The organism is Alkalispirochaeta alkalica DSM 8900 (assembly GCF_000373545.1).
Taxonomy (GTDB): Bacteria; Spirochaetota; Spirochaetia; order DSM-27196; family Alkalispirochaetaceae; genus Alkalispirochaeta; species Alkalispirochaeta alkalica.
The window spans coordinates 1-98,794 of the sequence record NZ_KB891696.1; the positions used below are offsets into that span (position 1 = coordinate 1).

The window sequence follows — 98,794 nt, forward strand, 5'->3', positions numbered from 1 at the left end:
GTGATGCTCACGGTGGGGTCCAAGCTCTTCAAGCTCTCGCCGATCACGGCCTGCGTGGTGATCGTCTCCACGGCGCTGGTGCTCTTCCTCTTTGCCTCCCAGGGGCTCAAGGAGGCTATGGAGTCCGTGGGATTGCCCTCGTTTCCGCTGGTGCCGGTCTCGCAGTCCCAGGCTGCGGTGGGCTCGATCCTCGGGGTGGGGCTGGCCAAGGGCGGGCGCAACATGAACCTGAAGCTCCTGCGTAACATCGTGCTGGGCTGGGTTGCCACCCCCGCCATGGCGGCGATCCTCTGCTACGTGGCGCTCTACGTTATGCAGAACGTCTTCATGCAGCAGGTCTTCGTCTAGAAGGCGAACTCCCTCTGGAGGCGGACTCCCTCTGGAGGCGGATCCGGAGAGACCGGGATTTACCCGAACAAAGGGGATTCTATCCGGGCAAACCGGGATTTACGTACCGAGCTGTGACAAAGTTGCAGAAATCGAGCACGGCCGGAGGCAGCTCCGACTCCTGCTGGTGAACCAGGCAGATCGTTCGGCCCATGTCCAGCGACTCGCAGGGCACCCGCCGGAGCCATCCGGCCGTCAGCTCCCGGGAAACTACCAGGTTCCCCAGGATACTCACGCCGTGGTTATGCATGACCATTCGCTTGATCGCCTCGGTGTTGATCAACTCGTAGGCCACATCGGGGTGGAGGCCCTGGCGGCGGAACCATTTTTCCACAAACCGCCGTGTCAGGGTGCTCGGCGGAGGCAGGACATACCGTTCCTGCCCCAGCTCCCTGGGAGAGGGAGACTCCCCCCTGTTTGCCCAGGGGTGGCCAGGACCCACAACAATCACCAGAGGGTCGTAGAGCAGATCGTGCTGAACAAACCGGACCTTTCCCCGGGTTCCTTCGGTCCTTCCCAGAATTCCCACATCCACATCGCCCGTAAGAATCATGTCCTCGATCTGGGCAGCGCTCCCCGTGACAAGGGAAACCATAACATCGGGATTCTCCTGCTCGAAGGAAGCGATCAGTTCAGGCACCAGATGGGTCACCGGCATGGTACTGGCCCCCAGGGTAAGGGCCTTCCGGGCCTCCTCTACCGTATCGGCCACTACCTGACGGCTCAGTTCGAAGTTTTCCAGAAGACGCAGAGCCTGGGGAAGCAGGGCCTCACCCGCAGGAGTGAGATCCAGCTGCTGCCCCGCCCGCCGGAACAGACGCGCCCCGTAGGTGTTTTCAAGCTCCCGTATCTGGGCGCTCACGGCAGGCTGGGTGTAGTAGAGCACCTCGGCAGCCTTGCTGATACTCCGCAGGGAAGCGACCGTACAAAATGCCTTGAGTTTTATCACGTCCATTGTTGCGTTACCCCTGATCCACGCCCCCGACCCGGGACAGAGAGTTCCTGGTCATTCCAGAATGAACCAGCCCTGACGAGAGTATCAGAAAAGGAGACGAAAGTGTGCGCCCGGCGATGGTTCGATACGAAAATCCCCCCGAATTTGCTCGGCCAGCATCCGGACCAGGGTGAGTCCCAGGGTATCCCCTGAGGCGACCCCCTCGGGGAGCCCCACCCCGTTATCACGAACCACCAGCTCGTATCCCGGGAATCTCTCCCGAAGGGTTACCCAGACCTGACCCGGCTCTCCCCGGGGAAAGGCGTAGGTGATGGCGTTCCCCACCAGCTCGTTCACCACGAGACCGCAGACAATCGCCTGGTCCACGCTGCAACTCAGGTCTCCGGCGTCGATGTTCAGGGTGATGCGCCCCCGAGTCTCCTGAAACTGGGGAACCTGCATCGCCACGTGGTTCAGAAAGGGGTCCATCCCGATTCTGGCCAGATCTTCGGAGGTGCAGAGTTCCTCGTGAACCAGAGCCATGGTCATGATCCGGCTCCGGCTCATCTCAAACCCGGCGACGGCCTGCTGGGGGGTCCTGATCGTCGACGCCTGGAGGTTCAGAAGCCCCGCCACGACACTCAGGTTATTGTTCACCCGGTGATGCACCTCCCGAAGCAGCACTTCCTTCTCGTCCAGACTGTGCTGAAGCGCTACCTGGGCCTGCTCCCGCTCCCGTACCTCCTCTTTCAGACCTGCCACGGTCTCCGCCAGGCGCCGGGACATCTCGTTGAAGGAATGGGTCAACTGGTGAATCTCCAGAAGGGGCGAATCTTCGGGAATCTGCTCCGCCCGTTCCCCCGAGGCGAGTTCCCCCGCAGCATCGGTGAGAGACTTGATCGGGCCGGTGATTCGCCGGGCCGTGAGAACCCCCAGGGCAGCGCAGAAAAACAGAACTGCCAGGATGATCAGCAGAAGAATGCGGTTATTCTGCTCGATCCTCCCCATGAAATCGGCCTCGGGAATCACCACCCCGATGAACCAGTCCGGACCCGACCGGTAGCGCAGGGGCGCGACGTGGATAAAATGGGCCCGCCCTCCCACAAAAAACCGTTCGTCCCGGAGGCCGGGGGAGGGAGAAAAGCGACGTTCCTCGTTCCGGAAGAGTGTTGCGGCAGCGCGGATGATATCGCTGGAGCTCTCGTCCAGGCGCCGCAGGCGATATCCTCCCTCGCCGTTCCGGAGAATCGAGGTCTCTTCGGCCAGGGACGAGGCCACGAGATACCCCCGGTTATCCACCAGAAAGGCCTTTCCCCGGGCACCGATCTCGAGGCTCTGAAGAAAATCGCCGATCTTCCCGAGAAAGAGATCCACCGAAAAGACCCCCACGAAGGTTCCCCCGGGATCGTAGGCGGGGCGGCTCGCGGCCAGGGCCATATCCTGCCCCGTGAAGAGCACGTACACGTCGGACCACACCGCCTCGTCCAGGGCCAGAGCATCGCGGTACCACCCCCTGGTACGGGCATCAAAATCGGGAACCACCGCCACGAGCTCCTGGAGGGTTCCCCGGGGATCGATGCTCCACTTCTCAAAGGGCCCTGCCCGAAAGCCCTCGGTAAAAATCACGTACCGCTCATCCGCCAGGGACTCGCGGCCGCTGTTGGCCAGCCCTCCCCGGGTGTTCCCGAAATACACGCTCGAGACCGAGGGAATCAGATCGATCTGCTGGCGAAACCGCTCCAGCAGCGCCCCCTGATCTTCCGGGTCGATCTGGCCCGCCGAGACGGCCCGGGTATTAGCTTGGTTGATCTGGAGTGCCGGCTCGAGGAAGGACTCCAGGTTTTCCTGGATCCGCAGGACTACCTCGCGCCGCAGGTGAGTTGATACGCTGTTGATCGACCAGCGGGCGTTGTGGAAGGAGATCCCCCCCACCAGGACCACCGCCACGGCGGTGATGGTAATGAACGACACCGCCAGGTCGCTCCTGAGCGTTGAATACTGTCCCGAGTCATGATGGCCCACCGTACCTCCCGTACACAGCAATGACTACGCTTCCAGTCTCGTGTCTCCAGTCTCGTGTAACGGAGAGGTTTTTTCCAGCTGATTCCCCGAGGTTATCGGCGGCGGAAGCGAAAAACGATGGTCTCGCGGTTCATCTCCCCCCAGATGGGAATGGAGTGAACCTCGCGGGTCCGGTTCATGGTGAACCGCAGGTCCTGATCCCCCGAGACGGTAGCGTAGGGCTCGGAGAACATCATGTCGGTGAAGAAGGTCTCGTCGTACATGGAGACGGCAAGTTCCACCCCCGCCGGCGGAACGGAAACGTTCAGGGGAATATCGAAGGCATAGACCAGGGACTCCTCCCCATCGAGAAAGGTGGAGAAGTTCTCTACCCGCTCCACAGCCCGTCGTTCACCGTCGACCCGCAGGACGGTGAAGAACCCGTAGTGACGCAAGTTCTCGAACGCCCCCTGACGGATATCCTCGACCTGGGCCGCCGTGAAGGCGCCCCCCTCGCCACGGGGCCGACCGTAATCAAAGAGGATCATCTCCGAGAAGAAGGGATCGAAGGTCCAGTAGGCGCGCACCGCCTCGAGAGAGGTCCCCGCCGCGCGAACCTCTACCCTGCTATCGACCCAGATATGGGGGTGCGCCACGGCAGAGGCAGCCGGAAGGATGAGGAAGAGCAGAACGAGCAGTCTTCGGGGGGAACGGAGCCACCCCCGGGAATCATCACGGAGAGGTATCACGAAACGACGCTACACCGCGACCGGCTCATTGTGCAACCGCTCTGTACCTGCTCTTTACATCTCTTCATCTCTCTTTACATACCCTAGGGGGGTATACTATATTAGAGCGTGTCAGGAGGCATTATGCACAGGAACGAGACAGAAACCGCCCCTCCCCTGGTGGAGACCATCACACTGCCCGTTAAGGGGATGAGCTGCGCCTCCTGCGCAGCCGGTGTGGAGGGAACGCTCCGGAAGAGGCCCGGCGTTCGCCAGGCAACGGTAAACTTTGCCGCCGAAAAGGCATCGTTCTCCTTCGATCCCCGGGAGGTTTCCCTGGAGGACCTCGCCCGGGAGATCCATCAGGCGGGGTTCGAACTCGTCATCGACGACGGGGANCGTTCCCCGGACCAGCCCGACCAGGCCTTGAACCAGGCCCGCCGGAGGATGCAGATTTCGTCGGTTCTGGCCGGGGCGGTCATGACCCTGATGATTCTCGCCATGGCGGGGGTGAACATACCGGCCTANCAGCTGATCATTACCCTTCTGGGGATTCCCGTNATCTTCGGGGTGGGGNTCCACGTTCACCGGGGAGCGTTCCGGGCTCTCTTCTCGGGCCGGCCCAACATGGATGTCCTGGTATCGCTGGGGTCCCTGCCGGCCTTCCTGGCGGGGGTGGCGGCCTTCTTTTTTCCCCTTCAGGCCTTCACCGAGATGGCCGTCACCATTATGACCTTCCACCTGATCGGCAAGTANCTCGAGGCCAGGGCCAAGGGACGGGCCTCGGAGGCGCTGCGCAAGCTGATTCAGCTGGGAGCAAAGACAGCCCGGGTTCTGGTGGATGGCCAGGAAAAGGANGTGGACGTGAGCTCCCTCGGCGAGGGAGATGTCATGGTTGTCCGGCCCGGGGAGAAGATCCCCACCGACGGAGAAATCCTCACCGGCACCAGCCATATCGACGAGAGCATGGCCACGGGAGAGCCCCTGCCGGTACGCAGGGAACCGGGCCAACCCGTGATAGGGGCAACCCTCAACCAGGAGGGAGCCCTCACGGTGAGGGTGACAAAAACGGGGAAGGACACCTTTCTGGCCCAGGTNATCTCCCTGGTAGAGGAGTGTCAGGGCAGCAAGGTTCCGATTCAGGATTTCGCCGACCGTGTGACGGGCTACTTTGTACCGGTCATTCTCGCTCTGACGGCCGGGACCTTTGCGTCGTACCTGCTTTTCCCCGACCTTCACAGGGCGATCATCACCTGGGGGGCGGGCTTTCTCCCCTGGGTGAACCCCGATCTGCCGCCCCTGACGCTGGCCTTTATAACGGCCACGGCGGTTCTGGTTATCGCCTGCCCCTGCGCNCTGGGGCTGGGAACGCCCACGGCCCTCATGGTGGGTAGCGGGATCGGGGCGGAGCAGGGAATCCTGATCCGGAACGGTGAGGCGGTCCAGACCCTGAAGGATGTGNCCCTGGTGGCCTTCGACAAGACGGGAACGATCACCGCCGGGAAGCCCCANCTCACCGATATCGTGCCCGCCCCGGGCTTCACGGAGCAGGAACTCCTGGAGGGGGCCGCCTCGGCAGAACAGCTCAGCGANCACCCCCTGGCCAGGGCNATCGTGGAAGCCGCCCGGGAGCGGGACCTCCCCCTGCAGGAGTGTCGCGATTTTTCCTCCACCACCGGNGCGGGCATCACCGCCCGGGCGGGAGACCAGGTGATCCGCGTGGGCAGCAGGAATCTCATGATNCAGGCGGGGATCGACCCGTCACCCCTCGAGNAAGCCCTGGAAGNGCTGGAATCCCGGGCGCGCACGGCGATTCTCGTGGCCGTCGACGATCGCCTCGCCGGGGTCCTGGCCGTGGCGGACCCCCTGAAGGAGAGCTCCCTCGAGGCGATCAGGGCGCTGGAAGAACGGGGAATCGCAACGGCCATGATTACCGGCGACAACTACGGCACGGCCCGGGCCATCGCCGAAGCGGCAGGAATCACCCGGGTGGTGGCCCAGGTGCTGCCCGACGGGAAGGTGGACGAGATCCGGCGCCTTCAGGAAAGCTACGGAGTGGTCGCCATGGTGGGTGACGGCATCAACGATGCGCCGGCTCTCAAGCANGCCAACGTGGGGATCGCCATCGGAACCGGCACGGATATCGCTATCGAGGCCGCCGANATCACCCTGGTGCGGGGNGATCTGATGGCCCTGGTAACGGCGGTGAACCTCTCCCGGGCTACCTTCCGGAAGATCAAGGAGAACTTCTTCTGGGCCTGGTTCTACAATATTCTGGCTGTACCCGTGGCGATGCTGGGGCTGCTCCACCCCATGGTAGGGGCCGCCGCCATGAGCATGAGTTCCCTGAATGTGGTGTATAACTCGCTCAGGCTGAAGCGCCTGAAGATTCGGGCCTCCTGAACGACGGCCCCCTGGCCGGNGGACGCGCCCGGCCGGGGATTATCCGTACTTGCGGAACTGTGCCAGGATCTGCATCAGCTCCTCCATCTTNTCCTGNTGCGCCTCGGCGTCGTCGCTTCTGATCGCCCGGGTTACGCAGGTTTTCAGGTGGTTCTCCATGATCAGGTCCTCCACCGCCCGCAGAGCGGCGGTAACGGATCGCGTCTGGGCNAGAATGTCCATGCAGTATCGGCCATCCTCCACCATCCGCTGNATTCCCCCCACTTGCCCGGCGATCCGGTTCAGCCGTTCACGAACCTTTTTTTTGTGATCTTCTGACATCATCNGGACCATCATAGAAGCAGAAGTCGCCCCCCGTCAATTACCCCCCGGGGGTATGCTACGCAGAGGGGGCAAGGGGGCGGTANCAAGGGGTCCGGAAATATCGTTCATTTGACCAATAAAAAAGCTCCTCCTATAATAAAANCACAGACATGCGAGGCCTTCCCCCCGGCGGGGTGGTCCTGAGTCCGGTCCTGTCATAAAGGGGTTCTTTATGCATCAAGAGACCGCCTCCATCTCGTTAGATCCCGTTCAGCAGCAGCAGCTTCANCGCATCGCAGAATCTCACCGAGACAAGAAGGGGGCGCTTATTCCCGTTCTCCAGGACGCCCAGGGGGCGTTCGGTTTTCTCTCCCGGGAGGTTCTGCAGGAGGTNTCGCGCCTGCTGGAGATTCCCTTCAGCGTAGTCTCGGGGGTCGTAACGTTCTATTCCTATTTCAGCACAACCCCCAGNGGGAAGAACACCCTCCGGGTGTGCCTGGGCACGGCCTGCTACGTACGCAACGGCAANCAGGTCCTGGCCGATCTTCAGAAGGAGCTCTCCGTTGCCGTGGGNGAGACCACCGGGGATCGCTGCTTCACCCTGGAAATAGGACGCTGCTTCGGAGCCTGCGGTCTTGCCCCGGTTGTTATGGTGAACGACGATGTCCACCAGCGGGTAAAGGCGGCACGAATCCGGGAGATGCTCGCTCCCTACCGGGCCTGCTGCACCGACGATGCAGGAGAGGAGCCCCGCGAGAAGGAGGAACCCCATGAGTGAGACCCGTCGCTCTGTCTGTGTCTGCGGAGGCGGCGGGTGCGTCGCCTCGGGCTCGAATACCCTGCTTCAGCTTCTGCAGGAGGAGATCAGCCGGGAGGGGCTGGACTGGGAGGTCCGCCTCTCCGGGTGCATGGGGCCCTGCGCCCGGGGACCGCTCCTGAAGGTCCAGCCCGAGGGCGTTATCTACCAGAATGTCTGCCCCGAAGATATCCCCGAGATCGTCTCGTCCCACCTCAAGGGGGGGAAGATCCTGGAACGGCTCTGCCACCGGCGCCCCGACACGGCGACGGCCGTGCCCAGGGAGGAGGAGATCGATTTTTTCCGTCACCAGAAAAAAATTGTNCTNGCNCGNTGCGGCACGATNGANCCCTTGAGCCTTGAGTCCTACCGTGAGGCGGGGGGGTACCAGGCCCTGGAGAAGGCCCTGACCGAACTCGGCCCCGACAGAATCATCGGGATTCTTCAGGAAGCGGGGCTTCGCGGCCGGGGAGGCGCNGGNTTCCCCACGTGGAAAAAGTGGCGTTTTACCCGGGACGTTCCGGGAGNACAGCGGTTTGTGGTCTGTAACGCCGACGAGGGAGACCCCGGGGCCTTCATGGACCGNAGTATCCTCGAGGGTGATCCCCACGGACTGATCGAGGGCATGGCCATCGCCGCCTGCGTGGTGGGGGCAACCAGAGGCTACGTCTACGTGCGCGCCGAGTACCCCGTGGCGGTGGAACGCCTCTCCCGGGCAATCGCGGCGGCCCGGGAGGCCCGTATCCTGGGTGAATCCATGATGGGGAGCGGTGTCTCCTTTGACCTGGAGATCCGCATGGGGTCGGGGGCTTTCGTCTGCGGCGAGGAAACGGCGCTCATGGCCTCCATCGAGGGCCATCGGGGAGAACCCCGACCCCGACCACCCTTCCCGGCGGAATCGGGTCTCTGGCAATCGCCCACCCTTCTGAATAACGTGGAAACCTACGCGAACGTCCCCCCCATTGTGATGAAGGGCTCGGCCTGGTACACCAAAACAGGCACTTCCGGGAGTCCCGGAACAAAGGTCTTTGCCCTGGCCGGAGCGGTGGTCAACACGGGGCTTGTGGAGGTTCCCATGGGAACAACCCTGGGAGAGATCATCTACGATATCGGCGGGGGGATCGCCGGGGGCAAGTCCTTCAAGGCTGCCCAGATCGGCGGGCCTTCGGGGGGGTGCATACCCCGGGAACACCTGAGTGTCCCCCTGGACTACGAGTCGGTGAGCAAACTGGGGGCGATCATGGGCTCCGGCGGGTTGATCGTCATGGACGACGACGCCTGTATGGTGGACGTGGCCCGGTTCTTCCTGGAATTTGTCCAGGAAGAATCCTGCGGGAAATGCGTTCCCTGCCGGGTGGGAACCAAGCGGATGCTGGAGATTCTGGACCGCATCTGCGAGGGCCACGGCATGGAGGGCGATATCGAACGGCTGGAGTTTCTGGGAAAACAGATCCGGGAGACCTCCCTCTGCGGCCTGGGGCAGAGCGCACCAAACCCCGTGCTCTCCACGATCCGCTACTTCCGGGAAGAATACGAGCAGCATATCCACCAGCGCCATTGCGAGGCCGGAGTCTGCCCCTCGCTGGTGCGGGCTCCCTGCCAGAGTGCCTGTCCCGCCGGCGTGNATGTGCCGGGCTTTGTCTCCCTCGTGGGTGAGGAACGCTACGCCGAGGCCCTGCGCCTCCACCGGGAGAGGAACCCCTTCGCGGCGGTCTGCGCCCGGGTGTGCTTTCATACCTGCGAGGAAAAATGCCGCCGTTCTGCCCTGGACTCGCCCGTGGCGATCCGGAGTATCAAGCGCTTTATGGTGGACCAGGAGGTGACCCTCCAGCATCCCCGGGTGATAGAAAACAAGGAGAACGAGGAACGGAAGATCGCCATCGTCGGGGGAGGCCCGGCGGGGCTCTCCTGCGGGTATTTTCTCGCTCGCCTGGGGTACCGGCCGGTGGTTTTTGAGGCCGAGCAGCGTCCGGGAGGGATGCTGGTTCAGACGATACCGGCCTACCGGCTNCCCCGGGAGACCCTGGCNCGGGAGATCCGCATGATCGAGCAGCTGGGAGTGACTATCGAGACCAGGAAGGCCCTGGGCAGGGATTTCTCCCTGGACGATCTGCGCCAGGAGGGGTACGAGACGGTCTTCCTCGCCCTGGGGGCCCCCGAGGGGATGAGCCTGGATATTCCCGGCGAGGATGCGCCCGGTGTGGTGGAGGCGAACGCCTTCCTGCGGGAGTACAACATCCGTGGCTCCGTTCCCGTGGGAAAGAATGTGGTTGTTGTGGGAGGTGGCAACGCCGCCGTGGACGCGGCCCGGACCGCCCTGCGCCTGGGGGCAGAGACGGTGACGATCGTCTACCGACGGAGCCAGGAGCAGATGCCTGCCTACGCCGAGGAGATCAGCGAGGCCCTCCACGAGGGAGTCCGTCTCCGGTGCCTGGCCCAGCCCGTGAGCATCGCCACGGGGAAGGACGGGAAGATCGAGTCCCTCCGCTGCTCGCCTATGGCTCTGGGGGCGTTCGACCGGAGCGGGAGGCGACGCCCCACCTCGTCGGGTAGCGAGCCCTTCACGCTGAAGACCGATCAGGTGATCGTCGCGATCGGCCAGAAGCTGAGTGTGGNNCCNCTTCTGGGAGGGCTCGAGGTGGAGCTCACCGATCAGGGGTTCCTGAAGGCCGATCCCTCCACGGGGCAGACGTCGGTTCCCTGGCTCTTTGCCGGGGGGGACGCCGCCAGCGGGCCGNCATCGGTGGTTTGGGCCATCGCTGCGGGGGAACGGGCGGCCCGGGGGATGGATATCCTTCTTACCGGTGAGGACCACGCCTTCTGGAGGGAAGAGCACGCACCGGACACGACCTTCGACCCCGATGCGGACCCCGTGGAGTATCCCCGGGAACCCGTGGCGACGATCCCCGTGGAACGGCGTCGGGGAAGCTTTGACGAGGTGGAGCTGCCCTGGAACGAGCTGGTCGCGCTTCGTCAGTGCCAGCGCTGCCTGAGGTGCGACTACGGGAAAGTAACGGTTCAGCAGGAGACTCACTATGCCTAAGATCACAATTAACGCCAAGACGCTGGAGGTTCCCCCGGGGACTACGGTGCTCGATGCGGCTATGGAAGCCGGCTACCGGATTCCGACGCTCTGTCACGTGGCGGGCCGGGCCGCTCTGGGGGCGTGTCGGGTCTGCGTGGTGGAGATCGGGGGCTACCCCCGGCTCCAGGCTGCCTGCTCCACCCCCGTGGCCGAAGGGATGGAGATACAGACCAACTCGCCCCAGGTGCGCGNGGCCCGGCGAACGGTGATGGAGCTGCTCCTGAGCGAACACCAGGGGCTCTGCACCATTTGCGACCGCGACGAGGACTGCGAACTGAGGAAGATCGCCGGAACTCTGGGTATTCAGGAAACCCCCTACGAGGGAGCCCGGGCATCGATGGTCCTGGACGAATCCACGGCGGCCCTCTACCGGAACACGGGGAAGTGCATCAAGTGCCGCCGGTGCGTATCGGTCTGCCACGAGATGCAGGGCGTGGGGGCCCTCTTTCCCCAGGGCCGGGGGTTCGATACCCTGATCGGACCGGCCTTCTCGAGCCCCCTGGCCGAGGTGGTCTGCGTCCAGTGCGGTCAGTGCGCGGCGGCCTGCCCCGTGGGGGCCATCGGGGAACGCCAGCAGGTCGATGCCGTGTGGAGGGCGCTCTCGGATCCCTCAACGCACGTGGTGGTCCAGACCGCCCCGGCGATCCGGGCCGCCCTGGGCGAGTGTTTTGGCTATCCCCCGGGGACGGTGGTAACAGGGAAAATGGTTGCAGCCTTGAGGCGGCTCGGCTTCGACGCGATCTTCGACACCAACTTCACCGCCGATCTCACCATCATGGAGGAGGGGTCGGAGTTGCTCTCGCGGCTCAGGACGGTTCTGGCCGACCACCAGGAGGCGGCCCTGCCTCTCTTCACAAGTTGTTCCCCGGGGTGGATCAATTATGCCGAGACCTTCTTTCCCGAAATTCTGCCGAACATCTCTTCCTGCAAATCGCCTCAGCAAATGTTCGGTGCCCTGGCAAAGACCTACTACGCCGACAAGATCGGGGTGGATCCCGCCAAGATGGTGGTGGTCTCGGTGATGCCCTGCACCGCAAAAAAGGCCGAGGCAGAACGTCCCGAGATGCGCTCTTCGGGGTACCAGGACGTGGACCACGTCCTGACGACGAGGGAGCTGGCCCTGATGATCAAGACGATCGGACTCGATTTCAGGGGGCTCCCCGATGAAGCCATGGATGCTCCCTTTGGAATCTCCACCGGTGCTGCCGATATCTTTGCCAACTCCGGGGGGGTCATGGAGGCGGCCCTCCGCACGGCCTGGGAGCTTGTCACGGGGAGAGAGCTCCCGGGAGAGAATCTTCACGTGACCCAGGTGGCGGGACTGACGGGGGTGAAGGAGGCCTCCCTCGTTCTGACCGGTCTTCTGCCCGACTGGAGTTTTCTTGAAGGGGTGGAACTGAGCGTGGCCGTGGCCCATGGGCTGGGGAACGCCAGAAATCTGGTAGAGGCTATTCAGAGGGGCGAGCGCAGATACCACTTTGTGGAGATCATGACCTGTCCCGGAGGCTGCATCGGGGGCGGGGGACAGCCACGAGTCACTACCGACGACGTTCGCCGGGCGCGCATGGAGGCTATCTTTCGGGAGGATGAGGGAAAGGAGCACCGCAAGTCCCACGAGAATCCCTATGTCCAGGCTCTGTACAAGGAGTTTCTGGGGGAACCCCTGGGGCACAAATCCCATCAGTTGCTCCACACCACCTACGGTCTTTCAGCCGCGAGGGTTTGATGGAAGGCCTTCCCCGGGATAGGATGGGGCATGAAGTATCTTGTATTATCTACGCTGGCGGCGGTCCTGNTGGCCGTCGCCCCGGCCTCTCTCCAGGCGGACCGCGCCCGGGAGACGAGCCAGGTTGTCCGGATCGGTTCCCTGAAGGGCCCCACATCGGTGGGCATGGCCCCTCTCTTCCACGAACCTCACCGCCTTGCACCCTACATCGAGGGTGATTTCAGGCTCTTCGGCACCCCCGANNTACTCATCTCCCAGATTCTGGCAGGNGAGATCGATATCGCGGCGATCCCCACAAATCTGGCGGCGAATCTCCACAACCGGGGGGCNGGGGTCAGGCTCCTGGCTGTAAACGGGGGCGGGGTGCTCTACGTGGTGGCAGACCGGGATATTTCCTGGGAGGACCTGCGGGGCGAGACGGTCTTTACCCTGGCCCGGGGGGCCACTCCGGATATTCTCTTCCAGGCGATGCTGCGTCAGCGGGGTNTGGAGCCGGGACGGGACCTGCAGGTGCGCTACGCACCGGACCAGACGGAGCTGGCCCAACGGCTGATCGCGGGGAACATCTCCCGGGCTGTCCTTCCCGAGCCTTTTGTCACGCGGGTTACCACCGCCCGGCCGGATCTTCGCGTGGCCCTGGATCTGGGAGCGCACCACCCCATGACCGCCCTGGTGGTGACGGACCGCTTTGCCACGGAGCACCCCCGCGCCCTGGCACACTTCGGGGAGGTCTACCAGGAGGGACTCCGGTGGCTCGATCAGAACAGGACCGAGGGGGCTGCTGCTGCGGCGGAGCGGCTTCAGATGCCCGCGCCGGTGATCGAGGCGGCCTTCGACCGTCTGAACCTGGTCTATACCCCTGCCGAGGAGGCTCGGGAGGCGGTGCTGGATTTTCTGGGTATCTTTCTTGATCATGCACCGGCTTCGGTGGGAGGGNCCCTGCCGGGAGATTCCTTCTTCCACCGCGCCGGGAATTAGGAGCGCCACACCCCTCCCCCGCCCGGGGNTTGCCCGGTTCCGGGGAGGGGAATCCCCCCGGCTCGAGCGGCTTGTTGAGTTTTATATCTCGCTGTCGGAGATAGCCCGAACGGAGGGGTTTCTCGCTCTTGAGGATCAGAAACGGTTTCTTGAACTGGTTCACCTGGAGGACCCGTCGATACAACAGGTGCTTCGGGAGTTCGATACCCGGGAAAGCCGGTTTCTGCCTGCCCGTTCCTTCCTGACAGTTCTTTCTTGTATTTCCAGACAGAAAAGCCGGCCCTTTCGGGCCGGCTCACCATTCCACGCGCAGGGCTTCTACTTTTTGTAGATCGGTCGCGGCGTATAATGGGTATGGAGCAGCTCGTGGGCTTTCTTGCCGTTGGGCTCTCCCAGAAAGTCGTCGTAGACCTTCTTGATATACGGGTTGTGGTGAGAGCAACGGTGCTCGCTCTTCTCGTCGTCCTTGTAGATCCCGGCAATACGCTGGGCCCGGGTCTCGTCGCTGCTCGTGGCGTAGGGCTGTCCACCGCCGGAGATACATCCTCCGCGACAGGCCATCACCTCGATGAAGTGGAAGGGGGGCTCCTGGCCTGTAGCCTTGGCCTCCCGCAACTGCTCCATCAGGTCCCTCACGTTGGCGATTCCGTGAGCGATCGCTACGCGCAGGGTCGTCTCCCCGACCTTCACCTCGGCNGAGCGGACCCCGTCCATTCCCCGGACGTCCTCGAANGTNATCCCCTTGTGCTCGTTCCCGGTCACCAGGTAGTGAGCGGTCCGCAGGGCCGCCTCCATGACACCCCCGGTAGCACCNAAGATCGTACCTGCCCCGGTGTACGCTCCGATGGGAGCATCGGCTTCCTCGTCGGCGAGACTATGGAAATCGATCCCGCTGGATTTGATCAGTCGCGCCAGCTCCCGCGTGGTGAGGGAAACATCCACGTCCTGCTCGCCCGAGGCGAACATGTTCACGTCGCGGCTGCACTCAAATTTTTTGGCTGTACAGGGCATGATCGCCGCGGAGAAAATCTCCTTCGAGGAAAGCCCCTTGCTCTCGGCGTAGTAGGTNTTGGTCAGAACACCCTGCATCATCATGGGGGACTTGGCCGTGGAGAAGTGGGGGATCATGTCATCGTAGTACTTCTCCATGTAGTCNACCCAGCTGGGACAGCAGGAAGTGATCAGGGGGATCTCGCCGTTACCCTTGGTCAGGCGCTCCACCAGCTCGCTCCCCTCCTCCATGATGGTGAGGTCGGCGGCGAAGTTGGTGTCGAAGACNGCATCCACACCNAGGCGCCGGAGCGCTGCGTAGATCTTGCCCGTGGTGATCTCACCNGCNGGAAGATCGAAGGCCTCGCCCAGGGCCACGCGCACGGCCGGTGCGATCTGGACAGCCACGTGCTTTTTGGGGTCCCTGATCGCGTTGAGAAGCTTCTTTGTCTCGTCCTTCTCGTAGATCGCACCCACGGGACAGTGGGCGGAACACTGACCACACTTGATACAGGGGCTCTCATTGAGCATGGCCCCGCCGGCGGGCATCATGCGAGTCTCATCACCGCGGTTCAGAAACTCCAGGGCCCAGACGTCCTGCATCTGCTGACAGACCAGAACACAACGCCCACAGTTGATACACTTTCGGGGATCCAGGACCAGGGAGGGCGTGGACTCATCCCGGGGAAGCTCGGGGATCCGCGATTCAAAGGGGATCTCCCGGATACCGAAGTTTGCGGCCATGGTCTGGAGCTCGCAGGTACCGCTTCTGCCGCAGGTGAGACACTCGTTGGGATGGTCGGCGAGCATCATCTCCACGGTGGTGCGTCGCACCTCGTTGAGTTCCGGATCGTGGGTAATATACTTTGCCCCGTCCACAACCTCGGTGGCGCAGGCCCGGGGAAGCTTGGGCGANCCCTCGACCTTCACGATGCAGAGACCACAGGCAGCCCAGGGCTCGACATCGGGGTGGACACAGAGGGCGGGAATGTTGATTCCCACCTGNTTTGCCGCGTCGAGGATACGAGTACCCTTCGGGACCTCGACTGCAGTGCCGTTTATTTCTACTTTCACTGTACTCACAACTGTCTCCTCTTCACCCGGTTATGCGATTGTTACAGCGCCGAACTTGCACACTTCGTAGCACTGACCGCACTTGACACAATTCTCCTGATCAATGACGTGAACCGCTTTCCGTTCACCGGCGATACAGTTGACGGGGCACTTCCGTGCACAGACGGTACACCCGATACACTTCTCGGCGTCGATGTCGTACCGGACCAGATCCTTACAGACACCGGAAGGACAACGCTTGTCATTGATGTGAGCGAGATATTCGTCGCGGAAATAGTTCAGCGTTGACATAACAGGGTTGGCCGCTGTCTGACCAAGACCGCAGAGAGAGGCCTTCTGCATGGATATGGCGATCGCCTCGAGCCGGTCGATGTCTTCCATTTCACCCTTGCCGCTGGTGATCTTCTCCAGAATATCGAACATCTTGCGACTTCCGATCCGGCAGGGAGCACACTTCCCGCAGGATTCTTCCACGGAGAACTCCAGGTAGAATTTGGTCACGTCGATGATACAGTCGTCTTCGTCCATGACGATCATACCACCGGACCCCATCATGGATCCCAGAGCGGTGAGGTTATCGAAGTCGATCTCCGTGTCCAGGTGCTCGGCGGTGATCACACCCCCCGAGGGACCTCCGGTCTGGACCGCCTTGAAGGCCTTGCCACCGGGGATTCCTCCACCGATATCGTAGATGATCTCCCGCAGGGTGGTTCCCATGGGAACCTCGATGAGACCGGAGTTGTTGATCTTGCCGGTCAGGGCAAAGACCTTGGTACCGGGCGAGGCCTTGGTACCGATCCGGGCGAACCAGTCGCCGCCACGGAGAATAATCATGGGAATGTTTGCCCAGGTCTCGACGTTGTTGATCACCGTGGGCTTGCCCCAGAGGCCCTTTACCGCCGGAAAGGGCGGACGCGGCCGGGGTGTTCCCCGTTCTCCCTCGATGGATGCGAGGAGAGCTGTCTCTTCACCACAGACGAAGGCCCCGGCGCCGAGCCGGATCTCGATGTCAAAATCGAAACCACTGCCCAGGATGTTTTTTCCCAGGAGCCCGTATTCCCGGGCCTGACCCATGGCGTGCTGAAGCCGCTTGATCGCCAGGGGATACTCGGCACGAATGTAGACGTACCCCGTTTTGGCACCACAGGCGTACCCGGCGATCATCATGGCTTCCATCACCGAATGGGGGTCACCCTCGATGGTGGAGCGGTCCATGTACGCGCCGGGGTCGCCCTCGTCGGCGTTACAGACCACAAAGACCTCGTCGGCCTCGTGCTTGATCGACTTGGTGAAGTTCCACTTCATCCAGGTGGGGAATCCCGCACCGCCCCGGCCCCGCAGNCCGGACTTCTTGAGCTCGGCGATCACGTCGTCGTCGCTCATCTCGAAGAGAGCCTTCTCCAGGGCAACGTAGCCCTCGCGGGCGATGTATTCGGTAATATCCTCGGGGTTGATAACACCACAGTTGCGCAGAACAATNCGCATCTGCTTCTGATAGAAGGTGATATCGTCCTCGGTCTCCAGGTGCTGCTTCCGNTCGGAGTCCTTCAGCATGAGCCGGGGAACGGTCCGCCCCTTGACGATATGCTCATCGATGATCTCGGCGGCGTCATCGGCCGTTACGTCGACGTAGAAGGATTCATCGGGAAGGATCTTTACGATGGGTCCTTTTTCACAAAATCCGAAACAACCGGTCTTGATGATCTGCACGTCATCCTGTACGCCCCGCTCCTCGGCGATGCGCTGCAGGTTATGAAAGATCTGNTCCGACTTGCTCGACTCACAGGCGGTTCCCCCGCAGACAAGACAATAGCTGGAATAGGCCATCGATATTACTCCTTTATCATATCCGGGGCCGGTCTGTCGAAGACGTGCTTGTTGACCAGCTCCTTCTTGAGAATGTGCTTCTCAACGATCTCCTCGGCCACCTCGGGAGTTACCGAACCGTAGATGGTATCGGGCATGCCCTGCATGTGGACCTCAACGGTGGGTTCGGCGTGATCGAGCCCCAGAGAGCCGGTCTGGCGAATAACAACGTTCTTCAGGTCATGGTGCTCCAGGGCCGTGATGAACGCCTGGAGGGTGTGCTTGGCACCGGCAGCGATACCGCTCGTCCCCATGCCGACGATAACCTCAACGGTCTTCTCGTCTACCTTGCGCCGATTGATCTCTTTTCGTTTGGAGTCACGAAGATTCCGCAGCTCCTCGAGTGTCATTTTTGCCATTTTCCTACTCTCCCTTTTCGCCACGATACTCGGCGAGTACCGCCGGAAGCCCGTCGGTCCCCAGCTTTCCGTAAACCTCGTCACCCACCATTACCACCGGCGCCAGACCACAGCAGCCTACACAGCGAACCGACTCCAGTGTGAAGAGCCCGTCCCCGGTGGTCTCGTTTACCTTGATATCCAGGAGGTTGCCGAACTCGGTGATGAGGTCCCCTGCTCCCTTGAGGTAGCAGGCCGTACCCATACACACGGCGAGCTTGTGCTTTCCCGGTTTCTCGAGCTTGAAATAGTGATAAAACGTTGCCACGCCGTAAATCTTGGCGAGGGGAGTATTGATCATCTCGCTCACCTGCCGCATCGCGTCCCACGGCAAAAAGGTGAACTCCTGCTGAATGCGGTGCAGGATCATGATCAGGTTTCCCCGCTTGTCCTTCCACTGCTCGATAAACGCAACGAGCTCGTCCGAAAACGATACCTTCTGAACTTCAACTGTCTCTTGTGTGCCCACGGCTCCCCCCAACTGGTGAGATTGATTTCTGTTATGTGTCAAGGGATAATACCATTCATTTATTGTTACATCAAGCACAATAACTTCTTTTATTTCACGTATCTTGCAGAAGCTTGCTGATCTGTTGCACCACTTTCCCGCGTTGATCGGCTGTTATATCCTTTATATAAAAATCACCGATTATTCTTGTGGGATGCCGGTCGGCCAGGACGATAATCCGGTCAGCCAGGTCCAGAGCCTCCTGGCGGCTGTGCGTAACCATCACCATGGTGGGTCTGGTGATCCTCCAGAGCTCCCTGATCAGGGATCGAAGTTCATCCCTGGTGGCGGCGTCCTGGTTTGCCAAAGGTTCATCGAGACAGATCAGGGGTGCCCCGTGCAGGAAGGCCCGGGTAAGGTTTACCCGCTGTTTCATCCCCCCACTGAGCGATCCCGGATAGGCCCCCGACCGGGGAAGACGGAGCGTTCCCAGAAACGCCGTGACCTGCCTGCGGAGCTCGCCCGGTGAGCCGCGCCCCCGGTATCGGGGAATTACCAGAAGAAGGTTGTCCAGAACGGAACGCCAGGGGAGCAGGCGGGGTTCCTGGAAGACAAAGCCCGCCCGGGGACGCCAGGGAGCCCCGGGGCAGCTCCCCCCGACGGTGATAGCCCCCCCCGANACGGGGAGGTCTCCGGCCACAAGACGGAGCAACGTGGTCTTTCCCGACCCCGACCGCCCCAGAATCGCCGTGATGCTCCCCTGCCCGATCTCCAGATCGAAGTTCTCGAAGATCGGGACCCCGGGAAACGAGAAGGAGACCGACCTGAGGGCGATCCCCGCAGGGGCCTCCCCTTCCCCGGTTATCCCGCCTTGCCCGACTGCCCCGTCGGGATATTCACCGGGGGGCGCTGTGGCCTGACCGGGGGAGGAAAAAAGCAGGGGAAACTGTTCTTCCAGTTTTCCCACCGCGAGCGGTTCCTGCCGGGCTGCGTCCTGTCGCGTGGCGTCCTGCCGGGTTGCCTCCGGCGCAGGGCCCTTCAGGGGGGCACCGGCCCCGCGGCCGTGCGAACCGTCCCGCCACGCCGTGAGATGCCGCTCCAGAAGGGCCAGCGCCCCGTCAACCAGAGCTGCCGTGATCACCGCGATAATCGTCCAGGCGATCACCCTGGGGGTCTCCAGATAGAGCTTGGCCACGTGCATGGATGTTCCCAGGGCCAGCCGGGGCTGACTCAGCACCTCGGCGGCGATAACGGCCTTCCAGCTCATTCCGGCGGCACTGATCGCTGCCGAGAGAATCACCGGTGATGCACCGGGAAGATGGATATGCCGGATTCTTCCCGGCAGGGAAACCCTGAAGAGCCGGCCCATGTCNAGAAGGTCGCGATCCACCGAACGGAGACCGTCGAGAACTCCCTGATAAAGCAGAGGAAGCGACACCAGGAGGGAAACAAAGACCGGCACACCGTCAAGGGGGAGCCAGATCAGAGCCAGCAGAATCACCGAAACCACCGGCACGGATCTGACGGTCACCATGCCNGGACGGAGGAATCGGGCCAGCCCCGGCCTCGGCGAGGCCAGGGAGCCCAGACATACCGCCCCCGCCAGGGAGATGACCCACCCCAGAAGCCAGCGGAAGATCGAGGCCGCCAGGGTCGGGAGAAAGGAGGAATCGGCCAGAATCTCCCGCAGCACCTGAAAGACCAGNGGTGGTGAGGGGAGAAGAATCTCCCTGCCTACCAGCGCCGACCCGACCCACCAGAGGCCGACCAGGACGCCCACGCCGGCCAGGCCCGCCCGGGAGGGGGTCATTTCCCGGGGCTCCCTTCCCGGTACATCTCGTAGTGCATCCCCTTGTAGAGGCTCGCCGCCATAAAGAGCATCACCACCGTAAAGGGTAAGGCTGCCACGATGGCCATTCTCTGAAGCGCGTCGAGCCCCCCCGAGAGCAGGAGCACCGCAGCGGCGGTCGACTGAACCGCCCCCCAGAGAAGTTTTTTTCCTGCCGGAGGTGAGAGACTTCCCCGGGAGGTCATCATGGCCAACACAAAGGTGGCCGAGTCGGCGGAGGTGACAAAAAACACCGTCAGAAGCACCAGCGCCAGCACGGTCAGAACCGGAGAGAGGGGCAGGTACTCAAAGAGGACAAAGAGGGCCGACGAGACCTCCTCCACCGCCCGGGTGGCAAAACCGGGATCGTCGTAGCGCGCCACGGCAAAGGCCGTTCCCCCGAAGGTGGCGAACCAGAGAAAGGTCAGGAGCGTGGGCACCAGGATCGCCCCCAGAACAAACTCCCTGATCGTGCGCCCCCGGGAGATACTCGCCACAAAGAGCCCCACGAAGGGAGACCAGGATATCCACCAGGCCCAGTAGAACAGCGTCCAGGATCTGGTCCAGCCGTACCCCTCGAAGGGGTTGGTGCTGAGGCTCATCTCGAGGAGTCCCGAGAGATACCCCCCCAGGGTGGTGGTAAAAATATTCAGGATGTACGACGAGGGGCCCACCACCAGCACAAAGAGCAGGAGCGCCACCGCCAGAAAGACGTTGGTCCGGCTCAGGAGCTGGATCCCCTTGTCCAGGCCGGTCATGCTGGAAATCATGTAGAGCACCGTCACCACGGCGATAATCACCAGGGTGGTCCCCAGCCCCGGGGGAAGGGGCAGAATGCTCCCCACCCCGTCGGTGATCTGCAATGCCCCCAGACCGAGACTGGTGACGATCCCGAAGACCGTGGCGATGACGGCCAGCGTATCGATCGCCTGCCCCCAGAGGCCCTGGATCCGGTCTCCCAGGAGCGGGTAGAAACAGCTCGATATCAGGGGAGGCATCCCCCGGCGGAAGGAGAAGTAGGCGATCGAGAGGCTCATGACGATATAAATCGCCCAGGGGTGTACTCCCCAGTGAAAGAAGCTGTAGCGCATGGCGAAGGCCGCAGCCTCGGCCGATGATCCCGCGATATGTTCAGGAGGGTTCAGATAGTGGCTCATGGGCTCTGCCACACCCCAGAAGATCAGGCCGATCCCCATTCCCGCCGCAAACAGCATGCTGAACCAGCCAAAATAGCTGTACTGGGGCTTCTCGGTGTCGGCACCCAGACGGATCGAGCCGAACGGGCTGAGGGCCAGGCCCAGGGAAAAGACCAGAAAGAGAAAGGCCGAGAGAAGGTAGGCCCACCCCACATGCTCGATGATCCAGCCGTGAACCGCCGCCGAGAAGAGGTCCATCTCACCGGGCAGGAAGATACCGGCCGCCACAAAGAGCAGTACCAGCACCAGGCTGGTGACAAAAACACCGTTACGCACGATCGGTCTCCTTTCTCGGGGATGCGGAATCTCCCGGGGATGAAGGATCTGCCGGGGATGCGGAATCTGCCGGGAATGCAGAGCCCCCCGAAGACACAGGATCTGCCGGAGCGGCAAAACCACGGGGTGCACCGACGATGAGCACCGACTGGCGGGCGTCGTAGGCGACCGATTCAGCCACAGACCCCACCATACCGGCAAGGCCGCGCCGTTTCTCCGATTTTCCGACCACCAGCATGCGCGCGCCCTCCTGACGGGCGATACGCAGGATCTCCCGCCGGGCCTTGCCGGTGACGCTGCGGGTATCCACAAGACGCCCCGGGACCTCGCAGTTCCGCGCCAGCGAGACGAGTCTNCGGGAGACCTCCTGATCCCGNCGATGCTCTGCGACCGGGTCCGGCGCCCTGGGTCCGGCGTGGACCAGGACCAGGCGGTCCACCTGCAGGCGGGGCCAGGAGAGGAGGGGCAGAACGTGCTCGTCCTGAATCTGCAGNGCCGTGGCGTAGAGCACAACNAAGGCCTCCCGGGGAGACTCNCCCCAGGAGCCGTAGCCACCTCCCTTATACAAAAAGAGGGGAAGATCGCTGAGGCGGATCAGGTCCCTGGAGAAGCTCCCCGCCAGGGTCCGCTGGAGCCAGTTCTTCCGTCTCCAGGGGAGCGCGATATAGTCGGCCTCTGCTTCCCGGGCGACCCGGCAGACCTCGGAGGGGGGCGAGCCCGAGGAGAGANGGATCTCACACTCCAGGTGCGAAGCCTCCAGGGTCTCCCGAAGCTGCTCCCGGAGCTCCTCGAGTCGCCTCTCCAGGCGGTCGCGCTGCTGCCCCGAGGTAACGTGGAGCAGGATGAGCCGACCCGTTCCGAATTTCCCGAGGAAGGAAACAAGGCCCCGCAACCGGGNANGGGATTCACGAAAATTGATTGGAACAAGGGCTGTACCGAACATAACGCCCCGACCCTACCAGAATTATTATCCTCTGCACAGTTCTTCCGGCCCCGCCTGNTATGTCCCGAACGGAACAGCTCGTGGTACAATCGGCCCATGACCTCAGATGATTACCTGGTAGCCTTCGATTCCGATGGCTGCGTTTTTGACAACATGGAGTTCAAGCACAAGGCCTGCTTTGTTCCCTCCTTCATCGATTTTTTTGGACTCCAGGATCTTCCCCTCCAGGCTCGCGAGATCTGGGAGTTTGTGAATCTCTACAGCACAACCCGNGGGATCAACCGTTTCAGGGGGCTCAAGCTCTCCCTGGATCTGGCCCGGGCCAGGTTCGCCGGCGAAGGAGTCGGGGCAGAACGGACCGGCACCATCCCTCCCTCACCGGACCTGGACAGCTGGATCNCCGGAGCCCGTCACCTGAGCAACGCCTCCCTGGAGGAGGAGATCGGGCGATCCGGTAGCGAAGAACTGAAAAACGTCCTGGCCTGGTCCCTGGACGTGAACCGCCGGCTTCTGGAGGGATCGCCCCAACCCTTCCCCCTNGCAGCCCGGGCCGTTGCCAGGGCAAGAGAGGGAGCCCGGGTCCGGGTGGTCTCCCAGGCTCCCGGGAACGCCCTCCGCCGGGACTGGGGTGCCCACGGTCTCCTGGACCTGACCGAGGGGATCTTCTCCCAGGAGGACGGCACCAAGGAAGACCATCTTCGGTGTCTTCTGCAGCAGACCTCCCTGCCGGGGGATCGAGTTCTCCTGACGGGCGATGCCCCCGGCGACCTCGCCGCTGCCACGGCCACGGGGGTTCTCTTTTTCCCCGTCATACCGGGGGCGGAGGAGGATTCGTGGGAGGAGTTTCTTCACGAGGGGCTGCCCCGGTTCTTTCGGGGGGCCTTCGCGGGGGGCTACGCCCGGGAGCTCCACCGGCGCTTTGAGGAGGCCCTNCCCGCCACTCCCCCCTGGGAGGGCTGATCAGAAGTAGCGGCTCTGCTCCCGGAGATCCTCGATCTCCTTGATCCAGAACGCCTCGTTGCCCCAGTCGGGGAAGTTCCCCCGGAACCAGTAGTCGTGGCGTTGCCGGGCCCGCCAGGCCAGGAAGTGGATCATCCGCATGAACCGCAGGGGCTCCACCAGCTCGATCTGCTCCCGCCGGAAGGGGCGGAACTGCTCGTACCCCTCCAGGAGCAGCTCCAGTTCGCGCCGCGCCTCCTGAACGTGATCGGGCAGGAGCAGCCAGAGGTCCTGTACGGCGGGGCCGGTCATCATATCGTCGAAATCGATCAGCAGAAGCCCTTCACCGGGCCGATCCAGAATATTGCCGCGATGACAGTCGCCGTGGAGACGGTGGAGAGGGACTCCCTCAAAGAGAGGCTGAATCCGTTCCAGTGCCGACTGAACCACCTCGTCGAACTCGGCGGCACACCCTCCGTGGACAACCCCTTCCCGCAGGAGTTCCCCGGCGTAGGCCCCTGTCCACTTTCGGGGGTCCAGGAGGACACGCTGCGGCGCCTCTTCACCGGCGGCTACGGCGTGCATCCGCCCCACGATGGACCCCAGACGGAACCAGTCCTGGTCNGCCTCGGCGTCGAAACTGCGTCCGCCCCGCCGGGGAAAGAGCGCGAAGAGGAACGTTCTGGTCCCCCGAGGGGCAGCCTCTTCACCGGCCGNTTCGTCGCAGCTCCCCCTCTGGCCGGGCTCGGGCTCGACCTCGATCTCGATCTCGATCTCGAAAAGCGTGTCCCCCTCGGAGTCGGCCCGGGGAGCCACCACGGGCACATCCCGGAGGGCCAGATCAGCGAGAAANCGGTGTTCCTCCAGGATCGCCTCCCGGCTCCACCGTCCGGGCCGGTAGAACTTCGCCACCAGGGGCTCCCCCTCGTCGGAACGGAGTCCGTAGACGCGGTTTACGTAACTGGCGTAGGGCTCCACCGTTCCATCCAGGGAGAACGGGAAGAAGGCCTCCACGGCCATGGTTACCACGTGCGGTGTGAGCTCATCGAAGCTTCCGGGTGCGGCTGCGCTCATGGGGTCTCCTTTCGGCTCCCGCCGGGGGATTGCCGNTTCAGTTCGATCCTCTGGCGCTGCCTGTCCACGGCCAGAACCTCCACCTCCAGAACCTGCCCCACCCTGACCACATCGCGGGGGTCCCGGACGTAATGGTCTGCCAGGTGGCGCAGGTGAATGAGCCCGTCCCGATGCACGCCGATATCGACGAAGGCGCCAAAGCGGGTGACGTTGGTTACCACCCCCGGGAGGACCATCCCCGGCGAGAGGTCAGCCACCTCCCGCACATCCTCCCGGAAGGGGACCNCTTCGAAGGTCTCGCGCGGATCACGTCCNGGCACGGCGAGCTCGGCCAGGATATCGGCTACGGTATAGGCGCCTGCCTCNCGGGCGTATTCCCCGGGGTTCAGTCCCTCGCGCAGGGAGGGGTCGCCACAGAAGTCGTCCAGACTGCACCCCCTCTCGCGAGCCATCCGCTCCACCAGGGGATAACGCTCGGGGTGTATCCCCGTTCGATCCAGGGGATTGGACGAGGTGCGACAGCGCAGGAACCCCACGGCCTGCTCCCACGTCCGGGGACCGATACCGGGAACATCGCGGATCGTGGATCTTCCGGGAAACGGCCCCTTTTCCGTTCTGTGTCTGACGATCGCCCTGGCCAGGGTTGGCCCGAGCCCGGATACCCGGGCCAGCAGGGCCGGCCCGGCGGTGTTGATTTCCACTCCCACGGCGTTCACACAGGACTCGAGGGTTCTCCCCAGGGCCTCCTGCAGCCGGCCCGGGTCGATGTCGTGCTGGTACTGCCCCACCCCCACGGCGGCGGGGTCGATCTTGACCAGTTCCGAGAGGGGATCCTGAAGTCTTCTCCCGATCGAGACGGCACCCCGGATCGTCACGTCCAGGTCGGGCATCTCCTCCCTGGCCTGGGGCGAGGCAGAATAGACCGATGCTCCGGCCTCGTTCACCCGGACCAGCGGCAGGAGTTCTCCCCTGAGGTCTCGCAGGTCCAGGGAGCGAAGAAACTGTTCCATCTCCCGGCCGCCCGTGCCGTTCCCGATCGCCACAGCCTGTGCTCCGTGACGGTGCACCAGACCTCGCAGGGTGGCCGCAGCATCGCTGACCCGCTCCTGGGGCGGCAGGGGATAGACCGTGGTGTATTCCAGGACCGTGCCCGTTCCGTCCAGGGCAACAACCTTGCTCCCCGTGCGAAACCCCGGGTCCACGGCCAGAACGGGGCGCTCTCCCAGGGGAGGCGCCAGGAGCATGTCCCGGAGATTCGCCGCAAACACCGCTGTCGATTCTTCCTCGGCCCGCTCGCGCAGCGCCTTCCTGGCCTCCTTCTCCAGCGAGGGGCCCAGAAGCCTTCGGTAGGCATCGCGGGCCACGCGCTGGAAGAGTTCCTGCCGTTCCCGCGCTGCTACGGAGGCCCGGGCCGTGAGGNCCCGTTCCACCTCTCTCAGCGCGGCGTCCTCGGGGGGGCGCACCGAAACTTTGAGAGCTCCCTCGGCTTCGCCCCGGAAGATCGCCAGAACGCGGTGGGCGGGGCACGCCCGGGCCGGCTCGCGCCAGGAGTAATAGTCGCGATACTGCTCCTCCCGGGAATCGGCCGATTTTTTGGTAGATTTGGGGGTGGATTGTGCCGGAGATTTGGGGGTGGCCCGACANCTTTCGAGCGCCGCCTGGCGGACAAAGAGCCGCCGCAGCCGGGCCCGGAGTTCGGGGTCCGCCGAACAGCCCTCGGCGAGAAGGTCCTCCGCACCGGCCAGGCGATCCCGGGGATCCTCCAGCGAGCTCCCCCGGAAGGAGGCCGCCAGCTCACTGGCCGGAGCCGACCCATCGCGCAGGAGCGCCTCGGCCAGGGGCTCCAGCCCCGCCTGACGGGCCTGGTCGGCCCGGGTTTTCCGGCGCGGGCGATAGGGCAGNTAGAGGTCCTCCAGGGTCGCCAGGTCTCCAGCCTCCCTGACCGCCNGTTCCAGAAGCGGGTCGAGCGGTCTCTGCTCCCGCTGTGCCTGTTCCCGGATTGTGGCGAGGATCGTCTCGCGGCGTTTCTCCAGAGCCTCCCGTCGTTCAGCGCAATCGGCCAGCGCCCGAAGCTGGACCTCGTCCAGACCCCGGGTCCGTTCCTTGCGGTACCGCGCGATAAAGGGGATGGTAGCACCCTCGGCGATCAGCGCCAGCGCCCCCGCCACCGCCGAGGGGTCAAGGCCCAGCTCCTGCGCCACCGCCCCCGCCAGAGGATTCCTCTTTTCTTCCGTGGTCCTGTCTTCCATGGTCCTAGTTGTACCGCGACTGCCCCGGCAAGACAAGTCGCCCCCGGTAAAACACCACACCCCGACGAGCCACCGTGCTTCGGCAGACCGAGAGCCCCCGGCACACCGGTACAGAAGATCGGTGCAGAGGACCAGCCCAGAAGACCAGTCCAGAAGATCGGGAAGGCCAAATCGGGGTCCTCCCGCTGAAAGGCGAAGACAGAACAGGCTTTTTTTGCTATGCTTTCAGCATAATGCAGGAGATGCTCAAGCGCTGGTCGATTGCCGATGCAGCAAATACCTACGGGATCAAGGAATGGGGAGCGGGCTATTTCGACCTCTCCTCCAGCGGCGAGGTAGTGGTCCGGACCTCCACGGGGACGGAGCAGGCAGAAACAAGCCTTCTCGATATCATCCGGGGCGTGGAGGCCCGCGGGCTGGGGATGCCCCTGCTNCTGCGAATAGANAACCTTCTGGACCAGCAGATAACCCGTCTGAACGAGAGTTTCTCCCAGGCCATGAAAGATTCGGGCTACACCGGTTCCTACCAGGGGGTCTTTCCCATCAAGGTAAACCAGCAGGCCCAGATCATCGAGGAGATCACCCGCTTCGGGAGCCGCTTTAACCACGGCCTGGAAGCAGGAAGCAAGGGTGAACTCATGATTGCCCTCTCCATGATCCAGTCCACGGACAGTCTCATCGTCTGCAACGGCTACAAGGACCCGGAGTTCATCGACCTGGGGCTCCAGACAACCCGCATGGGCTACAAGGTCTTCTTCGTGATCGAGACGCCCACGGAGCTGCCCATCATCCTCGAACGGAGCGAGGCCCTGGGGATAGAGCCTCTCATCGGGGTGAGGATCAAGCTCTCGAGCCGGGGAGGTGGCCACTGGCAGGATTCGGGCGGGGACAATTCGATCTTCGGCCTCACCACCAGCCAGGTGGTGGATGTCATGGACCGGCTGAAGCAGCACGATATGCTGCACTGCCTGCAATTGCTCCACTACCACCTGGGCAGCCAGATTCCCAATATCCGCGATATCAGAACCGCCGTCCGCGAGACCGCCCGGTACTACGCCGATATGGTCCGGGAAGGGGCCCCCATGGGATACCTCGACCTGGGGGGCGGGCTGGCCGTGGACTACGATGGCAGCAAGACCAACTTTGTTCACAGCAAGAACTACAGCCTCGACGAATATACCGCCGACGTGGTGGAAGTCCTGATGAGCGTTCTCGACGAACGGAACGTATCCCACCCCACGGTGATCACCGAGAGCGGCCGGGCAACCGTCTCCTATTGCTCGATCCTTCTCTTCAATATTCTGGACGTCACCCAGTACACCCCGGGGCGCTTTCCGGAAACCGAGCCCGACGACGCCCCCGAGAGCATCCGCAATATGTACGAGGTGCGCCGGACGCTCTCGGTGCGGAACCTCCAGGAATGCTATAACGACGCGATCTACTACCGCGAGGAGATCCGGGAGGAGTTCGAGTACGGCAAGATCACCCTGCGCCAGCGCGCCCTGGCGGACAACCTCTTCATGGATATCATTCACCAGATCGCCGAACTTCTGAAAAAGGTCAAACGCGTACCCCGCGCCCTGGAGGGGCTCCAGGAGGGGCTCTACGACATCTACTACGGCAACTTCTCGGTCTTCCAGAGCCTGCCCGACGTGTGGGCAATCGATCAGATCTTTCCGGTGATGCCCATCCACCGGCTCAACGAACAGCCCCGCCGGAAGGCGATTCTGGCTGACATTACCTGCGACTCCGACGGCAAGATCGATACCTTCGGCGCGGTCCACGATATCCAGAAATCGATCCTCCTCCACGAACCCCGGGACGACGAGGAATACTACCTGGGAGTCTTTCTCGTTGGCGCCTACCAGGAGACCCTGGGGGATCTCCACAACCTCCTGGGGGATCCCCACGTGGTGAGCGTCCGGATCAACTCCGACGGAGGGTTCGAGTTTGTCCGGGAGATCGAGGGGGATTCCATCGCCGACGTCTTGAGTTACGTGGAATACCAGCCCAAGGATCTGGTAGAAAATTTCCGCCGGAAACTTGAACAGGCCGTTCGCGACGGGCGCCTCTCCGTAGCCCAGCGTCGGGCGCTCCTCCAGGCCTACGAGACGGGAATGAGAGGCTATACCTACTACGAGCGGTAGGAGCGGAACAGAACCGGAACAGAACCGGAACAGGACCGGGAAAAGGAAGGAAGAGATGGCAAAAGTAGTAATTATCGGTGCGGGTGGTGTCGGTCAGGTGGTTGCCCACAAGTGCGCCCAGGTGCCCGAGGTATTCCAGGAGATCACCCTGGCGAGCCGGACCCTCTCAAAGTGCGAGGCTATCGCCGAAGACGTCGGCAGACGCCAGGGGCGGTCCCTGAAGACTGCGGCGGTCGATGCCGATCAGGTGCCGCAGCTGGTGGCCCTGCTGGAGCGGGAAAAACCGGACCTGGTAATTAACGTGGCCCTGCCCTACCAGGACCTGACCATCATGGAGGCCTGCCTGAAAACGGGGGTCCACTATCTGGATACCGCCAACTACGAGCCCCGCGAGACGGCGCGGTTCGAGTATTCCTGGCAGTGGGAATACCGCCAGCGCTTTCGCGAGGCTGGCCTCATGGCGCTCCTGGGGAGCGGNTTCGACCCGGGCGTGACCAACGTCTTTACCTCCTGGATCGCCCGCCACGCCCTGGACGAACTCCACAACCTGGACATCGTCGATGTCAACGGCGGTGACCACGGCAAGGCCTTTGCCACGAATTTCAACCCCGAGATCAACATCCGCGAGGTCACCGCTCCCTGCAGACACTGGGAGGACGGCGCCTTCCGCGAGACTCCGGCCATGAGCAGCTCCACCCGTTTCGCCTGCCCCGAAGGGGTGGGAATCTACCAGATCTACCGCATGTATCACGAGGAGCTGGAGAGCCTTGCCCTGAACTTCCCGACCCTCAAAAAGGCCCAGTTCTGGATGAGCTTCTCCGAGAACTATCTTACCCACCTGCAGGTTCTGCAAAACGTGGGCATGACCCGGATCGACCCCGTGGAGTACCAGGGCCAGGAGATCGTACCGTTGCAGTTCCTCAAGGCCGTTCTGCCCGAGCCCTCCTCCCTGGGCGAGGACACCCGGGGAAAAACCTGCATNGGCGTGATCGCCCAGGGGCTGCGCCAGGGCGCCCCCCACTGCGTCTACGTCTACAACATCTGCGATCACCAGGAGGCGTTCCGCGAGGTGGGCAGCCAGGCCATCAGCTATACCACGGGGGTCCCCGCCATGATCGGTGCCAAGATGATGCTCCAGGGCCACTGGATGAAACCGGGCGTGTGGAACATGGAGGAATTCAACCCCGATCCCTTCATGGATGACCTGAATCGCTACGGTCTCCCCTGGACCGTCCAGGACCCCGCCCAGGTGACGATCCCCTACGGGGACACCGACCAGGGGCCGTCCTCACCGTGACCCCCGGGAGCGATCGTTCTGCCCGCAGGGACCCCCGCCCCTACACCGTCGAGGGGCGACCCTACTTTCAGGGGTTCGACCCCGCAGCGGTTCCATCGCCCTGCTANGTGGTGGACCGGGCGGCNCTGCGGTGGAACCTCCAGGTCCTGCGGGATCTCGGTGANCGAAGCGGCGCATCGNTCCTCCTGGCCCTGAAAGCCTTCGCCCTGCCCCAGGTTTTTCCCCTCTTCCGGCGATACCTGGACGGGGCCTGCGCCAGTGGCATCTACGAGGCACGCCTGGCCCGGGAAGATTTTGCAGCGCTCCCCGCGGGAGATGCCCTCCCGGGGGAACTTCCCCTGCGGCCCTGCACGGTTCATACCTTCAATCCGGCCTATCGCAGCGAGGACCTGGAAGAGCTCCTGGAAACCTCGGACCACCTCATCTTCAACTCTCTTGACCAGTGGGTTGCCAGCCGCGACCGGTGCCGTACCGCTGCGGAAAAACGCCCCCTCGTCTTCGGGTTGCGGGTGAACCCCGAATGCTCCCTGGGGAAAGTCGCGATCTATGACCCCTGCGCCCCGGGCTCGCGCCTGGGCATAACGGCCCGGGAGCTGGAACGACAGCGAAGAAACCACGAGGCGCGCGGGGTCGATCCTCTCGAAGGAATCTCGGAAATTCATTTCCACACCCTCTGCGAAGACTCGGCCGAAGCCCTGGAAGAAACCCTGCAGGCCCTGGAAGCACGCTTCGGGGAGCTCCTGAAAAGCCCCGCCATACGGTCCCTGAACATGGGAGGGGGCCACCATATCACCAAACCCGACTACAACAGGGCTTTACTGGAGAACCTCATCACCGGCCTCGGTCACCGCTACAACCTGGATGTCCTGCTGGAACCGGGAGAGGCCGCGGTAATTCACACGGGAATCCTGGTCACCACCGTCCTGGATCTGCCCCGGAACGGCCTGCCCCTGGCAATTCTGGACACCTCGGCCACGGCGCATATGCCGGACACCCTGGAAATGCCCTACCGGGCCGAGGTCTGGGGAAGCACCTCCGGGGGGCCCCACCACTACCGCCTGGGGGGGCAAACCTGTCTGGCCGGGGATGTGATCGGCGATTACGCCTTCGCAGAGCCGCTGCAGAGGGGGGACAGGCTCGTCTTTGACGACATGTCTCACTACACCATGGTAAAAACAACGAGCTTTAATGGAATGCCCCTGCCGGCGATCGCGCTTTGGGATTCATCGGACCAGACCCTGGAGGTGGTGCGCCTCCCCCGATATGAAGATTTTCGCGCCCGCCTGGGCTAACCCGGCGGGCGCCTGAAGGAGTCACGCATGTCACAGGATCACCTTCCCCCGGTACGCCCCTTTCTGGGGAGCGAGTACCCCCAGACCCCTCCGGAACAGGCCCTCTTCCAGATCATTCCCGCCCCCTTCGAAGCCACCGTTTCCTACGGCGGAGGCACCGCAGCGGGTCCCGAGGCGATCCTCGCCGCCAGCGACCAGCTGGAACGCTACGACGGCACGAGCTGTCCCGGCGATGGGGGGATCCACACCTGGCCCGAGGTGGACTGCCGCGGTACACCCCGGGAGGTGCTCCCCCGCATCGGCCAGGCCATCGGCGAAGCCCTGGGCGCCCACGGAGATCGCCCCGTGCCGGTGCTCCTGGGAGGAGAGCACTCGATCACCGCCCCGGCCGTGGCGGCCGTTGCGGACCACCTGCGACACACCACGGGGGAGGAGTTCCCCCTGGGAGTTATTCAGATAGACGCCCACGCGGACCTTCGCCAGGAATACGAGGGGTCGACCCTGAGCCACGCCTCGGTGATGCGAAGAATCCACCAGGATCTTGGCATCCCCGTGATTCAGCTGGGGGTCCGGGCGCTCTGCACCGAAGAGGCCGATTACCGAAAGATGAAGGCCGGACCATCCCTGACCTGGTACGACGGTGCCGACCTGGTCCCGCCGGGAGCGAGTCCGTTCCCCTTTCCCCGGTTTCCCTTCCCCGAAAACTTCCCGCACCGGGTCTACCTCACCCTGGACGTGGACGGGCTGGATCCCTCGCTCTGCCCCGCCACGGGCACACCCGTTCCCGGCGGGCTGGGGTGGTACCAGACCCTGGATCTTCTCGGGTGGATCTGCGCCCAGCGGGAACTGATCGCCTTCGACCTTGTGGAACTCGCGCCGATTCCGGGATTTCACGCCGCAGACTACGCCGCAGCAGAACTGGTCTACCGTATCATGGGGATGATCAGCCGGAGTCGCACAACCTGAACGGGAAGGCGCCCTGACCACGTCGGTCCCCACCGGGGGCATCCCGTCAGGCCTCAGCCTGTGAACGCGCCACCCCCTGTCAGGGGCGTCAGCCTGTCAGGGCGTCAGCCTGTCAAGGCGTCTCCCTCTCAGGACGTCTCCCTCTCAGGGCAGGATGAGCGGTTTCCAGGGCTCCACGTGGGTAATCACCCGGGTGTCCGGGCCAAACCGCTCCTTGATCCGGGCCTCCACGGTGGTGGCGATCAGGTGCCCCGCATCGACGGTAATTGAGCCATCCACGCGAAAGTGAACCTCCACAGCCACGGTGGTACCCAATCTGCGGGTCTTGAGGTTGTGGGGGTCGCTCACCCCCGGAACGGCCGCCACATCNTCGAGAATGCGCTGGCACTCNTCGGGCGGAAGGGCCAGGTCGGTCATCTCCCGGAGTGCCACCACGACGGTCTTTACCCCCACACCGANGATCAGAACTGCCACCAGGGCCGCCGCCAGGGAGTCCATCACCCGCCAGGAAGGTCCCAGCAGAACGGCCGCGACGATCCCCGCGAAGGCTGCCAGCGACGAGAGCGCATCCGAGCGGTGGTGCCAGGCGTTGGCCGTCACGGCAGGGCTGCCCGAAGCGATCCCGGCCCGGCGCGTTACCTGATACAGCCCCTCCTTCACGAGGATGGAAAAGAGGGCCGCCCCCGCAGCGTAGAGGCGCGGGGGAGGAGGAATAGTCCCCCNCAAGCTCTCCAGAGTGGTCTGCAANGCGTCCCANCCNATCCCTGCCCCCGCCCCGGCCAGAAGCACACCCACAAAAAGGGCACTCACCGTCTCGTACCGGCCGTGGCCGAAGGCGTGATTATCGTCGGGAGGACGGCTCGCTGCCTGCAGCCCCAGGAGGACCGCGCCATCGGTGATCAGATCGGAAAGAGAGTGGATACCGTCTGCCACGAGNGCCCGGCTTCCCGCAAGAATTCCCAGGGTAATCTTGGCACCGCCAAGCAGACAGTTTATCACCGCCCCGGCGAGGGTAATATGCATTACGTTCACAGGCGTTACTCCTAAAAACATGAATCCCGACGCGCTCACCTCTGTCCTTTACCCCTTCCCTGCCGATCGGGCCCCTCACTGCCACGTTGGACAGGCCCGGGAACAAGAGGGGGAGAGGAAGCGCGCCCCGGAAGCCCGAAGAGCGAGAATTTTCTCGACCCGAAGGCGCCGGGACGATATTTTATACACCAGGAACCACTGCGGGGAACACCCCTGACCGGATCGAATCGGCCCGGGCCCCAACGGAGGAAGCCCGATGGAGAAATCCAGACAGAGAAATCCCGACAGAGAAAGAAGGAGACCATGGATTACGAAACCCCAAGGGACGAACCCCGGGAAACAACCCGGACCACCGACACGGCGATTCTTGGAGGAGGCTGTTTCTGGTGCCTCGAGGCGATCTTCCAGCGCCTTCCGGGAGTTCTCCGGGCAGAACCGGGTTACGCGGGAGGAACACATCCGGACCCCACCTATCAGGAAGTCTGCCGTGGCGATACCGGCCACGCCGAAGTGGTGCGAATCACCTTCGACCCCCAGGTAATCAGCTACACCGGACTGCTGGAAACATTCTGGAAGGCCCATGATCCGACCACCCTGAATCGCCAGGGAGAGGACAGGGGCCCCCAGTACAGATCGATCATTCTCTATACCAGCCAGGACCAGCGGCACCAGGCCGAGGCCTCGCTGAAACGGTGGAACACAGCGAATTCCTCCCGGGGTCCCGGGGTAACCCAGATCGTGGCACTGGAACAGTTTTTCCCGGCCGAAGATTATCATCACGATTATTACCGGAAAAACCCCCGCGCCAGCTATTGCCGGCTGGTTATCCAGCCCAAGGTGGAGGCTCTGGCCCCCCGGGATACCCGGCCCTGCCGGAATCAGTAGATTCCCCGGGGCTACCGGGCAGAGCGCGGCGCCCCGGACCCGCCGGGCCCCCGGAGCGCCGCCAGGGTGAGCATCCTCCCCGTCCCGGCCCCCTCGCGGCGAACCGAAAAGAACCGGGGGTCGCAGGCGTTGCAGATGCCCGTCTCCAGAATCTCCCCCGGGAACCCCGCCTCCAGGAGATTCTTCCGGGAAGCCTCCTTCAAATCGATCCCGTAGCAGCCATCGCGTCGAAGGATCACCGCCGAGGGACAGCCCAGATCATCCCGAAAGACCCGCTTCAGAAGAGGATCTTTCTGGACGTAGCAATCGGGACAAATACCCGGCCCGTAGACCGCTCTAATATCCCGGGGCTGCGCGCCCAGGGAGAGCATTTTCCGGAAAAGCAGAGCCTCCAGGCGAAGCGCGATCCCCCTCCATCCGCAGTGAGCGAGCCCCACCAGCCCCCTCTGGCGGTCCGCCAGAATCACCGGGAAGCAATCGGCCGTGGTGATCCCCAGATACAGGTTTCGCTCCCCGGTGACCAGTGCGTCGAAGCCCCCCAGATTCTGGCGATCGGAAGAGACCCCCTCCCCCCCAGCCGAACGGTCTGCCTCGAAGATGGCACATCCATGGTCCAGAACCACGCGAACCATCCTTTCCCGGGGAATCCCCAGGGTCTCTCCCAGACGCCGGTAGTTTTCGTCGACCACGGTATCGTCAANGGCAGCACCGCCAGCTGTGGCATGGTCCACACCGGCCTGGCCTGCACGGTAGAGCAGGGTCCCCGCTTCCCGGGTGGTGGTGATAATCTCCAGATCGTCCTGGCGGAAACGCAGGTACCCTCTGTTCTCTTCCCCGATCATTTCTCTTCCTCCCGGCAGTTCGGAGCGTATTGCAGGATCACCGTCCCTCAGGATACCCTGATAGACGCGGACAGAAGAGCCCGAAAGTGAGGATAAGCAGAGAACCATGAAATACCAGGCGATCACAACCCCGAAGGCCCCCGCTGCCATAGGCCCCTACTCGCANGCCCTGCGAGCGGGTGATTTCTTGTATACCTCGGGCCAGCTTCCCCTGGACCCCGCCACCATGACGATCACCTCCCCCGATATCCAGGACCAGACCCGGCAGGCTCTGGAGAACCTGAAAGCGGTCCTGGAGGCAGGCGGCGCATCGCTGGAACAGACCGTCAAGGTCACGGTGTTCCTGAAAGATCTGGAGCAGTTCGGGGCGATGAACCAGATCTACCAGGAATATTTCGGGGCTACCCCCCCGGCCCGATCCTGCGTTGAGGTGGCCCGCCTCCCAAAGGATGCGGCGATCGAGATCGAGGCGGTGGCGCTCCTGGTCTAGTCGGCAGCGTCCAGAAACGCCGCGATCTTGTCCAGATCGAAATCGAGAACCTCGGTGAACTCGATTCCCACGTCGTAGCCCCCCGCCTCGCGGGGGTTACAGCGCAGGACCACTCCCTCGCCCTGAATCGGCGGAGTGGAATCGTCATCGCCCAACTGAAGCATCAGGTANACCCGGCTGTAGAGATCGAGGGGCTCATCGACCTGGCAGCCGATTCCGGCGGTACTGATGTCTGTTCCCCGGGACGGGATAAAGGTCTCCTTGCCAAAACCAAGCCGTATCAGTTGCCGAAGCCGGTAGCGGGGGCTCTTGCGTCGCTCGCGTTCCATCCAGACAGTATACGCCCTTTTTTGCGGAAAACCGTCTTTACACGCCACACTCCGGAAATTTTTCCCCGGCGCAGTTTCTCCGGGATTACTCCCCAGGGAAATCCCCCTGCAAAAAAACACTTCTGCAGGAAAAATCATCAGCCCTGTGTTACCCTGAAAAGGAAGGGATGGGGAAGAGACGGCACACCGGGAGTAGCGCCCCCCATCGCCAGACAGTCCGCACTCCGACAATCGCGCAAGGAGGATCACCTTGAAGCGTCGTACCAGCATGACCGTTCGAATCGTCTCCCTGGCGGGGGGAATCTTTCTCGCCATGACCATTCTGCTCCTGGCAGGAATCTTCCCCGACCACTACCGGCAAAGCCTCAGGACAATCCGGTCCAGCCTCTTTCACGAGATCCAGAAAGAGGCCTACAACGTCTACGGGACGATCTTTGCCCCCGTGGAGACGCTCACCGAGCAATACGCTGCGATCATCAACGAGCTGGGCTTCGAAGACCTCGGGACACTGGAGACGATCAGCAGGACCCAGATCGCCGCACGGAATCTGATCGTCGGGGGCGGATACTGGCTCGAATATTACACGATCCCGGGAGAGAAATTTTTCGGCCCCTTCTGGTACAGGGAGGGGGATGAGATCCTCCTCACCTGGGATTACAGCAACGAAGAAAACGACCACACCCGGTTCGACTGGTACCGGAACGACGGGATTGCCACCGGGCAGGCCGTCGTCTGGAGCGATCTCTACGAGGATGCCCTTACGGGAGTCCCCATGATCACCGCCACATCGGCCCTGATGCAGGGGCAGCAGAAAACCGGCGTTGTCACCATCGATATCGGGCTGGAAGAACTGACCGATTATTTTTCCCGGATAGAGATAGACCTCATCTCGGAATATACCCTTACCCTGCTCTCCCGGGAAGGCCAGGCCATCGCGAGCAGCGACGGGAGCCGTGTCGACACGCAGCCCTTCTCCCGTAGCCCCGGGGAACAGGAGGAGGCCCTCTTCGAAGAAGGAAACGCCCTGGTGGTCTACGCCCCCATCGCCTCGACAGGGCTGGTCATCGCCCTGGATACACCCCTGGCGCATCTCACCGCTCCGGTGACCCGGAGTCTGGCCCGGGGGATCCTCCTCGCCCTGGCTGTCCTGGCGGGCTCAATCCCCCTCCTGGGCTTCGTCATGAACCGGCGCATAGCCTCACCCATCAAGAAGACGGTCCTCCTGCTCCAGGAAATATCCCGGGGGGCGGGGGATCTCACCCAGCGCATAGAGGTCAACAGCAACGATGAGCTATCGGAGATGGCCACTCACTTCAACGAGACCCTGAAAAAGGTGCAGAGTCTGATCGTGGGAATCAAATCCCAGTCCCGGGTGCTGCAAACCGCCGGCGATGATCTTGCCGCAAACATGGAGGAGTCTTCAGCCGCAGCCCGGGCAGCCAGTACGACCCTGCAGGAGATCAGGACCAGGACCCACGACCAGGCATCGAACGTCGAGGAAACCACCTCCACCATGGAACAGATCACCAGGACAATCACGACCCTGAAGGAGCGCATCGACGAGCAGGCCGCCAGCGTGACCCAGTCCTCTTCAGCCGTGGAAGAGATGCTGGCAAATATATCGTCGGTCACCACCAACCTCGGGAAGAACGCCGAGAACGTGAATCTCCTCATCGGGGCCTCGGAAAAAGGGCGCCAGGATCTCACCTCCGTGGCGGAGCAGATACGCAAGGTCTCGCAGGACTCGGAGAGCCTGATCAAGATAAGCTCCGTCATCGGCGATATCGCGCGCCAGACGAACCTCCTCTCCATGAACGCGGCGATCGAGGCGGCCCACGCCGGCGAATCGGGGGCGGGTTTTGCCGTGGTGGCCCAGGAGATCCGGAACCTGGCCGAGTCTTCGGCAAAGCAGGCAAAAATGATCTCCAGCGAGTTAAAAAAAATCAAGGAATCGGTGGCTCTCAGCGCAGGCGCCACCGAGGCGGTGCTCCTGCAGTTTTCCGACATCGACCAGCGGATACAGAAAGTGTCGGAACGGGANGCAGGTATACGCAACGCCATGGACGAGCAGAGCGCAGGAAGCCAGGAAATACTTCGCGCCATCGGACTTCTCAACGAGATCACCTCCCAGGTCCAGTCCGGAGCCGAGGAAATCACGAAGGGGAGCAACGAGGTGATCAGCGAGAGCAGGCATCTGGGCACGGTCACCCGGGAAGTTACCCGGGGAATCGAGACCGTCGCCCAGGGGGCCGAGGAGATCGCCCGGGCCGTACAGACAGCCCGGGAACTGAGCAGCACCACCAGGGAGAGCATCCTGGCCCTGAACCAGGAGCTGGAGAAGTTCAGGGTGGAATAAACACCAGCTCTCCCTGAGTCCGAATCCGGCGTGAGTTCGAATCCGGCGGTGGTGCGTCCGCCCCACCTCTCAGAAGGCCCGCAGGGCCCGCACCCGCCGGAGCTGGCTCTTGCCGAGGATCTCCCGGGAGCCATCGCCAAAACTCTGGCGCCAGGCGTCGATACTGCCCTCCTCGGAGGAACTCCAGTAGATCACATCGCCAAACCCTCCCAGCCCCCGGGAATGAAGATTCCTGTACATCAGATCCAGCTCATCCCGGGAAGGCAGAAACCAGTCGCTGAAGCTGTCGCCGTGGCGCTCTACAACCAGGTCATCGGCAATTCTTGCAGCGTAATCGGCCCTGTCATTGCGCGGCTCTGAATCCCCAAAGGCTTCCCTGATCGCGGCGGTGTTAGCCGCCCCCGTCCCAACCGACGTACCTCGGGCACAGGAGCCCACCTCCGTCCCATGACCTCCCCAGGGTTTTCCCGACCACTCCGTCCGGACCGGGGCAACCTCGAGATAGGTCCAGCTGAAATCATCATTCTCATCGACGTAGACGATCCATCCACCGGCGGGGCCAAAATCACCCACACCGTAGACGGTCTCCACCGTTCGGGCTGGCCGAAGCCCGTAGTCTCCGGCCTCCCAGGGNGCATCGTCGTACCGGCGGGACACCGTGACGGGGGCCTCATCGTTCCAGCCGCCTCCGCGCAAGACACGATAGTCCGCCTCTGCCACCCCGGTGTAGTCGTGTCTGTCCTCGCCGGGGTACGCCCCACTCCAGTCCCAAAGCCACTCGCGGGCGTTCCCGTTCATATCATGAATACCCAGATCGTTTGCCCTCTTCTTTCCCACACGCTGGGTTCCGGGCCCCTCTCCGGTATCGCTGTTCGGTCCGTACCAGGCGACCTCACCTGTCGCAGCTTCATCGGTATAGTCGGCCGTCGCGCCCGAGGCGTAATCAGGGGGAGTCCAGTCCGTTCCGTCGCGATAGCTCGCCGCGTACTGCCACTCGCCCTCGGTGGGCAACCGGTACCCCCTGGCTGATCGNTCCAGGAAGGGATTATCGATCGATCCCGGCTTTGTCTTGAGGGACTCCTGGGCTTGGGAGGTCCTGATCGGAACCCGGCGTTCCCGATCGGTATAGTACACGGGACTCAACCCGGAACTCTCGCTGTAGGCGTTCATCCAGACCAGNGCGTCGCGCCAGCTGATGCCGGTTACCGGTTCGTGCCGTCCCGCCGCTGTGGGAGAGCCCCCGACACGNCCCCGGCTCCCCTCCCGNCCGGGGCTGACAAAGTGGTATCCGTTCTGCTCTCCCCAGCGCCTGACGGTGTACCAGAGCTCGTAGGTTACCTGGTAGCGGGCTATCTNGTAGCTCGAGAGGGTGTGTTCGAACCCANCCTGGCCGCGGCCNGCCTCCTGAAAGAAGGNTCCCGGGGGAACAGCCACCATCTCCCGAAACTCCACTTCATCAAGGACGGGAGGGGGTCCGGCAGGCCTGATCTCGAACCGCTCCCGCCGGGAGGCGAGCATCGTGCCCCGACTGGCGGCAACGGAGATCCAGTGCCTTCCGGGGGACTCATCTATTCCCCCTGGTCCGATCCTGAGGGTCCGCCCCGACTCTCCCGGTATGACATGGCCGTTGAGGTACCACCGTATCTCGTCGGGTTCTGAATCGGGATTGAGAGTCATCTCCAGAACCATCTCCTCGCCCTGATCGATAGCCGGCCACAGACCGGAGAGATCTATCGAATAGGGGTTGTTCAGATCCGAGCCGATCTCTACCATCACCGCCCCGGAGGGAAGGGTTCCCGATCCGGTTTCAACAAAATCATCCTCCGTCAGGGGGAAGTCGGCCGACGAGACGCCTTTCTCGATGATACGCACGCCCACATTCAGNGGCCAGACCAGTACATCGCCGTCCCGCAGGGAAAAGTTCAGCCAGTAGTATCCAGCCCTCCAGTGGCCACTATAGGATACCCCGGAATCATCTTCATTCATCACGAAGAAATCGGAGATATCCTCTTCCTCCCCACCCTGCGGAGCAAGAAAGGCCTCGATACGCGGGTCATCCAGAGTCGCTCCCGGCCAGCTCACGGAGAGGGTCAGCGTTCCCTCTCCATCCAGGGGGACCACCGTCACATCGGCCCGGGCGGTCTTTCCCGATTCAACCACCACCTCTTTTGAACCGGAGGCGATAATCGTCCCGTCGGGGTTCNAGGCCTGAACCGTGACCAGCCACTGNCCCGGCNGCANGTCCTGGAAGGTTACCGATTCCCGGGATGCGTCAACAGTCGCTTCCCGGGCAGAACCNGGCCCGTTCACGNGAACACGATAGANCTCGATCTCCATATCCGTTCCGGGGAGAATCGTGCTGCCCCGGACGGGGGAGACCACCGAGACCGTCACGGCCCCNCCCGGGGGCGCTGGTGACGGAGTNCNCCCGGAACCACCCGATTCAAAGGGTGTGGGACACCCCGCCAAAAGAAGACCACCTGCGATCAGGATCGCAAAAAAAATACTTCCTCGAGAGACGCGATTCATTGTTCCTCCTGCCTTCCGGTTTACAGGACGGTACGCCTCGATCGGTCTTTTTGCTTTGTCTGCCCGGAAAATATCCCGTTCCAGGCCCTGGTGCAGGAAGATTCACCGATCATCGTCCGGGCAGGAGGGCCTCTCCGCATAGCCAAAAAAAGGGGGCATTTTACATGAGTTCAGAGCGGGGACATTTCAATCGAGTCTTGACAGGAAGCCTCCCCTGGTGGTTGCCGAAGGATTGCTTTATCTGCCCGGAAAATATCCCGTTCCAGGCCCTGGCGCAGAAAGATTCACCGATCATCGTCCGGGCAGGAGGGCCTCTCCGCATAGCCAAAAAAAAGGGGCATTTTACATGAGTTCAGAGCGGGGACATTTCAATCGAGTCTTGACAGGAAGCCTCCCCTGGTGGTTGCCGAAGGATTGCTTTATCTGCCCGGAAAATATCCCGTTCCAGGCCCTGGCGCAGAAAGATTCACCGATCATCGTCCGGGCAGGAGGGCCTCTCCGCATAGCCAAAAAAAAGGGGCATTTTACATGAGTTCAGAGCGGGGACATTTCAATCGAGTCTTGACAGGAAGCCTCCCCTGGTGGTTGCCGAAGGATGGGGGATAGGGAATACTGGGGCCGTGACGAAGAAAACCAGCCTGGACATGGCCCGGATCACCGGCGAAACCGCCTGGATACCGGGCATGATCGACAGCCANTTCCACAGCCAGGCCCTGGCAGACCAGGGNATCGATCCCCGAAAACTCCTGGAGGAGCTGGCCCGCCACGGGATGGGGCCNCTGGTGGATGTGGCGATCACTCCCGAAGATACCGCCAAAACCGGTGATCTGCCAGCGCATTACCCCGGCCTCTACCGCTCCTGCGGCCTCCATCCGGTCGCATCGGGACGACAGGACTGGCGCGATGCCCTGGATCTGATCGGGCGCAACCTCTCGGAAGGCACCTTCTCCGCCCTGGGAGAGACCGGCCTGGACTGGTACCGCGCCTACGCACCCCGGGAACGGCAGCAGGAGATCTTCCAGGCCCAGCTCTCCCTGGCGTCGAGTCATAANCTGCCGGTGATCGTACACAATCGGGAAGCTGACCAGGACTGCCTGGAGGCTCTCAGGAAAGCAGATCTTCCCCGGGGAGGGATCATGCACTGCTTCAGTTCACCCCCCGACCGGGTAGCGGCCTTCCTCGATGAGGGTATGTATATCAGCTTTGCCGGGAACATCACCTTCCCTTCNGCCCGGGAGCTCCGCGAGGCCCTGCTGCGCGTCCCCGCAGACCGGCTACTCCTCGAAACGGACGCCCCCTTTCTCTCCCCCCACCCCCATCGGGGNCGGCTCAACCACCCCGCCATGGTGGCCTTCACCTACGCCACCGTGGCAGACCTCCGGGGCCAGCACCTGCAGGACCTGGTTCGCCAGNTCGCGGNGAATCTGGAANCTCTCCTGGGCGAAGCGCCTCTCAATACGTCCCGGGGAGGGTGATCGTGACGCAGGATCCTTCCTGCTCTCTCGACCGAATCTGAAGGATCCCTCCGTGGGCTTCGACAACATTCTTTACCACCACCATCCCCAGNCCCGTTCCCCCTGCAGAGCGGGTAAAAAAGGGTTCGAAGACCCGGTCCAGAACATCGGGAGCCATTCCNACGCCGTTGTCTTCCACCTCGAAGGTCACGGACCGCTGCTCCCGGCGCAGGACCCGGATCTCTATCGCTCCGCCCGATCTGCAGGCCTTCCTGGCGTTATCCAGAAGATTCAGGAGGGCCCGCACCATTCTGTGGAAATCTACCACGATGGGGGCATCCTCCTCGATGAAGGTTTTCACGGTAACACCGGAGGTCCGGAAATATTCTTCCCCGCAGGAAAGCGCCTCGGAAACCACCTGCGAGGGAGCAACCACCGACATATCCAGACGCACCTCGCCCCGGGTGTAGTCCAGGAGCTCTCCTGCCATATGCGAAAGCCGTTCTGCCTCCCGGGATACACGGTGTGCAAAATCACGGACCCTGTCGGGATCGTCGGCCACGTGTTCCAGCATGGAGGCGTAGCCCTTCAGAACCGCCACGGGGTTGCGGATATCGTGCAGGATCATGTCGGACATCTTGCCCAGGTTGGAGAGCCGTTCGTGATGGAGAATCTCCTGCTGCGCCCGCTCGAGCTGTGCGTAGGCCCGGGAGAGCTCCTGGTTGCGGCGATTCAGATCCGCCACAAAGCTNTCGTTGCTCTCGCGAACGATCGCCGAGAGGGAGCGCATCACCGCCAGGGCCAGCCGGGGAAAGCGCTCCACCAGCCCCTGAAAGATCCCCCGGGAAAGGGAAAGCAACTCTGCAGGCCCCGTGGTGACCGCCGTGGCACTGCGGGGGAGGCTGTCCACAAGGGCCATCTCCCCGAAAAACCGGCCCGGGCCGTACTCGGCCAGAAGATTTGCCCCCGGTAAGCCGTGGTGCTTCCAGACCTCTACGGAACCAGCCATGACGATGAAAAGACAGTCCCCCTGCTCACCCTCACGAAAGACCGTTGTTCCACCGGCAAACTGCTCCTTCTCGCAGGCCGAGAGGATCTCTCCCAGCAACTCATCGGAGAGATTCCGGAAAAAATAGGCCTCCCGCAAAAACCGGAAGGCGCTGTCGGAAGAATCATACCGGTGCTTCACAACTCCCTCCTCTGGCCCCCCTCGGGGCGATACATCCCGGTGGCACGGGCCTGCCTCCTGGCGGCAATACATCCCGACGGCACGGGCCTGCCTCCTGGCGGCAATACATCCCGACGGCACGGGCCTGCCTCCTGAATCAGAAAGGAGACCAAAAAAAAGAGCCCCCGGAGAGGCTCTTCTGTACCGCGTGGCTCACCGAAGATCACCAGTTATCCACCATGTCGTCGGGATCACGGCTCTCTTCACCAAAGAGATCGGTTACGGCCCGGAGATCGTCAAAGTAGACGTAGTAGGTGCCGTAGGTCTCGGGGATGAAGGTGTTGATCACAAAGCCCCGAATCCTGATCCCCGTCTCGGTGTTGTAATGGGGGTTCCGCTGCACAACCGAGGGGGGTACCGCCACGGTCAGCTGCTTCCAGCCACTAAAATTCAGCCGCCCCATGGGAAGGACGTTCACGTTTCCGAAATAATCCTCGATAACGATGCTCAACTCGTGGTTGAAATTACGACCCACCACCCAAACCGAAAGGGTCTTGACGATTCCGGGAACCGCCAGGGGGCGTACGGGACGCAAGGAAATGGTAGCCGATCCCCGACGGTAGAAATCGGTACGGACACCGATCACGTAGTCGTCGACGACCTCGATCCCCGCCTCCACCTCAGCGGGGATGGGCTCCTTGTCAGCGGGACCACCCGCGACACGGCGATGCATGATGACGCCCACATCGGCCGCCACCGAGGGAATCCAGAAGCCGGGGTCCTCGAAGCGGTCGATCGAGATCTCCTGGAGATTCTGCTGTGCAGCATCGACACCGATCCCGGCGGGGTCAGGAAGGGTTTCCTGGGCAACCGCCCCCCACACCAGGCTACAGAACAGTACACCAACAAGCAGTTTTGTCTTATTCATCGCTTACATCCCCTCGCCTTCAGCCCACATGTCCCGAACAAAATCGGGATCGCGGAGATCTTCTCCGTCAAAGGGATCGCGATACAGATCGGTCTCCACCTTGATCTCGTCCAGGTACACAAAGAAGCCGTTTACCCGCTCCCGGGGACGGGTCCAGAGCACGATCTTGACGAGTTCGAGCCCCCGCAGGTCCGAGACGATATCTCCGCCACGGATCTCTACCATGTACCGTGAATCCTGGGGGATCCAGGTGGGAATCTCTACGCGGAGGTTTCTCCAGCCCCGGTAGTTGATATCACCCAGCTTGAGCACGTGAACCATTCCCCGGTAGTCCCGGAGATGGATATCCATGTAGTAATCGAAGTTCGAGCCCCAGACCCACATATCGAGAAAGCGGACNCTCCCGGGAATGGGAATCCCCCGGGGCTCGGGCTCCCCCTCATCACCGGGCGCAACGGGGATAAACTCCAGAAAGTTGTACCCCTGACGATCAAAAGCCGCCTGGACACCCAGGGCGCGCAGTTCCCGTCCTTCGGGCTCGCGCCGATAGAGCGCTTCGGGAAAGGTCCGGACAAAGGACACCCGAGGGAAGCCCTCGGAGATGAACTTTCCTGCCCGTACGATCCAGGGGCTCTCCCCGGGAGTGTCGAAGTCCTCTATCACGATTGTCTGAAAGTTGGTCGTTGCCTGCTGTTGCGCAAACGATAGTGTGGGCACCAGCAGCGCAACGACAAGGCTAAAACCGAGCAGGCGACCTGTACTCATGTATCTACTCCTTACCGCATTATCTTGTATCTCACCAGAGGGAAGAGATTTTCACCACCCTAGGGCATTATAGGAATGCCCTCCCTGCTTTGTCAAACAGTCTTGCTCCCTCGAGACAAGCCCGTCTGGCCAAAACAGCCCCTTACAGTCAACATATGACCCCTCTGGTCAGTACTTTTGACCCTTACGGTCAGTATCGGACGAAGACCGAGGGGACGTAAATCATTTTGACGCTTTTTTCGGAGGTAATTCTTTCGGGAGTGCTGCCTCCAGGGGCGGGACTCTCAGAGACGCTGCTTCCGGCGGCAGTCTCTTCGGGAGTTCCCGATTTCAGAGCTCCCGCCAGATCCAGCACCACCGCCCCGTCCAGGGCAACCCCCGCCTGCCGCAGCCGCGCACCGGTAGCGCGAAAGACGCTCTCTGCCACCACCAGGGGTCGCGCGCCCTCCACCCCGGAAAGACCCCGGGAGAGGTGATCCAGAACCCCGGGAGATTCCGCGCCGCCCAGTAGCAAGATTCCCCGCGTGGAGGCNATCCCGGAACGAGCCGTCTCGGGCAGTGCCCTTCCCAGAATTTCCCTGGCGGCACGGGCCGGGTCGTAATCCTNCTCCAGAACGAAGACCACCTCACGGGAATCGGCCTCTCCTGCGTCATGGTTATCTTCTGCGTCATGGTCATCTCCTCCGTCACGGGTCTCGCTGCCGGAAACGTTCCCGAAGACCGACCCGAAGGTCAGGAAGAGCTCCTTCTTCCGCCGGGAGAGCTCTTTCCTGTTCCGCACCACCACCAGAGGAGGCGCCTGATGCTCCCTCTGCAACCACATAAGGGCCTTCCCCANGGCCTCCAGGCGGTCGGGATCGGGAACGAGCAGAACTCTCCCGGCGCGATCTCCCGCTTTTTCTGCTTCTCCTGCTTTACTCCCCGATGCTTCACTGTCGGAGCCGCCCCGGAAAAAGAGCGTCCCCNGGACCAGCTCTCGGCGAAGCTCCGGGGAGGCGATATCAGGGACGGGGAGGAACGAGAAGGGAAGGAAAAAGAGACGCGGACCCGGCGGGAAGAACCGGCCCCGAAGAGACGCCCCCTGGCCGGATTCCTCACTCCAGCCGGAATGAACCCGCAGGGCCCGCCCGCTGCGGCGGAGTTCCCGGGCGAGGTCCTCCCCGAGGGGAGAATCCTGAAAGGCCCGAGGCACATGGAGATCGGCCCTGGTGCATCCCGCAAAAAGAAGAACCAGGAGGAGCAGAACCACCCCTCCCGGACCGGAGCGCCTAGCCTCTCCTGAAGGCGTCGCGGAAGAAGAGTCCATACAGCACTCCTCCCGTAAGGGCCAGCACAAGAAAGACCACCACCAGGGCCAGAAGCGGCCGCAGCCACTCGAAGAGGACCGCCGCCAGCGTCACCGCAGGAAGATAGACCAGCGGAACCGCCCAGAGCCGGAGATCACCCTCCCGGCCCAGCCCCAACGCGAGAACCAGAGGCATCACCAGAACGATCCCCAGCCTGAAAAGGGGGAGGACCACCAGGGGATACACGGTCCAGAACCCGTCGTGGAGAATCACCTCGGTCGCACCGGCAAGAAAGAAGACCGTTGCAAAAAAACCAAGATACAGCAGGTATCTGTCGCGACAGGCCGTATCGGGGACACGACGAACGACAACCCAGGCCCCTGCCGTGGCCAGAACGGTCCACAGGGCATAGTCCATTANCAGGTGATAAAGAAAGAGCCCCGCCGGGGTATAGTGGTAGGAGATCCCCCACTGCACCGCCATGCGAACCAGGAACATCGCCACGAACAGAAAAATTCCCGGCAGGAGCGCGTAGCGGACCAGGAGATATCGCAGATCGGCCGAAGGGGGATCACCGGGCGAGACCCGATCAGCCAAAAGCAGCCCCGCTGCAACGGCCCCCAAAGGCACCGATAGAAGAAGAAAGATCACCATAACGGTCACTACGGTATCATTCCTCTTGCACAGAAGACAAGCAAGGAAGTAGGTTCTTGGCACGAGAATGCAAGGAGGCGATGTGGCGCAATCACCCAACGGTCTGGTTTCTCCCCGGACCATTCAGCTCGACCTTCCTCCCGGCGGATTCCCCCTGGAGGGGGGGAAGACCCTGCCCGAGGTGGTGGTTCAGTACGAGACCTACGGGACCCTGAACTCCGAACGCAGCAACGCGATCCTCCTCCTCCACGCCTTCAGTGGCGACGCCCACGCGGCGGGCCTCCACACCCCCCGGGACCGCCACCCCGGCTGGTGGGACGACATGGTCCGTCCCGGAGGGGCCTTCGACACGAACAGGTTTTTCGTGATCTGCTCCAACGTCCTGGGAGGGTGCCGGGGAACAACCGGCCCCGGCTCGATCAACCCGNCCACGGGAACGCCCTGGGCCATGACCTTCCCCGTTGTCACCATCGGTGACATGGTGGCGGTTCAGCACCAGCTCCTGCAGCAGATGGGAATACAACAGCTCCACGCCACGGCGGGGGGGTCCATGGGAGGCATGCAAGCCCTGGAATGGGCCATACGGTATCCCGGGATGTCACGCCAGACCATTCTTCTGGCCTCTACCCACCGTCTGGGAGCGCAGGGGATCGCCTTTAACGCCGTGGGCCGGAACGCCATCACCTCGGACCCCAACTGGAACGAGGGGAACTACTACGACGGCCCCCAGCCCTCGCGGGGCCTCGCTATCGCCCGCATGGTGGGGCACATCACCTATCTCTCGTCGGAATCGATGCGCCGGAAGTTCGGCCGACGGCTGCAGGAGCCGGACCAGCAGGAACCGGACCAACGGGAACCGGGTCAGCAGGAACGGCGGCTCGATTTTCAGGACCAGTTTGCCGTGGAGAGCTACCTCGAACACCAGGGGGAAAAATTCGTGGACCGCTTTGACGCGAACAGCTACATCTATCTCTCCAAGGCCCTGGACTACTACGACGCCGGTGCGTCCCGGGGCGGCCTGGAGGCGGCCCTGGGCCNCACCAACAGCCGCTTTCTGGTCCTCTCCTACTCCTCGGACTGGCTCTTTCCCACGGAGCAGTCCAAGGAGATCGTCTACGCCCTGGCCCGGGCCGGCAAGGATGTCTCCTTCAACGAGATCAACAGCCCCTACGGCCACGACTCGTTTCTCCTGGAATCGCAACTGCAACGCGACCTGATCAGCGCCTTTCTCGAAGGAGGAGCACCGTGAGCGTCTTTGACCATATCATCGGCATGGTAGAGCCGGGGTCGACCGTACTGGACNTGGGCTGCGACGACGGGACCCTCCTGAAACGGCTGGCCCTGGAGAAACAGGTGATCGGTCGCGGTGTCGATATCGACGACCGCTCNATCCAGGAGTGCATCAGGAAGGGAATCAGCGTCTTTCACGGCGATCTCGACGAGGGCCTGAAGGACCACCCTTCGGGGAGNTACGATTACGTTATCCTCAGCCGGACCCTCCAGCAGGTCCGCGACCCGGCCCATCTTCTGGAGGANATGATCCGCGTGGGCCGCCAGGGNATCGTGAANTANCCCAATTTCGCCTACCTCCTGAACCGNCTCCAGCTCGGCCTGGGNGGGAGGATGCCCGTGAACCGCAACATTCCCTACAGCTGGTACAACACGCCCAACATCCACTTCTTTACCCACCGGGACTTCCGCGAGCTCTGCCGGGAAAAACAGATCCGTATCATCAGGGAGCTCTTTCTCCACCGGGGGAAACCGGTACCGCCGGTTCTTCCAAACCTCCTCGCCACGGACGTCTGCTGCCTTATTGCCGGCACAGACCGATCCGGCACGGAGTGATNCAGCCGGGTCGCAAAATCGNCCTGGTTCGGGGCTGGNCGGGGCAGATCGCAGTGGATTCAGCCGCCTTCCCGGGCAGGCGCTCCCCGGGGCCGCCGAAACACGTGAAATATTTACCTCACTTCTCTCCAAGGATTTGACTCTTTTCCCGGGCAATGCTATGGTTTCTGACCAGTAATCAAGCATTCACATTGCGGGAGGTATATTGGCCAAACAAGATTTACGCACCAACGAAGCGATCAAGGTGCGAGAGGTTCGACTGGTAGGAAGCGACGGACAACAGTTGGGAATTGTCCCTACCATTGAGGCGCTGAAAATGGCGCGAGACCAGGGGATTGACCTGGTCGAGGTTGCGCCCCAGGCAAAACCTCCGGTTTGTAAAATACTTGATTATGGAAAGTTCAAGTTTGAACAGGAGAAAAACGCCCGGGATTCCCGAAAGAAACAGAAGCTCCTGAAGCTGAAAGAGGTCAGAATGCAGCCCAAGATCGAAATTCACGATCTTGAGTTCAAGACCCGCCAGATCAAGGAGTTTCTGGAGCACGGCTCCAAGGTCAAGGTGACGATCCGCTTCCGGGGAAGAGAGCTCGCTCATACCGATCGGGGAAAACTCGTCCTCGACCGGATTCTCGAGTTGCTCGACACACCTCACGTGGTTGACCGAAGACCCATGATGGAGGGGCGGTTCATGTCGATGATTCTTTCACCGGGATCCAGGGCAAAATAAACGATCAGGAGCATGAGATGCCAAAAATGAAGACCCGTCGCGCCGCGGCGAAACGCTTCTCCCTGACGGGGAGCGGTAAGGTAAAGTACAAAAAGCAGGGGTTGCGCCACATCCTGACCAAGAAGTCGACAAAGCGCAAGCGCCATCTGCGAAAGGGCGGGATCCTGAGTCCGGCCGAAGAAAAACGGGCCCGGGCCCTTCTGGGCAAGGGCTGAGCCCGGTCAAACCCGAGAGACCTGAGAGAAAAGAGGAAGAAATACCATGCCACGAGCAGTAGACGGAACGCGACGAAAGGATCGTCGCAAGAAGATTACATCCCAGACGAAAGGCTACTGGGGCCGCAGAAAGAACGCTTTCCGCACCGCCAAGGACGCCCTCTCCAAATCACTGGCCTACGCCTACCGGGACAGAAAGGCCCGCAAGAGGGATTTCCGCCGGCTCTGGATCACCCGGATCAGCGCAGCCTGTCGCGCCGAGGGCATGAGCTACTCCCGTTTTATGGAGGGGCTCCGCAAGGCCGACATCCAGATGGACCGCAAGGCTCTCTCGAACCTGGCTATCGAGGACCGCGACGCTTTCAACCAGCTCGTATCTGCATCTCGCGCTCAGCTCGACGGCTGAGCGCGGCCCCCGCAGGATAACCGGAAAGGATCCCATGATAAAAATTGAACAGGTTCGTCTCTTGGAACAGCGTGTACAAAAGGTAATTGCCCGAGTAGGCGAGTTGCAGGAGGAAAACACGATCCTCCATGAAGAACTCCAGACGTATCAGGACCGGGTATCCGACCTTGAGGCTCGCCTTGAAGGTTACGCCTCCAGCCAGGAAGAGATCGAGGCGGGAATCCTCAGCGCGCTTCAGCGCCTGGACGAGGTAGAAGACACGCTGGGAGAGGAAGGAACCGAGGCCCGCCAGGTCGAAGTAGATCTTCCTTCGGACCAGGACGCTTCGAACCAGCCCCCTTCAAACCCGGAGCCCCGGGAGGAAGCACAGGAAGAATCAGCCCCGACCGATTCAGCCGACTTCCCCTCCGGTGACGACGGCCCCTCCGGTGACAACGGCGAGACTCCCTCCGGGGAAGAAGCCCCGGAACCCTTGGGGACCCCCGAGGCCGGGCAGGATCATTCCTGGGGCGCCCGCGAAGAAGCGGATTCCACCGATGAACCCCGCCAGGAGGAAGCCTCCTTCGCGGCAGAATCCGGTGAAGACGAAGCCGCACACCAGCCGGGACCCGAGCTGGATATTTTCTGATTCCGTGTCTGCGATGATGAGGATCGACTTGCTGGGGACTTCCTTTCAGATCCAGTCTGACGAGGAGCCCGAATACCTCGAGACGATCCTCGATTACTACCGGGAACGCCTCCGGGAGATCGAGGAAACGGTTGCCACCCGGGACCCCCTGAAGCAATCGATCCTCGCCGCCCTGGTGGTCACGGATGAACTCTTCCGGAGCCGTTCCCGGGGAGCGCCCCCCGAAGAGGCCGGCGAAATCGCGGAGATCACCCACCGCCTGCTTCAGTCGATCGACCACGTCCTGCCCGACCCGGAGTCCTGAACCCCCTTCCCGAGCCGGCACCGCCGCGCACGGAACCCTCATTCCAGTTGACAACCCACCATGAATAGCGTACCGTTGTAGCCACCCATGGCGCTCACTACCAGTCAACAGATTACGCGGTACTACCAGGAGTTCGAGCACACGGAGGTGACGTTCACCCAGGAGATCGTCAAAGCCCTTTTTCTCAACACAAAGCAGATCTTCATCAAGTGCCTGGGTTACCAGTGGCCCTGTATCGTCTATTCCAGCTCCATGACCAGGGCCAAGGTCATCACAACCCTCCAGCCCTCGCTGAAGGCGGCCCTGAGCAAATCCAAGAACATGGTCTCCCTCAGGTTCAGCTTTATCCAGCGGGAAAAGACCGACCCCCTGGCTTTCTTTGTCACGGCGCGAATCACCGGATTTTCCCCCTACGGAGACCCCTCCAAGGGCCTGAGCTTCATCTCCCTTCAGTATACCCAGCGCCCCCCCGACGATCTGATCGAACGCCTGGGGAACCTTCTCTCGGCTACCATTTCATCCCAGCGGCGACGGGAGGAGCGGATTATTATCTCCCCCGACGTCCAGAAAAAACTGGGGCTCAGNAGCAAGGGCGCCCAGATCGAGGTGGACAAGGTCCCCAGGAAGGGCCTGATCCGGGATATATCCTTCGGCGGAGCCAAGGTGATCATGCAGGGCGTCCCCCAGTTTCTGGTAAATCGCCAGGCCCTGGTCAGGATGGATTTCGAGGACCCCGAAGAACAGGTGGTGATCCCCGGCACGATCGTCCGCTTTGAGCCCGTGGANGGGAGAACCGATCTGGCGGCCTTTGCGATCCATTACGATGACAAAAAGATCCCCATGACCTACAAACTCAGGCTCAACGATTACCTGCGCTTCATAAAAAGCCCCGTATCCAAGACCTCCCCTGCCCCGGCAGCGACTCCTGGCCCGGAAGAATCAAAACAATAACACCCCTGGAGCAGACCCGATGGAACATCGCCACACTGACCCGTCCGAAACAGACCCCCTGAAAAACGTTATCTTCATCTCCCTGCCGGAAGAGATCGCCCGGACCTTTGCCGAGACCACAGGCCCCGCAGGGAAAGCCCTGCTGGACCCGGCGGCACTGCTCCCGGTGGAGACCGCAGGGACCCCCGACACNTGGAATCCCGACGAGCTGTCCTGGGAGATGATCATGGCGGGAATGCTCAAGGTTCTGGCCTACCAGCCCGACCACGAGGACACCCCNCTCTATCGGGACTTCCTGGGGGAGGTCCGACCCCGCCTGGTGGAGGAGCTGGCAGANACGGGCATAATCAACGCCCGAAACGAGAACTTCGCCCTGGCCGAGGAGATCTTCCGCGCCCTCTCGGGACTCGNCCCCGACGGAATCGAGGGCCCCGTGAACCTGGCCCTCACCCTGGAACAGCGGGCCGAGGCGCTTCAGAAGATCGGCAAGAATAACGACGCCGAGAGCTGCCGAAGCCGGGCCTGCGCCATCTATCAGGACCTGCTCTCCCGGGACACCGAGCTCCCTCCCTCGGTNCATCTCAACGCGGGACTTTTCTTTCTCCGCCTCTATCGCATGGAGGAGGCAAAACGCCGTCTGGAGTATTTTCTGGAGTACAGTCAGGCCAAGGATGATGACGAGGAGGGAGGCCAGGAGGAGGAGACGATCGCCCGGGTCCGCAAGATTCTTGCCGAGATCGATTCCCAGAGCACCACGGACCACCACTTCAGGGAAGCCTTCGAGTGCATAAAATCAGGGCGGGAAGAAAAGGGNCTTCATCACGTCACGGAGTTTCTCAAGGCCCATCCCCANGCCTGGAACGGCTGGTTCCTGCTGGGTTGGGGCAGGCGCCGCCTGAGCCGTTTTGCCGAGGCTGCCGAAGCCTTCGAGCAGGCCCGTTCCCTGGGGGGGGACACGGCGGACACCCTGAACGAACTCGCCATCTGCCGGATGGAGCTGGGCGATTTCGCCGAAAGCAGGCGCCTCCTGATCGAAGCACTGACCCGGGAACCGGACAACACCAAGATCATGTCGAACCTGGGCGTCCTGGCCCTGAAGGAAGAAAACATCCCCGAAGCGCGCCGCTACTTTGCAACGGTTCTGGAGCTGGAACCGGAGGACCCCGTGGCGCTTCAGTACCAGGCCCTCCTGGGATAGTCCTCCCGGGATAACCCTTGCGGCCCCCCTTCGGGGTGACTCCCCCGAGAGCCCCCGGAAGAGATCAGAAAATCCGGAAAAAAACCGGGTTCCCCCCTCAAGTTTATCCCCCTCCCCGCCGACATAACGGAACAGGGGAGTCTCTGTCGTTTTTCGCTGGCCCCGAAGAGCCAGGCCTCCCCTAATCTAGATTATCGGCGTCGAAGGAGCGGCCTTGAGCCCGATTGATCAAAAAATCGGTACCGTCGGGAAAAAGGCCGTTCCCCGACGCCCGGGCAAGGAAGCCCGAAAAAACAACGTTCAGGGAGGACGTACANATGATTATCAATCACAACATGAGCGCCATGTTCGCCCAGCGCCGCCAGGGTATCACTACCCAGGACGTGCAGGGGAACATCGAGAAACTGAGCTCGGGACTCCGGATCAATCGCGCCGGCGACGATGCCAGTGGCCTCGCTGTCAGCGAGAAGATGCGGAGCCAGATTCGCGGTCTTAACCAGGCCTCGCGGAACGCCGCCGACGGGATCTCGCTGATCCAGACCACGGAGGGGCACCTGCAGGCATCGCAGGACGTGCTCCAGCGCCTGCGGGAACTGGCTGTTCAGTCCGCCAACGGTATCTACACCGCCGAGGACCGGATGCAGATCCAGGTCGAGGTATCCCAACTGATCGACGAGATCGACCGGGTCGCCTCCCACGCCCAGTTCAACGGCATGAACCTCCTCACGGGACGTTTTGCCAGGGACACGGGAAACAACGTGGTCACCGCCTCGATGTACTTCCAGATCGGCGCGAACATGGACCAGCGCGAACGGGTCTACATCGGTACCATGACCGCCGCAGCCCTGGGCCTGCGTCAGGACCAGGAGATGATGTCCCTCTCCAGCCCCGATTCGGCCAACGCCTCGATCGGCCTTCTGGATACGGCCCTGCGGAACGTCAACAAGCAACGGGCAGATCTGGGAGCGTACCAGAATCGGCTGGAAATGGCTGTCCAGGGTATCGATATCGCTGCGGAGAACCTCCAGGCGGCAGAATCGCGGATACGGGACGTGGATATGGCTTCGGAAGTTGTAGACTTCACCAAAAACCAGATCCTGGCCCAGTCCAGCACGGCCATGCTCGCCCAGGCGAACACCCAGGGACAATCCGTGTTGCAATTGTTGGGGTAGCGTAGTATTTTNTAAGTGGGCCTTTTTCGGGCCGTGATCTTTGAAAAACTGATCCTGCTTGATCGGTGAGCGGGAAGGGGCAGATTGGCTCAAGGATGAGTCAACCTGGCCCCTTCCTCGTGCGAGGAGAACGGTTCGGAGAAAGCGCGCATCTCGACTTCTCCGACCTCCTTCACCGGGAAGGTTCCGGCAATGAATGCCGGCAAACCTGTATCAAGGAGGATCACATGATTATCAATCACAACGCGAGCGCGGCGTTTGCAAGCAGGAACTTGGGTTCCCGGGGAACCGAGATGAACCGCTCCATAGAGCAACTGAGCTCGGGGCAGCGAATCAACCGGGCCGGGGACGATGCCAGCGGGCTGGCGGTGAGCGAAAAGCTCCGCAGCCAGATCCGGGGGCTCAACCAGGCCGAGCGGAATATCCAGAACGCGGTGTCTTTTATTCAGACATCCGAGGGGTACCTTCAGTCATCGCAGGATATTCTTCAGCGCCTTCGGGAGCTCTCGGTGCAGTCTGCCAACGGTATCTACACCGCCGAGGATCGTATGCAGATCCAGGTGGAGGTTTCCCAGCTGGTGGACGAGATCAACCGCATTGCATCGCACGCCCAGTTCAACGGGATGAACATCCTTACGGGGTCGTTCGCCCGGGACAGCGCCACAGGTAGCGTCATGCAGTTCCACATCGGGGCTAACATGGACCAGAGCGAGCAGGTTTTTATCGGAACCATGACCGCTCAAGCCCTGGGGCTGCAGAACGTTCAGGGGGAAGACGGAATCATCAGCATTTCCACCCCCGATGCGGCGAACCAGGCAATTGGTGTAATCGACGCAGCGCTTCGCCAGGTTTCCAGTCAGCGAGCAGACTTGGGAGCCTATCAGAACCGGTTTGAGACGGCCCAGCAGGGTGTTGCCATTGCGGCAGAGAACCTGGCGGCCTCGGAATCGCAGATCCGCGACNTGGATATGGCCAGCGGAGTTGTCGATTTCGTGCGTAACCAGATCCTGACCCAGTCCAACACGGCCATGCTGGCTCAGGCCAACACGCAGTCCCAGTCGGTGCTGCAGCTGCTCGGGTAATCCGTTCAATTTTGGTGAGAGGGATCTGGACGTCTCCTTTCACCCAGCCACAGGGGGGGGTCGCGCGCTCCCCCCTCCTGGCGGGCTGTTTTGTACATGGAGGTACCCATGGCTATGGAAATCACTCCGGTGCTCCACCAGCACCAGGGAACACACAGCTCCGAGCCCCGCATAAGTCCTGCCGAGGCTCAGGAGAGAGCAAAAAAAGTTGCCGCTGAACTTCGGGAACGTCATCCCTCNCCGGAAGAGGTTCGCAAGAGCATCGCCGAATTACGTCGCGTCACGCGCAACTTCAACAAACAGCTGAACTTCTCCTACAACGAGGATCTGGGGCAACTGATCGTCAAGGTGATCGACCGGAACACCGATACAGTAATCAGAGAGTTGCCGCCGGCTGAGCTTCAGCGCGTTCACATCCGGATTCGGGAGGCGATCGGATTACTCTTTGACGAGACGATCTAGCNCCGAAAAGGGAGAATCCGGTCCTGGAGGGGGCGGTNCCAGGNGCAGGCGGCACAGTTCGGTGCTCGGCAGAGCACGGGAGGGGACGTGTCAAACATAACCATTCCAGGCATCTCGAACAGACAGGGCATGGACACCTCCCAGATGGTGGAAGACCTGATGAAGCTCGAGCGGCGCCCCGTGGAGCGCCTGGAGCGGGAGGTNAAGACCTACGAACTTCAGCGCCAGACCTGGAGAGAGCTGGGACGCAACCTCTCCGATCTGCGTGACGCGGCGCGGACCCTCTACGGCTTCGAGAACCCCTTCCGCAACCGCCTGGGCGAGGCCAGCGATCCCTCGGTTCTCTCCGTTACCGCNAGTCGCCAGGCCCGGGAGGGCCGGGAGGAGATCACGATCCTCCAGACGGCGGGGCGCGACCGCTTCGCCTCGGCCTCGATCGACCGGAACTATCGCGTCCCCCCCGGGACCTACCGTTTCTCTCTGGGCGAGACCACCCGGTCCTTCCGTTTTGGCGGNGGATCCCTGGATGACTTTGCCGATCAGGTGAACCGGCGGGTCTCCGATGTGGTGCGGATCAGCATCGTNCCCGAAACCCGCTCGACCCGAATCCTGGTCTTTGAGGGCCAGGGAGAGGGAGCCGAGGCGCGCCTCTCCTTCGGCGAAGCAGCGGAGGAACTGGTCCACGATATCGGACTCTTTGCCCCTCCCCGCTCCGAGGGATCGCTCTTCCTTCTGGAAGGTCAGCCCCTGCGNCTGGAACCGGGTGGCCAGGAGACGATCCGCCTGGAAGAGCGGTTCAGCCTGAAACCGGGAATGGTCCTGCAGTACGATGTCCGCACGGAGGATCTCCCCCGCGAAGAATGGACCCCTCCCCCGACCCCTCCGGGAGCGGAGTTCCCCTCCCCGGGANGCATAACCCTGGAGGGTATTACCATCCGGAACGAATCGGACCGCATCGCCCTGCCCCGGCCGGAACCTCCCGAACCACCCCGGGAAGTGCGGGACAACCGGGCCCTGACAATCATCGGCGACGGAACCGAGAGGGAGCTCCCCCCCCTTCCGGAGGCCCCTCAGTATCAGACGGTGACCATTCCAGCGGAAGATCTCCCCCCGACGGCCCGGGAGTTCCACCTGGCCAACAGAAACACNCATCGGGCTCTNGAGATCAAAAACCTGCGCATCCACGATCCGGACCTCCGCGATGGAGCCGTTGCGGCGAACGCGATCGAGACGGCCCGGGATGCCCGCATCCGCTACAGCGGCGTGGAGATCACCCGTCCTTCCAACGAGATCGACGACCTGATTCCCGGAGTGACCCTCTCGCTCCGCCGCCCCTCGCCGGAACCGGTGGAAATCACCGTCAGCCCCGACAGGGAATCAGCAAAGGACGCGATCATCAACTTCGTGGGATACTACAACCAGGTGATCCGCGATATTAACATCTACACCCGCAGCGATCCCTCGATCATCGACCAGATAGACTACTTTACCCCCGACGAACGGGAGCAGATGCAGGAACGCCTGGGCCTCTTCCAGGGNGACAGCGCCCTTAACCAGCTNCGAACCCGGCTTCAGACGATCATGATGGACGCCTACGGCGGGACCGATGACGCCCTGCGCCTCCTGGCNGAGATCGGCATCTCCTCCAACGCCTCGGGTCGCGGAGGGGTCGACACCTCCCGCATGCGGGGCTATCTGGAGATAAACGAGGCGACCCTGGACCAGGCTCTGGAACNNAACTNCNTTNCNGTGGGGAGGCTCTTTGGCCGCGATACCTCGGGAGACCTCTCGGCCGATACGGGCGTGGCGGTCTCGCTGGAACGGTTTGTTACCCCCTATGTGCGCATNGGNGGCGTAGTGGCGGGCCGGTCGAGCAGCCTGGACACGCGAATATCCCAGGCCGAATCGCGCATAGACCGCTACAACACCCGCCTGGAGGACACGGAGCAACGCCTGCGCCGGGAGTTCGGNCGCATGGANGGGGCCCTGNAACAGCTTGAAGAACAGTCGCGATCTCTGGATAATCTACCCGGTATTGGCGGCAACCAGGGTAACCGGTGATGCCCNGAAACAACCCGTTCCGACGGCGCCGGGATCCGGACAGCGGCAACGATAGCGCGGCCCCGACAATCGCACAAGAGACCCACACCCCATAAGGAGAGCCGGTACCGTGAAGATCTTCATAAACGACGTACCCCTGGAGTTTCAGCTGGAAGAAGAGGAATCACTCGGTTCCGTGGTGGACGAGATAACCCGATGGCTCGCAGCGAACAGCCACAACCTGGACCGCCTCCTGGTGGACGGCTCACCCTGGGATAATGACAGCCCGGCCTGGAGGGAACAACCCGTCGCCTCGGTGGACCGGGTGGATATCTCCGCCAGCAGCCGCCACGAAGAACAGATCACCCGGCTCGAGACCCTCGGTTCCTACGCATCGCTCCTGCGNCGCGTCCTGACGGAGGGCTCCGATGATCAGCTGNGGGCCGTTCTGGAGGAACTCCCNTTCGTGGTGGAGGGGATCGCCCGGATCACCCCCGACCTGGCGGGCCTCCTGGAAGAGCCCCTGGGGGGAATCCCCCAGGACCTTCCCGACGCGGAAACNCGCGCCCGCGCGGCTGCCCGGGCAGGGGAGATGGCAAACCTCTTTGAACACCGCCAGCGGGAGCTCATCGATCCGGAACACGAGATGGGCGGCACCCTGGCGGTGCTGGACGCCCTGTTGCCCCGCTTTGAGGAGATACCCGGAGAGCTCCAGACAGGCCAGGAAAAACAGGCTCTGGACACCATCGCCCGCTTCACCGAGGTTGCGAGCCGCCTCCTGCGGCTCATCCCCCGTATCATCGATACCCATCCGGCCCTGCGGGAGGAACTGATCGAGGGGGAAGCCCTGACGGAGTCCCTGGGAACGATCCAAAACTTTCTGGCGGAACTGGAAAAGGCCTTCCGAAACACCGATTATATACTGGTGGGAGACCTCCTGGAGTACGAGATGCTTCCTCGCTTCTCGGCGATCTCCTCGGCGGTGGCAAAACACATGGACAACACCCGATAATGTTAGGAACGGCATGGAAGTAAAAGAGATCGACAACATCGAACGGATTCCCCTGGCTATTGACTATCGCCGCATGTATCGCGCCCGCGTTACCATCGCAATTGGCGAGACAGCATCATCGCCCTGCCCGGTGGANTTTGCCCTGGAACTCTCTCCCTTTGGATCCCAGCAGGTATCGGTGACCTTTCTGGGTAANACCGACTATCCCCTGATCCCGGCGGTGCGGCTCCTCAAGCAGTACCTGGTCGATCTGGACCGCGCCGGAGGGCTTCCCTGAGAATGAGGGAAACGCACATCAGCCGCTCCGAGGAAGAGACGGCNCTGATAGCACGAAATCTGGCAGCCCGGGTACAACCGGGCATGATCATCACCCTCCAGGGTGACCTGGGGGCGGGCAAGAGCGTCTTTGCCCGCGCCNTGGGGCGTGCNCTGGGGATCGAGGAGCCNATGCCCAGCCCCACCTTCTCCCTGGTTCACGAGTACCAGGGGCGCCTTCCCCTCCTCCACATCGACCTGTACCGTCTCTCGGGGGAGGAGGAGTTCGAAATGCTCGGCCTGGATGAGGTCATGGAGCAGTCGGTGACGCTGGTGGAGTGGCCCGAGCGAGCCCCCTCGCTGGTGAAGGAGGCCGCGCTGCGCGTGACGATCGCCCTGCCCCCCCCGGCCGACCCCTGCCGGGATCGTTCAGTTCCCGACCCGCCCCCCCATGACCAGACACGAACAATCACGGTAGAATAGGCCATGCGAAGGATTGCTCTTGATACGAGAGGCCCCGTCCTGGGGATTGCCGCTGCCCGGGGGGACGAAATTCTGCGGTTTCGGGAACTTCCGCCGGGGTTTCGCCACATAGAAAACCTCACNCCCGCTCTGGAGGAGCTCCTCTGTGAGCTGGAGTGGACCGCCCCGTCCCTGGATGCCCTGGTGGTGGCCGCCGGACCGGGGAGCTTCACCGGGCTCCGGGTGGGAATGGCCGCNGCCAAGGGGCTCTCNCTCGCTTCAGGGGCCCCCCTGGTCTCGGTGGATTCGCTGGAGGCCCTGGCAACCAGCGAGGCCCTGGCGGACCCCTCCTTCCGGGGGCTGGTGGTACCGGTGATAGACGCCCGCAAGGCCCGGCTCTACGGAGCCATCTTTGAGCAACAGGGCCCGGGCGTGCTTCGCCGCGTCCTGGATAACAGCGATCTCCCGGCGCCCGACCTGGCCCGGNCTGTGGCCGCCAGGGANCCCGAAACCTGGAAACTCNCCGGGGCTTTGGCCCCGGAAACCCTNGCGGGGGATCTCTCNCCGGAGCTCCTGGCCCGGCAACGCCCTGCCCGNCACCCCCGGGGNGCANCGGCTCTGCCCGGCCTGGTCCGCTGCGGCGCAGCCCGACTCAGGGAGGGGCTGATCGACGANCCCTACGCCGGACCGGCCTATCTCCGCGCGGGCGATGTGGGNGAAGCAAAGAACTATCCCCGTTTTTCAGGCTGAGTCCCGGCCGAACCGGAGAGCTTCCCCGGACGTTCAGGGGGAAATGAGATCGGAGAGCCCCGAGAGGTCGTCGGGAGCCGAACGGGCCGCCGCTTCGTTTTCTGCCTGGATCGCATCGAAGACCTCCCTGCGGTAGACCTTCACCGACTCGGGGGCGATGATTCCCAGCTTCACCTGATCACCCCGGATCTCCACCACCGATATCTCGATGTCCGAACCGATCATGATCCGTTCTTTCGTCTTGCGGGCAAGAATCAGCACAACTCTACCCCTTTCCCAGGAGCGAGTGCTGAAGCCCCCATCGCGAGTCCAGGGAGATGGCCTGCCGCCCGAGCCGATCCCGGCGATTCACGATGAGGGGCCCCTGGAGGTTGCAGGTCACACGTCGGTCCGCGCCCTCCCGGGCGATGGTGACGATCGAGAAGACCAGAAGGTCCTCGCAATCGGGGCTTCCGATGGCGGCAAGATCCTCGGGATCGATGTCGAGTTCGTAGCCCGACTCCACCAGGTAGGGATTCACCAGGATAAAGGCGAGCCCCGGATCCTCCAGACTCTGGAGCCAGAGAAAGGGTTTGTGAACGGCGTCGAGCAGGGCATACCGCCGGAACCGCTCGAACCCGAAGAGCCCTGCCGGGAAATGGAGAAGCTGTTTTTCCTGGACCGTCACCGTCCCGTAGGGTTTACTCTCGATCGTTACATCGGTCATCGCTATCGAACCTCTCTCACCGGCACGGGAGCCTACCGGAGAAAATCAAGCAGCGTGGGCTGGATCACCCGGGCGGAGACCCCCAGGGCCGCGCGATGGGTCATCTCCAGCATCTTCAGGTCGGTAATCGCCTCGGCAAAATCCACATCGGTGAGACGGGAATCCTGGCCCTTCACATCGAGGATTTCCATGTCGTTGCGCTTGTAGCTACCCTCGAGGCGGGCGTTTACGGCACCGATCCTGCCCAGGGTGCCGAACATCGAGTCCAGGGCACTATCGATCCCCCGCAACCCCCGGGATCCGAGAGCGTCCTGATCCCCGTTCATCATCTGATCCCGAAGCGCGATGAGGGAATCAAAGACCGATCCNCCCGAGACCCGCGCCGAGGGAGCGATGTTCCCCGGGGGTCGATCATCGCCGGAACCGACGAGTCCCAGGTCCTGCAGAACCTGCGACCCCGGCCCGTCCTGGAGCCATATCTGCCGGGGACTGGTTCCNTCGATCACCAGGCTCGAGTGGACGGGGTCAAGGCGCGCCCGGACTCCGGCACCGGCGTCGTTGATCTTCTGGATTACCGAGAAGGCCGTATCACCCTCGCGAAGGGTAATCTCCACGCCGTTCACGGAGAAGGTTCCGTCNTGATCGACCTGGTACTGGCGCGCGTCCAGACGGGACTGAATTTGCTGCGCCTCGGCCCAGAAGACCCGATTTCCCGGAAAATTGCTCTCCAGGAAAACGTTTTCGCTTATCTCGGCCGACTGGGGCGTGATCGTTCCCTGGTAGTGNACCTCGGTGATCATCCGCTGGTTGTCACCGGTGACCATGCCCGTCAGGGCCTGAAAGGGCTGCTGCTTTGTGCGATCCCCCGAGAAGATCATCGTTCCGTCGGAGCCCCGGGCGTTTCCCAACTCCACCATCTCCTGGAGGATCTCGTTNATCTCGGCCCCCATGTGGCGGAGATCTTCCGGTGCGTAGGTGCCGTGGGCGCCCTGAACGGCCAGTTCCCGGGCCCGCTGCAGAAGATCGACCGAGCGCTGGACGTAGCCCTCGGCGATCTGGTTTCTGTCCTTGATGGTGCCGATGTTCTCGCCGAACCGCTCCAGCCGCACCGTGTAGGAGCGATAGCGCGTGGCGTGGGCTGCCGCCAGGGGCGCGTCCCGCAGGTTGGTGATTCGCGATTGCGTGGCAACCTGATTCTGAAGCTGCTGCATTGCCCTGGTCCGTTCCCGCAGGTAAAACTGCATGGAATCATTCGGCAAATTGGTGCTGATCCGTTGCATGGTTCTGCTCCTACGATCCGAGTCGGTTAATGATGGTGTCGAGCATGCGATCCACCGTGGTTATAAACCGCGCCGCCGCCTGATAGCCGTGCTGGAACTTGATCATCTGGGCCAGCTCCTCGTCCAGATTCACCCCGCTGATGGACTGTCTCAGGTCGGTCAGGTCCTTGCGTATTCGCTCGCTGGTCCGCAGGGAGANTTCGGCCCGCTCCCCCTTGAGCCCTACCCGGGCCACGGAATCGGCGAAGTAGTCGTCCAGCGTCTCCTCCCGGCCGATGCCAACGGGGGTGTTCCGTATTTGGGCGATCGCCTGGGCGGCCCGACCGTCACCGATCTCGCCGGGTTCTCCCGCTACGGAGAGGGAGCTGGCGATGCTCAGGGGTTCCCGCTGGATTTCGGGGTTCACCGCGATCCAGCCCGAGGGGTTCTGCAGGGGGGCTACAGAGTAGGAGGGACTCGCTCCCAGGGANTTTTCCCCCCGGAGTCCCAGGACGGCGTCGGCCTGGTTCCAGACGAAGGCTCCGGCAGGGCCACTCTCGCTCAGGAGGCCCGAGTAGCCCGTCAGAAACTGCCCGCTGTCCTCGAGGTGACGCAGGACAAAATCGGGGGTGTCCCGGTCAGCCGCTGCGGTTCCCTTCAGTTCAAGCTGTCCCTGGCGGTTGAGCCGGGCCGTCACCTCGGCGCCGGAATTATTGATCCGGGCGATCACATCTTCCACGGTGTCCCGGGCACGATAGGGAACCTCGACAATTCCCCCGGGGCCGGCGGCTGAGGAGGCCGAGAGACGAAGCGTTCCGGCCAGGCCGATCTGGGACTTCAGATCCAGCGAGTTGGCTCCGCTCACGCGGAAAATGTAGCTGTGATCGAGCTGCCCGTCCTGGTTGATATCAATATTCCCCTGGGCATCCAGAACAGCGGGGTGTTCTACAAAGAAATCCACCCCGCTCCGGCCGTTCACCCCGTAGCCCTCGCGGTGAATCTCNTTCACCAGATCNGCCACNTTAACCACCAGTGTATCCAGGGCCTGAATTTCTTCCCGCAGATCCCCGTCGCGCAGTTCCTGGAGCGCCCCCAGGGACCCTCCCCGAAAACGGATCGCCTCGCCGCTATGGGACCAGACAACCTCGCTGTAGCCGCTGTTCTGCCGGTTCGGTTCCAGGCCAAAGGGTCGGGCGATCCNGCCCTGAACGATGTGGTACCCNGCGGTGTAGACGCTGAATTCGTCGGGGTTTCGTTCGTCCACGGTTATGTCCAGGTGTTCGCTCAGCCGGTCCACCAGGAGATCTCTCCGGTCCAGGAGATCGTTCGGATTATCGCCTGCTGCCCGGACTTTGACAATTTCCCTGTTCAGATCGGAGATATCGGAGATCAGGGTATTGATCTGCTTCACCCCTCCCCGTATCTCCTCCTCTACCATCGTTCTGATCCGGTCCAGATTCTGATACCGGTTGCGAACGCCCTCTACCAGGGCTTCGCCTCGCTGGAGCACGGCTTCGCGGGAGGCTCGTTGATCGGGATAGAGGGAGAGTTCCTGCCACCCGTCCCAGAACCGGTCCATAAGGCTGCGAACCGAGGAGTCGCCCGGTTCGTTATAGACCTGTTCCAGCTGCAGAACGTAGCGCTCGCGCGTGGTCCAGTAGGACTCGTTACCCAGAGCGGTGATGATCCGCCGGTCCAGGAGTTCATCGCGCACCCGTTCCACCCGGGCGATGTCCACGCCCTGACCGATCTGGCCCGGTGTTTCTGCGCGGTTAAGACCGGGTCTGTAGAGGGGGTGAGTAGGCGTAAATTCCACCCGCTGGCGGCTGTAGCCCTCGGTGGAGGCGTTGGTCAGGTTGTGACCCACGGTCTGGAGCGCCCTCTGGTGGGCCATAATGCCCCGTTTGGCCAGCTCCAGCCCGGAAAAGGTAGACTGCATTACTTCCCTCCTCTGTCCCTCACTGGTGGTGGTTCACCATCAGGGCCGTGCCCGCCGCTTCGGGCCCCATGTTCCCCTGGCCGGTACGGGAATAGCCCGGGGCGGCCCATTCGGGGAAGAGTTCTCTCAGGACCTCCCGGTTCGTGGCCATGGAGGAGCGCACGTAGGTGTCCATCGATGCGGTATGACTCTGCAAACGGAGTACCGCCACTTTCAGGGCCCGGTAGGCTTGGCTCACCTCGGCCCGGGTCTCCCGGGGGAGTTCGGCCAGGATCGCCGACAGGGANCGCCTGCATCCCAAGGCCTGGGCCAGATCGTGGAACGCCTGGTCCCGCTCGTTCTCTTTCCCGGCGAGNGCCTCGCCCAGGAGGTTCATCTCCTCCAGAACCGACTCCAGACGCTCCCAGTCTCTCAGGACAACCGCCTGCTGCAGGTGCTGCTGACCGGTGGCGAGGCGGTCCATCAACAGGGCCTGTTCCCGGAGGCATTCCAGCACGCGATCGGTCCGGGTCGAAATGTTTTCCTGATCTGCAGAACTCTTCACCTGTTCCTCCACTCTTCCCTTATCGACGGATCGGGGAGGTTCGTTTAATCCATCTCCCCCATAAGTGCGCCTTCGGGGCAAATCTCTTCCCGGGAATTTCCTTTCCGCGATTGTCTGTTAATTCCAGAGGTGGCATACTGTTGGGGAGTGGTCGCTGCGACGGCCCCCGGGGACGTCGCGCCAGCCCGAACCTAGTCAGAAGGAGCACCCATGAATATTACCGAACTGATCCCCCATAGAGATCCGTTCCTCTTTGTAGACACCCTCGAGGAGGTCTCGGAGAAAGAGACGGTCGGAACCGTTACCTTCGATCCCGAAAGGCCCTTTTTTGCCGGTCACTTTCCCGAGTACCCCGTGGTCCCGGGGGTTGTGCTGGTGGAGAGCATGGCCCAGTGCGGCGGCGCAGGGGTGCGTCAGCTGGGGGTTCTGGGGGAGAAACTCTTTTTTCTTGCCTCGATTCAGAGCGTCAAGTTCCGCCGCCAGGTCCGGCCCGGCGAGACCGTTCGCATGACCGTTACCAACCAGCGGATCAGCCCGCGAATGCTCCGCCAGTCCGGCGTGGCCACCGTGGGGGGCGAGGTGGCCTGTGAGGCCGAGTGGATGTGCCTGGTAGGGGATGCGCCGTCGTCATGAAACCCAACGAAACAATTCCGAAACGCCTGCGCGAGCGGTCGCAGCAACACGCCCAGCGCCCCTTCAGCTGGACAAAGGACAGCGAGAACGTTTTTCATCCCACCTCCTTCGGCGAGATGTGGCGACTGGTCACGGCTCTGGCCTGGGGCTTCCGCGATCTGGGGGTCTCCCGGGGCGACCACGTGGGGATCATCAGCCACAACCGCCGGGAATGGCTCTTTACGGACNTGGCGATCCTCTCCCTGGGGGCTGCCGATGTGCCCCGGGGTTCCGACTCCACGGCCGACGAGGTCGGCTACATTCTGCACCACGCCGACTGCAAGATAGCGGTCGCCGAGGACCCGGCCCAGTGCGAGAAAATTCTCTCCCGCCAGGCCGATCTTCCCCTGCTGAAGACGATCGTTCTCTTTGACGACTACCAGANCCCCGGGGACCGTCCCTCGCCCCCGGGAATCACGATCATCGCCTGGCAGGACGTTCTTGANCGGGGGGAGGCGGCGGGCCCGGAAGGTCGCCAGGAGATCGAGGCCGAGGTCGATGCGGGNGATTCCGATGACCTTGCCACCCTTCTGTACACCTCGGGCACCACGGGNGAACCCAAGGGAGTGATGCTCACCCACCGGTCCTTCCTCTTCCAGATGGACCGGATCGTGGATATTCTTTTCCTGAAGCCCCACGATATTTTTATGACCGTTCTGCCTATCTGGCATTCCTTCGAGCGGGCAATCGAATATATCTGTCTGAACTACGGTGCGAGTCTGGCCTATTCCAAGCCGATCGGAAAGATCATGCTGGCCGATATGGCGCGCCTCCGTCCGGCCTGGATGACCTCGGTTCCCAGGATCTGGGAGGGGATCCGCTCGGCGGTGCTCCGGAATGTGAGTACCCAGAGCCCGCTCCGGCAGGCGATGTTCCATTTCTTTCTGGGGGTGAGCGAGATGCACTCCGGCGCCTACAACGCCGTCCGGGGGCGGTTGCCCCAGTTCCAGCGGCGTTCGCGGATCGTGGACTCCCTGGTCGCCCTGGTTCCNCTGGTCGTTCTTACCCCCTTCTGGTTTCTGGGTGATCTTCTGGTTTTTCGCAAGATCCGCCAGCGCCTGGGGGGCCGCTTTGTGGCCGGTGTCGCCGGAGGGGGGGCGCTGCCACCTCACGTGGATCAGTTTTTCCGGGCCGTGGGGATCACCGTTCTCGAGGGCTACGGCCTTACCGAAACGGGGCCTGTTCTCTCGGTNCGCCTCCAGAAAAACCCCGTCCCCGGGACGGTGGGGCCCCTGCTTCCCGATATCGAGTATCGCGTGATCGACGAGAAGGGCCACGAGGTTGGCCCGGGATCCAAGGGAGAGCTCCATGTGAAGAGTCCCCAGGTGATGCTGGGCTACTACAAGAAACCCGAGCTCACCGCCGAGGTGCTCCAGGATGGCTGGCTGAACACGGGGGACCTGGTGATCTTCACCCATACCGGGGATTTCAGGATTGTGGGGCGCTCCAAGGAGACGATCGTCCTCTTGGGGGGCGAGAACGTGGAGCCCCAGCCAATAGAAGAGGCGATTCTCCAGTCGGAATACATCGATCAGGTGATGGTGGTGGGACAGGACCAGAAGTTTCTGGGGGCACTGGTTGTCCCAAACGAGGANNTGTTGCAACAGCTCGCCCGGGATCTGGGGATCGCCCACGTGGAGCAGGAGGAACTTCTGGAAAACGAGGCGATCCGNGCCTATCTGAGCCAGCAGGTGCAGGAGCGGGTCAACAGCAAGACCGGGTTCAAGAGCTTTGAGCAGGTCTTCCGCATCCATCTNCTGGCCCGGCCTTTTGAGGTGGGCACCGAACTGACCCAGACCCTGAAGATGCGTCGGAACGTGATCACCGAAAAATACCGCAGGCAGATCGCGGCGCTCTTCTAGAAACGGCAGATCGCCTCCAGCCCCGGGGCGTGTTCCCCAGGGCTGGCCAGGTTTTCTATACTGCGTCCCTCGATGGGGAGCGGAACTCGGAGCCCGCCGTCTGGTTGGGCGGGGCTGCGCTGTGAGGTCTAGGGTTGCGCTGTGGTGTGCCGCAGGAAGGCATCGCGGAACCCCTGCCCCCGAACCTGCTGAAGCACCGTTCCCCGCTCATCCACCGAGAGAGGCCCCACAAAAANCCGATAGACCCCCGGGCGCGCGCCGTTATCCTGGAAGGTGACCGCCAGGGGCAGTTCCTCTCCGGGAATNNGGAGNATTCGCACGGCCCGGAGGGCGCTCTCGGCCTCTTTCATGGCAGCCACCTGGACGTAGTGGGCGCCGCTCTGAAGACGATCGACCAGGGGCAGCTCACCGGGAGCCGCTTCAGGCTCTGCTTCGGGAAAGATCTCTGCCTTCGGGAACTCCTGATCCAGGGCCGCCACAAGACCCGGAGGAATCGGATCTTGTTCCGGCTCGGACTCGGGCACGTAGTCGGGGCTCCGGAACTCGGCCGGTTCCAGGGTTATCACCGCGTCGGGCGAAAGGGGAAGCCCTTCCTCCTCCCGGGGCTGAACCAGCTCGGGCAACTCCGGTTCTTCGGGGGGGAGTTCTTCCACGGCGGCGATCTCCGGCACATCCTCGGGGTCAGGTTCCCCGGCATCCTCGGGCTCTGCCACCAGGACGGGGTCTTCGCTCTCCCCAGGGGGCTCTGCCAGGGGCAAGGCGACCGCCACCGCCGGGGAGGGGAGATCGCGGGGAGGTATCAGCAGATCGGGTGTGGCCACCTCTTCCCGGGGCTCGGCGGGGAGCTCCTTGTGGGGGCGCTCCTTCTCGGGAAGGGCCACCATCAGGGGCATGTCATCCCCCAGGGCCCGGTCTATTTCCAGAATTCGCGCTCTCAGCGGATCTTCACCATCCAGGGAATCGGCAACCTCGACCCGAAGGGGTTGGGTCTCCGGGGAAGGTTCCTCCCGGGGAATTTCGGGGAGGGCCAGAACCACGCCCAAGGGAGCCCGTCGGGGAGGACGCCCCGGAATCAGGGGCCTATCCAGCACGGGCGGGTCCGAAACCTCTTCCGGGGGCAGAACAATCTCGGGAAGGACGCTGTATATCTCGGGTCCCGGGGGGGCCCCGGGGGGCGTGCCGGGAATATCCCGGGGAGGAAGGTCCACCTGAGGAGGCTCCTGCGGGGGCTCTTCCCGGGGCTCCGGTGCGGGATCTGCCGTGANGGGATCGTCGGCCCGAGGCTCTTCCGGGGACACCAGGGCGATCTCGGGCCGGGGATCGGGGTCGTCCCTGCGGGGAAGGTCGCCCCGAAGGGCTCTATTGGGGTCGCCCAGCCCGGCCGCCGGGTTGATGTCGGGATCGGGGTGGAAGGGAAGATCCAGGTTGGGGTCCACGGCGGTCAACCCGGGAAGCCTCACGGGCCGGGCCGAGACGGAGGTGCTCTCGCCACGCCGGATTCCCAGAGCCCGGGCGGCATCGTCCGAGAGGAGCATGAAGATTCCCGGCTCGTCCACGCGGGATACCACCACGACCCGCACGGATTCACCCGTTATCTCGTTGGTGACGTCCACCATGGANTTGAGAGGATAGGCGTTGGCCCCTGCAAAGAGTCCTTCCGGCGGAAACTCACCGTATCTTCCGACTACCGCCAGCCCGTCCCGACCACTCTGGGCGACCACGGGCAAGGCCAGTATGGCGGCAGTTATCGAGAGAAAGAAAATCCGTCGCGTACTCATCTCCACATCACCTCTGTAAGGAATCATCGGCACCTGCGGGGAGGGCTTTAGAGACGGGCGACTCCAGTTGCGAATTCCCCCTGGACCGTGCTATTTTCTCAGACACCGTGACATCTGAATTATATTATGCCATCCAGGTACTGACCGGGGAAGAACAACGATTCATCCAGCGCGTAGAAAAGCAGGTTCCCCTGGCCGGCAGGGGAGGTCCGGAGATTCCCCCCTTCCACCTCCGGTGGCCCCGGCGCAAGCTCGTCATTCGCCGCAAGGGAAAGAGGATATCCACAATTCGGCCGATCTTTCCGGGGTATCTCTTTCTCGAGGCTCCCGAGGTGACTCCCNCGCTCTACCATCTTCTGCGCAGGTCCACGGGATTTATCCGGTTTCTTCCGGAAAATCACGCCCTCACCCCCCTGGGAGAGCAGGAACTCCGGCTCGTACGACATCTTCTCTCCTTTGGNGAGGTTCTGAAGGAGTCCACGGTACGTTTCGACGAGAACAGCCGGATCGTCGTGAAGGAGGGGCCGCTCCAGGGGCTGGAGGGGCAGATCGTCAAGGTTGACAGGCGAAAGGGCAGGGCCAAGGTCCAGCTCGATCTCTACGAGACGGCCTTTCTTATCGATCTGGCCTTCCAGGTCATGGAAAAATCCCCCAATCCTCCACCGCATACCTCTGATTTGTCCAGGACCCCCGACCCGGAGCAGGGGCGGTCCTCTTCTACCAGGGAGTCTGCCACGAGGGAGTCTGCCACGAGGGAGCCTGCCACGAGGGAGTCGTTATGAGCACTACCAGAATGAGCACCACCAGAATCTGTGTGATCGGAGCCGGCTTTGCGGGCCAGCAAATTGCCCGGGAGATCGCCCGAAAAGAGATCTTCGGCCGCGTTGTGGCCTTCCTCGACGACGATCCGGAAAAGATCGGCACCTCCATCGCCGGGGTTCCCGTACTGGGTCCCATCGCCCAGGCGGCCCCGCTCATCGAGAAGACCCCCGCCGACGAGGCTCTGATCGCGATTCCCAGCGCCTCCCGGGAGACCCTGCGGGGGCTCTACCAGACCCTCCGGGACGCCCGGTTTCTCCGCATCCGGATACTGCCCACGGTCTCCCAGATCACGGGGGACGAGGCGCACGTGATCCAGACCCGCGAGATCGATCCCCAGGATCTGCTCGGACGAACCCCGGTGAATATCAACCTCCGCGAGGCCCTCTCCTACCTTCGGGGCCGCCGGGTCCTGATCACCGGGGCGGGAGGGAGTATCGGCAGCGAACTGGCGCGACAGCTCCTCTTCGGTGGCGCCGAGCGGCTCTACCTGCTGGGCCACGGTGAGAACAGCATTTACGAGATCGACGCCGAGCTGCGTCTGCTCCAGAGCGAGGGCGTGGGAGAGAGCGCCACCATCGTTCCCGTCATCGGCGAACTCACGGACCAGACCTATCTGAACTTTCTTCTGGGCCGCCTCAAGGCCGATGTGATCTTCCACGCAGCGGCCTACAAACACGTGCCTCTCATGGAGGCCAACCCCGTAGCGGCGATCCAGAACAACGTCTTTGGCACCCGAAATCTCCTGGAGGCGGCCCACCGCAACGGTGTCAGCCGGGTGGTGTTGATCTCCACGGACAAGGCCGTGAACCCCACCTGTGTCTACGGGGCCAGCAAGAGTCTGGCCGAGGAGATCATGCTCTCCGGGAGCGGCCCCTCTTCGTCCCTGGTGGTTCGCTTTGGCAACGTTCTGGCTTCCCGGGGAAGCATCCTGCCCCTCTTCCGGCGACAGATCGAGACGGGCGGGCCCGTGACAATAACCGATCCCCGGGCAACCCGGTTCTTCATGACGATCCCCGAAGCGGTCTCGCTGGTTCTCAAGACGGGAGGGGTTGGCACGCCGGGGGCTCTTCACGTGCTCGACATGGGGGATCCCATAAATATCCGCGATCTGGCAGAGCAGCTCATCCGCTTTTACGGCTACGAACCCGGCAGGGATATCCCGATTCGGGAGATCGGACTACGGCCAGGGGAGAAGCTCGAGGAATCGCTCTTTGCTCCCCACGAGGTTCCCCGGGGGGAACCCCGGGAGCGGATTCACCGGGTTGAGGGACGANTTTCCCTGGTACCGGATCTGGAGGAACTCCTGGCGGCGCTGAAACCGGTGTGCTTCTTTGACCAAAGCCGGCCTTCCGAGTATCGTAACCGCTGGAGGCTTCGCAGTATACTCAGGGAGGTCTTCCCTGAGCTGCGTCAGGCTCCCGAGGAGCCCCAATACTGATCACACCGGTCTGGGGCCAGACAGTGGTCATGCCAGCCCGGGGACAGGCGGTAACCCCGCCAGTTGGTGATCACAGGAGCTGACCGCCACCCGTGTCCGGGCGAGTACGCTGCGATCACACTGCGAGTACACTGAGTGACAAACTGACTACCAAGGAGAAAAACCGGTGCGGGACGTTCCCTTTTCGAGACCCTCGATTGGCCAGGAAGAGATAGACGCGGTCACGCGGGTTCTGCAGAGCGGCTGGCTCACCACGGGGGCGGAGGCGCTGGCCTTTGAGAAGGAGTTCGCCCTCCGGACCGGCGCCCCCCGGGCCCTGGCGGTGAACAGCGCCACGGCGGGGCTGCACCTGGCCCTGGAAGCCTGGGGGGTCTCCCCCGGCACAGTGGTGATCGTCCCGAGCCTTACCTTCACCGCCACCGCCGAGGTGGCTCACTATCTGGGAGCTGCCGTGGCCTTTGCGGACATCGACCCCGAGACCCTGCTCCTGGATCCCCTGAAAACAGACCAGCTGGCCGAAGCCCTCCGGCGCCGGGGGCAACGGGTGAGTGCCATCGTCCCCGTTCATCTGGCCGGTGCCGTCTGCGACATGGACGCCCTGACCGAGGTGGCCCGGAAACACGGAGCTGCCCTGATCGAGGACGCTGCCCACGCCTTTCCCTCCCTCACCCCCCGGGGCTACGCAGGAACCCTGGGGGACGCCGGGGTTTTCTCTTTTTACGCCAACAAGACAATCACCACCGGCGAGGGAGGGATGGTCTGCACCGGCGATGAGGAGCGGGCGACCCGCATGAGCATCATGCGGACCCACGGAATCGACCGGCCCTCCTGGGACCGCTACCGGAACAGCCGGGGCACCTGGTACTANCAGGTGGTCGCGCCGGGGTTCAAGTATAATATGCCCGACACAGCTGCTGCGATCGGCAGGGTTCAGCTCGGCCGGGCCGACGAACTTCACCGGGCCCGCGCCGCCGCAGCGTCCCGGTACTACCCGCTCCTGGAGCCACTGGCCAGGGCAGGAGCACTCACGGTACCTCCCGACGCGCCCGGTCACGCCTGGCATCTCTTTGTGGTGCAGCTTGCTCCCGGTCGCGATCGGGACGCTCTCATAGAAGATCTTGCCCGGGCGGGAATAGGCTCCTCGGTCCACTACATACCGCTCCACCATATGCCCTTCTGGAAAGAGGCAGCCCTCTGCCCCCCCGAGGGTGCCGGTTTCGAACTGCCCTGCACCGAGGCGGTGGCAGGGCGCATTCTCAGTCTGCCCCTCTATCCGGATATCACCGGGGAGGAGCAGCGCCGCGTTTGCGCCGTTCTGGAGGAGGTTCTCCTGTGACAACCCCGCGTCATTACCTTTGCGCCCGCCCGATTATCGCCAACCGGGCGGGTAACCGGATCGTCCCTCCCGAGGGGTTTGCCCGGGAACACCCGGACTGCCTTATCCTGGAGAGCAGCAGCTCCTCTCCCGAAAACAGCTCTCCCCGGGAGTTTCTGCCTCCCCCCTTCGACGCGATCCCGCTCCTGCCCCCGGCGGCTGCGCATCCGGGCCAGATCATCGCCGTTGCGATCGGCCCTTCCTGGAAGTCCGCAGACAGGGCTGCCCGATCGATTCCCCAGAAGCAGGACCGGTCCATCTCCACCGAGAGCCGCCTGGTCTGGAGCAGCGGCGAGCCTGTAGCTGAGACTGTGGCCGAGGCTGTGACCGAAAGGCTCGCCGAAGAAGCACCCCGGGAGACCCACCTGGTTCAGGGCCTCTACGAAACGGGTGAACAACAACACCGTCTTGACGCCCCCCTCTGGGCAGAAGCTCGCACCAAAAAGAACCAGCTCTACCTGCGCATACCCACGCAGTGGCCCGAACACGTTCGACAGTCCCTTGCGCAGGCCCTGAAGATCCCCCTCTCCCGGATCAGCCTCGAGGTCGTGCCTGTTGAGGGGGGCCGGGACGGAGCGCTCTTTTTTCCCAGCCTTCTGGCCTGCCTGGCGGTCCAGGCCCACCGCCTCGCCGGAGCGCCCATCTGCCTCGCCCTGCGCAACGACCAGATCGCTCTCACGGGGGGGCGCAGCCCCTCGAGGATCCGCTATCTGAGCCGCGTGAACAGCACCGGCGAGATCCTGGGAAACGAGATCGACATCCAGCTCGATTGTGGCGCCTATCCGACCCTGACCGATGAGACCCGGAACCGCCTGGACCTGGCGACCCGGGCGCTCTATTCGACCCCCCTTCCGCGCGTGAGCACCCGGGCGATCAGGACCGCCTACCCTCCCCTGGGAGCCTTCGAGGGGGTGGGCACGGCCCAGGCAAGTTTCGCCCGGGAAATGCACTACAACCGTCTGGCCGGGATCGCCCAGGAGGACCCTATCGTCTGGAGGAAAAAACTCTTTCGCCCCGAATGGCCCCTCCTGCAGGAGCTGGCCGAGACCGTGGCGGAACAGTCCGATTTCTACCGACGCTACGCCTCCTGCGAGCTGGTGCGGAAACGACGATCCCAGCTCCACCGGAACAGCTCCTCCCTCAAGGGAATCGGCTGCGCCTTCGGTGAACAGATCAGCGGCATGACCACGGGGCGCGAGCGCGGTGCCGTAGCCCTTCAACTGGAGCAGGACGGATCGGCCCGGATCTTCTGCTCCCTCCCCACCCCAACACCACGGCTGCGCCAGGCCTGGAGGGCCATCGTGGCAAAGGAACTGCAGATTCCCCTGGAAGCGGTTACCCTGGAAACACACCCCGACGAAGAGCAGGACGAATCGGGTCCCAGAATCTTCTCCCGGGGAACCTCGGTCATACCCCGTACCCTCCTGTCGGCCTGCGAAGCGGTACAGAAGCAGCGCTTTCGGGAGCCCCTGCCCATTCTGGTACGTCGAACCATCAAGCCCTCCCGGTCAAAACGCTATCCCGGCGATGCCCTGCGTTCCCTGGGAGGAGCCGCCGTGGAGGCCACCCTCGTGCCGGCCACGATGGAGATCGACGTACGTTCCGTCACCATGGCCGTCTACGGGGGAACGATCCTGGACCGCCAGGCCGCCGAGGCCGAGATCCGCCGGGGCATATACCAGGCCCTGAGCTGGGCCCTGAAGGAGCCCCTGGACCGGGGCTCCCGACAGACCAACAAGGAAGCAGAAATTCTGGGAGATCCCGAGGTCCAGCGACAGTACACACCGGGGTTTCTCGGTGCCCCCCCGCGGATCAAGGTGATCTTTGTACCCGGGGGAAAGAGAGACAGCCCCGTCGGGGTGGGAGAACTGCCCTTTCTCACCGTCCCGGCAGCGCTGGTGAGCGCCCTCTCCCAGGCCAGTGGCCTCTACCTCGACGGCATACCCGCCCGACCCCGGGAAATTCTGCGCATGCTCCAGCAGGAGGAGTAAGACCATGAAGATAACCTTTACCCTGAACGGCCAGAAAAAGACTCTGGACTGCGCGCCCACCGACTCGGCCTGGGCCCTGATATCAGAAACGGGTGCCCGCGAGGGCCGGTGCCACAACGGCAGCTGCCTCCGGTGCGCCGTACTCCTGGGTGAGCGGCCTGTCCTCTCCTGCATCCTCCCCGCCTACCGGCTTCACCACGCCGAGGTGACCACCCTGGAAGGAATCGCCGGAAAGCCCCTCTTCCGCGACATCCAGCGCGCCTTCGACAAGGTGGGGATCTCCCGNTGCGAGGATGCCCTGCCCGGCCTGATCATGCTGGCCTATCAAATTATCTCCGAGAAGGGCACCCCCTCGGATCTGGATATCCAGGCCTACAGCAGATACCTGGTGACCCGCTGCGCAGGACGGGACGAGTTCGAGCGGGCCGTCCGGCTGGCAGGACGGCTCCACGGAAGAAAACGCACCGATCGCCCATCGGCCTCCTCCCGCACAGCGGACCCGGCCCGGGGTACGGGCAGGAGGAGCGGGACCGCAGACGCCGCCCGGAGCAGGTCAGACAAGGGGGTGTCACCATGAGCGGCCGAACGGGCAAAACCGCCCCCCCTTCCCTGCCCGGGGTCCATGTACCAACCTCCCTGAGCGAAGCCCTGCAGATTCTCCGCAAGGAACCGACCCTCCCCGTCTGGGCGGGAGCGACCTGGTGGATGGACAAGGGGCTCGAGGCCACATCGCTTCTCTCGCTTCAGGCTCTGCCGGAACTGAAACGGGTTGTACGGAGCGATCTCCGCGTCGATATCGGGGCAGCTGTCCCCGTGGCACGCCTGCGCGAAGCGGGACACCGCTATCTGCCGGAGCTGCTCATAGCGGCCCTGGACCGTCAGGGCCCCCCGCCGGTGCGAAACATGGCGACCCTGGGGGGAGCCCTCTCGCTGCCCGAGGGGATCCTGCCCGTTGCCCTGGTCCTGCTGCTCCTGGACGCCCGGGCAGAACTCCGCAGGGCCGGAGCGTCCCGGTGGAGCCCGATCAACGCGATTCACCGCGTCCCCGGCGAGATACTCACGCGCATACGCATCCCCCTGAAACAGCGCACCCACTGGATGCTCCACCAGTTCGGCAACGCCTACCCCCTGAACGGCCCCTCCATGACCGTGGCCGCCACAGCCCGGACAGACAAGAAGAGCCTGGCCGGGATCCACTGCGGGCTTCTGCTCCGGGGAACCCGCATGATCAGGCTGCGTGAGGCCGAGGCCGAGCTCGTGGGACGCCAGCTCCCCCTGACCGAGCGGGACCAGCGCATCCTTCTGGGCGCTCTCAAGGATCACCCCTCCTACGCCCGCGAGATGGACGACCTGGAACGGTGGCGTGCGGCCAGCACCATGAAGCAGTTCCTCCGCCGCCTGGGATAATCCCGGGGGAAATCTGCGGGCCCGGCACGGGCAGGTTGAGCGAGACCTCACCTTCGGGCTATCATGACGCCGTGTCAGGCTTTGTACATCTCCATAACCACTCCGACTTCTCTCTCCTCAAGGGAGCATCGAGCATCCCCGGAATGGTAGCCCGGGCCAAAGAGCTGGGCATGTCAGCCCTGGCCCTGACCGACGACGGCAACCTCTTTGGAGCGCTCTCGTTTTATCAGGAATGCCGCGCTGCCGGAATAAAACCCCTCATCGGTTGCGATTTCTACGTAGCCCCCAGCTCGCGACACCGGAAAACGGGTCTGGACGGAGCCAACCGGAACGGCCGGATCGTCCTGCTGGCCCGGGACCAGGAAGGGTACAGCAACCTGCGCCACCTCTCCTCCATCGGCTATCTGGAGGGGTTCTACTACCGCCCCCGGATCGATCACGAGGTGATGGAACGTCACAGCGCGGGGCTGATCGCCCTCACGGGAGCCCTGGGCGGCGAAGTCCCGCGACTTCTTCTGGGAAACCGCCCCGACGAGGCAGAGAAACTGCTGGAGTGGTACTGCACGGTATACGGGAGAGAAAACGTCTATCTGGAGCTGACAGACAACAAGATCCCGGAGCAGAAGGTCCTGACCCGAATGCTTGCGCAGCTTTCGGAAAAACTCGACCTCCCCCTGGTGGCAGCCAACGACACCCACTACCTCACCAGGGAAGACGCCAACGCCCAGGACGTCCTCCTCTGCATCGGCAGCAACCGCAAAAAGGCCGAGACGAACCGCTTCAGCTTCTCCACCCAGGAGTTCTACCTCAAATCGGGCCCGGAAATGGAAGAACTCTTCCGGGACTATCCCCAGGCGATCGCCAACACCGACCTGATCGCCAGGCGGTGCAACCTGGAAATAGAGCTCCCGGGGCCGCGCTTCCCCTCCTACGATATCCCCGAAGAGTTCGCCTCCCGCGACGATTATCTGCGCCACATCACCTGGGAGGGGGTCCGTCAGCGCTACCCCTCCATAACCGACGAGATCACTCGGCGCACGGACTACGAGCTGGAAACGATCATCTCCATGGGCTTCACGGGGTACTTCCTCATCGTCTGGGACTTCATCGCCTTCGCCCGGAATAACGCCATTCCCGTGGGTCCCGGCCGGGGGTCCGGCGCGGGTTCGATCGTAGCCTACGCCCTGCAGATCACCGACGTGGATCCCCTGAAGTACAACCTCCTCTTCGAGCGCTTCCTCAACCCCGAGCGCGTCTCCATGCCCGACTTCGATATCGACTTCTGCTTCGAGCGGCGCGGCGAGGTGATCGACTACGTCACGCGCAAGTACGGCCGAGAGAAGGTGGGCCAGATCATCACCTTCGGGACGCTCAAGACAAAATCGGTGATCCGCGACGTGGCCCGCGTNCTGGGGCTGCCCTACGACGAGGCCGACGGAATCGCCAAACTCGTACCCCAGGACCTCAAGATGACCCTGAGCAAGGCCCTGGAACAGGAGCCGGAACTGGCCGCGCTCCCGCAGCGCGGCCCCGTCTACGCCGAACTCCTCGACGTTAGCCGCCGCCTGGAGGGGTTGCACCGTCACGCCTCGACCCACGCAGCGGGGATCGTTATCGGCGAGAAGGACCTGGTGGAATACGTTCCGCTCTACCGGGACCCCCGTACCGGCTCGATCTCCACCCAGTTCACCATGGACCAGCTGGAAGAATGCGGCCTGGTAAAGATGGACTTCCTGGGGCTCAAGACCCTGACNCTCATCAAGAACACCGAGGCCCTGGCCAAGCTCCGGAACCCCGACTTCTCGGTGGCGGAGATCCCCGAGGACGACCAGCCCACCTTCGCGCTTCTGGGCAAGGGGCTGAGCAAGGCGGTCTTCCAGTTCGAAAGCTCGGGGATGCAGGATATCCTCCGCCGGGCACGACCCAACCGGATAGAGGACCTGATCGCCCTGAACGCCCTCTACCGGCCCGGCCCCATGCAGTACATCGACCAGTTTGTAGACTCCAAGAACGGCCGCAGCGCCATCACCTACCCGCTGCCGATCCTTGAGAAGGTACTGAAAGAGACCTACGGCGTTATCGTGTACCAGGAGCAGGTCATGGAGATCGCCCAGCTCGTGGGCGGNTTCAGCCTGGGCAAGGCCGATATCCTCCGGCGCGCCATGGGAAAAAAGAAAGAATCCGAGATGGCCCTCATGGAAAAGGAGTTCCTCCAGGGCGCCCAGGAAAAGGGCTACACCCGCGAGCAGGGCTCGCTGATCTTCGAACTCCTGAAACCCTTTGCCGGTTACGGCTTCAACAAGTCCCACGCTGCGGCCTATTCCCTCCTGGCCTACCAGACGGCGTACCTGAAAGCCAACTTCCCCGTGGAGTTCCTGGCGGCAAACCTCACCAACGAGATCAACGACACCGACAAATTCGCCGACTATCTCCAGGAGGCGCGTACCCTGGGAATCGTGGTGCGCCCGCCCAACGTCAATACCAGCGAAAAATATTTCGGCGTACTCCAGGATCAGGTCGTCTTCGGCCTGGTGGGGATAAAGAACGTGGGATCCGGCGCCGTCGATGCGATTCTGGAGGCCCGCACCGGGGGCGGTGCCTTTCAGAGTTTCCTGGACTTTCTGGAGCGCATCGATACCCGCACGGTGAACCGGAAGGTGATCGAAACCCTGATAAAGGCCGGCGCCTTCGACGATCTGGGCCACAACCGCCCCACTCTGCTCCACAACCTGGATATCTTCCTGGAGGCGGCCTCCCACACCCGGGAAAACCGCCTGGCGGGACAGGTCTCGCTCTTCGATGACACCGGAGAGACCGGCGAGGACCGGCTCCTGATCGAGGAACAGCCCCCCTGGAGCGCCGCCGAACGCCTGGAATACGAACGGGAGCTTCTGGGCTTCTACTTCTCCGGTCATCCCCTGGACGACTACCGGGAACGGTGGAAAGAGACCACGGGGGTTCACCTGGGACGGCTTAAATCTGCTACACTGGGGGAGAACCTCCAGATCACGGGGTTCCTCCGGGAACTCCGCGTTGTGGTAACGCGCAAGGGCTCCCGTATGGCCATGGGCGTCCTGGAAGACTACAATGGCGAGGTAGAAGTGGTGGTCTTCCCCGATGTCTACGCCGAGATCGGCGAGGAACTGGTACCGCGCCGCGTCGTGGGGTGCCGGGGAAGCCTGGAACGGCGCAAGGACTCGGTCCAGCTCGTACTGGAATCGCTGATCCCCCTGGAAGACCTGGAAGAGAAGGACGCCTCAACGGTGCATCTTCGGCTTCTGCCCGAAGACCTTACCGAGGAGGCCCTGTACAATCTGCGGGGCGATCTGCAGGACCTGGGAGGCAACTCCGAGATCCTGCTCCATCTGGGCCCCCCTGAATCGGAATCGGTGGTCCGGGTAAACACCCAGCTGCGGGTATCGTCGCGCAAGGATGTCCTGGACCAGTTGGCACAACACCCCCTGGTAAGAGAGGTATGGAAAGTATGATACAGCCCATCGCCCGTGCGGCAAGCAGCCTGATCTCCCTGTACATGATGGCTATCTTTGTGCGCATCATCATGACCTGGTTTCGCGGTGTTCACTATGGACGAGCCTACCTCTTCCTCACCTCCATCACCGACCCCTATCTGGACTGGTTCCGCCGGAACACACCCCTCCGGTTCGGCATGATCGATTTCTCCCCCGTGGTGGGAATTCTGGCCCTGGGATTCGTCCAGAATATCCTCACCGAGATCGCCCGTACCGGGGCGGTGAGAGTCAGCTTTCTCCTGGTTGTCATGATCTCCTCGGTCTGGTCGGTGGTCTCCTTCTTCTTCACGATCTTTCTCATCCTGGGCCTGATTCGCCTGGCCGGCATCATGGCGGGCCTCGATGCGGGNGGNGGNCGCTTCTGGCTCGTGATCGAGCAACTCCTGAACCCGGTCCTGCAGGTTGTGGTCCGCCCCTTCCTGCGGGGGCGCTTCACCAACTACCGCGACTCCCTGCTGATCTACTGCGGTGTCCTCCTGGCGGTTCTTGTGGGAGGACGGTTCGGCATCAGGCTCATCCTGGCCCTGGTCGGACGAATCCCCTTCTAACCAGGTGTATTCCCTCCCCCTGGGAGACTCCCTGCGAAACCGGGCGCTCACGACCCTCCCCGGGATCGGTCGCTCCCGGGCAGAGCGTCTGCAGCGCCTGGGCATCACCACCCTGGAGGATCTGCTCCTGCACCTGCCCCGATCCTACCAGGACCGGTCCCGCTTCAGCCCCCTCACGGAGGCGCTCCGGAAAGGCGAGGGTCTCGTCCTGGTGCGGGTTCTCAAACACGAGTACTTCCCCTTCCGCCGCGAGCGGGTCCTGAAAATCATCGTCCACGACGAGACCTCTGNCGCTGCCCTGGTCTGCTTCGGNCGNAACTTTCTGGCCGATCTGGCCCCGCCCGGCGCCGAGGTGCGCCTCTGGGGGAACTTTGCCCTCCGCCGGGGAGAGATCCAGAGCAGCTCCTTCGAGATCGAACCCCACCATCACGACAGGCCCCTGGCGGGGATCATCCCCGTCTACCCCCTCACCGAAGGAATATCCCAGACGGTACTCCGCAGGGCCCTGGCCGGGGCCCTGGCCCAGACCCTTCCCGAGCTGGGAGAGGACCTGCCCGATCGTGTCCGGCAGCGAGCCCGGGGGATGACCTGCGCCGCAGCGCTCCAGGCGGTACACCGGCCCCGTACCCTCGAAGAGGCCCGGCAGGGCCAGGACCGTCTGATCTTCGGCGAACTCTTCCTTTTCCAGAAGGAACTCGCCCTGGAAACACTGGCCCGGCGACGCGCCCGGCAGGTTCGCCGGGGAACCCCCGAACGAACCCTGACAGAACCCGTCCTGGAGGGCCTCCCCTACCGGCTCACCCCCGATCAGGCCCGGGTCNTGGAGGAGATCAGGCAGGACCTGCGCCGCCCCTGGCCCATGGCGCGGCTCCTCCAGGGGGACGTGGGGTGCGGCAAAACCCTGGTGGCGCTCCTGGCCGCCTGCGCCGCCCTGGAGCAGGGACGCCAGGTGGCCCTCATGGTTCCCACGGAGCTTCTGGCCCGGCAGCACGAAAAAACCGCCCGGNCCCTCCTTGCCCCGGCGGGGATCACGGTCCGGCTGGTCCTGGGAGGACTCGCGAAGGCCGAAAAGGAGGCCCTGACGGAGGATCTTGCCCGGGGAGAGGTAGATCTGGCCGTGGGGACGCACGCGCTCCTGAGCGAAACCTGTACCTTTTCCTCCCTGGGGCTGGTCATCATCGACGAGCAACACCGCTTCGGCGTGCGCCAGCGGGAGCTCCTGGCCCGGCGTGGTGACCACCCGGACCTGCTCATGATGAGCGCCACCCCCATTCCCAGATCCCTGGCCCTGACCGCCTTCGGCGACATGGAGATCAGCACGATCCACCACCTGCCCCCGGGGAGGAGTCCCGTGGTGACCCACCTTGCCCGGATAGGCAACGAGGAGCGGGTCTACCGTTTTCTCAGGCGCCAGCTCGACGCGGGCCACCAGGCCTACCTGGTCTACCCCGCCATCGGCGAGGGTGAGGGCGAACCGGGGACCCTGCGAAACGCCACGGCCATGGAAGCGCGCCTGGCCCGGGAGCTGGCACCTCACCGGGTAGGTCTGGTACACTCCCGGCTCAGCGAGGAAGAGCGCACCACCCGGATGGAGCGCTTTGCCTCGGGGGAGCTGGCAGCCCTGGTAGCTACCAGCGTGGTAGAGGTGGGCGTGGACGTCCCCAACGCCACGGTCATGGTGATCGAGCAGGCCGAACGGTTCGGGCTGGCCTCGCTTCACCAGCTGCGGGGGCGGGTCGGGCGGGGTCCGGCCCGGTCCTACTGCATCCTGGTCTATCAGGAACCCCTGACCGAGGAGGCCCGGCAGCGCCTGAAAGTGCTCTACACCAGCACCGACGGCTTCGTCATCGCCGAGGAAGACCTGCGCATCCGGGGCCCCGGGGACCTGCCCGGTGAGTCGCCAGGGCTTCATCAATCGGGTTTTCTCGCCTTCCGCCTGGCCGATATCCGCAGGGACATGGCGATCATGACCCGGGCCCGCCAGGCCGTTCGGGAAGAGCTGGAAAAGCTGCAAGAGCTGGAAGAGCTGGAAGAGCTGGAAGAGAAACTTCCCCCTGCGGGAGAGACCCGCCACAAAAAGGAGACCCCATGAGAATCAGCGGAGGAACCCTGCGGGGACGAACGGTCCTGTGCCCCCCCGGCATCATTCGCCCGGCCATGGACCGCATGAGGGAATCCCTCTTTTCCATTCTGGGGCCCCTCCAGGACACGAGCTTCCTGGACCTCTTTTCCGGCTCGGGCCTGGTGGGGCTCGAGGCCTATTCCCGGGGGGCTCGCCCCGTGGTGCTGGTGGAGAAGGACCGGGGCAAGCGGAAGATCATCCTGAAAAACCTGGCCGACCTGCCCTCGCCNCCCCGGCTCTGCCTGGAGCCGGTGGAACGCTACGTGGCGCGCACCTCCCACTCCTTCGATATCATCTATCTGGATCCCCCCTTCTCCTATCCCTACAAGGAGGACCTGCTCCTGCGGATCGCCCGGTCGCGTCTGGTCCGGGAGGNTACCCGCATCCTGATCCATCTTCCCACGGAGGAGTCCCTCTCGGGGAGCCCGGGAGGTCTGGAACGGCAGGATATCCGGGAATACGGGGGCTCCTCGGTCCATTTCTTTTCACCTTCCTCACCGGGAAACGCTGACACGTAGAGCCGTTCCTGCTACCATTCNGACCATTATGAGTGAGTGGAGCAACCGACGCGGGCGTCACCATTCCCTGGGCCTCCCCACGGGAACGGAGACGCTGCAGCTGCAAGAGGCGGCGCGACACCGCCGCATTACCCGGGTTCTGGAGGACCAGTTCGAGCTCTGGGGCTATACCCCGGCAGAGACCCCCCTNGTGGACTATTTCGACGTCTACCAGCCCCTGCTCACCCCCGAAGGGGTGCGCAGCACCTATCGTGCCATGGACCGGCAGGGGGAAATCCTCTCGGTGCGGGCCGATACAACCCTGTTTCTGGCAAAACAGCTGGGTCTGCATCTCTCGGCGGAGGAACTCCCCGTGCGGGTCTGGTATAACGACCAGATCGTGCGCGCCGAGGAAGAACACGATATCGCCAGCAACGACTATCAGCAGGCCGGGCTGGAGCTGGTGGGCGCCTCGGGGATCGAGGCCGATGCCGAGGTCCTGACGATCCTCCGGGAATCCCTGCGGGCACTCTCCCTGGAAGATGCGGCGATTCACCTGGGACACCACCGGATCCTCGAGGCTATCACCCCCGACGGGGTCGCCCCGGCGGCACTGCGGAGTCTGGTGCGGCGGCGCAACCCCGTGCCCGCCGACTGGGGTCTCACGGCGGACCTGCAGGAACTTCTTCTCTTTATCGGCTGCCGGAAAAGCTTTTCCACGCACCTTTTGAGGTGGACCCTCCCCGCAGAGGTCCGCTCCGCCGCCGAGGAGCTGCTGGCCCTGGCAGATCTGCTGCCCGCCACCTCGTCGGGAGGAAGCACCCTCCCGGCGATACGGATCGACCTGAGCGAGCTGGCCGCGCACGACTACTACAGCGGCATCGCCTTCAGCGCCTACCACCCCGGCAGCACGGCAGCGATCGCCCGGGGAGGNCGCTACGACCACCTCCTGGGGCACTTCGGCTACGACGCCCCCTCGGTCGGCTTTTCTGTCTTCACCCGCAAGCTCCCCGCGGAGACACTCCGGGAGGAGCACCGCCCCTCGCCCCCCGCCCCGGGCCAGACCTTTGCAGAACGGGTTGCCCGGGCGCAGGATGCCCACGAGCGGGGAGAAAGGATGCACCTGTGATCACCATCGCCCTGCCCAAGGGACGGCTCTTCGAGAAAACCAGCAAAATCCTGGCCCGCTGCGGCTACCATCTCACCCTGGGGGACCGCCAGCTCGTGGCAGAAGAACCCCGGGGGGAGATCAGGGCAATTCTGGTAAAGAACTCCGATCTCCCCACCTATGTGCACCACGGCATCGCAGGCCTGGGCGTCTGCGGCAGCGACGTCATCTACGAAAGCGGCCACGAGTTCTTTGAACTCCTTACCCTGCCCTTCGGAGGAACCCGCATCTGCCTGGCCGGGAGAAAGGAAGACCCCGGTCAGCCCCGGGACGCCACGGTGCTCCGGGTGGCCACCAAGTTCACCCGTTTCACCCGCGACGCCTTCCACCAGCGGGGCATCCCCGTGGATGTGATCCGGCTGGACGGGTCGGTGGAACTGGCTCCCGTGCTGGGCCTCGCCCCCTACATCGTCGATCTCGTGGAAACGGGGAGCACCCTGGTGGCCCACAATCTGGAAGTAAAGGAGACCCTGGGAAACACCGAGGTTCGTTTGATTGCCAATCCAGCCTTTTACAAGTATCATTTTGACAGGGTCAACACCTTTGTCACAACCTTGCAGGAGGCCCTGAAGGCTGGGCAGGGTGAAGGGTAGATCCAACCCCGAATCCCGGGAAGGGCCCGTCCCTACCTCATCCCGGGGGTTTCTGAAAGTCTCGGGGGACGAGGCCCAAAGCATCACCCCCTCCCAGCGGGTGGCTCTGATCCGCCGGGGGAACGAGTTCTTTAACAAGGGCGACTACGCAACGGCCAAACGGATCTTCATGACCGTGGGCTACTCCGACGGTCTGATACGACTGGGAAATCGATTTTCCAAAGAGGGAAACCCCCTTGAAGCGTTTCGGATGTTCTGGCTCGCCGGCGATACCCGCCGCGTGGCGGAACTGAGCGAAAATATGGCACAGGTGATCAGGAAGTGGCTCCGGGAAGACGAGCCCCTCCCTCACCGGGAAAAGAGAGAATGACTTGTGGATACAAAGAACCCCGACTTCGGGAAGAACCCCGGAATGGAACCGGGGAGCAACCAGGACCAGGAACGGCTCGCCCACCTTTCCCAGCAGGGCTACCAGTACCTGCGAGAGAATATGACCCGCGAAGCACGCGCGCGCTTTGAAGAAGTGCTCGCGGCAGAACCGCAGAACAACTACGCCCTGGTGGGAATGGGTGATCTCTGCCGGAAGGAGCGCCGCTTCAAGGAGGCCGTGGCTCACTACCAGCGGTGCCTGACGCACCACCCCGAGAACAACTACGCCCTCTTCGGCCTGGCCGAGAGCTACCGCTCCATGAAGCAGTTCAACCGGGCCACCGAGGTCTGGGAGCGCTACCTCAAGCACGACAACGAGAACGTCACGGTTCTCACCCGCGTGGCCGACGCCTACCGGAAAACCCGTTCCTTCGACCGTTCCCGGGAGCTCTACCTGCGGGTTCTGGAACTCGAGCCCGACAACAGCTACGCCCTGATCGGTCTGGGTCACCTGCACTACGATTTTTCCGATTACGAGAAAGCCCTGGGATTCTGGGAACGGATGTACCAGAAGAGCGGTGATGCCGTGGATATCCGCGTCCTCACCTCTCTGGGGAACTGCCACCGGAAGATGAAGACCTTCGAATCGGGGGTCCTCTACTTTGAGAAAGCGCTGGACCGCGAGCCCCACAACTTTTTTGCCCTCTACGGGCTGGCTGACTGTTTCCGGGGCATGCACAGACACGACAAGTCNCTGATCTACTGGAANCGGATTCTGGAGATGGATCCCGAAAACAAGGTAATCCTGACCCGCGTGGGCGATGCCTACCGAACCCAGGACGATCTTGACCAGGCCGAGCGGTTCTATCGCCAGGCCCTGAACGTTCAGTACGATAGCTACGCTGTTCTGGGACTCGCCATCATCCACCGGAAACGGAAAGAATACGCCGAGGCNATCCGGGGGCTCGAGCAGCTTCTGGAGTCGGAACCCGAGGGGCATCGGGCCGTGCTGGAACTGGCTGCCTGCTACGAGGAACAGGGGAAGATCCCCGAGGCCCTGGCGGTGCTCTCACGGTTCGTCCAGCGGACCCACAGCACCTCCCGGAGCGTGCAGACCCGCATCACCGAACTCAAGAACCGGCTCTGACCGCCCCCAGGAGCGTTCCTGCCCCTGGGAGCGTTCCTGCTCCGGAAGCCTTNCCGCTNCTGGGAGCGTTCCAGCTCTAGGAGCGTTCCAGCACCGCCTTGATTCTGCGAACCCCCTGGGAGGAGGACTGCTCCTTCCTGATCCTGAACCGCCCCATGCCGCCCGTCCGGGCCACGTGGGGGCCTCCGCACACCTCGCGGGAGTAATCACCGATACTGTAGACCTTCACCTTCTCATCGTAGCGGTCGCCAAAAAACGCCAGAGCCCCGGCATCGCGAGCCTCCTGGAGCGTCATGGTCTCCACCACCACAGGAAGGTCGGCATCGATTTTCTCGTTCACCAGCTCCTCAACCCGCCTGATCTCGTCGGGAGTCATCTTTTCCGGGTGGGCAAAGTCAAAACGCAGCCTGTCGGCGGTAATGTTGCTCCCCTTCTGGGAGACGTGCTCACCCAGGACATCCCGCAACGCCTGGTGCATCAGGTGCGTGGCGGTGTGCAGCGCCGTGGTATACTCCGACTGATCGGCCAGCCCGCCCTTGAAGGTCTGGTTGCTGTCNAGCTTTGACTTCTCGCGGTGCTTCACAAAGGCCTCTTCGAAACCTTCGCAGTCCACAGTGAACCCGTGCTCCGCCGCGAGCTCCCGGGTAATCTCCAGGGGGAAGCCGTAGGTATCGTAGAGCTTGAACGCCAGACGACCGGGAATCTCCCGCTTCTTGCCCTTCATGAGGTTGGGGATCATCTTCTCGAACTCCCGCTCCCCGTTCTGGAGGGTCTTCAGAAAACGGTCCTCCTCGGCGTGGAGCTCCTGAAGAATCGTCTCCCGGTTTTGTTCCAGCAGCGGATAAAACCCGGCGTAGGTCTCGATCACCCTCCGGACGGGCTCGGCAAGGAAGGGCCCCTCGAGCCCCAGCTTGCGGCCGTGCCGCATGGCACGCCGGATGAGCCTGCGCAAAACATAGCCCTGAGCCATATTCGAGGGGACCGTGGGGTTCTCGTCACCCATGACAAAGGTGGCGGTCCGGGCGTGGTCGGCGATGATGCGCAACGACCGGTCCGTCTCCTGGTCCGCTCCGTAGCGGTGCCCCGTGAGCTCCTCCAGGCACGCCAGGATCGGCTGGAACACCTCGGTATCGTAGACCGAACGCTTGCCCTGCAGGATCGCGATGGTGCGCTCCACCCCCATACCGGTATCAACGCAGGTCCGCTCCAGGGGCAGAAAGGACCCGTCGGCCTGCTTGTTGTACTGCATGAAGACATCGTTCCAGATCTCCAGGTATTTCCCGTCGGACACACCGGGCCGGCTCCCGGGGGTTCCCTCGATCCCCGTATCGATGAACATCTCCGAGTCGGGGCCGCAGGGCCCGGTCTGGCCGGCAGGCCCCCACCAGTTGTCCTTGCGACCCAGATAATGGATTCTCTCGGCGGGCACCCCCACATCCCGCCAGACGGCGGCGCTCTCCTCGTCCCGGGGAACATCGTCATCGCCCCCGAAGACGGTCACGGAGATCCGCTGGGGGTCTATTCCAAGCCATTCCGGCGAGGTGAGAAACTCCCAGCTCATGCGGATCGCCTCTTCCTTGAAATAATCACCCAGGGACCAGTTCCCCAGCATCTCGAAGAAGGTGAGGTGACTCTCGTCGCCCACCTCGTCGATATCGCCGGTGCGAATGCACTTCTGGACATCCACGAGGCGCGTTCCTGCGGGGTGGGGCTCGCCCAAAAGATAAGGCACCAGAGGGTGCATCCCGGCGGTGGTGAAGAGAACGGTGGGATCGTTCTCCGGAATCAGGGATTTTCCCGAGATCTCGGCGTGACCGCGGGCCTTGAAAAAATCGATATATTTCCGACGTAGTTCCTGTGCTGTCATAAGGGGTCCATGATAGGAAAAGCGGGGGCCGAGGTCAATCACGGGGCTCCGACCGAAGCGTTCCGGATCGGAATATATATTATGAAATAATGCCTTTAAAAATGGAAATATCCTGCTCCAGGGAGTAGACTTGTACGTGTGAAGACGCTAACTCATAAAGTTCTGGCTCTTGTGATGGCCCCGGTCTTTTTTCTGACCCTGGCCCCGCCGCTTCAGGGACAATCCAACGAGGTCCTGGACGCAATTCTCCAGGAAGAACCCCTCACCTACGGGAGCGCTGCCTACGTGTTGCTCCTGGCTCTGGGTGAGCTGGAGGAGGGGGCATCCCTCACCAACGCCGTGGCAGCCCTGGACCGGCTCGGCCACGGCCTTGCAGACCGTCCCGGCCACGACCCCCTCACCCTGGGCGAATTTTCCCACCTGGCCATGGGCCTCTTCGGGATCTCCGGCGGGGTCTGGTACCGGTTCCTGCCGGGCCCCCGCTACGCCACGCGGGAACTGGTCTACCGGGGTGCCCTGCAGGGGCGGGCCTATCCGTCCATGCATCTTTCGGGAGAGCGGGCCCTGCGCATCATCGGCAGGATCCTGACCCTCCGGGAGCGAGGTCTGCTATGATGATCCGGAACGTTCACACCGCCCCCCGGCGCCCGGGGCTGCTACTCGGAACAGGAGTTCTTTTTTTTATTCTCTTCGTCGCACCCGGGGCCTCGTCGGCTCCCCGGGAGACACAGCCTCCTGAACTGGAACGGACCTGGGGGATCAACCTGGACAGCAGCTCCTCCTTCTCCCNNNNAGACCACGCCGACGACGATCCGCAATACACCGTCACGGCGGCGCTCTGGCTCCGNAGCCTGCTGGTCCTCAGCGGNGGCCGGTCCGTAGAGATGATCGCTCAGGGAAGCTATACCTGGAGCGACGACCGGGAGTACCTCTTTAACCTGGATATTCTCCGCGCCACGGGGCGCTTCCCCGGGCTCCTGGGGGAGACCTCCATGGTACGGGCAACGGCGGGGCGCTTTCACCTGCGGGACACCACGGGGGTCGTCCTGAGCCANACNGTGGACGGTCTGCAGCTCCGGGTGAGCTATCCCCTGGCGCGGCTGCGCCTGGCCGCTGGCCACACGGGGCTCCTCCTGAACCCCGTCTCGGACATCCGCATGACCGCCACGGATCTCGACGAAAGTGATGACGACGACACCTTCTTTGGCCCGGCCCGCCTTCTGGGGCTGGCNGANGTNNTCTTTCCCGAGCTTCCCCANCGACAGAGCCTGAGTGTCGCCCTGACCGCCCAGAAGGATCTCCGCGATGCCGACGACAACGAGACCACCTTCGACAGCCTCTACGCCACGGTCGCCCTCTCCGGTCCCGTGGCGGGCAACCTCTACCACTCCCTCGCGGGAACGNTTATGGCNGGATCCGCCGAGACCGGGTCCGAGAGCACCTCTTCCACGGGGTTTCTGGCGGAGGCGCGNCTGCGCTACTACCGGGANGCTCTGGCCGGGTCACGCCTGGGCGCCAATTTCACCTGGGCCTCGGGCGACGAGGGCGGTGCAGACCGGTTTGTTCCCATCAGCCGGGGCACAGCCGGGACGATCCTGGACCTCCCCCTGGAGGACATTCTGCGCGGCGAGATCTTCTACAGCTTCCAGCCCCTCCCCGGAATTCAACCCAGCCTCACCGTGGGGTGGTTTTTCCTGGCCTCCGACGANCGCCCCCAGACCCCCGAGGTTGACCCCGCTTCGGATGGCCGTTTTCTGGGAACCGAGGTGGTGGGCCGACTGGTTGTACGNCCAGTCAGCGATCTGGGATTNCGCCTCACCGGGGGGGCCTTCTTTCCCGCCTCGGGGAGTTCCGGAGTCTTTACCAGCGACCGGAAGACGGAATATCTCCTGAAAATAGAGATATCCACGAGCCTGTGATATTCTTTCAGAAGAGCCGGTGATATTTTTTTGAAGAGGGAATAACAATGAAAAGAGCAATGACGAGAACAGGTCTTCTGGGAGCCCTTCTGATCGCGACGGCCCTCCCCGTCCTGGCCCTGGAAGCACGCGTCTCATCGGTTCAGGGGAAGGTAGAGATCCGCACAGACAGCACAGCCCCCTGGATCGCCGCTGCAGAGGGGATGCGCCTCCCCCTGGGCGCAACCATCTCCACGGGCTTTAATTCCCAGGCAGAGCTCGTCGTGGGGCCTGCCACGCTCCAGGTACGGGCCCTCTCGCGCATGCGCCTGGATGAGCTCATGGAGCGGGAGGGGGTAGTTCAGAGCGACCTTCACCTGCAGGTGGGCAGGGTCCGCGCCGATGTTCGCTCCGCCGAGGGGCTACGCAGCGAGTTCCGCCTGAGCAGCCCCATCGCAACCGCCGCCGTGCGGGGGACCAGTTTCGAGTTCGATGGAACCACCGTCCAGGTCGACCAGGGTTCGGTACGCCTCGCCAACCAGTACAACGAGGGCGTCCCCGTGGGGGCGGGAGAATCCTCGGGCAGCACCGGTGACGAACCCCCGCCCCCGCCCTCGGAAAGTCGCGAAGCTGCTGCTATAGTCGTGGCCTTCACTCCCGGCGCGGAGGAGTCGGGAGACCGCCAGGAGGGCGTCCTGGAATCGTCGGCCCCCACAACCGGGGGAATCCGCGTGAACTGGTCTTTCGAGGGGCACTAACCCCCGTTCCCGCCGTCGGGGCTGTAGCCGGNTTGTTCAGAGAGAACAACCCGGTTGCGGCCCCGCTCTTTTGCCTGNTACAACGCCCGGTCGGCCCATTCAATCACCTCCAGAGGGGAGCCCCTCTCTCCGCTCCAGGCTACACAGACTCCGGCGCTGATCGTCACGACCCCGGCCTCGCCACCATCGCTGTGGGTGATCGCCAGATCCTGAACTTCCCGGAGCATTCTCTCCGCAATGGCGAGAGCTTCCTCCACCGACGTGTCGGGGAGCACCACCACGAACTCCTCGCCCCCGAAACGCGCCACCAGGTCGCCCTGGTGACGCAGGGTAGCCCGAAGAGCCCCGGCGATACGCTTGAGACAGGTATCCCCCAGGAGATGGCCGTAGCGATCNTTGTAGAGCTTGAAGCGATCCACGTCGATCACCACGATCGCCACGGGCCAGGAAGCAGAAGCGTTCCAGAGCTCCTCAAGGTGCGCCATAAGGCCCCGCCGGTTGGCGATCCCCGTCATGGGATCCAGACAGGAGAGCTCGGCCAGGCGGGTATTGGCCTCCACCAGGGCGTCTCCCCGGAGTCGCTCCCGAAGGCCCACCAGATACGAATAGCGTTGCCCCTGCTCGAGACCGTAATTTGCAAAGAGTGTTATCCCCGCCGTGGCAACCAGGGAGAGGGTGTAATGAGCAGCCACGGTAACCGGCAGAGGAAGGGCAAAGAAGGGAATCGCCCCGATATAGCACGCCGAGAGCAAAACCGAGACCGCCAGGGCAGCACGGAATCGCAGGACCACCACGTTATTGGCGTAGGCCAGCACCAGGATAAGCCCGTGGTGATAATAGATCGCCTGGGGGTGAGCACTGCGGAGCACCAGATAGAGGAGCCCCAGACCCGTCACAACCGTGACAAGCGCCATCAGAAATTCCCGGAAAGCGGGGGCAATNCCGCGCCGGATCATCAGGGCCACNGCAATACCCACGGGNGTGATGATACCCANCCGCACGATCCGGGCCTGGGTCATGATATCGGGAGTCATGAATCGGTCGGAGACAAGAAAGAAATTGACCAGNATCAGNGCCACAAGNGNNCGGAGCACCAGATGTCGGCTTCGCTCGCTCCCCGTCTCCTGCTCAAACCGNTGCTCCAGCGCCGCAGGCAGCCGCACCGCCCGGGGCCGCTGTGCCAGAAGANCGGCAATATCTCTCCGCAACAGGAGTCGTTCCTCGGCAGNATCGTCGGAAGCGTTCTGTGTAACATCGTCGGGAACGAACAAAATACCTCCCTGGCCTCCCGGATCNGTCCCGTGCCAGCATAAAACACGGCGGTCACTTCCCAGTATCTGGAATTCTCCGGGTGAAAACAATAGTATTTGATATAGTATACCGAAGGAATCGTCTCGCAAGGGAGTTATCATGGCCAAAGCTCAATCGGTGCTGGAACGGTACTATCTCATTCCCTTTGTCGCCACAGCCCTGGTTGCGGCCCTCTCGCTGCTTCCCCAATACCANGCCCTGGATCGGGGNAGCTACGACGTACTCCTGGGAATACGCCCCCCCGTGGAAGAGCGGTCGGAGTTCCTCCTCCTCAACGCCGATGACCTGGCCGTAGCCCAGGTAGGCATGTGGCCCTGGAGTCGCCACATCATGGCCGACGGGCTGATCCTGATGGGCGAGTTCGACCTGAACTACGCCGTCTTCGATATCGAGTACGTGGACCGCAGTCCCCAGGGGGTGGACTCGCTCTTCCTGAACCAGGAGATACCCCACAGCTTTGCCCGGGAGTTCGAATCCCTGGAAGGTAATATCAGCGCCCTCTTTGGAGCGCTGTACCAGGGAACGATCCCCCTGGAGGAGGCCGAGGAGTACATCCTTCAACTGGTAGATCTCTCCCGGGCCGCCCGGGAACGCCTCCTGGAAGAGGTTCGCTCCATCGCCCGGGACAACGACGACTACCTGGGGCGGGCGGCCCGCTTCTTCGGACGGGCCTTCTTCACCACCACCATGCTCCCCGATGACGTGGGGCTGGTGACGGTGAGCGACGAACATCGCCGGTTCATCCTGGATGAGATCGCCCTGGAAAACGTCACGGGCGATCTGGAACTCCTGCCCGAGGCACGGGACATCCAGCCCGCCATTCCTCCCGTACTCCGCCGCGCCGCCGGGGCGGGGTTTCCCAACGTTCTGGTTGACCCCGACGGGGTCCGACGCCGGGTAGATCTCCTCTCGCGCTACCAGGATCGGGTCTTCGGCCAGCTCGCCTTCCGTCCCCTCCTGCACTGGCTGGGGAGCCCCGAGATCGAGGTGAAACCGGGAAGCATCACCCTCCGCGATGCCCGCCACCCCGACGGGGACATCCGGGACATCACGATCCCCCTGAGCCACGACGGCAAGATGCTCGTGACCTGGCCCCAGAAACGGTACGATCAGAGCTTCCGCCACCTCTCGTTCAACGACCTCTACGTCCACGGCCTTCTGGAACAGGACCTGATAGCCAACCTGGACGCCATGGACGGGGCAGGCTTTCTCCAGTTCGGAGAACCGGGCCCGGACCTCCTGCCGGCCTACCGCTACGCCGAGGATCTGCGCGAGGAGGGCCTCGCCACGGGAGACTCCGAGGTGATCGAGGAATATTACCAGGTGAGGGCCTTTTTCTTTGATGCCCTGAAGACCTTCCTGGCAGGAGACGCCGATGAGGCACTCCAGGCCGAACTGCACCGGATCATCGCCCACCCCGAAACGCCCGAGACAATCCGGGAAACCTACCGGGAGGTTCAGGAAGATGTGGAGGCCTTCTTTGCCGCCTCCCGCGATATCTGGCGCCGGCTTCATGAGGTCCGGGAACGGCTGGGGCGGGAACTGCCCGGCTCCTTCGCCGTTCTGGGCCATACCAGCATCTCCACCACCGATATCGGGGTAAACCCCTTCGACGGTCAGTACATCAACGTCGGGCTTCACCCCTCGGTGGCGAACACCATTCTCACCGGAGACTTCCTGCGGGAGTTCCCCCCCTGGTACGGCCTGGTGGCGGCGATCCTCCTCAGCATGGTGGCAGCGCGCCTGATCAGGGATGTAAAACCTCTCCCGGCCGCAGGGATCGGCCTGGGGCTGCTGGCCGCCACGATCGCCCTGGCTGCGGGTCTCTTCATCGGCCTCGGCTGGTACCTGCCNNTNCTCGNTCCCCTGCTGGCGGTCTTTCTTACCTCCGTGGCCATCTCCCTGGCAAAATTCCTGAAAGCCGAGGGCGACAAGAGCTTCTACCTCTCGGCCTTTTCNCGTTACCTCTCGGCCGACGTAATCGGCCAGATCATCGAGGATCCGGAACGGCTCAAGCTGGGCGGGGACAGCAAGGAACTGACGGCGATCTTCACCGATGTGAAGGGCTTCTCCACCATCGCCGAGCAGATGACCCCGGCCGATCTGGTGCGGCTCCTGAACGAATACCTCACCGCCATGAGCGATATCATCCTGGAACTCTACGGGACGATCGACAAGTACGAGGGCGACGCGATCATCGCCTTCTTCGGGGCTCCCCTGGACCTGGAGGACCACAGCTGGCGCGCCTGCGCTGCGGCNGTCCGCATGAAGGCGATCGAGCGGGAGTTGAACCCCCGCTTCCTCGAGTCGGGGCTGGCCCCGGGCGAGCTTCTCACCCGGGTGGGGATCAATACCGGCGAGATGGTGGTAGGGAATATGGGAACCCCCAAAAAGATGGACTACACCATCATGGGCCACGCCGTGAANCTGGCNGCCCGGCTCGAGGGGGTCAACAAGCAGTACGGCACCTGGACGCTCACCACGGAGCAGACGATCGGCGCGGCCGGCCTCGATTCCTTCCTCACACGCCGCCTGGACCGCGTCAGGGTGGTGGGAGTCAAGGAGCCGGTGCGACTCTACGAGATCATCGCCGAGAGCACCTCCGCCCGGGAAGAAGACCGGGAACTGGCAGAGATATTCCTCCAGGGGCTCACCCTCTTTGAGGAGCGGGACTACACGGGGGCGAAGAAGTATTTCCAGGAGGCAAAAAAGCGGTCTCCCCAGGACGGCCCGGCCACGGTCTACCTGGAACGATGCGTGAAATACGGGAACGCTCCGCCCGCAGAAACCTGGGACGGCGTCTACAACCTCACCAGCAAGTGACCCGGGGGCTCCCCTGCTGGGGGGGCTGGGGAGCCCCTCCGGGGGGAGATCACTTACCGGGAGGAGAGCTCCTCGCCAGGCAGTCGCAGCACCACCTCGCCCCGGGCAGCCATGGTCCGCACAAGCCGCACAAAATCGCCAGTGACGCGGTCCACATCGCGGCGGCGCATGGGGCCCAAAGACTCCCGNTGGAGCTCCACCATCTCGCGGCGGCGATCGCTCATNTTTGCCAGAAGCCGCTCTGTCACGTGGGAGCTCTTCCCCTTCAGGATCACGGCGATATCCTGATCGTCCACGGTCTGCAGAATCTTCTGCAGATCCCGGTCCTCGAGATAGACGATGTCCTCCAGGCTGGTCATGTGGGTTCTCACCTTTTCGGCCAGGTCCTGATCGGCATCGTCCAGGGAAGCCAGAATACGGTCCCCCGAGGANAGATCCATNTACCGGAGAATCTCGGCGAGCCGCTCCTCCCCGGCGATCTCCTCGCCCTCNGGCGTTCCCAGCGATTCCAGACGCGTCCGCAGACGCTCCTCCACGGTTGTCAGGATCGCCCCCTCCACCCGCCCCAGGGAGGAAACACGGCGCACCACCTCGATCTTCAGACCGGGATCGAGGGCCTCCAGAAGGCGGGCTGCGGCCCCTTCGGGCATGTGNGCCACCAGGATTGCCACCACCGCCGGAGACTCCCGCCGCAGCAACGCGGCCAGGTGCCTGCCCTCCACGTCCTTCAGGAAGNCGAACCGGTGCGGCCGCTCCCCCGGCAGGAGTTCGTAAAACCGGCGGTCCCCCTCGTCCTGGCCGAAGGCCCGGACCAGAATTTCCCGGGCCGTCTCGGGACCGGACCGGGCCTCCCGGCGCGGAGCCTCGGCCTTCGATCCAAAGCGCGCCAGCACCTGCCTGGCCTCACGGGGAGAGATCGGCCCCAGAGAGGCCATGGCTTCCAGAATTTCNTCCGCCTCGGCGGGCGTCATGGTCCGCAGAACCCGGGCAGCCTCCTCGCGGCCGATCAGGGCAAGAAAGACTGCGGCCTGGCGCAGCCGCGACGNNCCNCCCTTCAGGGCAGGTTCCCCGGCAGGGCCAGGCGAAGCCGGAGGATTTCCCCCNTGCGGACGGTTCCGTGGTGGTTCCTGAAGGGGAGCTGTCTCTTTCAGCAGCCCCTGAATCTTCTGGTACGCACCGGCAGCGCGGCGCCGTTCTTCCATCGGCAATACCCCTCCATANCACACTGTACCGCGACATACTGTGCCGTGACACCATGATGCGGTCACAGGGGGGATGAGGTCAACTGCTCTTGAGAGCTGCCGGAACACCTGCCNGGAATGCCCCGAGGCGGTCCCCNGAACCAGAANGAGCCCCCCAAAAAGAGACTTAAAGGGGTCCGAAGCAGTTGACACCCCAAGGCTGCTCTGGTATAAATACACCCGTTACGAGCGTGCCGCTGTAGCTCAGTCGGTAGAGCAGTGGACTGAAAATCCACGTGTCGACGGTTCAATTCCGTCCGGCGGCACCTTCAANGCCTCCCTTCGGGGAGGCCTTTTTTGTATGTGCGCCCTTCCCCCTGTTCCCCGCAATCGGGCATCCCTACTCCCTGCGCTCCAGCCTGAACCGTCCCACCAGAGTTCTGACCTGATCAATGCGATCGCTGGTCTTTCCGCTCAGACCCTCCACGGCCGTGACAGCCCCCTGAATCTCACCGGCACCGGTCTGCATCTCCTCCATGCCCTGCCGGAGATGCCGCGTGATCCCATCGATCCGGACAACCTCGTCCAGCATGGTGGCGCTGGCGGTGCGGATCTCGCCGGATCCTGAACGGACAGCATCGGTAACCTGTGAAATCTCTCCCAGAGCCTGCAGAATCTGGGTGCTTCCCGCGCTCTGTTCCTCCATGGCGTTCCTGATCTGCCGCTCATTCTGACCCACCAGATCGATAAGCTCCTGAACCGTGACAAAGGCCTGCGAGACCTCCTCGGCCGACCCCGCTGCCCGGGCAATGGTAGAAGATATATCCGAAAGCTCCCGGCCGATCGACTTCGACTGCTTTCCGGCNTCCTCCGAGAGGGATCGTATCTCCGAGGCCACCACAGCGAAGCCCCGGCCGAACTCCCCGGCGTGGGCGGCCTCGATAGCAGCGTTCATGGAAAGGAGGTTTGTCTGACGCGCGATAGCCTGAATCACGGCGCTGGTTTTTTGCAGTCCTTCGCTGCGATCGGCGATCTGCCGGTTCAGGGCGATCATCTCGTCCAGTCTGGTCCGCCCCTCCCGAGCCGCAGCGGTAAGTTCNTCGAAGGAGGCCACGTTCTTCTCCAGGGTCGCCGCCACGGAACGAACGCTGGCCATCATCTCCTCGATGGAGGCGCTGCTCTGGGCAACCACCGAGGACTGGTTCTGTACCAGGCCGTCCAGCCCCTCGATATTTCTGCTTATTTCCTCGATGGTGGAAGTCACCTCGGAGACGCTCCCCGCCTGGACCCCCGCCTGGTCTGCCAGAGAATGAATATTGGCGGTGATCTCCGTCACAGCCGCTGTNGTCTCCTGCATGTTTCCCGAGAGTTCCTGCCCCAGCTCGGCCAGGGCATCGGTGGCGCTCCGGATGGTGGACATGATCTCTCGAAGCCCCCCCAGAAAGGCATTAAAACTCCCCGAGATTTGCCCCACCTCGTCGCGGCTTGTAACGGCCAGGGTGGCTGTGAGGTCGGCCTCACCCCGGGCCACGCCATCGAGCCCGGCCGAAACGCGGCGCAGGGGCAGGAGGGCCCGCCGAACAAACCACCAGAGCAGAAGGGCAGCAGATCCCGCCAGAATCAGGGCGATGCCACCCAGCCGGATCACGCTGCGCCGGACACCCAGGGAGATCATTTCCTGTATATTGGCAATACTTATTCCCAGGAACCATATTCCAATGACGTCCCCGCTGCCGTCGCGAACCACAATGGGGTCGTAGATCGTCACGTAGTCCTCACCAAGGATTTGGGCAGTCCCTACCATGGTCTCGCCGGCAACAACGGGTCCGTAGGCGGCGCTATCCCGCCCCAGAAAGGTCCCGTCGGCCCGGGAGCCATCGGAGGTACGGATCGAAGTAGCTATTCTGCGGAAATCATCGCCATCGCGGACAAAGAGGGTGGCCACCACACCCAGGGATTCCGATATCTCGTCAATCAACTCGTAGTGACCCGAGAGGGATCTCCCCGTGCCGTCCAGCAGGTCTCCCGCCACCAGCCGCACCTGGCCGTGGCGGGTTCGCGCTTGCTCCAGCAGCATGGCCAGGTCACCCCGGAGCTTGGTCTCGAAGACGTCCCGGGCAACGGCCAGGGAGTTGTTGGAGATAGCCACCGCGCTGGCCGCGATGAGAAACCCTCCCAGCCCCAGGAGCGCCACGATACCGACGGCAGCAACCTTGAACAAAAGGCTCGACGCAGACCANCGAGCTGTAAAAAAATGTGAAAAAAGACGCAATCCATACCTCCCCGTGTTTATTACTTGTGATTTAAAACACAAAATATCACGGGGAAAAATTATTCCAACCTCTCGAGGCTTTTCGTTGCTATTTTGTTACTGTCTCGGCTGTCTTTCGCCCCTGTCCCCGAACTACTCCACAATAAACCGGTCTACAATGCCCTTGACCCGGGCAATACCCTCGCCGTTCTTGCCGCTCATTTCTTCCACGGCGGTCACGGCCTGCCGGATCTCGTCGGAACCGGACTTCATCTCCTGCATGCCGTTACTCAGCTGCTGGGTTATATCCTGCAGGCGCACCATCTCTTCCAGCATCACCCGGCTGGCCTGGACGATCTCGCCCGACCCCTCGTGAACGGAATCGGT

The 98,794-nt window shown here is 62.9% G+C and carries 80 protein-coding genes and 1 tRNA gene; 51 read left to right on the forward strand and 30 right to left on the reverse strand.

What is annotated here, in order from left to right; all coding sequences use genetic code 11:
* A partial coding sequence (locus tag B071_RS0104100) for an inorganic phosphate transporter (RefSeq protein ID WP_026244962.1) occupies window positions 1–348 on the forward strand: 348 nt, incomplete at its 5' end.
* A gap of 79 nt (window positions 349–427) precedes the next feature.
* On the opposite strand, the gene B071_RS0104105 is transcribed toward B071_RS0104100, so the two are convergent.
* The 3 genes from B071_RS0104105 to B071_RS0104115 all read right to left on the reverse strand — a co-directional run bounded on the left by B071_RS0104105 (window position 428) and on the right by B071_RS0104115 (window position 4,071).
* Window positions 428–1,342: a LysR substrate-binding domain-containing protein gene (locus B071_RS0104105; protein WP_018525836.1), complete on the reverse strand. Its 915-nt coding sequence runs from the start codon at window positions 1,340–1,342 to the stop codon at window positions 428–430.
* 84 nt (window positions 1,343–1,426) lie between these two features.
* On the reverse strand, window positions 1,427–3,343 hold the full coding sequence (locus tag B071_RS0104110) for a histidine kinase dimerization/phosphoacceptor domain -containing protein (RefSeq protein ID WP_169336296.1): 1,917 nt from the start codon (window positions 3,341–3,343) through the stop codon (window positions 1,427–1,429).
* Between the two features lie 92 nt (window positions 3,344–3,435).
* Complete coding sequence (locus B071_RS0104115) at window positions 3,436–4,071, reverse strand: DUF1007 family protein (RefSeq protein WP_018525838.1); 636 nt, start codon at window positions 4,069–4,071, stop codon at window positions 3,436–3,438.
* Window positions 4,072–4,260: 189 nt separating this feature from the next.
* Here B071_RS0104115 and B071_RS15865 point away from each other — a divergent pair, with 189 nt between their 5' ends.
* Complete coding sequence (locus B071_RS15865) at window positions 4,261–6,453, forward strand: heavy metal translocating P-type ATPase (RefSeq protein WP_498365795.1); 2,193 nt, start codon at window positions 4,261–4,263, stop codon at window positions 6,451–6,453.
* A 39-nt stretch (window positions 6,454–6,492) separates the two neighbouring features.
* Here the strand turns inward: B071_RS15865 and B071_RS0104125 are convergent, their stop codons facing one another.
* Window positions 6,493–6,789: a metal-sensitive transcriptional regulator gene (locus B071_RS0104125; RefSeq protein ID WP_018525840.1), complete on the reverse strand. Its 297-nt coding sequence runs from the start codon at window positions 6,787–6,789 to the stop codon at window positions 6,493–6,495.
* Between the two features lie 199 nt (window positions 6,790–6,988).
* Here B071_RS0104125 and B071_RS0104130 point away from each other — a divergent pair, with 199 nt between their 5' ends.
* The 4 genes from B071_RS0104130 (at window position 6,989) to B071_RS0104145 (ending at window position 13,341) form a co-directional block, all read left to right on the forward strand.
* Window positions 6,989–7,534, forward strand: a complete 546-nt coding sequence (locus tag B071_RS0104130) for an NADH-quinone oxidoreductase subunit NuoE family protein (RefSeq protein ID WP_018525841.1) — start codon at window positions 6,989–6,991, stop codon at window positions 7,532–7,534.
* 130 nt (window positions 7,535–7,664) lie between these two features.
* Entirely contained in the window at window positions 7,665–10,595 is a 2,931-nt protein-coding gene (locus B071_RS15870) for an NADH-ubiquinone oxidoreductase-F iron-sulfur binding region domain-containing protein (RefSeq protein ID WP_438829560.1), read from the forward strand.
* Window positions 10,588–12,363, forward strand: coding sequence for an NADH-dependent [FeFe] hydrogenase, group A6 (locus tag B071_RS0104140; RefSeq protein WP_018525843.1), 1,776 nt, complete (start codon window positions 10,588–10,590; stop codon window positions 12,361–12,363). The genes B071_RS15870 and B071_RS0104140 overlap by 8 nt, the downstream gene beginning before the upstream one ends.
* A 30-nt stretch (window positions 12,364–12,393) precedes the next feature.
* Window positions 12,394–13,341: an ABC transporter substrate-binding protein gene (locus B071_RS0104145; RefSeq protein WP_018525844.1), complete on the forward strand. Its 948-nt coding sequence runs from the start codon at window positions 12,394–12,396 to the stop codon at window positions 13,339–13,341.
* Window positions 13,342–13,659: 318 nt separating this feature from the next.
* On the opposite strand, the gene B071_RS0104155 is transcribed toward B071_RS0104145, so the two are convergent.
* The 9 genes from B071_RS0104155 to B071_RS0104200 all read right to left on the reverse strand — a co-directional run bounded on the left by B071_RS0104155 (window position 13,660) and on the right by B071_RS0104200 (window position 26,622).
* The gene (locus tag B071_RS0104155) at window positions 13,660–15,414 is read right to left on the reverse strand and encodes an NADH-dependent [FeFe] hydrogenase, group A6 (protein ID WP_026244964.1); all 1,755 of its coding nucleotides are present in this window, start codon (window positions 15,412–15,414) and stop codon (window positions 13,660–13,662) included.
* Window positions 15,415–15,435: 21 nt separating this feature from the next.
* A complete protein-coding gene (gene nuoF / locus B071_RS0104160; protein WP_018525847.1) occupies window positions 15,436–17,232 on the reverse strand; it encodes an NADH-quinone oxidoreductase subunit NuoF in 1,797 nt (598 codons plus the stop codon).
* A gap of 5 nt (window positions 17,233–17,237) precedes the next feature.
* Window positions 17,238–17,630: a (2Fe-2S) ferredoxin domain-containing protein gene (locus B071_RS0104165; protein WP_018525848.1), complete on the reverse strand. Its 393-nt coding sequence runs from the start codon at window positions 17,628–17,630 to the stop codon at window positions 17,238–17,240.
* A gap of 4 nt (window positions 17,631–17,634) precedes the next feature.
* Window positions 17,635–18,138, reverse strand: coding sequence for an NADH-quinone oxidoreductase subunit NuoE family protein (locus B071_RS0104170; RefSeq protein WP_026244965.1), 504 nt, complete (start codon window positions 18,136–18,138; stop codon window positions 17,635–17,637).
* 94 nt (window positions 18,139–18,232) lie between these two features.
* Window positions 18,233–19,927, reverse strand: coding sequence for an ATP-binding cassette domain-containing protein (locus tag B071_RS18215; protein WP_018525850.1), 1,695 nt, complete (start codon window positions 19,925–19,927; stop codon window positions 18,233–18,235).
* Entirely contained in the window at window positions 19,924–21,417 is a 1,494-nt protein-coding gene (locus tag B071_RS0104180) for a BCCT family transporter (protein WP_018525851.1), read from the reverse strand. The genes B071_RS18215 and B071_RS0104180 overlap by 4 nt, the downstream gene beginning before the upstream one ends.
* Window positions 21,410–22,360 (reverse strand): universal stress protein, encoded by a 951-nt coding sequence (locus B071_RS0104185; protein ID WP_018525852.1) that lies wholly within the window; start codon window positions 22,358–22,360, stop codon window positions 21,410–21,412. The genes B071_RS0104180 and B071_RS0104185 overlap by 8 nt, the downstream gene beginning before the upstream one ends.
* Window positions 22,361–23,320: 960 nt before the next feature.
* Window positions 23,321–24,373 carry a serine/threonine protein kinase gene (locus B071_RS0104195; protein ID WP_018525854.1) on the reverse strand — a complete coding sequence of 351 codons (1,053 nt, stop codon included), beginning with the start codon at window positions 24,371–24,373 and terminating at the stop codon, window positions 23,321–23,323.
* Window positions 24,370–26,622 (reverse strand): Tex-like N-terminal domain-containing protein, encoded by a 2,253-nt coding sequence (locus tag B071_RS0104200; RefSeq protein WP_018525855.1) that lies wholly within the window; start codon window positions 26,620–26,622, stop codon window positions 24,370–24,372. Before B071_RS0104200 ends, B071_RS0104195 begins: the two co-directional genes overlap by 4 nt.
* A 242-nt stretch (window positions 26,623–26,864) precedes the next feature.
* Between B071_RS0104200 and speA the strand changes: the two genes are divergently transcribed.
* The 4 genes from speA (at window position 26,865) to B071_RS0104220 (ending at window position 32,324) form a co-directional block, all read left to right on the forward strand.
* The gene (gene speA, locus B071_RS0104205) at window positions 26,865–28,769 is read left to right on the forward strand and encodes a biosynthetic arginine decarboxylase (protein WP_018525856.1); all 1,905 of its coding nucleotides are present in this window, start codon (window positions 26,865–26,867) and stop codon (window positions 28,767–28,769) included.
* A gap of 55 nt (window positions 28,770–28,824) precedes the next feature.
* Window positions 28,825–30,066, forward strand: a complete 1,242-nt coding sequence (locus B071_RS0104210; RefSeq protein ID WP_018525857.1) for a saccharopine dehydrogenase family protein — start codon at window positions 28,825–28,827, stop codon at window positions 30,064–30,066.
* 509 nt (window positions 30,067–30,575) lie between these two features.
* Window positions 30,576–31,358, forward strand: a complete 783-nt coding sequence (locus B071_RS20440; protein ID WP_438829561.1) for a type III PLP-dependent enzyme domain-containing protein — start codon at window positions 30,576–30,578, stop codon at window positions 31,356–31,358.
* Window positions 31,359–31,385: 27 nt separating this feature from the next.
* Complete coding sequence (locus tag B071_RS0104220) at window positions 31,386–32,324, forward strand: agmatinase family protein (protein WP_018525859.1); 939 nt, start codon at window positions 31,386–31,388, stop codon at window positions 32,322–32,324.
* 144 nt (window positions 32,325–32,468) lie between these two features.
* On the opposite strand, the gene B071_RS0104225 is transcribed toward B071_RS0104220, so the two are convergent.
* Complete coding sequence (locus B071_RS0104225; protein WP_026244967.1) at window positions 32,469–33,377, reverse strand: cation diffusion facilitator family transporter; 909 nt, start codon at window positions 33,375–33,377, stop codon at window positions 32,469–32,471.
* A gap of 282 nt (window positions 33,378–33,659) precedes the next feature.
* Between B071_RS0104225 and msrA the strand changes: the two genes are divergently transcribed.
* Entirely contained in the window at window positions 33,660–34,241 is a 582-nt protein-coding gene (gene msrA, locus B071_RS0104230; protein ID WP_018525861.1) for a peptide-methionine (S)-S-oxide reductase MsrA, read from the forward strand.
* A gap of 11 nt (window positions 34,242–34,252) precedes the next feature.
* Here the strand turns inward: msrA and B071_RS18220 are convergent, their stop codons facing one another.
* Entirely contained in the window at window positions 34,253–35,233 is a 981-nt protein-coding gene (locus tag B071_RS18220) for a purine nucleoside phosphorylase YfiH/LACC1 family protein (RefSeq protein WP_018525862.1), read from the reverse strand.
* On the opposite strand from B071_RS18220, the gene B071_RS0104240 reads away from it, so the two are divergent.
* On the forward strand, window positions 35,190–35,573 hold the full coding sequence (locus B071_RS0104240; RefSeq protein WP_026244969.1) for a RidA family protein: 384 nt from the start codon (window positions 35,190–35,192) through the stop codon (window positions 35,571–35,573). The genes B071_RS18220 and B071_RS0104240 overlap by 44 nt on opposite strands.
* On the opposite strand, the gene B071_RS20445 is transcribed toward B071_RS0104240, so the two are convergent.
* Entirely contained in the window at window positions 35,570–36,223 is a 654-nt protein-coding gene (locus B071_RS20445) for a PilZ domain-containing protein (protein WP_083914483.1), read from the reverse strand. The two genes, B071_RS0104240 and B071_RS20445, sit on opposite strands and share 4 nt — an antisense overlap.
* On the opposite strand from B071_RS20445, the gene B071_RS18225 reads away from it, so the two are divergent.
* Complete coding sequence (locus tag B071_RS18225; protein ID WP_438829562.1) at window positions 36,216–38,258, forward strand: methyl-accepting chemotaxis protein; 2,043 nt, start codon at window positions 36,216–36,218, stop codon at window positions 38,256–38,258. The two genes, B071_RS20445 and B071_RS18225, sit on opposite strands and share 8 nt — an antisense overlap.
* Window positions 38,259–38,327: 69 nt before the next feature.
* Here the strand turns inward: B071_RS18225 and B071_RS18230 are convergent, their stop codons facing one another.
* Window positions 38,328–40,787, reverse strand: a complete 2,460-nt coding sequence (locus B071_RS18230; RefSeq protein WP_083914467.1) for an SUMF1/EgtB/PvdO family nonheme iron enzyme — start codon at window positions 40,785–40,787, stop codon at window positions 38,328–38,330.
* A gap of 683 nt (window positions 40,788–41,470) precedes the next feature.
* Between B071_RS18230 and B071_RS15895 the strand changes: the two genes are divergently transcribed.
* Window positions 41,471–42,262, forward strand: coding sequence for a TatD family hydrolase (locus B071_RS15895; protein ID WP_438829563.1), 792 nt, complete (start codon window positions 41,471–41,473; stop codon window positions 42,260–42,262).
* Here the strand turns inward: B071_RS15895 and B071_RS0104265 are convergent.
* From B071_RS0104265 to B071_RS0104275, 3 genes are all read right to left on the reverse strand, one after another.
* On the reverse strand, window positions 42,240–43,502 hold the full coding sequence (locus B071_RS0104265) for an ATP-binding protein (RefSeq protein WP_083914470.1): 1,263 nt from the start codon (window positions 43,500–43,502) through the stop codon (window positions 42,240–42,242). The genes B071_RS15895 and B071_RS0104265 overlap by 23 nt on opposite strands.
* 130 nt (window positions 43,503–43,632) lie before the next feature.
* Window positions 43,633–44,337: a flagellar filament outer layer protein FlaA gene (locus tag B071_RS0104270; protein ID WP_018525869.1), complete on the reverse strand. Its 705-nt coding sequence runs from the start codon at window positions 44,335–44,337 to the stop codon at window positions 43,633–43,635.
* A 3-nt stretch (window positions 44,338–44,340) separates the two neighbouring features.
* Entirely contained in the window at window positions 44,341–45,102 is a 762-nt protein-coding gene (locus B071_RS0104275) for a flagellar filament outer layer protein FlaA (RefSeq protein ID WP_018525870.1), read from the reverse strand.
* A 2,007-nt stretch (window positions 45,103–47,109) separates the two neighbouring features.
* Here B071_RS0104275 and metX point away from each other — a divergent pair.
* The 17 genes from metX to tsaB all read left to right on the forward strand — a co-directional run bounded on the left by metX (window position 47,110) and on the right by tsaB (window position 60,551).
* The gene (gene metX / locus B071_RS0104290) at window positions 47,110–48,291 is read left to right on the forward strand and encodes a homoserine O-acetyltransferase MetX (protein WP_040587341.1); all 1,182 of its coding nucleotides are present in this window, start codon (window positions 47,110–47,112) and stop codon (window positions 48,289–48,291) included.
* Window positions 48,288–48,887, forward strand: coding sequence for a methionine biosynthesis protein MetW (metW, locus tag B071_RS15900; RefSeq protein ID WP_018525874.1), 600 nt, complete (start codon window positions 48,288–48,290; stop codon window positions 48,885–48,887). The genes metX and metW overlap by 4 nt, the downstream gene beginning before the upstream one ends.
* A 205-nt stretch (window positions 48,888–49,092) precedes the next feature.
* Window positions 49,093–49,614, forward strand: coding sequence for a translation initiation factor IF-3 (gene infC / locus B071_RS0104300; protein WP_018525875.1), 522 nt, complete (start codon window positions 49,093–49,095; stop codon window positions 49,612–49,614).
* 17 nt (window positions 49,615–49,631) lie between these two features.
* Complete coding sequence (gene rpmI / locus B071_RS0104305; RefSeq protein WP_018525876.1) at window positions 49,632–49,829, forward strand: 50S ribosomal protein L35; 198 nt, start codon at window positions 49,632–49,634, stop codon at window positions 49,827–49,829.
* Window positions 49,830–49,875: 46 nt separating this feature from the next.
* Window positions 49,876–50,235: a 50S ribosomal protein L20 gene (rplT, locus tag B071_RS0104310; RefSeq protein ID WP_018525877.1), complete on the forward strand. Its 360-nt coding sequence runs from the start codon at window positions 49,876–49,878 to the stop codon at window positions 50,233–50,235.
* Window positions 50,236–50,269: 34 nt separating this feature from the next.
* The gene (locus tag B071_RS18235) at window positions 50,270–50,863 is read left to right on the forward strand and encodes a cell division protein ZapB (protein ID WP_018525878.1); all 594 of its coding nucleotides are present in this window, start codon (window positions 50,270–50,272) and stop codon (window positions 50,861–50,863) included.
* Between the two features lie 13 nt (window positions 50,864–50,876).
* Window positions 50,877–51,167, forward strand: a complete 291-nt coding sequence (locus B071_RS0104320) for a cell division protein ZapA (RefSeq protein ID WP_018525879.1) — start codon at window positions 50,877–50,879, stop codon at window positions 51,165–51,167.
* An 87-nt stretch (window positions 51,168–51,254) separates the two neighbouring features.
* Window positions 51,255–52,118 carry a PilZ domain-containing protein gene (locus B071_RS0104325; protein WP_018525880.1) on the forward strand — a complete coding sequence of 288 codons (864 nt, stop codon included), beginning with the start codon at window positions 51,255–51,257 and terminating at the stop codon, window positions 52,116–52,118.
* 616 nt (window positions 52,119–52,734) lie between these two features.
* A complete protein-coding gene (locus B071_RS20450; protein WP_438829564.1) occupies window positions 52,735–53,316 on the forward strand; it encodes a tetratricopeptide repeat protein in 582 nt (193 codons plus the stop codon).
* 317 nt (window positions 53,317–53,633) lie between these two features.
* On the forward strand, window positions 53,634–54,488 hold the full coding sequence (locus tag B071_RS0104335; protein WP_018525882.1) for a flagellin N-terminal helical domain-containing protein: 855 nt from the start codon (window positions 53,634–53,636) through the stop codon (window positions 54,486–54,488).
* Window positions 54,489–54,715: 227 nt separating this feature from the next.
* Window positions 54,716–55,570, forward strand: a complete 855-nt coding sequence (locus tag B071_RS0104340) for a flagellin N-terminal helical domain-containing protein (protein ID WP_026244972.1) — start codon at window positions 54,716–54,718, stop codon at window positions 55,568–55,570.
* A gap of 114 nt (window positions 55,571–55,684) precedes the next feature.
* Window positions 55,685–56,032 carry a flagellar protein FlaG gene (locus B071_RS0104345; protein ID WP_438829565.1) on the forward strand — a complete coding sequence of 116 codons (348 nt, stop codon included), beginning with the start codon at window positions 55,685–55,687 and terminating at the stop codon, window positions 56,030–56,032.
* Between the two features lie 87 nt (window positions 56,033–56,119).
* Window positions 56,120–58,093 carry a flagellar filament capping protein FliD gene (gene fliD, locus B071_RS0104350; RefSeq protein ID WP_018525885.1) on the forward strand — a complete coding sequence of 658 codons (1,974 nt, stop codon included), beginning with the start codon at window positions 56,120–56,122 and terminating at the stop codon, window positions 58,091–58,093.
* Between the two features lie 109 nt (window positions 58,094–58,202).
* Window positions 58,203–59,084, forward strand: a complete 882-nt coding sequence (locus B071_RS20575) for a DUF8042 domain-containing protein (RefSeq protein WP_018525886.1) — start codon at window positions 58,203–58,205, stop codon at window positions 59,082–59,084.
* Between the two features lie 13 nt (window positions 59,085–59,097).
* Entirely contained in the window at window positions 59,098–59,361 is a 264-nt protein-coding gene (locus B071_RS20580) for a hypothetical protein (protein ID WP_018525887.1), read from the forward strand.
* Between the two features lie 2 nt (window positions 59,362–59,363).
* Window positions 59,364–59,822, forward strand: coding sequence for a tRNA (adenosine(37)-N6)-threonylcarbamoyltransferase complex ATPase subunit type 1 TsaE (gene tsaE, locus B071_RS15910; protein WP_018525888.1), 459 nt, complete (start codon window positions 59,364–59,366; stop codon window positions 59,820–59,822).
* Window positions 59,823–59,825: 3 nt separating this feature from the next.
* Window positions 59,826–60,551, forward strand: coding sequence for a tRNA (adenosine(37)-N6)-threonylcarbamoyltransferase complex dimerization subunit type 1 TsaB (gene tsaB, locus B071_RS18240; RefSeq protein ID WP_018525889.1), 726 nt, complete (start codon window positions 59,826–59,828; stop codon window positions 60,549–60,551).
* 33 nt (window positions 60,552–60,584) lie between these two features.
* On the opposite strand, the gene csrA is transcribed toward tsaB, so the two are convergent.
* The 5 genes from csrA to flgN all read right to left on the reverse strand — a co-directional run bounded on the left by csrA (window position 60,585) and on the right by flgN (window position 65,011).
* A complete protein-coding gene (gene csrA, locus B071_RS0104375; protein WP_018525890.1) occupies window positions 60,585–60,812 on the reverse strand; it encodes a carbon storage regulator CsrA in 228 nt (75 codons plus the stop codon).
* Window positions 60,813–60,816: 4 nt separating this feature from the next.
* A complete protein-coding gene (gene fliW / locus B071_RS0104380) occupies window positions 60,817–61,257 on the reverse strand; it encodes a flagellar assembly protein FliW (protein WP_018525891.1) in 441 nt (146 codons plus the stop codon).
* Between the two features lie 32 nt (window positions 61,258–61,289).
* Entirely contained in the window at window positions 61,290–62,537 is a 1,248-nt protein-coding gene (locus B071_RS0104385) for a flagellar hook-associated protein 3 (RefSeq protein ID WP_026244974.1), read from the reverse strand.
* 10 nt (window positions 62,538–62,547) lie between these two features.
* Window positions 62,548–64,455 carry a flagellar hook-associated protein FlgK gene (flgK, locus tag B071_RS0104390; RefSeq protein WP_018525893.1) on the reverse strand — a complete coding sequence of 636 codons (1,908 nt, stop codon included), beginning with the start codon at window positions 64,453–64,455 and terminating at the stop codon, window positions 62,548–62,550.
* A gap of 19 nt (window positions 64,456–64,474) precedes the next feature.
* A complete protein-coding gene (gene flgN, locus B071_RS0104395; RefSeq protein ID WP_018525894.1) occupies window positions 64,475–65,011 on the reverse strand; it encodes a flagellar export chaperone FlgN in 537 nt (178 codons plus the stop codon).
* Window positions 65,012–65,209: 198 nt separating this feature from the next.
* Between flgN and fabZ the strand changes: the two genes are divergently transcribed.
* From fabZ to B071_RS0104480, 16 genes are all read left to right on the forward strand, one after another.
* A complete protein-coding gene (fabZ, locus tag B071_RS0104400; protein WP_018525895.1) occupies window positions 65,210–65,632 on the forward strand; it encodes a 3-hydroxyacyl-ACP dehydratase FabZ in 423 nt (140 codons plus the stop codon).
* Window positions 65,629–67,533 (forward strand): AMP-dependent synthetase/ligase, encoded by a 1,905-nt coding sequence (locus B071_RS0104405; RefSeq protein WP_018525896.1) that lies wholly within the window; start codon window positions 65,629–65,631, stop codon window positions 67,531–67,533. The genes fabZ and B071_RS0104405 overlap by 4 nt, the downstream gene beginning before the upstream one ends.
* Before the next feature lie 1,885 nt (window positions 67,534–69,418).
* Window positions 69,419–70,093, forward strand: coding sequence for an antiterminator LoaP (loaP, locus tag B071_RS15920; protein ID WP_018525898.1), 675 nt, complete (start codon window positions 69,419–69,421; stop codon window positions 70,091–70,093).
* 11 nt (window positions 70,094–70,104) lie between these two features.
* Complete coding sequence (locus B071_RS0104420) at window positions 70,105–71,571, forward strand: polysaccharide biosynthesis protein (RefSeq protein ID WP_018525899.1); 1,467 nt, start codon at window positions 70,105–70,107, stop codon at window positions 71,569–71,571.
* Between the two features lie 166 nt (window positions 71,572–71,737).
* A complete protein-coding gene (locus B071_RS0104425) occupies window positions 71,738–72,907 on the forward strand; it encodes a DegT/DnrJ/EryC1/StrS family aminotransferase (RefSeq protein WP_018525900.1) in 1,170 nt (389 codons plus the stop codon).
* Window positions 72,904–74,937, forward strand: a complete 2,034-nt coding sequence (locus tag B071_RS0104430) for a xanthine dehydrogenase family protein molybdopterin-binding subunit (RefSeq protein ID WP_018525901.1) — start codon at window positions 72,904–72,906, stop codon at window positions 74,935–74,937. The genes B071_RS0104425 and B071_RS0104430 overlap by 4 nt, the downstream gene beginning before the upstream one ends.
* A gap of 4 nt (window positions 74,938–74,941) precedes the next feature.
* Window positions 74,942–75,514: a (2Fe-2S)-binding protein gene (locus B071_RS20235; protein WP_018525902.1), complete on the forward strand. Its 573-nt coding sequence runs from the start codon at window positions 74,942–74,944 to the stop codon at window positions 75,512–75,514.
* Window positions 75,511–76,344: an FAD binding domain-containing protein gene (locus B071_RS0104440; RefSeq protein WP_018525903.1), complete on the forward strand. Its 834-nt coding sequence runs from the start codon at window positions 75,511–75,513 to the stop codon at window positions 76,342–76,344. Before B071_RS20235 ends, B071_RS0104440 begins: the two co-directional genes overlap by 4 nt.
* Window positions 76,345–76,415: 71 nt before the next feature.
* Window positions 76,416–79,832 carry a DNA polymerase III subunit alpha gene (gene dnaE / locus B071_RS0104445; protein ID WP_026244976.1) on the forward strand — a complete coding sequence of 1,139 codons (3,417 nt, stop codon included), beginning with the start codon at window positions 76,416–76,418 and terminating at the stop codon, window positions 79,830–79,832.
* Window positions 79,829–80,422: a YggT family protein gene (locus B071_RS0104450; RefSeq protein ID WP_018525905.1), complete on the forward strand. Its 594-nt coding sequence runs from the start codon at window positions 79,829–79,831 to the stop codon at window positions 80,420–80,422. Before dnaE ends, B071_RS0104450 begins: the two co-directional genes overlap by 4 nt.
* 4 nt (window positions 80,423–80,426) lie before the next feature.
* Window positions 80,427–82,514, forward strand: a complete 2,088-nt coding sequence (gene recG / locus B071_RS15925) for an ATP-dependent DNA helicase RecG (RefSeq protein ID WP_018525906.1) — start codon at window positions 80,427–80,429, stop codon at window positions 82,512–82,514.
* Entirely contained in the window at window positions 82,511–83,062 is a 552-nt protein-coding gene (gene rsmD, locus B071_RS0104460) for a 16S rRNA (guanine(966)-N(2))-methyltransferase RsmD (RefSeq protein WP_018525907.1), read from the forward strand. Before recG ends, rsmD begins: the two co-directional genes overlap by 4 nt.
* Before the next feature lie 28 nt (window positions 83,063–83,090).
* The gene (locus tag B071_RS15930; protein ID WP_018525908.1) at window positions 83,091–84,170 is read left to right on the forward strand and encodes an ATP phosphoribosyltransferase regulatory subunit; all 1,080 of its coding nucleotides are present in this window, start codon (window positions 83,091–83,093) and stop codon (window positions 84,168–84,170) included.
* Window positions 84,167–84,802 carry an ATP phosphoribosyltransferase gene (gene hisG, locus B071_RS0104470; protein ID WP_018525909.1) on the forward strand — a complete coding sequence of 212 codons (636 nt, stop codon included), beginning with the start codon at window positions 84,167–84,169 and terminating at the stop codon, window positions 84,800–84,802. The genes B071_RS15930 and hisG overlap by 4 nt, the downstream gene beginning before the upstream one ends.
* Window positions 84,792–85,172: a hypothetical protein gene (locus B071_RS0104475; RefSeq protein ID WP_018525910.1), complete on the forward strand. Its 381-nt coding sequence runs from the start codon at window positions 84,792–84,794 to the stop codon at window positions 85,170–85,172. The genes hisG and B071_RS0104475 overlap by 11 nt, the downstream gene beginning before the upstream one ends.
* Before the next feature lie 42 nt (window positions 85,173–85,214).
* A complete protein-coding gene (locus B071_RS0104480) occupies window positions 85,215–86,318 on the forward strand; it encodes a tetratricopeptide repeat protein (protein WP_051075256.1) in 1,104 nt (367 codons plus the stop codon).
* 76 nt (window positions 86,319–86,394) lie between these two features.
* Here the strand turns inward: B071_RS0104480 and B071_RS0104485 are convergent, their stop codons facing one another.
* A complete protein-coding gene (locus B071_RS0104485; RefSeq protein WP_026244977.1) occupies window positions 86,395–88,185 on the reverse strand; it encodes an alanine--tRNA ligase in 1,791 nt (596 codons plus the stop codon).
* A 138-nt stretch (window positions 88,186–88,323) separates the two neighbouring features.
* Here B071_RS0104485 and B071_RS0104490 point away from each other — a divergent pair, with 138 nt between their 5' ends.
* The gene (locus tag B071_RS0104490; protein WP_018525913.1) at window positions 88,324–88,800 is read left to right on the forward strand and encodes a hypothetical protein; all 477 of its coding nucleotides are present in this window, start codon (window positions 88,324–88,326) and stop codon (window positions 88,798–88,800) included.
* A 1,363-nt stretch (window positions 88,801–90,163) separates the two neighbouring features.
* A complete protein-coding gene (locus B071_RS15935; protein WP_018525915.1) occupies window positions 90,164–90,841 on the forward strand; it encodes a FecR family protein in 678 nt (225 codons plus the stop codon).
* On the opposite strand, the gene B071_RS0104505 is transcribed toward B071_RS15935, so the two are convergent.
* Window positions 90,838–92,253, reverse strand: coding sequence for a GGDEF domain-containing protein (locus tag B071_RS0104505; protein ID WP_083914480.1), 1,416 nt, complete (start codon window positions 92,251–92,253; stop codon window positions 90,838–90,840). The genes B071_RS15935 and B071_RS0104505 overlap by 4 nt on opposite strands.
* Here B071_RS0104505 and B071_RS0104510 point away from each other — a divergent pair.
* Window positions 92,252–94,975 (forward strand): CHASE2 domain-containing protein, encoded by a 2,724-nt coding sequence (locus tag B071_RS0104510; RefSeq protein ID WP_018525917.1) that lies wholly within the window; start codon window positions 92,252–92,254, stop codon window positions 94,973–94,975. The two genes, B071_RS0104505 and B071_RS0104510, sit on opposite strands and share 2 nt — an antisense overlap.
* Before the next feature lie 53 nt (window positions 94,976–95,028).
* Here the strand turns inward: B071_RS0104510 and B071_RS0104515 are convergent, their stop codons facing one another.
* Window positions 95,029–96,177: a flagellar motor switch protein FliG gene (locus B071_RS0104515; protein WP_018525918.1), complete on the reverse strand. Its 1,149-nt coding sequence runs from the start codon at window positions 96,175–96,177 to the stop codon at window positions 95,029–95,031.
* 232 nt (window positions 96,178–96,409) lie between these two features.
* Between B071_RS0104515 and B071_RS0104520 the strand changes: the two genes are divergently transcribed.
* A tRNA-Phe gene (locus B071_RS0104520) sits at window positions 96,410–96,482 on the forward strand.
* Between the two features lie 74 nt (window positions 96,483–96,556).
* On the opposite strand, the gene B071_RS15940 is transcribed toward B071_RS0104520, so the two are convergent.
* Together B071_RS15940 and B071_RS0104530 are read right to left on the reverse strand one after the other, a co-directional pair.
* A complete protein-coding gene (locus tag B071_RS15940) occupies window positions 96,557–98,233 on the reverse strand; it encodes a methyl-accepting chemotaxis protein (RefSeq protein WP_438829566.1) in 1,677 nt (558 codons plus the stop codon).
* A gap of 327 nt (window positions 98,234–98,560) precedes the next feature.
* Window positions 98,561–98,794, reverse strand: a 234-nt coding sequence (locus B071_RS0104530; protein ID WP_026244978.1) for a hypothetical protein, incomplete at its 5' end; no start/stop codon positions are given.

Coding starts and splice junctions, on each gene's coding strand:
- B071_RS0104105 (WP_018525836.1), bottom strand. CDS start 1,342: ATGGACGTGATAAAACTCAAGGCATTTTGTACGGTCGCTTCCCTGCGG.
- B071_RS0104165 (WP_018525848.1), bottom strand. CDS start 17,630: ATGGCAAAAATGACACTCGAGGAGCTGCGGAATCTTCGTGACTCCAAA.
- B071_RS0104220 (WP_018525859.1), top strand. CDS start 31,386: ATGTCACAGGATCACCTTCCCCCGGTACGCCCCTTTCTGGGGAGCGAG.
- msrA (WP_018525861.1), top strand. CDS start 33,660: ATGGATTACGAAACCCCAAGGGACGAACCCCGGGAAACAACCCGGACC.
- B071_RS0104270 (WP_018525869.1), bottom strand. CDS start 44,337: ATGAATAAGACAAAACTGCTTGTTGGTGTACTGTTCTGTAGCCTGGTG.
- rpmI (WP_018525876.1), top strand. CDS start 49,632: ATGCCAAAAATGAAGACCCGTCGCGCCGCGGCGAAACGCTTCTCCCTG.
- rplT (WP_018525877.1), top strand. CDS start 49,876: ATGCCACGAGCAGTAGACGGAACGCGACGAAAGGATCGTCGCAAGAAG.
- B071_RS18235 (WP_018525878.1), top strand. CDS start 50,270: ATGATAAAAATTGAACAGGTTCGTCTCTTGGAACAGCGTGTACAAAAG.
- B071_RS0104320 (WP_018525879.1), top strand. CDS start 50,877: ATGATGAGGATCGACTTGCTGGGGACTTCCTTTCAGATCCAGTCTGAC.
- B071_RS0104335 (WP_018525882.1), top strand. CDS start 53,634: ATGATTATCAATCACAACATGAGCGCCATGTTCGCCCAGCGCCGCCAG.
- fliW (WP_018525891.1), bottom strand. CDS start 61,257: ATGACCGATGTAACGATCGAGAGTAAACCCTACGGGACGGTGACGGTC.
- fabZ (WP_018525895.1), top strand. CDS start 65,210: ATGAATATTACCGAACTGATCCCCCATAGAGATCCGTTCCTCTTTGTA.
- B071_RS0104440 (WP_018525903.1), top strand. CDS start 75,511: ATGAGCGGCCGAACGGGCAAAACCGCCCCCCCTTCCCTGCCCGGGGTC.
- B071_RS15935 (WP_018525915.1), top strand. CDS start 90,164: ATGACGAGAACAGGTCTTCTGGGAGCCCTTCTGATCGCGACGGCCCTC.